Origin of the sequence: Mucilaginibacter sp. NFX135 (assembly GCF_048565145.1) — a bacterium.
In the GTDB taxonomy this organism is placed as follows: domain Bacteria; phylum Bacteroidota; class Bacteroidia; order Sphingobacteriales; family Sphingobacteriaceae; genus Mucilaginibacter.
Genome location: NZ_CP183412.1, coordinates 3,054,794 through 3,170,136 on the forward strand (window position 1 = coordinate 3,054,794; position 115,343 = coordinate 3,170,136).

Below are 115,343 nucleotides of genomic sequence, written 5' to 3' on the forward strand. Positions count from 1 at the left end.
TCTTTAATAAAAGCTATTATGCTCAGGATGCCTTACGGGTAGCCCAAACGGCCCTGCGCAAAATGAAAGCGATTACGGCGGATGTGTAGCAATATAAATATCTGCTTCTCGCTTCCACGAGATTAGCGCAGCGTATCTTGTTAATTAAAAAATAAAAGCTATTTTAATTGATGTTTAACCAACAGCGCTTCCGATTTTAAAATAAGCTGTAACATTAACTATATTTAACAGTCAAAATACCTAATTAATGCCGTATTTAGCGGCGTAAACCTCTGCGCCCTATATTTTCACGATTATTTTACCTTATGATACTTTTAAAATCGTCCTGTAAAACTTACCATGTACTTTCGCCTCAAAATTGGGCTGCATTTTTTACAATCGTTTTATCAACAGCTATATTGAGTTCCTGTGGCAGTAAAAATAAGCAGGCAGCCGAAGGTCAGGGAGGAGAGCAGGTGTTGGATTATAAGGTGCTCACTTTGCAACCCCGTGCGGCTACTTTAAATGTGGATTATCCGGCAAGTATACAGGGTCAGCAAAATATCGAGATACGGCCCAAAGTTGATGGTTACGTAGAGAAAATATATGTAGATGAAGGGTCAATCGTAAAAAAAGGCCAGCTGCTTTTTAAGATCAATGCACCACAATATGAGCAGGATGTACGTACCGCCCAGGCGGGTATCAAAACCGCGGAGGCCGACCTGAGCCTGGCCAAAATGCAGGTGAACAAAGTAAAGCCCCTGGTCGAAAAAGATATCATCAGTCATTACGAACTGGAATCTGCAGAATATACTCAACAGTCAAAAGCGGCCGCTCTGGCGCAGGCAAAAGCAGCATTGGTAAATGCGCAGGTTAATTTGGGATATACAACCATCACCAGTCCGGTAAATGGCGTTATTGGTTCATTGCCCTACAAATTGGGCAGCCTGGTAACCAGTGCCACAACCGATCCTTTAACAACGGTTTATAATACATCCAATATTTACGCCTACTTTGCGCTGAACGAAAAACAACTGCTTGATTTTAGCAAGGATAGTGCAGGTACAACCTCTTTCAAATCAAAGCTGAGCAAACTGCCTAATGTGTTGCTGATACTGCCTGATGGTTCTACTTATGAACATACCGGTCGGGTGGAAACAGTTAATGGGTTAATTAATACGGCTACCGGCGCTGCCAATGTCCGGGCCGACTTTGTAAATCCGCACGGCATTATCCGTAGCGGCAGCAGTGCAACGGTAAGGATACCAAACACCATCAAATCGGGCTTGTTGGTACCGCAAAGCGCTACTTATGAATTACAGGACAAACGCTTTGTTTACCTGGTTGACAAACAGAACAAGATCAAAAACGTAGCTATACAAGTGATGGATAACACCGCCGGCCAATTTTACGTGGTTACCGACGGTTTGCATGCAGGCGATAAAATAGTACTGCAAAGCGCTAATAATTTACCTGATGGTACCACCATAAAGCCCAACCCTGTTAACGAGGCATCTGTTTATGGCAACCTTAAATAGTGGAGTTTAATTTATCAATCCTGTTAAAGCAATAGTATGCTTAAAAAATTTATAGAACGCCCGGTATTATCAACCGTTATATCCGTTTTACTGCTGATACTGGGTATACTGGGACTCCTTAATTTACCCATATCCCAATACCCGGATATAGCGCCGCCAACGGTAAACGTATCTGCCTTTTACAATGGTGCCAATGCCGATGTGGTACTTAAAAGTGTGATCATCCCGATGGAGGAACAGATCAACGGGGTGGAGAACATGACCTACATGACCTCCAGCGCCAGTAATGACGGTTCTGCATCCATCACGGTATATTTTAAAGTAGGTACTAATCCCGATCTGGCTGCGGTGAACGTGCAGAACAGGGTATCAAGGGCAACCAGTTTATTGCCGTTGGTGGTTACCCAATCTGGTGTTACCGTGGCCAAAAGCCAAAGCAGCAACCTGGTTATCTTCTCCCTATACAGCGACAATAAAACCTACGACGAAACCTTTTTGCAAAACTATGCCAAGATAAATCTGGTGCCGCAGATACAGCGTGTTACCGGTGTGGGTACGGCCGAGGTTTTTGGCTCAAGGGATTATTCTATGCGGATTTGGCTTAAACCCGATGTCATGTCGCGTTATGGCCTGGTTCCTGATGATATTACCGAGGTGCTTAACGAACAAAATATTGAAGCTGCACCGGGTAAATTTGGCGAAAACAGCAATCAATCATTTCAATATGTGATCAGGTATAAAGGGCGTTTGCAATCTGCCGCCGAGTTTGGCAACATGATCATCAAATCTGTTGGCAACGGGCAATTACTGCGCTTAAATGATGTAGCCCGTGTTGAGCTGGGTTCGCTGGATTATTCGTTTCATATCATTACCGACGGTAAACCATCTGTAGGTGTGGCCATTAGTCAAACGGCGGGATCAAATGCACGTGATGTGATCAATGAATCAAAAAAGATCCTGGACGCCGCTGCAGAAACTTTTCCTAAGGGGATGAAGATAGCCTACCTGGTTGATGCCAATGAGGTTTTGGATGCCTCGATAGAAAAGGTGATCAGTACGCTCATAGAAGCCTTTATACTGGTGTTTATCGTAGTGTTTGTCTTCCTGCAGGATTTCCGCTCAACCCTTATCCCGGCCATCGCGGTTCCTGTAGCTATTGTAGGTACTTTCTTTTTCCTTAACCTGTTTGGTTTTACCATTAACCTGCTTACGCTATTTGCATTAGTATTGGCCATTGGTATTGTGGTGGATGACGCTATTGTGGTGGTGGAGGCTGTGCATGCCAAGCTGGATATCGGCTATAAATCGGCCCGTAAGGCATCTATTGATGCTATGAGCGAAATATCAGGCGCTATAGTTTCCATTACGCTGGTCATGTCGGCAGTGTTTTTGCCGGTAACTTTCATATCAGGCTCAACCGGTGTGTTTTATAAGCAATTTGGTATTACGCTGGCTGTGGCTATTATGCTTTCGGCCATCAACGCGTTAACGCTTAGTCCGGCCTTGTGCGCCTTGTTCCTAAAACCACATGAAAAAGGCACTAAAAAGCATGGCTTTATCAATCATTTCTACGTGATATTCAATACCGCTTTTGATGCGGTAAGCGGGAAGTATAAAAAATCGGTGGGTTTCCTGGCGCATAAAAAGTGGATAGCAATTGCTGCTATTGCCGTATTTGGCAGTGTCCTTATTTATCTGATCAAAACTACGCCGTCCAGTTTTGTACCCAATGAAGATCAGGGTGTGGTATTTGCTGCCATTAGTCTGCCGCCGGCCTCGTCAATGGAGCGCACGGATGCGGTTGCCAGTAAGATCGATAGTATCGGGCATACCTTTCCGGCTGTAGTGAGTTCTTTGAAGCTGGTTGGGTTTAACTTTATAGCAGGTAATGGCAGCGCTTATGCCATGGTGATCCTGAAACTAAAAACCTGGGATCAGCGTAAATCAAAAAATGATAGCCAGGAGGGTATTATAGGCCAGCTTTATGGCAAAACCAGTGGGATGCGGGAGGCCAATGTATTTTATTTTTCGCCACCTACCTTAAATGGTTTCGGTAACAGTGATGGTTTTGAATTCCAGCTACAGGACAAAGGCGGTCATACGGTGAACGAACTGTTTAAAGTAAGTAACGACTTTGTTGCCGCTCTCGGCAAACGCCCCGAAATTCAGAGCCTTAACTCCTCGTTCAATCCCAATTTTCCGCAGTATCAGGTTGATGTTAATGTAGCCAAATGTAAAGAGGCTGGTGTAACCGTAAATTCTGTATTAAATACCTTGCAGGGTTACTATGGTGGTGTATATGCCTCCAACTTTAACCAATTTGGTAAACAATACCGTGTAATGGTTCAGGCTGATTATGATTACCGGGCCACAGAAACAGGCTTAAGCAAGATATTTGTACGTAACAGCGCTGGCACCATGGCACCTATAACCTCCTTTATATCGCTGAAAAGAGTGTTTGGGCCAGAGTCTATTTCCCGCTTCAACTTGTTTACGGCCATATCAGTTTCAGGACAACCGAAACCGGGTTTTAGTACAGGTGATGCCATTAAAGCCATTAAAGAAGTTGCTTTAGAGAGTTTGCCGGCCGGTTACGGCTATGAGTTTTCGGGTTTAACACGCGAGGAATTAACCGCCGGAACACAGTCGGCTTATATATTTATGCTTTGCCTGGTGTTTGTTTACTTTTTATTAAGCGCGCAATACGAAAGTTATATTTTGCCTTTCGCGGTATTGCTCTCGTTGCCGGTAGGCCTGTGCGGAACTTACCTGTTTGCCAAGATCTTCGGTATCGAAAGTAATATTTATCTGCAAATCTCACTCATTATGCTCATCGGTTTGCTGGCCAAAAACGCTATCCTGATCGTGGAGTTTGCCCTGGAAAGGCGGCGCGCGGGAATGGAGCTGATACCTGCCGCCATAGCCGGCGCTGAAGCTCGTTTACGCCCAATCCTGATGACCTCCTTCGCGTTTATATTTGGTATTATGCCATTGATGTTCTCAACAGGTGCAGGTGCCAACGGTAACAGATCTATCGGTACCGGTGCGGTGGGTGGTATGTTTGTGGGTACCATATTTGGAGTATTCGTGATCCCGGTATTGTTTATCATCTTCCAGCATTTGCAGGAAAGGGTAAGCGGCCCGCCGAAACAGAATAATGACGACGATGAAGATGACGCGGTCGAAATAAAACCCGCTCATTGATCTAATCAATTAAAAACATCGCCATGAACAGAAATTGTTTAAAATATATATTACTATTTGTCTCGCTTTCAGGTGCCCTGTTATCCTGCCGGATTACTAAAAGCTATAAACGCCCCGATGTAAATACGCAGGGCCTTTATCGCGGTAGCCAGTCGACTGATACTACCACAATCGCTTCTACGCCCTGGCAAAGCCTGTTTGCAGATACCGTATTGAGATCATTGATACAGGAAGGTTTAAATAATAATCTTGATCTGAAAACCGCTGTACAAAAGATCCTGGAAGCACAGGCAACGCTAAGACAAAGCAAAGCGGCTTATTTACCCAGTTTAAGTGGTAATGCCAGCCTTACACGATCAAAACAATCACAGGCTGGTTTGAATTTTCCGGAAGGTATTGATATCAATACGCTTACCACTACTTACCAGGCGGGTTTAAGTACCTCATGGGAGGCAGACGTTTGGGGTAAGCTTAGCAGCACCAAAAGGGCTGCCCTGGCCAGCTTTTTACAAAGCGATGCTGCAAAAAGAGCAGTGCAAACCCAACTGATAGCTGATATTGCCAATAACTATTTCAGTCTGCTGGCTTTGGATAAGCAGTTGGAAATTACTCAGCAAACGCTCAAAAACCGGATAAAGGATGTAGAGACCATGAAGGAGCTCAAAAAAGGAGCGGTGGTTAACGGCGCCGCGGTTGTGCAAAGCGAGGCCAATCGCTATGCTGCCGAAGTCTCTATTCCTGATATTAAACGCAGCATCCGTGAAACGGAGAATGCGTTGGATATTCTGCTTTCGCGACCGCCAGGGCCAATAACCCGTAGCACACTGGCTGATCAAAAAGTGACCACCGAGCTACAAACAGGCGTTCCAACTCAGCTGTTGACCAATCGCCCGGATGTACAACAAAGCGAATATGCGTTTAGAGCGGCGTTTGAGAATACCAACCTGGCGCGGACTTACTTTTATCCATCATTTACCATAACCGCTTCCGGAGGTTTATCGAGTTTAACGTTGAAGGATTTCTTTACCAAATCGATATTTTATAACGCGGCGGCGGGTTTAACCCAGCCCATCTTTAATCAAGGTATCAATAAGGCCAGATTACGCACTGCACAGGCACAGCAACAGGAAGCCCTGAACAGTTTTCAGAAAACTTTATTAGTAGCCGGACAGGAAGTTTCCAACGCTTTATATGCACATGAAACCGCGGTCGAAAAACAAGACTCACGCAGCAAACAGATCATCGCGCTGCAAAAATCGGTTGATTATACACAAGAACTGTTACGCTACAGTTCGGCCACTAACTATACCGATGTACTAACTTCAGAACAAAATTTATTAGCCGCGCAATTAAGCGGCGTGAGCGATAAACTACAGGAATTACAAGCCATTGTAAATTTATACCGTGCACTGGGCGGCGGATGGCGGTAGATGTAAGTCGGAGACGCATGTAATGCGTCTCTACAGTAGAGACACATCACATGTGTCTTTTTATAAAAAATAAAAAGCCTGAATGCATCCATTCAGGCTTTTTTATAGATAATTATCAGATACCTTATTGAGTTTTATTGATCATATATAGTTTGTTAATTTCTTAATAAGCTATATAAAGCTCTTTTTGCTTAATTAATAATCTATAATAGTTTAAAAATTAAGTATTTATTAAGTTTTTTTTAATGCCTCTCTGCTTATTTTATGCTGATAACCAATTTATGCCGATAAGCTTTTTCTTAAAGTTTTCGGTTTATTAAAACCTTTATATCTATGAAAAAATGCGTTTGTATGCCCCCTTAGGGGATTGCTATGCCCAATTGTAAAATTAACTGACATCGAACCAATTATTAAACACTTAAATTATGAAACTAAAAAGTATTAAAGCAATATTTTTATTAGCCTTATTTGGCGTAATAAGTTTAAGCAGCTGTAAAAAGGGCTTAGATAGCAACTCTGCCGGTGCTTTAGCCGGAAAAAATAAAAAAACAGCTGCATCGCCGGTTGGCGATGTGGTTGGGAAGATCACCGTAGGCTACCAGGGATGGTTTGCCGCCATTGGTGACGGTTCGCCCATTAACATCTGGTGGCATTGGGCGCCAAATGCGAGCCAGGCACCATCAACAAATAATATCGGTATCAAATCATGGCCGGATATGCGTGAGTATACCAGTTCATATCAAACCGGCTTTGCCAATTTGAACAATGGTAACCCGGCAAAATTATTTTCATCGTTTAATGACCAAACTGTAAATGTACAGTTCCAATGGATGCAGCAGAATAATATTGATTGCGCTGCCCTGCAACGTTTTAATCCTACAGGTGGCGAAGGTCCGGTACGTGATGCCATAACCGCCAAGGTAAAAACCGCCGCCGAGGCTACCGGTCGTAAGTTTTATATTATGTATGATATAACCGGCTGGACAAATATGCAATCGGAGATTAAAACCGACTGGACTAATAAGATGTCGGCATATACTTCATCATCTGCCTATGCCAAACAAAACGGTAAACCGGTAGTATGTATCTGGGGATTGGGTTTTAATGATGCTAACCACCCATTTTCTTCGGCTGTTTGTTTGGATGTGATCAATTGGTTTAAAAGTCAGGGTTGTTATGTGATAGGCGGGGTACCTGCCTCATGGCGCGACACTAATGCAACCGATATTCAACCCAATTTCCTGCCAACCGCTACCGCACTGAACATGATATCGCCATGGATGATCGGTAAAATAAGTAACGTAACTGAGGCTAATAATTTCTATAACGATCATCAGGCAGGTGATCAGACCTATTGTAATGCCAACGGTATCGATTACCAACCTTGCGTTTTGCCAGGCGACCTGCAATTGCATCAACGGGCGCATGGCGACCTGATGTGGACGCAGTTTTATAACCTGATCCGTGGTGGTGCGCAGGGCATATATATATCCATGTTTGACGAGTATAATGAAGGTAACCAGATCGCTAAAACGACCGAGAATTCATCGTTTGTTCCGGCTGGTTCCAATTTTTTATCATTGGATGAAGATGGTACCGTATGCTCTGCCGATTACTACCTGCGCTTAACCGGCGACGGCGGCAGGATGTTGAAAGGGCAAATTGCATTAACAGCTACAAGACCAACTCAGCCAGTAGTAGGAGGCAGTACTGGCACGGTGCCCTTTGGGCAGGTAGTAACCATAAAGGGCTCCAATAACCTATATGTGAGTTCTGAGAACGGCACACAGGCCATGAATTGCAACCGTGCAACCGCGCAAGGCTGGGAGCAGTTTACCGTTGTTAACGCGGGTAATGGAAAGGTTTCCTTGCTAAATTCCAGCAAATATGTATCATCCGAAAACGGTACACAGGCTATTAATTGCAACCGCACCGCTATTGGCCCATGGGAGCAGTTCGATTGGGTTTTCAATTCAAACGGAACCATCTCCTTAAGAGGCAATAATGGCGCTTATATTTCAAGCGAAGGAGGTACTGTGGCCATGACTTGCACCCGCACAACTATAACCGCAACAGAGCAGTTCCGGATAAACCAATAAACCCCTCCCAAACCCTCCCCGGATAGTAATAGCCCTTGAAAAGGCAAGCTGTAAGCATGGTGGCATCGACTCACCCCGACATCGCTACGCTCGTCACCCCTCTCTTCGCCTGCGGCGGAAAGAGGGGTTTTTCTTTCTCATTTTTTTAACCCTCTTTGCGGTGAAGCCGAAGAGGGTCGCCCGCGAAGCGTGGCGGGGTGAGTCGACTATATTACATGCAATTCCTGGCCAAAGTTTTGTTTTATGCTTATTCGGCAACAAACTTAAGTCCGATCACCGAGATGATGAGCGTGCTCATAAAAAACAAGCGCCAAAAGTTAGTTGGGTCTTTAAATACCAGTATACCCACCAGCACAGTGCCTACAGCACCGATTCCTGTCCAAACGGCATAGGCTGTTCCTATAGGTAAGGTTTGGATGGCTTTAATAAGTAGTACCATGCTCAGAGTCATGGTGATAAAAAATCCGGTATACCAAAGGTACATTTCGGTGCCTGTTGTTACTTTGGCCTTGCTCAAACATGAGGCAAAACCCACTTCGCAAAGCCCTGCGATGATTAATATTATCCAATTCATTTTATCTTATATTTATTTCGACTGTAAAGTTCCGGAGTATTAACAGCCAAAAAATTAACATAGGATAAATAATGCAGCTACCTGATTTTCGATCTTATACGGCTCAAACTTACCTGCGTAATGCCCAGATAAGAGGCTATATGACATAACTGCACCCTTTGGATAAGGTCTGGACTATTGGTTAAAATTTCCTGGTATCTGTCTGCAGCCATGCTGAATTGCCGGGAGATCAATCTTTCTTCTACTTTGATCAGTTCCGTTTCGGCAAAGCGGCGACCCCAGTTGGCAATATGTATATCTTCGGCAAAGAGTTTTTGCAGATCGCTGGTTTTGATGCGGTATAGTACACATTCTTCCAAAAGCTCAATGTTTTCATATCCGGGCTTGTTCTCTACGTAATTTTTCATCGAGATAACCGTATCACCCTCCCGGCCAAACCAAAAGGTAACCTCGGTATCATGCTGATATAAATAAGCCCGTACTATGCCCTTTTTTATAAAATAGACGTTCCTGCTTATTTTACCCACCTCAAACAAAATATGCCCCTTAGGTAAAGTGACCTCCTCAATTACCTGCCGCAATTTCTGTCCGGAGGCTTCGGGTATAGTATAAATTTGATTGATAATTTGCTCGATGCTCACCTTTAACTATTATTAATTAAATATTTATCTGGCCTTTGAGGGTATTTACCTCTACAATTGTCCTTCTTATGCCGTTAAGAACAAAATTGAACTTTTATTATAAAAGAATATCAATAACATTGTTTGCGGTATTCAATCTTATAAACCTTTAACCATAGCTAATGAAACGTAACTACTACATTGTAGCCCTGATCATGCTGATCTTCTTCGTGATCTCCTTTTTGACCAATGTGATCGGTCCGCTGATACCGGATATCATAAAAGTATTCAATTTAAGTTACACATTGGCAGGCGTACTTCCACTGGCATTCTTTATAGCTTATGGTGTTATGTCGGTACCATCGGCTATTATGCTGGAAACATTTAAAGAGAAAAAGATCATGGTGGCGGCGTTTATCGTCGCGTTTTTAGGCTCGTTGTTGCTGGCTATGGAGCCCAATTATCTGAGCGCTATCATTTCCTTATTCCTGATAGGTTGCGGTATGGCTATGCTGCAGGTAGTCATCAATCCGCTGTTACGCACATCAGGCGGCGAAGAGAATTATGCTTTTACCTCGGTACTGGCGCAATTGATATTCGGACTGGCATCTTTCCTGAGCCCGCTGGTATACTCTTATATGGTTAAAGCATTGAAAGAGAATAATAGCGACGGTATTATGGGTTTACTGCATTCATTGGTGCCAGCCAATTTACCCTGGATATCATTGTATTGGCTTTTCGCGGTGATATGTCTGGCTATGGTTCTGTTACTGGTATTTACGAAATTCCCTAAGGTGGAGTTAAAAGAAGACGAGCAGGTGGGATCTTTACAAACCCATTTCGCTTTGTTTAAACAGCCTATAGTTATCCTGTTTTTAATAGCCATGTTTTGTTATGTGGGCACAGAGCAGGGCATCGCCAATTGGATCTCCCAATTCTTGAAAACTTATCATGATCTCGACCCTCAAACAAAGGGGGCGGATACGGTAGCTTATTTCTGGGGACTGATGACTGCAGGCGGGATCCTGGGCCTGTTTTTATTGAAAATTATGGATAGCCGTAAAGTACTGATCAGTTTTACCGTATTGGCTTTGGTTTGCTTAACAGTGGCCTTATTCGGGCCAACCAGTGTGGCTTTAATCGCGTTTCCGCTGGTAGGTTTCTTCGCTTCGGTGATGTATCCTATTATATTTTCACTGGCGCTTAATTCTATCAATAAAGATCATGGCTCATTTGCAGGGTTGTTGGTTACGGCCATTATTGGTGGTGCCATCATACCACCGGTTATCGGTTTACTGGGCGACGCGTTCGGTTTGCGGGCAGGCATGTTCTTTTTGTACATCACCTTGGGGTACATTTTAAGCGTAGGCTTTTGGGCAAAACCGCTCATTACTAATAAAACTATCGACATAAAAAAGAAAGCTACTCATGAATAATATTAAAGTTATAGGAATAGATCTGGGGGCTACCAATATACGCGGCGCTGTAGTAAGTAATAACTCCTTGTCGGCTATTGTATCGCAAAAAATAAAAAGTGATGGATCTGTTGAGGATGTAATGAATGATATATACCAGGTAGTTGACGCCCTGTTAAAAAATGACCAGGTGGCCGCCATTGGCATAGGTGTACCCAGTGTGGTTGATGTTGCCGAAGGGATTGTATATGATGTTCAATACATTCCATCGTGGAAAGAGGTGCATTTAAAGAAACTAATGGAAAAGCGTTATGACATACCTGTTTATGTAAATAACGATGCCAATTGCTTTGCTGTAGGCGAATATTACTTCGGTAAAGGGAACAATGTAGATTCGATGATCGGCTTAACGCTGGGTACGGGTTTAGGAGCTGGTATCATGATCAACAAACGCTTGTACCCTGGTTTTAACTGCGGAGCGGGCGAATTTGGTTTATTTCCGTACCTGGATAACATACTGGAGTTTTACAGCAGCGGGTCTTTCTTCAGCAATGTGTATGGTTTAGATGGAGTACAGGTGTTTGAAGATGCTAAAAAAGGTGATGGCCAGGCATTAAAACTATATGGCGAGTTGGGTACGCATATTGGCCATGCTATAAAACAGGTGATGTATGCTTATGACCCGCAACTGATCGTACTGGGTGGTTCTGTGCGGCATGCCTATGCGTTTTTCCAACAGACCATGTGGCAGGAGATCAAAACATTCGCCTATACCAAAACTGCCGAACGGATCAGGGTGGAGGTATCTGAACTGGAAAATAGCGGTATTATAGGTGCTGCTGCCTTGTATTATGATAATCAACAATAAAATATAACTCTTACTATGAAAAAATTCATGCTCACGCTGATCTTGCCTTTGTGTTTTCAGCATGCATTTAGCCAGGCCCGGCAGGAAAACTTCCAGCTTATCCTGAAAGATGACTGGAAAATGCAATCGGCAGTGACCGATGCTTCATCAGCAGATAAAATTTCGAAAGAGAATTACGATACCCAAAGCTGGTACAAAGTAAGCGTACCCACTACAATAGTGGCCGGACTGCTGGCCAATAAGGTTTATGATTTTGACCCTTTCATGGGCCGTAACTTAAAAAAGCTCAGTGATCCCAAGCTGGATAAACCCTGGTGGTTCCGTCGGGAGTTTACTTTGCCTGCAGCCGAGAATGGCAAAAATGTGATCCTGCGTTTGCATGGTATCAACTATAAGGCGAACATATGGCTTAACGGCGTAAAAATTGCCGATTCGACTCAAACCAAAGGACCTTTCCGCATCATTCAACTGGATGTGACCAAACACATCAATTATACCGGTAACAATGTGCTGGCCCTCCAAATAACACGACCGTTTACACCCAACAAGGCTAAAGGCGATCTGGCCATTGATTATGCCGACTGGATCCCATATCCGCCTGATTATAACGGCGGTATCGTGAACAATGTAGAGATCAAAACTTATGATAAAGTAGGGGTACAGTATCCGCTGGTGACTACCCGTTTTGATCTGCCGTCATTGGCCGTAGCGCATTTATATGTTGATGCACAGGTAACTAATTATACCAATACCGCGCAGGATGCGGTGATTAAAGGGCAGATCAATAGTGATGTAAGCTTTGAACAAAAGGTGCATTTACTGCCCCATGAATCAAAAAACGTAGATTTTAGTCCGGAGATTTATAAACAGCTCAATATTAAAAATCCACGGATCTGGTGGCCATGGCAATATGGCAAAGCCGAGCTGAACCGGGTTGAACTATCGGCAGTGGTAGGAGGCAAGGTAAGTAATGCGCTTTGGGAAAAATTTGGTATCCGCCAAATGGACTCTAAGCTGATCGACAATGAATCAAGAGAGTTTATTGTTAACGGTAAATCTATCCTGATCCGCGGCGCGGCATGGTCGCCGGATATTTTTCAGCGCCGTTCGCCCGAAAGGCAAGAACAAGAAGTGAAGCTGGTGCGTGATATGAATATGAATATCATTCGCTCCGAAGGTAAAATGGAGGATGATAACTTTTATGATCTGTGCGATCAGTACGGTATGCTGGTGATGACCGGCTGGATGTGCTGTGGGGTATGGCAACATCCCGAACACTGGGACGCGACCGAACGCAAGGTAGCTATGGCATCTGATAGTAGTGTAATGTTTTGGCTGCGCAACAAAGCCAGCCTGATGGTGTGGCTCAATGGCAGCGATATGCCCCCAACAGATACCTCGGTTGAGCGTGATTACCTAAAGATCGAGAAAACGCTAAAATGGCCAAATCCTATACTTTCAACGGCAAATGAAACTAAATCAAAAGTATCAGGCTTTAGCGGGGTAAAAATGGCCGGCCCTTATGAATGGGTACCGCCTATATATTGGGAGACAGACGCCACACACAAATTTGGCGGTACCTGGAGTTTCGCTACAGAAATATCGCCTGGTCCGTCTATACCTCCATACGAGAGTCTGATCAAATTTATACCTAAAGATTCTTTATCAACCAGTTCACCGGCATGGCTATACCATTGCGGTACCGGATCATTCGGGACTACAAAAGTGTTTGACAAAGCCCTGGCTGCCCGTTATGGCGAGTCAACCGCTATCAAAAACTATATAGCTAAAGCACAAGCCCAAAACTATGAGGCACACCGTGCCATGATGGAGGCTTACGGCTTTAAAAAATACAATACGGCCACAGGTGTTGTACAATGGATGCTGGCTAACCCATGGCCGGGATTGATTTGGCATACTTACGATTATTACCTGTATCCGGCGGGTACTTACTTTGGTATGAAAAAATCGATGGAGCCCTTGCATGTCATGTATTCCTACAAATCAAACGCGGTGGGTGTTATCAACTCTTATCTTAAAAAGTTCAGTGGTTTGCAGGTAAAGGCTACGGTTTATAATATTGACGGTACTTTGAAATTTACCAAAACCGCTCCGGTAAGTATAGAAGCTGATGCCTCCAAAGCGATATTCGCATTACCTGCTATTACAGGGTTGTCGCCGGCTTATTTTGTGCGCTTGCAGCTGACCGATAGTCGTGGCAAGGTAGAGAGCATTAACTGGTACTGGCTGTCGCAAAAAACAGAAGTGCTGAACTGGAAAAAATCAACCTGGTTCACCACACCAGAATCTGCTTATGCTGATTATACGGCTTTGCAGCAGATCCCTAAAACAGCGCTTAAATTGAGCCACGTTCAGGAAGACAGCAAGGGCGATAGCACCACACATGCGATAACCATTACCAACACAGGGAAATCAGTTGCCTTTTTTGTACATCTGCGGGCATTGAAAGGTAAGGATGGTGATGATATATTGCCGGTCATATTCAGCGATAATTATATTTCTCTGGCACCCGGTGAAACAAGGGTGATCAAATGTACTTATAGCAATAAAGACGCAGCGGGTACAACGCCCTATTTCCTGTCTTCTGCCTGGAATATAGATGCTGTTAAAAGTAAGGGCGATGAGCAGGCCGGTTTTGAGGAGGGGTTGCCGGTTAATTAAGCCTGAAAATATAAAATTTGTCATCCTGAATTATAGAGCCGGAGGGACTATGAAGGCGAGACGTTGGCAAGAGATATAAAACTTACGAAATTTTAAAAATTTCGTAAGTTTTATACGTTGAGATTTAACACGTCATGGATAGCTTAAAAGCCGCTATCGTCTAACGCGAAAGTATTTTTGCGGTCTTTCCATTTTCCTTTGGTAAAATCAGGGAATTCCAGGGTTTTGCCTTCTTTTACCGATTGGGTTGATAATGGTGCTATTACGCTCATGGTAACCGAATCATACACATCAATAGGGGTTTGGCGCTTGTGTTTTACCGATTCGATAAAGGCGTTAAACACAAACCAGTCCATACCGCCATGCCCGGCACCAGCAGCTTCGGCATCGTGTTTTTTCCAAAGCGGGTGGTCATATTTTTCAAACCATTCTTTTGCCGGATCCCAGCTATCATCCTCTTTTGATTTGTGGTCGATATAAATGGATTTGTTTACATCCATCCAAATGCCTTTGGTGCCCTGAACCCGGAAACCTAATGAATACGGACGAGGCAAATGTGTATCATGCGATAACAGAACGGTTTCGCCATTGGCACAGTTGATCATGGTGGTGGTTACATCTCCATTTTTATAGTTGATCTTAGCATTTGGGTGACCCGGAGAAAGCTCCTCTATATAAGCAGCCAAACCACGCGCTTTTGAACTGAATGAAACCAGGCTTGTAAACCTGTTACCGCTGTTAATATCAATATAATGCATCACCGGTCCGGCGCCGTGGGTAGGGTACAGGTCGCCGTCACGGTCAATGTTAAACTGGGTGCGCCATTGGGCTTCACTTAGCGCTTTTGCGCCGTATTCAACGCCCTTGCCCCCGTAGCGGCCTTTGCCATCATTAAATAAAACATCCCGAAGGTTATGCTGATAGCCGCCTTCCAAATGTATTAATTCGCCAAATAAACCCTGCCTAACCATGTTTAGCGCAGCCATTACATCCCGGCGGTAGCATACGTTTTCAAGGGTCATATAGGGAATGCCCGTTTTTTCGGATGTTTTAACAATGTCCCAATGTTCATCAACGGTTAAGCCTGCAATTACTTCGCAGCCTACATATTTACCAGCTTTCATGGCATCAATGGATTGCTGATAGTGAAACTGCCATGGTGTAGCTATAATTACCGCATCAATATCATTTCTTTCGAGCAGTTTTTTGTAAGCATCAATACCACCAGTGTACTCTTTGGCTGCCGGCCGGCCTTTTTTGGCTAAAAATTCCCGGCAGATGTTCAGGGAGTGTTCCTGTGTATCGCATATAGCAACAATCTCTACATCGTCGCGCAGGGCACCTTCAGAGATATGACTCATGCCGCGGGCTCCAACCCCAATATAGCCAAGCCGTACTTTACCGGTATCTTTGGCAAATAAACTGCCTGTCGGCAATATGGTAAACCCTGCTGCAGCTATCGCGCTGCTTTTTACAAATGTTCTTCTGTCCATTTATGTTATTGTTTGATAATGATTTATTTGTTTGAACGGATGATTTGGTTTATAATCCTGTATCGGGATTGAAGTTAATGATCATATTTATGAAATCGACACATCAACCACCTCTAATACACCGCAAACGTTTGATACGGTTAGTCATTCACCCCAAATTCAAACACGGTACGGCTCTTAAACCGTTCGCCCGGATTTAACAGCGTACTCGGGAAATGGGGCTTATTCGGAGCATCCGGATAATGCTGGGTTTCCAGGCATAGCCCGCTCCTGAAGGGGTAACTGCTTTTTTGTTTACCGGTAATGGTTTCGTCTAAAAAATTTCCCGTATAAATATGTATGGCGGGTTCGGTAGTAAAAACGTTTAATGTTCTTTTGCTGATAGGTTCAAAAACGGTGGCAGCCAGTTTTAACTCATCCGAATCCTGTTTTTTTACCACCCAGGAATGATCGTATCCGCGGCTCAGTATCAACTGGGCATTATCCTCATTGATGCGTTCACCAATGGCAGTAGGTTCTATAAAATCAAATGGGGTGTCGCTTACCGGAGTAAGGGTACCTTCGGGTACCTGCATGGCATTTACAGGTAGGTAATATGTTAAGGGTAATTGAAGTTGATGATCTAATATCGATCCCGCGTTATGTCCGGCCAGGTTAAAATAAGCATGCTGTGTTAAATTGATAAGCGTTGACTGATCAGTTACGCCATCAAAATCAACTATTAAGTGGTTCTGGTTATTAAGAGTATAAGTAACTGTGGTAGTCAGGTTGCCGGGGAAACCTTCCTCGCCATCTTCACTCATGTACTCCAGTATAACACCCACACCATCTTCATTGGTAAACGACTGTGGTTTCCATACCTTTTTATTAAAGCCAACCTTGCCTCCGTGGTGATGAAAACCGCCATCTTTAACCGTAAGTTGATGTTTTGTACCGTTAATGACCACCTTGCCGCCGGCTATACGGTTGGCAAAGCGGCCAACTACTGTACCAATATAAAACTGATCGTCAATATAGCCCTGTAAATCATCATATCCAAGTACAACATCGGCCATGTTACCCGCATGATCGGGTACGGATAAAGATTGAATAGCGGCGCCAAAATTAGTAAGCGATACCTTTACACCGTTACTATTGGTTAACTGGTAAATAAATATCTGCTGACCGTTAAACTCACCCCAATTATTTTGACTGATGGTGTATTTCATGTGATGATATACTTTAAATAGAATAACGGAAATTAGTGTTTTGATTGATAACACAGCCTAAATACGCGCACAAAATATCACGCAAACGTTTACAATATGCGCGCCTTATCATGATTGTTTGTACCGGCTTTACAATATCATACCCCCTGATGAAGTGGGGATACCCATCCTGATTTATTAATCAGGTGAGATGTGCGATCAAGTAATATTTTAAAACATTAACGTTATAAATATTATTTCTATTGGTAATGGTCTTTTATTAAGTTAATTAGCTTGCATATAATAAAAGATACACAAACGTTTGCGCTTACTTTTTCATAAGTAATTAATTACGTTTGGCTAAAATTTGCTTAAATGATGCTTGACCAGATCCTGGAAGTATACGGACTTGATACTACTAACTATAACGTTAAAAGTTTTGGCACAGGATTGATCAATCATACCTGGAAGGTTAACGGCCCCGAAAATTATATTCTTCAGCGTATTAATCCTTATGTTTTTAAAGAGCCGGAAGCTATTGCGGAAAATATGGCCCTACTGGCCGATTATCTTAAGCAAACCAGCCCTGATTACCTTTTTGTGGCCCCAATATCCACTTTACAAGGTGAGCGTATGGCCGCAATCAATAACAAAGAGTACTACCGTCTTTTCCCTTTTATTGACAACTCAGTAACCATTACCGAAATAAAAAATCAACAGGAGGCATTTGAGGCAGCCAGGCAATTTGGGCAATTCACCTATTTACTGCGAGACTTTGATCTGGAAAAACTGCATTATACTTTGCCCCAATTTCATGATCTTAAACTGCGGTTTGATCAGTTTAAGGAAGCTTGTTCAATAGCAGGGGCCGACAAGCTGGCTATAGCCGCTACGGCCATCAATGACATTTATAAGTACCAGAATATATTATTTACCTATATACAACTGATCGATCGTCAATTGCTGCCATTGCGGGTTATACACCATGATACCAAGATCAGTAACGTGTTATTTGACCAGGATAATAAGGGCTTATGCGTGATCGATCTGGATACGGTAATGCCTGGTTATTTCCTAAGTGATGTGGGGGATATGCTGCGCACCTACCTTTCGCCGGCCAATGAAGAAGAACGCGATTTTTCAAAGATCCAGATCAATGAAGAGTGTTTTTATGCTATTTATAAGGGATATATTTCGGCCATGGGACCGGCTCTCACACCAGCGGAGAAAGAATATTTTACTTACTCGGGCAAATACATGATCTATATGCAGGTACTCCGGTTTCTGACCGATTTTTTAAATGACGATATTTATTACCATACTACTTATCCCTTACAAAACCTGGTGAGAGCGCAAAATCAGTTAGCGTTGCTTGAGCAGTTTACCCGATCGGAAAAGAGGTTTAAAAAGTTTATTGAATACTTTAGCTTTAAACATGATAAAATAGTGAACTAACGCAAGAGCAAGTTATTATCCTTAGTAAAAAGGAAGCTGTTCCCGCAATTTAGGAAACAGCCTTTTATTTTGATCTATCGATGTTAAGTCGGGATTTAGTTGCAATTAGAAATCAGCGATCTCTGGGCTTTTCAAAATGGTAATAGCTTAATGAGCTGGCTCCCCGGCAGATAACAGGATACCTTCATGCGCGTTCTCTACACCATTGGCAAAACCGTTGTGATTGATGAACATTTTTTCGTTTTCGATCATAAAATGGGCCCCGTCGACCTTGAAATTTCCTTTAATAGTTAATACCGCGTCTGGTTGTTGCACACCTATTTCATTCACAATATGACTGCCTAATCCATGAAACTCATGCTCATTTAACTGGTAAACATCTAATACAGGTTCATGATGACCGGTTTGAAACACCCAAACCCGATTGGCATCTGTTTCCACATGAACAGTTGAGGGGCCGCTCTCCAGCCGGTTTTCCTTTATTTTGATGACCTCGCCTGTTAAGGTGGTGATGTTGGCATCGATAACGAGTGAGCGGTCTTCCGAGCCCCGTTGATGGTTATAAAATGAAAGTACCTTTAAAAATTCGGTGTTTTTATCACCGTCTGTGTAAGTAAGGGTGTTTTGGCGGCTTAAAAATATGCTGGTACCAAAAATAAATGCATGTTTCATAACGGTATTAATTGTTTGGTTTAATTGATTAATTATTGAACGTACGATGTGCATCAAATGTTTTAATAATGAGTAACTTATAAGCAAAAGCAAACAACTTTGTTATCCCGCTGACCATATCCGGGAAAATGGCGATATTACTGCCGATTCTTAATTTTTAGTGTTCTGTTGTAGTAACCTATTACATTATGAAAAGAAAAACATTTATTCAATTAAGCACTACCTTAATGGCTACACCGCTATTGTCATCATTGGAGGGATGGGCCCAGGCCCCGCGTTTAAAAAACTGGGCCGGTAACCTTACTTTCAGCACCGATCATGTATTTTATCCCAAATCGGTTCAGGAAGTTCAGCAGTTGGTTAAAACGCATACCAAGCTTAAGGTATTGGGCACAAGACATTGTTTTAATACCATTGCCGATAGTAAAGATAATCTGCTCTCTACCAAAGAGCTCAATAAGGTTATAAGTCTCGATAAAAAAGCCCATACCGTTACGGTTGAAGGCGGCATTAAATACGGTGAACTGGCGCCATATCTGCATAAAGAGGGTTTCGCTTTGCATAATCTGGCCTCCTTACCTCATATTTCGGTAGCAGGATCCATCACTACGGCTACACATGGCTCCGGTGTTAAAAATGGCAACCTTTCCAGCGCGGTTACCGCTCTGGAAATCGTAAAAGCAGATGGCAGCATTGTTCATCTGTCCAAAGCCGCGGATGCCGAAAAACTGAACGCGGCCGTGGTTGGTCTTGGTGCCCTGGGCGTTATCACTAAAGTAACCTTACAGGTGGAACCAACCTACATGATGCAGCAACGGGTATTTACCCATATGCCTATGGCACAGGTAAAGCAAAACTTTGAAAAAATAGTATCTGCCGGCTACAGCGTTAGTTTATTTACCGACTGGCAGCAGGATAGCATTAATGAGGTCTGGATAAAAAGTCGCATCGGTACAGATAAAGACCACAACGGCCCGGAGTTTTACGGCGCTAAAGCGGCTACAAAAAATGTGCACCCCATTATCGCGCTTTCTGCCGAAAATTGTACCGAGCAAATGGGTGTACCCGGACCCTGGTATGAGCGCCTGCCGCACTTTAAGATGGGTTTTACCCCCAGCAGCGGTAAAGAACTGCAATCGGAGTATTTTGTGCCGATACATCACGCTGTGGAGGCTATAACCGCCGTATCGCGTTTGGGTAAACAAATAGGTCCGCATTTGTTTATCACCGAGATCCGCACCATAGCAGCCGACAAATTATGGATGAGCCCATGTCATAACCAAACCTCGGTTGCCATTCACTTTACCTGGAAACAGGAAGCGGCAGCAGTGCTAAAATTACTGCCGCTCATCGAAAAAGAACTTTCGCCATTTAACGCGCGGCCGCATTGGGGCAAAATATTTACCATGGCGCCCAAAGTACTGGATTCGCGCTATGAAAAACTGAACGACTTTAAAAAGCTGGTAGCGGAGTTTGATCCCCAAGGAAAGTTTAGAAATGACTTTTTGAGTAAGGAGATATATGGGTAGGTTAATAATAAAATGAGTGTCATGCTGCCCCGTCGAAGCATGATGGCAGGCTTCTGCGCGCGACCCTTCGACAAGCTTAGGGTGACAGGCCACTTTTAACACTCGCCTATCCAGGCGTCCACGCCTGGATATTGTTTTAGGTAAGCGTCCACGCTTGCAGTTATTAAAAGTAAGCGTGGACGCTTACCTTAGTATGGTTCAAGCGTGGACGCTTGAACCGGCGGGGGAAATCTTTTACGCGAGGCTTATCAATCGTAAAAGATTTCTCTCTCCGTTCGAAATGACATTGGGTTTTATGAAGGTATTGAATTTATAATTCAAAATGGGTTAATTCCCCTTTGAAGGTAACTAATTCTGGCGTTTACAAATGATGACAAGCTAGCTTCTAAATTTGTTAATCTGGGGTAATCTGGATCTAAGTTTTTATCTAAATCAGCTTGATATACTATTGGATCATCTACTTCTTCATCCAAATACACAAATAAAAAAATAGAGCTTCCTCTATGCACATCTATCACAAAGAAAGGTCGTGTAATGATGTTGAGACTCCGGTCTACTAACCAGCCCCGGGCATCGTCCTGCATTTCTTCCTGATTTTCATTCAACCCATAATCCAAAACGTAACAATCCTGGCCAGCAATGAACAACAGTTCTCTCAAGGAGGTAGGGAATTGATTGCCGCTATTATAAGTAGTTTCTAAACTGATGATCTCATCAATAGTTAGTGGTTTAAGAACAAAAGAATGATCACGTCCATCAGCCATATCACCTGCTGTTGGCCTAATTACAGGGTTATTATTTAGTACGGTTTGATATTTTATTTCCATAAATCAATTTATGTTAGCGGGTGTCATGCTGAGCTCCGTCGAAGCATGGTGGGCAGGCCTCTGCGCGCGCGCCTTCGACAAGCTCAGGGTGACAGGCCTTTTTGTTATTCTTATGACAGCTTTATCTTATCCCACAACTTACACTCCACCACCTGGGCTATTACCTGTTCACGGTAATTGCGACTGATGGGAATACGGTGAGTTTGGATAAAGATCTCGTTGCCTTCCAGTCCCTCTATTTTACTGATGGACACAATGTATGATTTGTGCACGCGAATAAAAGCCCGGCTGTCCAGGTTCTGCTCCAGGTTTTTGAGGTTCAGCAGTGTCATATATTTGCCTTTTACCGTGTAAATGCTTACATAGTTCTGCATGCCCTCAACATACAAAATATCGTCAAAATAGATCTTTTCGTATTTGTTACCGCATTTGATAAAGAAATAGTCGGCATCAGGTTCTTCTTTCTGAATACCGCTTTGGGCCGATTGGGTAAGCAGCCGGTGATAATCTTTGGCTTTGTTGGCTGATTTAAAGAAGCGATCAAACGTAACTGGTTTCAATAAATAATCAAGCACATTAAGCTGGAAACCTTCCAGTGCGTAACTGGGGTATGCGGTGGTAATGATAACCATGGGCGGATTCTGCACGATCTTTAAAAAATCGATACCATTCATTTTAGGCATCTGTATATCCAAAAATATCAGGTCGACAGGGTGCTCATCCAACAGTTTCATCAGCGCGATCGGGTTTTCGCAGGTGCCTGTCAACTGCAAAAAATCAACCTCCCTTACATAGTTGGCCAGGCCTTCCCGGGCCAGCGGTTCATCATCTATAATTACACAATTGATCATCTTTGTTTTTTTGAGCAAAGATTTATGGAGCAAGGAACAAGGACTTTTTTCGTCTTCTTTGTTCCCAAAATCCTTATTCCTTGCTTTTCCTATCCTTGTTCCAAAAGTCCTTGCTCTTTGTTCTTTCTATCTTTGCTCCAATAGTCCTTGCTCCTTGCTCCAAAATTCCTTGTTCTCAAATCCCAGCTCACTTAGTTTTAGTTGCAGTTTTATCTCAAAACAATTGTCGTTATGCTGTATGTCAAGCTGGTATTGGCCGGGGTAAACCAGGTCGAGCCGGCGTTGTACATTTTTTAAACCAATGCCGCCATAGCTCACCGCCTCGGTTACTTCATCGGGCGATGTACTATTACTAATGAGCAGATCCAACTGCCTTTCGCTGGTGCTCAGTTTGATGCTGATCCAGTTAGGGGCATTGCTGTGTTTAGATACGTGCTTAAAGGCATTCTCCACAAAAGTCATCAATATAAACGGCGCTATACCCAAATATTCGGTGTTGGGTTGTTCAACTTCAAATATCACCTCCACATTATTATTCTGACGGAGTTTTTCCAGCTCGATAAAATTTTTCAGGTAGGTGATCTCCTTGTCGAGCGAGATCTGTTGATCGTTACATTCATATAGCTGGTATCGCAGCAGGCCAGAAAATTTGGCCAGCGAATCGGAAGCCATATCCGGGTTTTTGTGGATGAGGAAAAAGATAGAATTGATACTGTTGAACAAGAAGTGTGGATTAAACTGGTATTTTAAAAATTTGAGTTCGGTTTCCAGCTTTTCTTTTTCCATGATCTGTTGCTTCCGTTCGGCCTGGATCCAGTTTTTGGTTAATTTGATGCTCATCGCCAGCGTCATACTGGCTAAAGTGGATGGGAGTGAGGTATTAAAGAAATGAAAAAAGCTGCCAGCCTCGGCGCCAAACATTTTTGTTATGGTGCAATGGGCCAAAAACGCACTTAAATAATACCCGGTATTGATTAACGACGAGGCACATATAATAGTAATAGCCAGATAAATAACATACTCCGTAAGCCTGTTTTTTTCCAGGAAACGGGGAATGAGGAAATATAGATTAAAATATACCGCGAGTGCCTGGAAGATCACATAAAAAAGGATCTTGACTGTGTATGCCGAAAAAAACATGGAGCTGGCAGCCGCCAAAGGATCACCAACGGCAATTACCCACCAAAAATAATGGTAAACACACCAAAACGGAATGTGGTACAGCTTGTATTTAAACAACCAGTTCTGGTTTAATTTATCGGTTGTTAATGTGTTCATTTTGGTTTCAATACCAACTTTTATGAAGTTCGGTTTTTTATCAACAGCCCGTCTATCTGTTAGGCTGAAGCCTTGTTTTTGCAATCAATTATCCGTTGGCTAAAGCCAACGGCAATGAATTATTTAATTTTTCATTGCCGTCCCTTTTAAGGGACGGATAAAAATATATTAGCTGCCAATGGCTTTAGCCCCAATAACCCATTTGTAAAAATTGATTACTCGTTTTATGTGATATATAGTTTTACCCACCTTTACTCAAGGGTGTTTATTATTTAAAGATACGTAATTACCGCTATTGATGCATCTCCTGATACATGAACGACACCAAGTAATTGACCACTTACAGTACCCAATGTATAAGCGGTAAATTAATCCCTTTCTGCTATGATTTTTATAGCTTTTACCCTGTTTGGTGTAGTTTATCAATTATAACAGGCCGCTGGTCATTCTCATTTTCCTCTTATCTGTCCCAGTCATTTCTTTGAACCGGATAAATAAACCAAGCCGCGGAATCGACTCGCCCGGTCTACGCTTCGCTGGACCACCCTCTCTGCGGCTTTGCCGCAAAGAGGGTGGAAAAATCCCCTCTATGCGCGAAGCGGAGAGAGGGGTGACGAGCGTAGCGATGTCGGGGTGAGTCGATACGAAATGGCCAGTATTAACGAAAACTATTGCCAATGAAAACCCTCTGTTTGAATATTTTAACCTTTCTGCTGCTACAAAATGCCTTTGGGCAGATAAGCGGGAAACTCGTCACCACTGATGGCAAGTCGCTCATGTTTGCTAATGTGTCGCTGCTCAAAGCCGCTGATACATCGGTAGTACAAAGTACGCAAACCAATGAGGATGGTATTTACCGGATAGAAAACGTGCCGGCAGGGACTTATAAACTCCGGCTCAGCAGTGTCGGTTATCAAACCTGGGATTCCCCTGTTTTTGAGATCAACGCTCACTCTGCCAATAAAGATCTTGGTACTACCATGATGCAGGAAAGTACCCGGCAATTAGGCGAGGTAGTGGTGAGAGCCAGTAAACCCTTGTATCAGCAGCGTCCCGACGGTATAGTGGTAAATGTAGAAAGCAGCTTAATGACCAAGGGGAGCAGCGCCCTGCAGGTTTTAGAGCGATCGCCGGGTGTGATTATCGATCACAGGAACAACAACATCAATTTAAACGGTAAAGGCGGGGTAATGGTGATGATGGATGGCAAACTGATGCGCATGCCGATGGATCAGGTGGTAAATATGCTGAGCGGCATGAGCGCCTCCAATATTGAAAAAATAGAATTACTAAGCACACCGCCTGCGGGCTATGATGCCGAAGGCAGTGCAGGTATTATCAACATTGTAACCAAAAAGAATAAGAAACAGGGTACCAATGGCTCGTTTTCTGCAACTGGCGGTTATGGTTGGGGCGAAAAGGGTATGGCCAGCCTGAACCTGGCACATAATACAAAAAATGTGAATTTATATGGCGCGTACACCTTTTCGCACGACAGAACTTATACCGATCTGTTTATTACCAGCAGTCAAAACATGCCTTTCCTGGGTGGTGATGTAGCGGTTGTTTTTGATAGCTATGCCAAACGCGTACAGAACGATCATAACGCCAATGTAGGGGTGGATATAAAACTCAATACAAAAACCACCCTAAGCGGTAATTTTACCTATAATACCAGCAGTGCAGCCCTTACAACTACAAATCATGCCGGCTATAACGTATTGCCCGATTCTTTACTGATGTATAATGGCTTGAACACCTCGCAAAACCGCTGGAACAACCTGGTGAGTTCAATCAGTATCGACAGGCAAATAAACACCAACGATAAGATTAGCTTCGACGCGGATTATATTTATTACCATAACGATAACCCATCGCAGGTACAAACAACCTTTGTGAATAAACATGGGCAGGTGGCGGGGACAAACGATAGTTTGAACTCGCCACAACAGCGGGGTTTTGCTGCTACAACTATTAGAGTAGGGGTAGCCAAGGTTGATTATGCCAAACAGCTTAATCCTAAACTGAAATTGGAAACCGGCATCAAGGGAACCTATACCACCAGTTCCAGTTCATCGGGCCTTGAAAGCCTGCTGGATAATACCTGGGTTAAAAGAACAGAATCGGCCAATGAGATTTATATGAAGGAAGGGATCGGGGCGGCTTACGCTTCCTTTAATGCGGAGATAACGCCCTCTACGAAACTAACTGTAGGGGCAAGGTACGAATACTCCTACACCAACATGACCGATCCTAACACGGGTAAAAGCCTGGTTAACCGTAAGCTGGGCGTATTGTTCCCCACTATATTATTTTCGAAAAAACTAAGTGAAAATGCCGAACTGCAATTGTCCTATAGCAAACGGATCAGTCGCCCTACTTATAACGACCTGGCATCGTACGTTGGCTACAGCGACCCCACGGCGGTGTATACCGGCAATCCTTTCCTGAAACCAACCATCACCAATAACATTAAACTGGGTTATAATTACCGCGACTATTCATTCTCCCTGCTTTACAGTCGCGATGATAACCCCATAGCGCGTTACCAGCTCAGTACAGGACCGTCAAAAGACCTGTTGTATATATCGCCCCAAAACCTAAACTATCAGAACAACTTCACTTTTCAGGCAAACCTGCCTTTTAAGGTAAGCAACTGGTGGGACATGACCTACAGTTTTACAGGAGGACTGAGCCAGTTTAAAGGGGACGGCTATTCGGTATTTCCATTCCAGAAGAGCTATTTTATTTATACGTTTAACTTTAATGAATCATTTAAATTACCGAAAAAGTATTCATTCGAGCTTTCGGGCTGGTACAATTCGCAATGGTATAACGGTACCACAAAGATAAATGGTCTGGGCTCCCTCAATGTGGGCATCAAAAAGGAATTGAACAATAATGGAGGGAGTTTCCAACTTTCTGTAGCCGATATTTTAAGGAGCATACGCGTGCATGTTTATTATGGTACCTTAACGCAGGAGCCTTTTAATATCAAAAGCTACGTGGATGTACATACGGAATCAAGCAAGTTCCCCATCATCAAACTGACTTATTCCAAATCATTCGGCAGCACCCATGCAAGTGGACAGGCTAAACAGACTACCGGTGACGAAAGAGACAGGCTGCGGAAGGATTAGGGGGGATTTTTGGAGCAAAGATTTATGGAGTAAGGAACAAGGACAGAAAGAGCAAGGACAAGGAGAACAAAGAACAAGGATCTTTGCCCAAAATCAAAAAATCCTTGCTCCTTGTTCTTTCTGTCCTTGTTCCTTACTCCCAAAGTCCAAAAAATCCTGTTGACATACTGCTGTCATTGCTCTGTACCAGTTTTGTATAGAAACACAAACCCAGATGAACAGGACAGACAGGCTAATGGAGGTGCTGGCCGTTTTACAAACCCAAAAGGTTGTAACGGTTGATTATTTAAAAGAAAAGTTCCATATCAGCACCCGAACACTGTACCGCGATATTCAATTGCTTACCGAATTAAGAATAACCGTACACTATGAAAACGAAAAAGGTTGTTTTATTCTGAAAGGCTACCGCAGTCCTGCACCCGAAACCCCGGTCCGGATCCAAGATATAGGACAGGTTTCCCAAAGCATTATTTTGATACCTGATCATTTGAAGAATGATGTGATGGCTTTACTGGCGGCAGGTAAAAATGGGACAAAATAGAAGTCGCCTCTAATCAATTATTTAATACTTTTTAAAATTTCAAAAGCTGCTCAAAACTGTATTGGAATTTGTTAAAAAGTGTTAAAATCGATGTTTTTAAATGAATTTTAGCTCGTTTTTATGCCGTTTTTAAGCAGAAAAGTGTTAAAATTTAAGGTTTAAAAAGTTTTTGGGAGGGGAAATGTTAAAATAACCAACCGTTATTATTTGACCACACCCAACTGCTTCATCATGGTGAGCTCGTCGGTTACCCGCCAGTGTTCTGTGATCTTTCCGTTTTCAATTTTTTCAATGTTGATCTGGTTCACTTCAATATGCTTCCCGGTAGGGGCTATCCCGAACAAGGTACCTGTTTGTGTGCCGGTCATGATTACGCTCGCAACTACCCGGTCCTTGGTTACGATGATGTCCTTTATCCCATAATGCAGATCGGGAAATCCGGCACGTATAGCCGTAATTATAGGTTTCAACCCGGCGGGGCCTTTGGGCGGGTTAGGGGTGGATGGGGTGTGGTTGATATAATTTTCGCTTAAAATGCTGTCCAGCACAGCCAAATGACCTTTATTCCAGGCCTCGTTAAAATAAGTCTGGATGATCTGTTTATTCCTATCCTCCGCTGTATGATCGGCTACTTTAGGAGCATGGGTACAGGCTGCGAACAGTAATGGCAGTAGTAGGGGAAATTTGTGATTTTTCATCGCTTATCTAAATAAAACACAAAAGAGCAAACTACCCGTAAGAAATTTATGAATATAGTTTCATGGATTTCTGATAGCCGCTTTAATCATCAAAATATCATTTACCGAAAATAATTTAAATAATGGCTAAGGGTAAAGGGAATATAGCCTGACTGTATTGCAGAATAATTTTCATGAAGAGTAAGGGTAAATGCACCTGAGCGTGTTTCAAGAGAAATATGGATTAAAAAACAAAGCCAAATTGTATACAAGGAAGGATCCTCCTGGTAGCCGGTTTGGCAAACAAATTATCAAATTATCAAAAAATAACTCCACACAACAACTCATGAAAACAAAGATCTTGTCTTTAATTGCGATAGTTTCAGTTTCATTCGCACTATCAGCACAGGCACAGCAAAGTACACCAGTAGAAGAAGGTGTATCGGCACCAATAAAGTCAGTCCCGAATTTAGGTTCATTTGAGGCCGACTACACCTATTCTCCCTTTAAAATTAATGGTAAGGATATGAATATACAGCAAGTGAACGGAAACCTTACCTTACCCTTGTATAGTAAAATGCAAAATGGTAAAGTTGATTTTTTACTGGCAGGAGTAGGGTACAGCGGTTTGTTTCTTTCGGGTATGGGCAGTCAGTTTGGCGGCAATAATTTTCACGCTATTTCGGTTCCCATTACTTTTCAAAAGGCATTTTCGCCTAAATATGCCTTGCTCATTTCGGCTGTACCAACACTATCTTCTGATCTGAAGGACATTTCTGGGGATGATATGCTTTATACCGGAGTAGCCATGTTAAAGATCAGATCATCGGCTAAATTTACCTATTCATTGGGCGTAGTCTATTCTAAACAGTTCTTTGGTTCGGTGCTTGTTCCGGTGTTTGGTATCGACTGGAATATTTCGGACAAGCTAAGCTTATCGGGAACATTACCAGTTTCTGAAAAATTGAACTATAAATTATCCCAAAAAAGCAACCTTGGCTTCAGCGGCGATTTTGGCATTGGTGGTGGCACTTATCGTTTATCAAAAAAGATGAACTCCGATTATTTCCAGGCGCAACAGTTTAAGGCTTCGCTATACTACAACTATGCGCTGGCGAAGAATTTCTCAGTAGAGATAAGTGCCGGATATAATGTTGTCCAAAAGCTTGATCTGTATGATAAAGACCAAAAAGTTAACTGGGTGCCGTTTAACAACCTTGATAAACGGGGCGCTCCTTTAACAGAATTAAAGAAAACCGGTGTAGCAGTGTCAACCGGCATTAACTACCGATTCTAAATCCTTCGAACCGTACAATTTTATTCCCCTAAAATAAGGCAATGATGATGAAACAGGCATATGCACCAACAATGAAAGATACCATGGTTGAAGTTTTTAAAACAGATGTTCAAAGTGTTGATCAGTCGATTAAGCTTATCTGTAAGCTCAGTCAATATATTCCGGAAATCGAAATAAATTTTGATCTGGAAGATTGTGACCGCATTTTACGAATCAAGGGAGAGCATATCCCGGTGCCGAGAGTCATCAAATTGATGAATAATAGTGGATATTATTGCGAACGGTTATAAGCAGGTCAGTTACATATAAAAAAGCCACCCGGTTATTTCGGGTGGCTTTGGAGCTTTAATGCCTGGTCTTGATTGCTTCCTAAAGTAAACATATACCCATGATGACACGATCTTCTTTCAGATTTGCAACTGAAAAGTTACTATAATAACACTATTTATTAACCCGGATTTAACTTAAATTGAACACGTAAAGTTCAACTTTGAACCGGGTATTTATGACGCATCAGAAATGACCGTCTAATGCTCAAACTTATTTCTGAAACGGGTAGATGAGCATTGTAAAAGGAATATTTACGCACAAAAGTGAGTCGGACAGATCAATTGAAGAAATAGATCTGGATGTTCTTTTTAAAGAGCATTACGACAGGCTGGTATATTTTTCTTTTCAGTTGGTTAAGGATAAAGATCAGGCCGAGGATCTTGTTCAGGATGCCTTTATAAAATATTGGAACCTCCGCGAAACTGTAGCGCAGGACAGCATAGCTATTAAGCACTTTTTGTATAGTACTGTTCGTAACGCAAGCCTTAACAGTATCCGGCACAATAAAGTGGTGGAGGGTTACATCCAGTATTATGGAAATGCAGAGCCAGAAGAACTACCTGTAATTGAGGCTATCATAACAGCTGAAGCCATGGCCGAGATCCACGCGGCTCTTCATGCCTTACCGGATAGTTACCGCTCCATATCTATCATGGGATATTTTGACGGCAAAAAGAATCAGGAGATAGCCGATGAGCTGAATATGTCTATCAATACCGTAAAAAAACAAAAACAAAGGGCTTTGGAATTGCTCCGCGTAAAACTCTCACCTGAGCTATTTACCTGGTTTGCATTAGCTGTGCTTGCCTTTAGAAAGTAAACATTATTGCTGTAGCTGATCAAGCTTTTTTTGAATGGCCTGCTTATCGGTTGGGGTACGGGCTAAAGACAAAGCCATTTCAAAATTACTTTTTGCCTTTTCCTGGTCAATGCCGGTATAAAGTTCGCCTAATAAGGTAAAATAAAATTGGTTATCAGTTAGTTTTAGTTTTTCGGCTTCCACAATCGCTTCGGCTTTGCTGTTGGCTTTTGATAAGGCAAATGTACGATTCAGCGCGGCAATAGGCGAGTAGGCTACCTGTAATAAACGATTGTATAGTTGTAACACGTTTTCCCATTTTTCTTTGGTATCGTTCTTTTGTGTACTCCAATAGGCTATGCTGGCTTCGATATGGTATTTGGAAAGGATGTTGCCTGTTGCTGCGCATTTTAAAAAATAGGCGCCCTTGCTGATGAGGTCGGCATTCCAAAGACTAACATCCTGATCGTCATACAAAATATGCTCCCCATTTTTACTTAGGCGGGCTTCAAACCGCGAAGCATGGAAACACATGAGCGATAGCAAGGCATTTACCGGCGGTTTGTTGGTGCTGGTATTCTCGATCAGCATATTACACAACCGCATCGCTTCAAAACAGAGATCTTTACGTAACGTTTGATTCTGACTAACGGAATAATAACCCTCACTAAATAATAGATATATGGTTGTTAGTACATTCTCAAGCCGCTCGTCAATTTCAGCAGGATTGGGGAGTTCAATTTTTAGTTTTTCGTTCCTGATCTTTTCTTTAGCCCTGAATAAGCGCTTGTTGATGGTTTCTTTATTGGTCAAAAACGCTTCGGCAATTTCATCAATGCCGAAACCACAAAGAATACGCAATGAAAGGCCGATTTGTGCCTCGGGCGATATAGCTGGATGGCAAATAGCAAACATCATTTGCAACTGGCTGTCGTTGATGTTTTGTGGCGACAGATCGATATCCAATTCATGAAATTTGGAATGACTGATTTGTACTTCGGGCAACACCTTGCTTTCAAAAACAGTATTGCGCTGTAAATGATTTTTGGCTTTGTTTTTGGCCACATTGTAAAGCCAGGCAGTGGGGTTGGGAGGAACACCATGAAAACTCCAGGTTTGTGCAGCCGCCAAAAAAGTGTCGCTGGTAATATCTTCGGCTGTTTCCATTTGGTCGAATCCAAAACGGCGACAAAGCACGGATACTATTTTCCGGTATTCGGTCCTGAACAGATGGGGTATGAGTTCCTGTTTTTCCATGGTAAGACGCGGGTGGGATTGACTCCATTAACAAAAAAGTGGGTTTACATGGTTTACACAATTCATGGTTAATATTGATTTACATAATTAATAATCAATTAATTATGTATTTTTCAAGAAAAACATGTAAACCCAATTTTGCATAAATATCACAGGCTTAACGTCAATTTATAGGTGGTTCAACACCAGTAATAGCCAATTTGATTTATGATACAGGTCTCTATAACTTAGTGCACACCGTCGCGCCTGGCAATCCTGCGTACCTCTACACTGTTACCATCGCCTTGTAATACAGGGCTGCCTTTGGCAAACTCAACGGCTTCTTCAACAGAATCAGCTTTTACAATAATATATCCACCAATAGTTTCCTTGATTTCACCAAATGGGCCATTGGTAACTACGTTGTTGTGCCAAACTACTTTGGCATCATCAAAAGGTAAACCGGTACCGCTGCTAAATTTATTTTGGGCCGCGATACCGCCTATCCAATCCATCGTTTGCTTCATCCAGGCTTCGATCTGATCAGGTGAAGCTACTTTAGTGCCATCCTCATGTCTGAAAATTAAAATGAACTCGTCCATTATTTCAAATTTAATTGTTAATAAATATATGAATTACACGCTCATATCAAGTGAATAGGGTTGAATTGGACAGCCTGAAGAAAAAAAAAGTAATTTTTTTATACTTCCTTTATCCTTTTTGAAAATGAGAGTGTCTTTATATCGAAAAGGAAATATGAATAATTACCAACCCTACTTTGATCTTGGCAAGCTGATAGCAAAATATCTGCAGAAAGAGCTTACTGAACAAGAGCAAGGCGAGCTGGAGCAATGGCTTCAAGCAGATGAACACAACCAGGAGTTATTCAAAAAATTAACTGATCAAACCATAATTGATTCGGAGCTTGAAACATTTGAGGCAAATGATAAGAATAAAGCCTGGAGAAATATTGTAAAAAAGACGGGATTTAAAAGCCCTGCTCGTAAAAAGACCACCATCAAATCATGGCCTGCGTATGCCGCGGCTATAGTTATATTGATAGCCCTGGGTGTTACGTTAACCATGTATCGTAATACTTCCGGCGAACAAAAGATGGCTGTTAAGCCACAAAAAGACCTTCTGCCGGGAAGTAATAAAGCCATTCTGACACTGGCTGATGGTTCAAAGATCGTTTTGGATAATGCTAAACGAGGGAAAATAGCCAATCAGCAAAATGTTGTTATAACTAAGGATCAAAGTGGAGAGCTGGTTTACCAGGCTGCAGAAACTAGTCAAAATGAGGAATTGCCGCCTGTTGAAAAAAATATAATGAACACGTTAGCCACACCACGCGGAGGGCAGTACCAAATTGTTTTACCCGATGGCACGCGGGTTTGGTTAAACTCAGCCTCGTCTTTAAAGTATCCTACGGCATTTGCCGGGAATGAACGCCGGGTTGAGTTAAACGGAGAAGCTTATTTTGAAGTCAGCAAAGACCCCAACAAACCTTTTTATGTAAAAACCGCGACTCAAACTGTTACGGTTTTAGGCACCCATTTCAATATTAACAGCTATGCTGATGAAGGTGCCACAAAAACAACATTGCTTGAAGGTAGTGTAAGGGTTACCGGTAATACTAATGGAGTAACGGCTAAACTTAAGCCAGGAGAACAGGCTGTAAACACTATAAACGCGATTGATGTAAAAGAAAACGCAGATATTGACGAAGCCCTGGCCTGGAAGAACGGCAAGTTTCTTTTTCGCAATACCGATCTGCATACCATTATGCGCCAGTTATCAAGATGGTATGATGTAGATGTAGAATACCAGGGCAATGTGGCACAAAAACATTACCGGGGCCGTATTTCACGGAACGTGCCGGTTTCAGATATATTTCAGATACTAAAAACAAGCGGTATAAACTTCACAATTGACGGGAGGAAGATTATAGTAAGATCATAAAGCCTGATAACGGTAGCCGGCAAGGCCGGTTACCGGGATTGGCCCATAAAAAAGCCGGAAAGTGTTACGAGCACCTCCGGCCAGGTATCGGGCTGATAATTTAAAATCATATCGACTAATACATTTTTACTAAACAACCCAAACAAAAGTATGGATTTTTCTACATTTCCTGCGCCCGTATGTGAAGGCACGCGGGTAAATAAAATTAATAAGATTACCAATTGTTTTTTCCGGACAGATCCGGCCACAAAAAGGAAATTTATTATGCGGATCAAACTTATCACAGCTTTACTTTTTGCCGTATGCCTTCATTTGAGCGCTGCAAGCTTTAGTCAAAGCATTACACTTACCGAGAAAAATGCAAGTCTCGAAAGCGTTTTAAATAAAATAGAGCAGCAAAGCGGCTATGATATTTTTATGCAGACCGAACTGCTTGCCGGCAGTAATAAGGTGTCTATAGATATAAAGGCTCAACCTTTAATAAAGGTACTTGAAAAAGTATTTAAAGGGCAGCCTATTACCTATGCCATTGTTGGTCATACTATTGTGGTGAAAGAAAAAACCTCAGGCAAACCGGTATCTACAGGTAATCAAGCTATGTTAGCGTCAGTGTATACGGGTAAAGTAGTAGATGCCGAAACCAAAGAACCTCTTATTGGGGCCTCTGTTGGTGTAAAAGGCGGCGGTAAAGCCACCTCAACCGGGCTTAATGGTGATTTTAAATTGAAATTAGACGATAACGATACCAAAACATTGGTGATATCATACATCGGCTATGTTACACAGGAAGTTGAAATTACCGGTAAAAATGATCTTGGCCCGATTTTGCTAAAATCCAGCGCAAATGCCATGAAAGAGGTTGTAGTAACCGGCGACCTGGCCATTGATCGCAAAACACCGATAGCGGTATCAACCATCAATCAACAATTCATTGAAGAAAAATTAGGTGGTCGTGATATTCCGCAACTGCTGCAAAGTACTCCTGGTATTATGGCAACAGCCCAAGGTGGTGGTTATGGCGATGCACGTGTTAGCATCCGCGGTTTTTCAAGCGGTTCAAAAAAAGGTAACGTAGCACTAACCATTAATGGAATCCCTGTTAATGATATGGAAAACGGCTCTGTTTTTTGGTCAAACTGGTCTGGCCTTACCGATGTAACTAACTCTGTGCAAATACAGCGTGGCTTAGGTGCCTCAAAAATTATTATCCCTTCATTTGGCGGTACCATTAACATTACCACACGTACAACCGAAGCCGAAAAAGGAGGCTATATTTCGCAAACCATAGGTACCAATAATTATGAAAAAACAGCGGTATTGGTAGCAACCGGTTTAAATGCCAATGGTTGGGCAGCAACCTTTCAGGGCAGCAGAACTAAAGGTGATGGTTATGCCGATGGATTGAACTTTTTAGGTTACAATTACTTTTTTAACTTATCAAAAGTATTAAGCCCAAGCCAAACCTTATCATTTACGGTAATGGGTGCAACCCAAACACACGGCCAGCGCCCGGAGCGCCCTTTAACTGAATATGCAGGTGCCCCACAGGGTATTAAATGGAACTATGATCTGGGCGTTAAAGATGGCAAACAAATAAACCCGTATAACAATTTTTTCAGTAAGCCTGTATTTTCATTAAACCATAACTGGATCATTAACGAAAAATCAAGTTTATCAACGGTATTATATGCTACCTATGGTACAGGTGGTGGTGGTGCAATAGGCGCCTCTGCTACTGGTACTGCTGTACCTCCAAGAGTGAGCAACTTATATTCGCCATTTGATTTTGATGCCGTACAGAAAAGTAACGCTGCAAACCCGGATGGTTCTGCCTTAACATACCTGTATGCAGCGCATAATGATCACGCCTGGTATGGTTTAAGAAGTACCTATACTACTACATTAGGTCAATATCTAAACCTTTCTGCTGGTTTGGATTTAAGATATTATAAAGGCACCCACTATGAAGAGGTTAAAGATCTGTTAGGTGCTGATTATGTATATGATCCATATACGGCTACTAAAGTGGCAGGAAGCAGATCCGGCGATATCAATAACCCAAATCACCGTGCAGTAGTTGGGGATAAAATAGATTATTATAATAAGGATTATGTGATGTCTGGAGGCGCTTATGCACAGGCAGAATATGCTAAAAATGACTTTTCGGCATTTATAACCTTATCTGGTTCTGGTACAGGTGATAAAAGAGTTGACCTTTACAATTATTTGAACAGCGATCCGGCGCAAGCAAGCCGTTATGTTAACTTCCTGAGCTATCAGGCTAAAGCTGGTGCAAACTACAACCTGAATAATCAAATGAACATATTTGCCAATATCGGTTACATCACCAAGCCACCTTATTTTGACAATGTGTTTCAAAAGTTTACCAACTCCATTAACACTGGAACAGTAGACGAAAAATTGTTTAGCTATGAATTGGGTTACCAGTTTAAAACATCGGGTTTTGTGGCAAAGCTTAATTTGTACCGGAGCTTATATATGGATCAATCATTTACAAATCCATACACTGATAATACAACCAACCAAATATATAATGTGAATGTTAGCGGTGTAAACGAAATGCACCAGGGAGCTGAGCTGGAGTTAAGCTATCAGCCAATTAAAGCTGTCACGTTACATGGCATGTTTTCTTATGGTGACTGGTATTATACTAAGAATGCAGGTCCTGCCACAGTATATAATGACCAGCACCAGGCGCTTACTACCATTAAAGAAGTATTGATAAAAGGAATTAAAGTAGGGGATGCAGCACAAACTACAGCAGCGTTTGGCTTGGATATTAAAGTTTTGCCCGAGTTAAAACTGGGTACAAACTATTACTTCTATGGTAATTATTATTCAAGTTTCAACTTTGCCAATATTACCAATCCTGGTGTTCAACCTTATAAAGTGCCCAATTATTCTGTATGGGATCTTAACGCTTCTTTTAAATTTAAGATCGCTGGTTTAGATGCTACATTGAATGGCAACGTAAATAACCTGTTAAACACCAAATACATAGCTGATGGGTATGATCCTGCAGGCACAGGTTTGCCAGCCAATCTTAGTGTATACTATGGTCTGCTCAGAACATTTACTACTGGTATAAAAGTTAAATTTTAAAAAGAAACTTCATGAAAAAGATATATAGTTTAATTGCTTTTGTTACTGTGGTACTAACAGCGTGTCAAAAGCAGCCAAGCCTTTCGCCCACAGGGTATGTGAAAAAAGGAATGGTGATCACATTGCCTCAAACAACTCAATTTGCTTCAACAAATGATGCAAAAGCGAAAATTCCTGGCATATTAAATACAAATTATCCACAGGTGGACAATGGCTCCAGTGCAACAGTAACCTTTACCATATCTCCTGTTAGCGTTAAACCAGCTGATAGTTTGCTTACAGATATTTCTTATACAGTAGCTGATGCTGATTATGCTACCGTTTTAGGTGCGAATCCAAAATATAAGGAATTTAATACAGCGCAGGCTATCGCATTTTTAGGTATTAAATATCCTACTGCTGTGCCTAATCAGCTGTCATTTTTAACTTACATCTATTACGAATCAGGTGTAACGCCTTCGGCTGTAGCCAAGCAAACTGATACCTTTTTGTTTCTGAACGGAGCCTGGGTTAAATGCTATACCTTAACAGCTGATCAGTATACCAGTACCGGACATCCGTTTGGCGATTTTTCAACATCAGATGATGCAACACTTACTTCGTACCTGAACTTGGTATTGAAAAGTGATATTGCTGTATCTGCAAATGCTTCGGCAGGTGATGTTAAATACATGAGCTTTAAGTATTATAATAGTAAAAACTTTCAGCGCATTGTACCTTTAACTTTTGATGGTACTAATTGGGTTACTACACCAATAACCGGCACACTTGGCTTTGCTAAAAGTGATGGTAAATGGATTGTAGATGAGGCTATTAGTTACACGCTTGTGAAAGCTGATTATACCTACATCGGTACACAAACAACCGCGGGTAGTGATGCTGCAAGAGCTAATATTGCACAATATCCTGATTTTAATATCAGTGCACCTACCGATGCTACTTATTGGAGCGATAGCGACCTGAATGCGGCATTGACTGCTGTTTTGGTAAATAAATTTAAAGCCACTTCTAACGCTGGTCAAAAATATATTATTACTTATACCGTGTACAGCTTTGGTAAAACTTCAAATGTTGCCAAAACTTTTGTATACGATGGATCTAATTTTTCGATCTCTACTCAATAAATCTTTTTTTGAATCAGGGGCTTCGCTCAAGCAGGGCTCCTGATTTTTTTCTTATTAAACTTTATCACTCTAACTATACTCGCATAGACCTGCAGGTCATGGCCATGCTTTGCTATTATCTATCACAAAAAAACAAATTAACATGAAAATTCAAAACTTACTACTTGGCTTTGCTTTGGTATTAACCATGGCAAGCTGTTCTAAAAAATCAACAGACGGGTCGCCCATCAACCCGGGGGATACAACCGTTGTTAAACCGCCGCCACCTCCTGTAATCCCAACTTACAGTATTACCGAAACTTTCGAACAAGGCAAAAAAGCCGCGTATGCTGCCGCTGACATAACTTTACTTACCGGCAGTTGGAATTTTAACGATGCATTGATAGGTAGCACCGCGCCCGATGTAAAAGATGGTCTTGCATCTGTACGTTTGCGTGCCGGCGATATCGCTATGAATTTTGATATCAACGGTGTTAATACCCTGTTTATTAAACATGCAAAATATGGAACTGATCCTGTTTCAGTTTGGCAACTGCTTATGTCAACTGATGGCGGTAAAACTTATACACAGGTAGGAAACGATATTAATGAAAACAATACTACCCTGGTTACCGACTCCTTTAAGGTAAGCGTAACCGGTAAAGTACGTTTTGAAATTAAAAGAACAGGTACAACTACCAATAATCGTGTCAATATTGATGATATCACCTTTAAAGGAAAAGGTGACCCCGGCATTGTTGTCGGTACACCCGATGATGGTGGTGATGACGGTGGCGGCGGTTCACCAACAGCGCCTGCTTCCACACCAAGAGACGTAACGGCAGGTACAGACGCTCCGCCAGCAAGCGGCGACAACAGCGATTTGCTTTTTGGTAACCCTTCAAACGCGCAAAGCAGTGCCGCCTCAATGGATAACTATCTTGTTGATCAGAAATATTATACAGAATCATACAATGCTACCAAGGGTGAACCGAATTGGGTGAGCTGGCATTTGGATGCTACTAATATCACTGGAGCTTCTGACCGTTTAAATAATTTTGCTGGTTGGGCCAGTCTGCCAGCAAACTGGTACATGGTTAATGATAATGCCTATTCAGGAAGCGGGTTTGACAGAGGACATAATTGCCCTTCAGCCGACCGTACAAGTTCGGCCAATGCAAACTCAGCCACGTTCCTGATGACCAATATGATACCTCAGGCGCCACAGAACAATCAACAAACCTGGGCAAATCTGGAAAATTATCTGCGTGAGCAGGTAGTTTTAGGTAACGAAGTATACATTATTATGGGTAGTTATGGCACGGGGGGGGCAGGTTCAAACGGATCAGCAACTACCATAAACAATGGTCATGTTAATGTTCCCAGCAATGTATGGAAAGTAGCGGTTATTATACCTGTGGGGGATAATGACCTTGGCCGCGTAACCAGTTCAACCAGAGTTATAGCGGTAAATACCCCTAATATAAACACTATCAATAGCGACTGGACGAAGTATATTGTAACCGTGAAAGATATAGAACTGGCAACTGGTTACACTTTATTATCAAATTTACCAGCTAATGTTCGGACGGCTCTGGAAATAAAACTTGACTCCGGTACACCTGGGTCCTGACACATTACCGAATGTATAACAAAAAAGCCACCCGTAAGGAGTGGCTTTTTTATTATACTGTAAATTTAACGATCTAAACAACATAGTAATATAAAATACTACTAATAGGCTTGTTTTGTATATTCGCAACCCAATGCCCCTGTTTTATGCAAAAAATAACCAAACTTATCTATAATAAGCCTTTTGTATTTTCTTTATGGTTCGGTTTAAGTTTCCTGATCGTTCTGAAAGGAATTTTAACTCATCAAATATTTAATAACTATCAGGTATTTAAATATAATTTTATAAATACCATTCATCAGCATAATCTCTATACCCCTCAGCCCGAACATTTTTATGATCTAAATCATTATGGGCCGGTATTTTCCCTGATCATAGCGCCGTTTGCATTAATGCCAGATAGCGTTGGCGTTTTGATGTGGGTAATGTTTAATGCTTTTATACTGTTTAAAGCTATACAACTGTTACCTATCAAAGAAAATCAATATGTTATCATTTTGCTTATCTGCGCTCATGAATTAATGACGGCCTCGGCCAATGTTCAAAGCAATCCTATGGTAGCCGGATTGATTATTTTAAGCTTCAGTTTTATCAAAAAGAAACAAGATTTTTGGGCCGCCCTGATGATAGCCATCGGAACATTTGTAAAGTTATATGGAATAGTAGGGCTCGCATTCTTTTTCTTTTCCGAAAACAAACTAAAGTTTATTGCGAGTTTTATCTTTTGGTCTGCGATATTATTTGTGCTACCCATGCTTATTTCATCGCCGGCCTTTATTATTCAAACCTACCAGGATTGGTACCATGATATTGTAGCCAAAAATGACACCAACCAAGGTTCTCTACTACAGGAAATATGTGTGATGGGACTAATCCGGAAAATATTCAATTATCCTGAGTTAAAAAATATATATGTAATAGCCCCGGCTCTGGTGCTTTTTGCGCTTTCTTATTTAAGGGTAAAAAGCTTTAAAACTTTGCAGTATCAATTACTTATCTTGTCATCTGCTTTGATTTTTGCGGTAATTTTCAGTAGTTCATCAGAGTCATCAACCTATATTATTGCTTTTACCGGAGTGGCTATTTGGTACATGAATTTAAACAGGCCAGTTACCCGGTACGAAGTATTTCTATTGATTTTTGCCCTCATCTTAACCAGCCTTTCACCATCCGATCTCTTTCCACGATACATCAGAACGGCGTATGTTGCTCCTTACAAACTGAAAGCCTTGCCATGTTTCCTGATCTGGCTAAAGATAATTTATGAAACTTTAACAAGGCATTTTTCAAAACCAGAACAGCTTAAAGCCATATAAGCTATTGACATTGTGGTATGTTGATGTCATGGTGAATGTTAATATGTTTACAATTCTGTGGCTATTCTAAATGATTTTATGGTTAAATCATTATTAATTATTTATGTTTGTAACACTAAAGTTACATCAACAAGTAAGGGTAATCTCTCTTTTAACGTGTTATGGTTTTATTACAGTGGCGTTGTAGCGTTGATGTTTAAATCTTCGTATCATATTTGTTACATAAAGATAGATTGAAAAACTATTAGAATAAACCTGATCAATATAATATTTAATACCTGTCACAATTTAAAGCCCTTATTAATAACATGACGTTCGTTATAAAAAAGAAGATATCGGTAATTATACCATCTTATAATGAAGAAAAGAATATAAGTTTTTTAATTGAGCAAATCAATGAAACATTGAGTCATACCAATTACGATTATGAATTAATTTTTGTTGATGACGGCAGTAGCGATAATACTTTAAATGAAATAAAATTTAACGCACAGTTACATGCCAATGTTTTTTATATAGAACTTTCAAAAAACTTTGGGAAAGACCATGCGCTTAAAGCAGGTATTGCCTTGGTGCAGGGCGATGCTGTGATTACCATGGATGCCGATCTGCAGCATCCCCCGCTTTTAATATTAAAAATGTTGAAGTATTGGGAAAATGGTTATGATATTATTTACACCTACCGGCAAAGCAATAACCCACATGCAAAAGCTTATCAGAAAGCTACATCAAAGCTGTTTTATAAAGGCATCAATATGCTTTCAGATATTAAACTGGAGAATGGCACCGCCGATTTCAGGTTGATGGATGAGAAAGTGGTAAAACAATTGAAGCTGATTGACGAGTATGAAATATTTTTTAGAGGCATAGTGAAATGGGCAGGTTATAAGCAAATAGGTATTCCTTATACACCATCTAAAAGACATACCGGCGAAGCCAGTTACTCTTTCATTAAGCTGGTTAAGCTTGCAATAGGTAGCATTATGGCTTTTAGTGCCCGCCCTTTATATTTAGTTACAGGTATTGGTTTGTTTTTTTCGGCTATGGCCATATTATACATTCCTTATGTATTGTTTAGCTATTTTGCCGGCTACGCTGTTTCGGGTTGGGCATCTGTATTGGCTACGGTAGCTTTTTTTGGTGGTTTGCAATTGTTGGTGTTAGGTATAATAGGAGTGTACGTAGGTAAAATATTTATGCAGTCAAAACATCGTCCTAATTATATCATTCGGTCAACAAATCTTATAACGATCAAAAATATAAATAATGATTTTATTGGGGTTTGATGTAGAGGAATTTGATTTGCCTTTAGAATACGGTCGGTCAATATCTTTTGATGAACAATTGTTGATCTCTACCAATGGTACAAATTCAATTTTGGAGTTACTAAGATCTGCAAATATAAAAGCCACGTTTTTTTGTACTGCAAACTACGCGCTTCATAAACCTGATATTATTGCCAAAATTGTAAACGAGGGACATGAAATAGCATCGCATGGTTACTATCATTCCGATTTTAAACCGGCGCATTTAAAACAATCAAAAGAGGTTCTTGAAGATATTTCGGGTACCGAAGTGACTGGTTTTCGAATGGCGCGTATGATGCCTGTGGATGAGGCTGAGATTAAGGTGGCTGGGTATACTTACAATTCCTCCATTAACCCTACATGGTTGCCGGGGCGTTATAATAATTTTGATAAGCCGCGTACCTGGTTTTATGACAATGGAGTTTTACAGATCCCCGCTTCAGTATCACCATTAGTTCGTTTCCCGCTTTTTTGGTTAAGTTTTCACAATTTGCCTTTGCCTCTGATCAAATGGATGAGCTCCGCTACGCATCGCAAAGACGGATATCTTAATCTTTATTTCCACCCATGGGAATTTACCAACCTGCATAATAAAGAAAAATACGGTCTTCCGGGTTATATATCCAGAAATTCAGGAGAACCATTTATACTCCGGTTAAAAAACTTTATCATGTGGGCACAAGCAAAAGGATACGAGTTTTCCAGAACCAGTGACTTTACCTCCTCGGTAACAGGAGAACACCCGGTTATAAAAAAGTTGCTACCTGTTAAATAACACTTACAACTTTTTATCTCTTTTTGATCCTTACCAAACCATTAACTGTAGCAGCATAAATAACACCTTTTGAATCCTGTGCTAATTTATTAATGGTATATCCTGGCATAGGCGTATTATTATTGTGATAATTTTCCCAGCCATCTTTCAGGTTAAACCTTACCAGGCCCGATTGCTCTGTAGCTATCCACAAAACATGTTCATGTTGATCATACAGCATATCATTAACATGGTTTGATGGCATCCCTGAGTTTTTGTCATTGTATAGGACCCAGGTTCCATTGGCTTTTAGTACTGCTATACCTTCCTTGTCATTATCACCAGGAGTGGCATTACAGGCAGTTAAAGAGAAATATAGGTTGCCAGTTTCATCTTCTGTAGCATTAGAAATATAGGTGTCTTTTAACGGAGTATTGGATGTGTTAAAGGTAGTAGGCACGTTATGGTCAATCATAATACATCCTTTTGATGTACCTATCCACAAGCGCTTTCGGCTATCTTCATAAACATAATAAACATTGCTTGAGGGTAGTAGTGGAATAGTTTTTTTATTGAGTACCACAACTTTATCCTTTCTTAAAACTACAAGCCCGGCTTTAGTAGCAAAAAGAAGATCACCATGCCGGTTGTTTAAAATCCGGATAGCTCCGGGCGTTACAAATTTTTTAAAATCAAATATCTGCCATCCTGCATCACTATACTTATACATTTTATCATCAACATACACCCATTTATTATTATCCTTATCTACATTGATATCTGTTACGGCTGTTTCGGCAGTAAATGGAGAATTAAACTCGTTAACCGGGTTAAAGTTTTGACCATCAAACCGCGTTAATCCCTTAATGGTGGTATACCACAGCACATCGGTTTTATCTATAATGCAAGATTTGCTGATATTGTCTGGCAGAGGAGAATTGTACTTAGTCCAGGTTGTAAATTCATAAGAATTCAAAGATGGATTAGTATAGATAACTGTTTTATTATAAATAGTAGGGTCACCAGGAGGTTTTAACTCGGTTAGATCCATTCTTTGCATTTGACTGGATATTTTCCCATTCGCAAAGCGGAAAATCACATTTACAGATGCAGCAACAGGTTTGCCGTTTACTTTGGCGGCTCTCCATATATTACCATTTAAATACCTGATCAACTCCGCGGTTAAAGGACCGTTTGTAACGTCGGTATGACTAAGCACACAGCTAAAACCAGATGGCTCAACCAAAACCTGGAAGGATAGAGATCCATAAGCATCTTTCAAGATGTATTTGCGATTGATCTGATCACATATATAATCAAGTGTAAACTGGTCGCAAGTTGCTTTAGGATCACCACAGTCCATGCAAAAATTGGTCGCATTACACACGTTTATCTTTTCCAAAAAAAGATTTTGTGCAAAAAGCGGCGCAGGTACAAGAAAAATAAACAGGGTGATAAAGGATAACGTTCTAATTTTAAGTGGGTATAAGAATGCCAGCATTATGTTATAAATTAAAGAAAGCAAACGCAAAACACCAAATAAATATTAGTTAAATAATGTTAAACAAAATTATTAGTGGTTAAGGCTTTTACTCACATATAACAGCAGGTGCAGCAAAAAAGTATCTGAACGGGTAAAATGCCCAGAACTTGTTAGAAAATATTATTAATTTTAGAGTTGTTCATTATAGCCTGTAAAGCTTCTTTAGGGTGAATGTTTTTAAACTAAATCAGTGTAAGCTCCAGGTTGTATCATAATGTTTTATATGAAAAGATACGTTTTATTATTCCTGTTAATCAGCTCTTTTTCCGTATACGCCCAAAATACGATCAATAACTATAAATATGTTGTTGTGCCTGAGAAATTCAACTTCCTGAAGCAGAATGATCAGTATGGGTTAAATTCCCTGACCAAAGCTCTTTTAGCAGATAAAGGGTTTACGGTTTACTTAGATAACAGCGAGCTGCCAAGTGAAGTTGCCAACAACAAATGCCAGGCGCTAAATGCCGATGTATTAGAAAAGAGCGGTATGTTCACCACCAGCCTTACGCTTTTATTAAAAGATTGCCAGGGCAATATAATTTTTAAAAGCAAAGAAGGTAAAAGCAGGGAAAAAGAATATCGGGTTTCTTATAACCTTGCCCTGAGGGAAGCTTTTACTTCATTAGATGGAGTACCCTATGCTTATAATGGAGCAACGAATGCACAACCAATACAGCCAACGGTTACCGCCACTACCCCCGCAGCAGCTGTAAATACACCCAATCCAACTACAACTGTCTCCTCTCCGGCGGCAGCTGCTACAACCTCTCCGGCAACTGTAAACACAACTGCCAAAGCTGTAATTGCTTCATCTCCGGTAACAGTTTCAACTATTTCTGAAGAACCTGTGCAGGCAGAGAGTACGAATCCGCAGGCCGGAACTTTATACGCTCAGGCAATAGCCAATGGGTATCAATTAATTGATACCACGCCTAAAATAGTTTTAACCCTTCTAAAAACCTCGGTACAGGATTATTTTATTGCCAACAACGGAACTTCCAACGGTATCGTTCTGAAAAAGAACAATGAATGGTTCTTCGAATATTACAAAGGTGGTAAGCTTATTTCGGAAAAACTCTCGGTTAAATTTTAATTATCTCCATTGACATGATCCTTTGCCTGATATGAAACCGGCGGCCATGTTCTATTTATTGTAGTTTAAAATTAAGCTTTAAAAGCGTGCCCGCCAACGAAAATGCAGCATGATATGGCTCATTATATAATCTGGATAATTATTTTTTTTACCATAGCAGGAGTCATTATCCGTCCATTTAAAGTACCCGAGGCCATTTGGGCTACAGGCGGTGCCGTAGTATTGGTTATACTGCAACTTATTTCACCTGCCGATGCATTTTTGGGAATAGCCAAAGGCAGCGATGTTTATCTGTTTTTAATAGGTATGATGTTATTGGCAGAAACAGCCCGGGAAGAAAAACTTTTCGATTGGCTGGCAGCGCATGCCACCAAAATGGCTAAAGGATCATCAACCCGCCTTTTTCTTTTAATTTACCTGGTTGGTGTTATAGTTACTACGTTTTTATCAAATGACGCTACTGCTGTTGTACTTACGCCGGCGGTAGCCGCGGCTGTTAAGGCAGCTAAAGTTGAAAAGCAGCTCCCTTATCTTTTAATTTGCGCATTCATTGCCAATGCCGCTTCTTTTGTACTTCCTATATCAAACCCCGCCAACCTGGTTATTTATGGTAGTCATATGCCGCCATTATTACAATGGCTTCCACAATATATTATACCATCTATAGTGGCTATAGGAGTAACATATTTCATGCTTTATTTAACACAGCGTAAAACGCTAAAGCAAAAGATTGAATCTAATATCCTTATACCTGTACTTTCAGAAGGCGGCAGAACGGCAATTTTTGGTATCGCTATTACTGCGGTTATCCTCCTGGCTGCTTCGGCGCTGAATATTCAACTGGGACTTCCTACTGCAATTACAGGTATACTGACATCTGCTATTGTGATTATTCGGGCAAGGAAGAACCCCTTGACGGTTGTAAAGGGCGTATCCTGGAGTGTATTACCGCTGGTAGGTGGACTTTTTGTACTGGTTGAAGCCCTAAACAAAACAGGTATAATCCAAATATTAAATCTTCTCCTGCATCAAAGCGCACAGAATTCGGTTAACCAAACGGTATGGGGAAGCGGTGTCATCATTGCCTTTGCTTGTAACCTTATAAATAACCTGCCTGTGGGATTGATAACGGGTAGTGTTGTGCAGGGAGATCATATACCGGAAATTGTGAAAAGCGCTGCTTTAATCGGTGTTGATCTGGGACCTAATTTATCCATAACCGGGTCCTTGGCAACTATCCTATGGCTGGTAGCCCTGCGTCGCGAAGGACAAAGTGTAAGTGCATGGGATTTCCTCAAGCTTGGGTTTCTGATCATGACTGTAGCGCTTCTGTTTACCATAGCATCTCTGTGGATATAATGTTGTAAAAAAAAGACCTGGTTATGTATCAACAAAACGTCAGGTCTCGCTTTATTAACCCAGGCTCTTTGCTGCAAAAGCAGTTTTGATGTCATTCATTTCTCAGGCTTTTCACCGGATTTGCTCTGGCTGCTTTTACTGCCTGAAAACTTATGGTTGTAAGTGCAATAATTGTGGCAGCAAGTCCGCCGGCAACAAATAACCACCAGGCTATATTGATGCGATAGGCATAATTCTGAAGCCATTGGTGCATATAATACCAGGCAATGGGCGTGGCAATCGCGAAGGCGACCATGATGAGTATGATAAATTCTTTTGAAAACAAATAAACGATGCTGCCAGCAGTAGCACCAAGTACTTTACGGATACCAACTTCTTTTATCCGCTGCACGGCCATAAATGAGGCTAAACCATACAAACCTAAACAACTAAGGAATATCGCGATAGCTGCAAAAATCTTATACAATTGTGATAACTGATTTTCCTGTTTGTAAAAACTGGCTATTTTTTCATCCAGAAACTTGTATTCGTAAACAAAATCGGGATAGGTTTGCTCAAATACTTTTTTAACAGACGTCAGTGTAGAAGCCATGTTTTTGGTTGCCAGTTTGATGCCTATCTGGCTGTACATGGCTTTGTCTGTAGTTACGAGTAATGGTGCCATGTTATTGCGGAAAGATCTGTCATGAAAATCTTTCAACACACCAACAACAGGTCCATGCAGCACATCGTTCCACGTACTTATATCCTTGTTCAATATGTCTTCAGGCTTTTTAACCCCTAAATTTTTCAGCAGCGATTCGTTTACCAAAAATTCGCCTACGGTGTCAGATGGCTGCACATTTCTACCCGCTACCAGCGGTAATTTATAAGTGGGTACATATTCGTTGTCGGCAAATTTCACAATAGCCTGAAAATCTGCCCCTTTTACTGAACGATAAAATTTAACCGGGCTCCACATATCATTACCATTTTCAATGGGGGTGTTGGTGCTTAAGCTCACAGATTGCACACCATTTACAGTCAATAACTGTTTCTTTAAATAATCCAGCTTGCCGTCGAGTGTAGTATCTATACGGAAAGGGACATTGATAACGGCATCTTTATCAAAGCCCAGAGGCTGATTCATAAAATAATTCATTTGCTTTACAATGATGAGCGTTCCGATGATGAGCACTTGTGCTATAATGAATTGAAATACCACCAATCCTCTTCTTAATGAAATGCCCTGTGAATTATTTGATGTTAGTTTACTTTTTAGCGCATTAACCGGGTTGAAACGTGATAAAACAAGAGAAGGATAAAAGCCGGCAAGTGCGGTTACAATAATGGCAACGATCAAAAGAAATAAAATAATTGCGGGATTGTTGAATATGTTGAATGAAAGCGTAAGTTCTAAAAGTCGACTTAGATAGGGCAATGCCAAAATTGTAATAAGTCCTGCCAGGACTACAGCGCTTATAACTATCAAAAATGTTTCAACGATGAATTGAATCTGTAATTGAGATTTACTACTTCCTAAAACTTTTCTTACACCAACCTCTTTTGCCCTGTTAACAGCCTGTGCGGTAGATAGATTTATAAAGTTTACACAAGCAATTAATAAGATGAATGCCGCTATCAACCACAAAACATTGAGCAGCTGATGGCTGATTGTTTTGTTGCTATAATTACCTGCTTCTGCATCATAATGCACCGCACTTAATGATTGTATAATATGGCTATCCTTATTGTCGGCAGATTGCAACTTTCGGGAGTAAGCTCGTAATTGCTGATTAAAATTGTCAGCAGAAATATTTGGTGGTAACAAAATGTAGCAACCAAAATTAGACACTGTTTCGGTCCAATTGGTAGATTGTTCCAGGTAATCTCCGGTAAATCCTGTTCCAAAAGCTACAACCAGTTTTAGCTGAAAATCTGTATTTGTTGGTATGGTTGCCAGGATGCCCGAAACTTTCAATACGTCGGTACCGTGCTCGAATATATAGCCGCCTACCTGTAGCTTAATGGTTTTGCCTATCGCTGTTTTCCAGTCGCCGAAATATTTTTCAGCGATTTCTTTTGTAAGCAATACATTGTTAGGGTCTTTTAATGAGGCATACGAACCTGCAAGCAGGGGGAAATTAAAAATTTTAAAGAATGAAGGCCCTGCAAAAAATACACCCCGCTGCTCTTTAAATTTTTTTTCGGTATTTCCGTTATTGTCAACTATCAGTAATTGATCATTTTGGCTTGCAAAAACCGGAGCCACTTGTTCTATTTCAGGAAAAGCAGTTTTCAATCCCCGGGGTATTGGCAAAGGGAGGTCTTTCCCATAAGAAACATTTGCCGATTCGGCATGATGATATTCGGTTAAAACACGATAGATACGATTATTACCGGAATGAAAATTATCGAAGCTTGTTTGATATTGTATAATGATAAAGATCATCATACAAACGGCAATCCCAACTGCCAGGCCTGTAATATTAATAGCAGTATAGCTTATATTACGCACCAGATTGCGTTGTGCTATTTTCAAATAATTCCTAAACATATAATTGCCGGTTAATTTTTCACGAGACCACCATGGAGGGGTTTCATGATGCAATATTACCGGCGCAGATTGTGATCGGCTTCCCAAATTATAAGATGGGTACTCTTTTTTTAGCTCATTTTTATATTCCACCGGACTTTTTCCGGTCATTTGCTTAAAAATGCGACTAAATGTACTTTGAGAATTGAATCCCGATTCAAAAGCAATACCCAGGAGGGTAAGGTGATCATATCTGTGATCTTTCATTTTCCGTGTAACCGCCTGTACGCGATATTCATTGATGAAATCATTAAAGCTTTTTTTAAGCACTGTATTAATGATTCGCGATAACTCATGGGTAGTTAGTTCAAGCTTTTCGGCCAATGAGTTTAAGCTGAGTTCAGGATCCAGGTAATACAGGTTGGCTTGCACAGCCTTCTTCAGCCAAGTGCCTTTTTGCTTCATTTCGGCAGGAAGCGCGGGTTTTAAGAACAGGGGATGGACAATTAGCACACCAGCCTCCTGTCTTAAAAAAGCTGCGGCCGACATCCAGATAATCATTACCGCTAAAAGGAGAAACAAAGGATAATAAGCTTGTACACTTAATTGGTAATGGTAATAAAAATAATCGGCTGCTATAAAAGGAATCCACAATAGCCATAATAAACCGAAACCTTTCAATAAATTATGAAGCCAGCGTAATTCATATCGGTGCCGATCGCCTCCGTTAAATTTCATGCCTTGATAAAAGCGTTCTATCAGCCTATGAGATGCGTAAAAGTAAATGCTGACTGATATAAACATCAGCAATTGCAATATGGGGTTTAGTTGATAAAAGGCCGGTGTTTCACCAATAGCCACACCGGTTTTTATACTATCCCTCACCTCTAAGGCCTGAACACCTAAACCCACCAGCAACGGACTCAAATGCAACAGATCCTTCCAACGGAATTTATATTCCGGCTGGGTCATTTTAAGTACATAAAAATAGATCAAAGGGCCAATTGAGAGCGAAAATTGTAGCGGTAGCCAGCTCCAGTGCGAGAAGTAGGTCTCCAACCGGATGTCGACACCCAATACCCAAACCATCCATAAAACTACAACTGCCAGCGCCAGGCTAAGGAACCGGTTTGCCGGTTGATTATTTTTTTTGCTAAACCACAATAACAGGATAAATGTAAGCCCGATAAATACCGTTCCCAGAAAGATCAGGTCATAGAGGGTGATATGGAAAGTATATGTATTCAAGTTAATTGGCAGCATCAATCGCTGTTCCAAATTTATACCATATTGATATACAGATCATCAACTGATATTAAAAAAAGAACAATTTGTTTGCTCATATGTATTTAAAGATATGATGCGGAAAGCCAGCGCCTTTGTTTTAGCTATATTCTACCTGTTGCTCTCAACAGGCGCATTCGCCTGTATTGTGCATTGTACCTCCAAAATATTTTTTTCTTCAAATAATGAAATAAGCCAAAATACCTCTGATCGCTGTGATGACGAAAAGAGACCGGACTCTTTATACCTTTCCTCTTTTAACCATAAGCAAAGTGCTGATACCAGTCATCGACATAAAAAAGATGATTGCGGTCCAGGTAAAAACTGCGACTGCTGCAAAAAACATGGTATGTATGTGATTAGGGAAAATGTGCAGACCTCATGGCAAAACAATCTTATCGAATTGATAGCTGCGTTGCCACCGGTAACTTTCAAGCAGACAGAATTTAAAAGCGTACCTGTTTTATTGCATGATTACCCAAGGGCAACAGGTCCGCCGGTCGTTAACTATTTACCAATATACCTGAAAGTACGGTCTCTTCTCATCTGATATCAACGCTGCAATTCAAAGCAGGCATTTCTATTGCCCAAAATTTCCAGTAATATTTTTATTAATGCTGAAAGTATGAAATTAACCCGCCTGGCGCGTAACCCATGCTCAGGCCAGGTTATTTACCTACTGCCGTTAAGGCATTGTTATAACCGTATAATTGAGAAATTATGAATTTAAAAGTATTGTTAGCAGCTGTCGCTTATATTATAGCGGCGTTGCAAGTTAGTGCGCAGCAAAAAATGAACATGAGTGATTCCTCTGAGCATCACCGGATGATGGCTGATACGGCAAATGGTAAAACGAAAAAGATGCAGACTCCGATGATGAGTAACTCGCAGTCCCGTAACCTGCCGATGTCGAGAAGCGGGTCGGGTACAAGCTGGTTGCCTGATGCCTCACCTATGTACGGTGTAATGTTGCATGGAAACAAATGGACCTACATGCTGCATGGTAATGTTGATCTGCGCTATATCAAACAGGGTTTATTTAATAAGGGCAGCCGCGGGAGCGACAAAGTGGACGCGCCAAACTGGTTTATGGGCATGGCGCAACGTCCCTTAGGAAAAAACGGCTTATTACACCTTAACCTGATGATGTCTCTTGATGCGGTTACGGAAGGCGGCGGCGGATACCCGCTATTGTTCCAAACCGGCGAAAGTTGGAAAGGTATCCCGCTGATCGATCATCAACACCCGCATGATCTGTTCAGTGAATTATCAGCAAGCTACGCCTATTCGCTTTCCAAAAACACCGACCTCAGCATTTATCTCGGATATCCCGGAGAACCTGCCTTAGGCCCCGTAGCGTTTATGCACCGGCCATCGGCAATGGGTAATCCGGACGCTCCGATTAGTCACCATTGGTCTGATGCTACCCATATCACCTTTGGCGTAGCTACAATAGGGTTCAGGTTCAACCAGTTTAAAATTGAAGGTTCTTTATTTACAGGCAGAGAGCCGGATGAAAACCGTTACAACTTTGATAAACCGCGTTTTGACTCATGGAGCGGCAGGTTAAACTATAATCCTTCTGCTAACTGGGCTTTACAGGTTTCTCACGGCTTTATAAAAAGCCCAGAGGAGCTAAACCCTGACGAAGATGTTTACCGAACAACAGCCTCTGCAACCTTTAGCCTTCCGTTCGGGGATGAACGAACTTTTAATGCGACAGCTTTATGGGGATTAAACAAAACACCTGGTCATCAGGGCGATAATTCAGCACTCCTTGAAGCCGATATCCGGATTAAGAAATGGGAAGTTTATACCCGTTATGAATTTGTGCAGAAAACAACGGAGGAGTTAGTGCTTAATCCGGTTGCTTACGGAGATGATACCATATTCCCGGTCAACGCTGTTACTCTGGGTCTCAACTATGATCTGTTCAGATTGGGACCACTGAACCTTGCCGGTGGTGGACAGTTGATGTGGTCCGGAGCCGACAGCCAATTGAATTCCTTGTATGGTAAAAATCCAATGGCAGGAGAAATCTTTCTCCGCCTTTATCCAAGAATGATGAAAATGAAAATGTAAATCAAAAATTGTTGTTATGAAAATGGAAAAATCAAATTATAAAAAGTTTGGAGTAATCCTCATGATCTCGTTCATATTGATGTATGTGATCATGTTTTTAAATGTAGACGATGTAGATCATATCTATATCAACATGACCCGTTTCTATATGACACTGCTGATGATATCTGCTATGGCTATCTTAATGGTTGTGATGATGCCTATGATGTATTCCAATAAGAATATCAACACAGCGATCATTACCTCAGGCGTTGTCGTTTTTATTCTTGCTTTCGCTGGTGTACATACACAGACCGGTATTAGCGATATACAATATATGAAAGGTATGATACCGCACCATTCCATCGCGATCATGACCAGCAGGAATGCGCATATTAAAGACGCGCGTGTAAGAAAACTGGCAGATAATATCATTAAAACGCAGGAAAAAGAGATTGCGGAGATGAAAGCGATGATAGACAGTTTGAAAAACAACAGATAATTCAGAGGGAGTACCGCGTAGGTACTCCCTCCAAAATTTAAAGCATGGTGTTTCCAGGAACTATGGTCTGCCTACGATTGCAGGTCAGGAATGGCGGCAATGCCCAAAAACGCTATCTTAGTTCTTTGTGTTTGTTAGCGTTGGTAAATCTTATTTTATTGCTCCTTTATACTTGCTTGGGGTGATACCTGTATGTTTTTTAAAAAACTTACTAAAAAAAAACTGATCACTAAACTGCAATCGTTCTGCTACAGTTGCAACTGAAAGGCCAAGATCATCCAGCATTATCTTTGCTTCTACAATTACAATTTCATCAATCATTTCACTACAGGTCTTATTTGTTTGCTCCTTAACCATTTTGGTGAGATGCTTAGGTGTCATATAGAGTGCATCTGCATAAAATTGTACGCTACGTTCTTCCCTGAAATGCTGAAAAAGCATTTTTATAAATGATGTTAATATCTCTTCTTTCCTGGTTAATTGAACCAGTTCATTCGGCCGGTATTTTTTAAATAAAGCAGCCACTTCAAACATAAAAATATTAAATCCATGATGAATTATCTCTGTCTTAAACGGATGCTGATATTCGGGATCATCCAATTTTCGCAGCATTTTCATAACTTCATACAAAGCATTTGCATCTTGCTCCTGCAGCATCAGATAAGGATTGTTTTGTGTGGAGAAGAAACCAAATGATGGTATATGTTTTTCGCTAAGCCTGGCCTGTGCTAAAAAATCATGAGAAAAGTTAACCACTATTACTATAAAGTCATCGTCAGTTTTTTGAAACTGGTGAATTACATTGAAAGGAATAATCAGAAGGTTGTTCTTTTTGATGTGATAGTTAATCAGGTTAACCTGAAAATGTGCTTCTCCCGCAATTACCAGCCCGATTGAAAAATGATCTGAACGTAAGGGCCTTCCAAATTTTTCCTCACTGGGTTTCAATTCATCATTTGTGAAAGTGAGAAAATCTTTAACAAGGTCCTTTCGGCCGGCATCAATACTTACATCACTTATGGTATAATTATGAATTGAAGGGATATCTGTTTTCATAAACCTAACTGGGTAATTACACAAATAAAACCCCAAAGTAATTAAATTAATTGGGGGTTTCCTTAATCCTTATTTATATCATTTTAATAGATTTAAGTTTTTGAAGATGGTCTGATAATCATACCCAAACCTGATTTTTCGTAATATAAGTCAACATCCAATTGTACATGGTTTTAATACGGTTACTATAGTAGCTAAATAAGTTAAGTGTATAAACAGCCATATTGCTCAGGCAGAAGACCCTTTAAGGTGCATTTTTTAGCTTTGGTATATCTGCAACCGCTTTGTTACTGCCAATGTAGTTTATTGATTGATGTGTTTATTATGCATCCATTGAAATAGCATGTCATGGCCTTTTGTATTACCGTCATACAGATCCAGTATCAATGTTCCAAGCTCATCCGGATGAATATAATTATTTTGAGCCTTACTGTTTTTCTTATCAGGATCCACATACAAATGATAGTATTTCATATTAGTATTCTTCATTTCTTCGTAAAACATTTTGGCCATTTCTTTTTGCATACACAGCGATAATCGGGCAAGTTTAGCCTCGGTGGTCTTTATAGCATGGCTGGTAAAATCTATACTGATAAACATACCATGCCTGGACTTTTTCATGCTGCTAAAGGATAGCCTGGCGGCGACAAAAAACGCGGTTATATTTTGTTCAATGGTATATTCCCAATCTGTAATTTCTATCTGGCTAAGCGGCCGCGTGAGTGCAGAACCTTCAAAACAGGCAATACTTAAATCGATTTTGCCAAACCGTGAGATGATGTCATCAGTAATTTCCTCCGCCCTGTAAAAATCGGGATAATCGGCCAGCAGGGTAACGATGGAGCCACTGCCGGTAACTGCCTCAATTTGTTTGACCCATAACAGATCCTTTGCACTTTTTGCCGGTACAATAACAACTGCACTTTCTTTCAGCAGCATTTGTGCAATGCTTATCGCTATTGCGCCAGTGCTTCCGGTTAAAACTGCGACTTTATTTTTTAATGACATGTTATAAAGATTAACTGCTTGTGAAAACAAAGCAAATATTAGTATTAAGCAGGTGCATAACCATGTCTGTATGTGGTAACAATATGTCTAAATGGATTATTTCACTATTAGCAAGTGTTTGATTGACAGCGAAATGTAAAAACATATTTATTGTTCATGTTTTACTCTTAATGCGACATATACACATGCTTTCACTCCTTACAGACATTTTTTAACGCTGGTTTACCACCCAACTTTGTGCTGTTAATTAAAAGAACACACTTTAAATAATCACAATAATTAATGTTCACAAGTATGAAAATGTCAATAAGAACGAATACAGCACTATTAATTTTTCATTTTTTAATAGGATTAGTAGCGCTTACATCATGCGGCGGAAGGCCGCCAGCCGGTGGCCCGGGGGGACCAGCCGGTCCTGCACCTTATAAATCTGGAGAAGTATATACAGGTCCTGCAACTGTTTTTTACAGTTTTCCGGCCACTATTGAAGGCGAACAAAATGTTGAAATACGCCCTAAAGTTGATGGCTTTATCCAAAAAATATTTGTAGATGAAGGCGCAACGGTGCATAAAGGTCAGCCGCTGTTTGAATTACGAAATCCGCAGTACGAAGCTGCAGTACGAAGCGCGATAGCCGCTGTTAAGGTAGCAGAAGCCGACGTTCAGACAGCAGAAATGAACGTAGAAAAGGTTAGGCCTCTGGTAGAAAGAAAGATCATAAGCGATTATGAGTTGAAATCAAATCAGTACACCCTAAATTCAAAAAAGGCCACATTGGCATCGGCAAAAGCCGAACTGGTTAATGCTAAAGTAAATGTTAGTTATACTTATTTAACAAGTCCATCTAATGGCATTATTGGAAGTATACCCTATAAAGTTGGCAGTTTAGTAAGCAGCACATCTACAAACCCGTTGACAACGGTTTACAATACCAGTAACATTTATGTTTATTTTTCTTTAAACGAAAAACAGCTGCTTGAATTTTCAAGAACGGTAAAAGGCGCAACGCTAAAAGAAAAGCTGGCTACGATGGCCGACGTATCGTTGATACTGGCAGACGGCACCGAGTACCCGGCAAAAGGAAGAGTGGTTACGGCCAGCGGCCTCATCAGTACCGAAACAGGGTCTGTAAGTTTCCGGGCTAATTTCCCTAACACGCTCGGGCTTATACGCAGCGGCAGTAGTGCTACCATTAAAATACCCGTTAATATAGAAAATGCCATATTAATTCCTCAAAATGCCACTTATGATATGCAAGGCCAAAAGTTTGTATACACTTTAAGCGGTAAGGACAGTACTGTAAATACCGAAATACATGTATCTGCAAATCCTATAGGGAATTTATATGTAGTAGAAAGCGGCCTGAAAAAAGGTGACAAGCTTGTAGTAGAAGGGGTAGGTAACCTAAAGCCAGGCATGGCTGTTAAACCGCTGCCTGCTAATACCGACAGTTTATATGCGGCCGCCGGTAAACCGTCAAGCGCCAGCCATAAGTAAGCCAACTTACATCATGCTTCACTTCAAATTTTAAAATATCATGCTTAAAATATTCATTAAAAGACCGGTTTTATCTACGGTAATATCGATAATCATCGTCATACTGGGGGTATTGGCCTATTTAGGTCTGCCGGTTACCCAATACCCTGAAATTGCCCCGCCAACTGTAAAAGTTTCGGCCACCTACACCGGTGCCGGTGCGGATGTAATTCAAAGAAACGTTATTGTGCCGCTGGAAGAACAGATTAATGGTGTGGAAGGGATGACCTACATGACATCTACAGCCACTAATGACGGTGATGCTACCATAACAGTATATTTCAAATTGGGCACCAATGCCGATATCAACGCTGTAAATGTGCAGAACCGGGTTCAGCGTGCAACTAATTTACTACCTGCCGAGGTAACCAAAGCCGGTGTAACGGTAGATAAACAGCAAAGCAGCAACCTGTTGATCTTCGCGCTTAAAAGTGATAATCCATCGTATGATCAAACCTTTTTAAGCAATTATGCCAACATTAATCTGATACCGGAAATTAAACGGATAAATGGTGTAGGCAGCGTAGTTTCATTTGGTACAAAAGATTATTCGATGCGCGTTTGGCTTAAACCAGATGTAATGGCTACTTATGGCTTAACTCCTGCCGATGTGAATAGCGCCCTCGCCGAACAAAACTTTGACGCCGCGCCTGGTAAATTTGGCGAAAACAGTAACCAGGTTTTTCAATACACTATTAAATATACCGGCCGGTTGCTGGATACCGCACAATTTGGTAACATTATTATGCGTGCCAAAACCAATGGCCAGCTATTACGCTTAAGGGATATCGCACGGCTGGAAATGGGCTCGCTCACTTATTCATCAACTATGAATACCGATGATCAGCCCGCGACGGTTATTGCCATAAGCCAAACAGCGGGCTCCAATGCGCAGGCCATTATTAAGGATGCAATAGCCACGTTAGATAAAGCCTCAACATCTTTTCCTAAAGGTGTGAGCTATGTACCCTTGCTGAATGCGAATGACTTTTTAAGCGCATCCATAGAAAAAGTGGTTCATACGTTAATAGAGGCCTATATTCTGGTTTTCATCGTTGTTTTTATTTTTCTACAGGATTTCCGTTCCACCCTGATACCCGGCATATCGGTATTGGTATCTATCATCGGTACATTTGCCTGTCTCAGCCTGTTTGGTTTTACTATTAACCTACTCACGCTTTTTGCCCTGGTGCTGGCCATTGGTATCGTAGTAGATGATGCCATCGTTATAGTGGAAGCCGTGCATGCCAAGCTTGATGAGGGTTATCAATCTGCATACGATGCGTCTGTTGATGCCATGAGCGAACTGGGTGGAACTATTGTAGCTATCACATTAGTTATGGCCGCCGTTTTTATACCGGTTTCTTTTATTAGCGGCAGCTCGGGCGTGTTTTTTAAACAGTTTGGTTTAACACTGGCTTCGGCAATTGTCATTTCGGCTATCAATGCCTTAACGCTAAGCCCGGCATTGTGTGCCTTGTTTTTGAAGCCGCATGAAGAACATGACGGAAGCCGAAAAAACCTGCTGCAAAGGTTTTATACAGCTTTTAATACCAGCTTTGATGCCCTGAAAGGTAAATATCAAAAGTCGATAGGGTTTTTAAGCAGGAAAAAATGGATCGTTCCGTCTGCAGTGGTTTTATTTACCGTGTTACTTGTTTTCTTTATGAAAACATCGCCAGGCGGTTTTGTACCCAATGAAGATCAGGGTACCATTTTCGCCGATATCAGCCTGCCCCCGGGTACATCTCTTGAAAAAACCATGGAGGTTGCCGACATGGTAGACCTCATGGCTAAAAAAATACCGGTAGTTGCCAACCGGGCAAAAATAACCGGGCAAAGCATTATTAATGGTACCGGCAGTAACTTCGGGTTGCTGGTATTTAAATTAAAGCCATGGGATGAAAGGAAAGGAATAAAAGTTGATGATGTGATCGGCCAGCTATTTGGCATGACAGCCGTGATTAAAGACGCCAAGGTCATTTTCTTTGCCCCGCCAACGGTCCCTGGCTTCGGTAACTCAAGCGGCTTTACTATTGAATTACAGGATAAGACAGGTGGTAGTATTGAAAACTTCAGTAAGGTAGCTGGCGGCTTTCTGGGTGCGATAAACCAACGCCCCGAAATTTTATACGGCGCTACCGGTTTCAATCCTAACTACCCGCAATATTTGATGAATATCAATGTAGCCAAAACAAAAGAAGCCGGCATTTTAACCAGCGACCTGATGGCAACCATGCAGGGATATTATGGTGGTATATACGCTTCTAATTTTAACCAGTTTGGCAAACAATACCGCGTTATGGTGCAGGCCGATGCTAAATACCGGAGCAATTCACAAAGCCTGAATAACATCTATGTCAGAAATGCCGCCGGTAATATGGCGCCTGTCTCAGAATTTGTTACGCTTACCTCGGTTAACGGACCGCAAAGTTTATCAAGATTCAACTTATATAACAATATATCCGTAATTGGCAGTCCAAAACCCGGGTTCAGCAGTGGAGACGCGCTTGCCGCTGTGCGTGAAACCGCGGCCAAAACCCTGCCTGCCGGTTATAGCTTTGATTACTCTGGTTTGTCACGTGAAGAGGTGAATTCAGGCGGACAAACAGTTTTTATCTATATCCTTTGCATCGTGTTCGTGTTCTTTTTGCTGAGCGCGCTTTATGAAAGTTACATTGTACCGTTTGCTGTACTGTTCTCGCTGCCAGTAGGCTTATTTGGCACTTACCTGTTTGCTAAGATCATGAGTATAGATAACAATATATACATGCAAATATCCGTGGTAATGCTGATCGGCCTGCTCGCTAAGAATGCCATACTGATTGTGGAATATGCCGTTGCAAGACGGGAGAAGGGGATGTCCATTGTTGCCGCCGCAATTGAGGCTGCGACTGCACGGTTGCGACCGATATTGATGACATCGCTTGCCTTTATCGTTGGTTTATTGCCACTGATGCTGTCATCGGGTGTTGGTGCTGCCGGTAACCGCTCCATTGGCACCGGTGCTGTAGGCGGGATGCTGGTAGGAACCATATTCGGGGTATTTATTATCCCGGTTCTGTATATCATTTTTCAAACATTGCAGGAAAGATTCGGCAGAAAAAAGAAGCTCCAGGCAACCGGGCAAATACCTCCCGCAACACCCGCATTGAACTAAAGATCATTGATTATTCAAACACACAAAATATGAACTTAAAATATTTTACCCGTACAGCTGCTGTCATTGCAGCGGCTGTACTGCTATTGCCAGCCTGTAAACTAAGACAGGCTTATACACGCCCCGATGCTAAAACAGATAGCCTGTACCGTGCTGCGTATACCGCAGATACTACCACCATTGCCAATTTATCCTGGAAACAAATGTTTAAGGATGCCCAATTACAGGCTTTGATACAGGAAGGTATTACCAATAACTACGATTTGAAAATAGCTGTTGCACGTATCAAACAAGCAGATGCCAACTTGCGCCAGGCTAAAGCGGCATTTTTACCAACTTTAAGTGTCGGACCACAATACACCAGGCAAAAAGTTGCCGCTACGCAAGGTGGAAACCTGGGTTTTACACCAGAAAATGTTTATGCGGTAACAGGTAACGCCAGTTGGGAAATGGATATCTGGGGAAAATTGAGCAGCGCCAAAAGAGGTTCACTCGCGCTGCTTTTACAGAGCTATGCAAACCAGCGCGCTGTGCAAACTAAATTGGTTGCCGATATTGCCATCAATTATTATAACCTGTTAGCTTACGATAAACAGCTGGCTATAACCCAGCAAACGGTAGCAAACCGTAAAGAAGATGTAGAAACAAATAAAGCATTAAAATTAGCTAACCGTGTAAATGAGGCCTCTGTTGCGCAAAGCGAAGCCAACAGGTACGCTGCCGAAGTTACCATACCCGATTTACAAAGCAGCATTCGTCAAACTGAAAATGCAATATGTGTTTTGATTGGAAGACATCCAGGCTCAGTTGAAAGAAACGTGTTGGATGCGCAACAGATAGATACCACATTACAAATCGGTGTGCCTGCACAATTGCTCAGCAACCGTCCCGATGTACAGCAGGCAGAGTATAATGTAAGGTACTACTTTGAACAGATCAACGTAGCCCGCGCCTACTTTTATCCTTCACTGAGCATTACTGCAGAGGGTGGGTGGCAATCATCAACCGTTGGTGATCTGTTTAAAAGCGCCACCATTTTTGGCAACGTTGTTGGGAATTTAACCCAACCCATATTTAACAAAGGACTGAACAAACAGCGGCTGCAGCTTGCCAAAGCGCAATATGAAGAAAATGTGGCAACCTTTCAGCAAACCGTGCTGGATGCCGGCAGGGAGGTTTCAGATGCTTTATACAGCTATAAGGCGGTTGAAGATAAAGCTGTAACCCGTAAACTGCAACTGGATGCCTGGTTTAGATCTGTAGATTACAATCGTGAACTACTTAAAAACGGCTATGTAACCTATACCGATGTGCTAACCTCAGAGCAGGGTTATTTATCCGCACAATTAAGCAGCGTAAACGACCGGCTGCAACAACTTACATCGTTAGTAACCCTGTACCAAAGCCTGGGCGGTGGATGGAAATAATCTCGTTTTAGATAGGTTTAAGAGCTCAAATTAATTTTTTCAAACACTTTGCTATGAAACAAAGCCCTTGTTTAACATCTACAGCAGAATACCGGTATATCAACATGTCAGAGAACCTGCGTAGCCGCTTGGAAGTAAAGCTGATGGAGCTTTACAAAGAAGGTAAATTTGACGTATATATCAATACTCGCTACATTAAGCCCACGTTAACAGCCCAAGAGATAGTAAGCGTTGTAATAGGGAACCCCTTTAATAATGAAGCATTTGCCAGATGCATTTGTCGGGCTGTAAGAACCTGGTTTGGAATGTATTATGATGATCGAAGGTCGGTACTTGAAAAGTTTCGTTATTACTGCATGCTTTGTAGTCAATACAAAGTTATCTCCGGTGAAGTTAATTTTCCATTCGTTTTTACCCAGGTTTTGGTGACCGAATTTACAACAGAGCTGAGTGATATAAAATGGTCATTGTTGGTTAACCGCCACTATCAGGGATTTTCAAAAAAAGGCTATTAATCTGTTTTAGATTATGTTGGCACATTTAAAATTAATTTATGGATATATCACAAAAAATAGCTGATAAAGCACATGATCTTTTTATCATGTACGGTATCCGCAGTATCAGCATGGATAAAATTGCAAGTAGTCTGGGCATCAGCAAAAAAACTATTTATCATTTTTTTAGCAGTAAAGACACGCTGGTTACTGCGCTTGTCGAAAAAGAAATTGCTATTAACATTAAGCGTTGTGAATCATTAAAGGCAAAAAGCAGTGACGCCATATTCGAGCTGTTTTTTATCATGATCTACGCCAGAAACTTTTATAAGGCGTTGTATCCTGCCTTATTGCACGACCTGGAAAATAACCATCCGGATGCCTTTAAAAAATTTACCAGCCATAAGAATGGCTATTTAACCAATATTATTAAAGCCAATATGGCTTGTGGTGTTAAAACTGACTTATATCAGGATGATTTAAACTTTGATATCATTACTGGATTTCTTTTAGAAAGTTTAACAGCAATGTTAAATCCTAATCTTCCTCACATCACCAATAACTGGGAGCTATTATTTGGATACCTGATTCAGGGTATGCTCACCACAAAAGGATCATCACTTTTAAATAAATATAAACATCAGCAAGGAAGGGTGTTGTTACTTGATCAATACAAAATGGATCCATTTTGGGATGATTAATAATGATGAAAATACATAATGATTTAAAGTACTACCATGAGAATATTATTTGAAAATTAAGAAAGATGAAATTTTAACAACGCACACTGAGTAATTGATTAAGGATACAGCTAAAAAGCATCTACTTCATACACTCTGTTTATGCTAATAGGTGGTTTTGTAATGGTTGAAATTCTCTGGGGATAACCGTATTTGGTGAGATATTTCAAAGAAAAAAGCTCTTTAATTAATTAAAGAGCTTTTTACAATTACCACGATCTTGAAAACGGAGCAAAAATCGTCAGTTTACCGCCTCTCTATATATCATCAGCTATCAACTGCCTTGGTTTACATAACCCAAAGGCCCTACAACTGTAAAGCGGTTGCCTTATTCAGAACAACCGCTTTATCAATTGACCGTGCTTAATCTTCTACACTAATATCATTTCAAATAGCAGGTATAAAAATAAGCGCTGTTATTGGGTTTAGGTTACCATCCATAGTTTTGCACCAATGCCGGATCGATATTGATCTCGGTTTGTGGTATTGGCATGAGGTAATGCCTATCGGCAAAAATGCGTGTCTGATCAACAACGATTTTGTAAAACACAGCAACGCCTGCGGCTTCGCTGTTAACATCAAACCCGGTTGAGCTCAACTCTTCAGGAGTTGGCCTCGCATTCATGCCGTGCATATTTCCATTATCTACAGTTTTGGCTATGAGCCAACGGCGCACATCCCAAAAACGCTGGTTCTCGAAAGCAAATTCAACTCGCTTTTCGTTTTGGATCCTTTTACGCATGCCCTCTTTGGTATTATCAGACGCTATAATAGGCAGACCCGGCATAGATACACGGCTTCTTACGGCGTTTACAGCGTTATACACATCACTGTTAGGCGCAGGCAAATATTCATTCATCGCCTCTGCATAAATTAAATAGATCTCGGCAAGACGGATGAGCGGAAAATTGCGATTAGCGCTACCGTTGCCTTTTAAATTAACAGCAGGATCGGCCCATTTTCGCCAATTATAACCGGTTTCGCAATTGGTGCCAGGTTTAGGCCATCCGTCACAGCCTCCGCCATTGTTGCCAAACCAGGCGAATTTCAATGGCCTTGCATTGTTGGTATAATTCCATACATCGTACTGAAAAAATATAGTAGCGTAAAAGCGGGGATCCCTGTTTTTATACATGTTCGAAATATTGGAAACAGAGGTATTCCTTACACCATCCCATAGCTGACCATTCCAAAAGCCTGTGCTTTGATAGCCGGATTGCGAATCTGTTATTGGTCGGCCATTGTTCATCTCATAGGCATCAACCAATTCCTGGAAAACACTCATCTTTCCGTTGCCATTAACTGCGTTCCCATCCCTACCGTTAGGCATATAAGTGCCTTCAAAATCGCGATTACTTCCGATAATCAACGGCAGTATGATCTCGTTATAATTACGGGTAAAAAACAGCTGGGCATAGTTATCAACCGGATTTGATGGGTTTGGATTGGATAATGAATAGGCGTTTAAATCCAACACAGCTTTAGCTGCATTGGCAGCCTGCAACCACTTGTTATTATCATAAGTTTGAGGAAACAACTGTGCACCATCGGCATTTTTGATATTGGCATACATGGTATTACCATTAAACAACGGACTGGCCGCGTAAAGTAAAGTGCGCGCTTTTAGGGCTAAAGCTGCTCCTTTAGTAATGCGTCCATAATCGGCCGAACCACTGCCATAATTTACCGGTAATATTTCGGCTATGGCATCACATTCCGAAGTGATAAACTTCACCACATCATCAACTGTGTTTCTTGAAGTTGTTGTGGCGGCCGGATCGGTAGTGGCCAAAACGGTGTTTACCAAAGGCACCGCACCATATCTTCTGAATAATTCGAAATATTGATTGGCACGCAGAAATCTTGCTTCCGCTTTGTAAAGCGGAACCCTGGGTCCGTAATAATCACTGCGGGAGGCTGGGATGGGTGTTTTATCAATATTCGCCAAAAAAATATTGGCCGAACGGATGTACTGGTAAGCGCTGCCCCATATATCAAGCGAGTTATTGGTAGCGTTCCATGCGCCCGAGTTAAAAGGTAATTCAGCCACGTTTTCCCAATGGTTTTTGCACTCATCGGTACAGGCCCCCAAAACGGTTCCTCCACCATGGATGAACTGCACATCGTTATTATTTAATGATTTATATAAGTGAGCCCAGGCATTTTCTGCATTTTGGATATTGCTAAAAACAGCATCCTGTGTAACCAGCTCCGCAGGCACTACATTCAGATATTTCTTACAGGAAACAACAGAAGTACAGATAATTAGAAACAGGTATATAAGTTTATTGCTTTTCATGTTAAATGTTTTAAAATGTAAATCTTAAACCGGCGTTGATCACCTTTTGCTGCGGATAGGTTCCGGTACCATTGTTACCAATTTCAGGGTCGAAATTGAAATCTTTAAGTTTGCTCCAGGTTAAGAGGTTAATGCCGTTAACAAAAACGCGCGCGTTTTCTATCCCTATCTTTTTCATCCACGTTGTGGGCAAGGTATAACCCAATTCAACGGTTTTTAAACGGATATAATTTGAAGAATAGATCCAGAAAGTGGAAGCCTGTTGATTGTTTACATTATCAGCAGATGAAATACGCGGAAACATATAATTAGCGTCTGGGTTTGAAGCTACCCAATGGTTATCAACAACCTGCGTTAGCGCACTGGCGAATCTTGAAAACGCATATACTCCAGATCCTGATAGTAAAGTAGAACCACCTAAGCCTCCCTGGAACAATACACTAAAATCAAAATTGGCGTAGTGGTAGCCCAAAGCAATGCCAAATTGCGATTTTGGATTAGCTACTTTGCCAGGAAGATAACCGGCATCAAGGCTGTTAATAACTCCGTCGCTGTTAAGGTCTTTATATTTAATATCCCCGGGTTTTGTAACGCCAAGGCTTGATTGCGAGGGACTGTTATCAATATCCTGTTGGTTTTTAAACAACCCGAGGGCTGTGTAACCGTAAATCTGGTTGATGCTTGTACCTTTTAAAGCCTGCCATTCGCGACCGGGATAATCGGGTTGGGCATAAAACAGTATCTTGTTAGTGGCGTAGGCATAATTTATGGTGATACTATATCCTTGTTTTTTACTAAAATCATGCCTGTGGGTAAGCGAGATCTCATAACCTCTGTTATCAGTTATACCCGCGTTAACCGCCGGAATTTGTGGTAAACCGATAAATGCCGGTATCAATTGCGATGTAGCCAATATATTGTTACGACGCTCTTTAAACACATCTGCCGAAAGCGCGAACATCCCTTTCCATAAACTCAGATCGAGACCCAGGTTTAATTTTTTTGATCGCTCCCAGGTTAGTAAAGTATTGCCGGCCTGGCCTTCCAGGTAACCGCTATAGCCATTACCATCACTGTTAAAACCAAACTTGTAAGCATCATCTTCTTTTACCCAGGTACTTAAATAAAGAAACCTGCTCGAACCTATTTTATCGTTACCAACAATACCGTACGACCCCCTTAATTTAATTTGATCAATAAAACTAAGTGATGGATTATCTTTAATAAAATGTTCGTTGGATGCTATCCAGCCGGCTGAAACCGCGGGAAAAAAGCCAAACCGGTGACCCTGCGCAAAGTTTTCAGAACCGTTATAGCCAAAGTTGAACTCGGCAAGATAACGGTCATCATAAGCATAGGCAGCGCGCCCTAAAACGCCCTGGTATTTGTAGGGCAAGCCAGCCCTCGCGTTTCCAACACCTCCTCCCACAGCATCAAAAAAGCTCGACTGGTTATAGATGGCCATAGCCTTTACCGAATGTTTCCCAAAATCGCGGTCGTAATTAATATAGGCTTCCAATACGGTGCGGCGTGAACCGTTGGCGTTTACGTCGTAACCGAGGGTACCGTCGCCGTTGTTTACAATTACATAATGGCCGTTAGCTGCCAAGTCTGTCTCGGTATCGGCAACTCCCTGGTTCAGTAAATATTGATAAGTGATATTGGACAACGACCTTTTTACATTCCGGAAATTATCATTATCAAAAGATAGTCGTGCACGTGTACTCAAACCTTTGGTTAACCAACCCAGATCCCATTTAAAGCCGGCTGTTGATTGCAGCGACGTTTCAAAGTTCCGTTGATATCCCGATTGTGTAAGGTCGACATAAGGTGATTGATTAGTGTTAGGCGCCGCACCTGGCGAACCATCGGGGTTAGTTATTGGGTAATACCATGAAGGCGTTTGTTTAATATCGTTAAAGATTTGCGAGGCATTCGCACCCGGATAATTCCTGTCATACACGATAGCACCCAGATTCAACTCCATCGACAGGTTTTTGGTAAGGTTTAGATCGATATTTGAACGAAAATTGTATTTGTGGGTTATTGCCTGAATATCGTACTGGCTTACTGCGTCTTCATAATTATACAAGCCGTTTTGTTGCAGATAGGATAAAGAGATAAAATATCTTGTTTTTTCCGTACCACCAGTGACGTTCAAATTACCTTGAGATAAGTAGGAAAACGGCTTCAGCATTGTTTTTGTCCAATTAACATTAGGATATAGATATTGATATGCCGGATATAATCTGTCGCGGTATTTATTCAATAAAACATCTGTGTAAGCGCTGGTATCCGCAAACAGGCCATCATTCACCAGTCCTTCTTTATAAAGCTTGCGGCCAGTATACGAATCAACGTACTGAGGTAAAGCCGTTGGCGATTGCCAGCCGTTTTGGGCTGTTACAGAGATACGTGAAGTGCCTATTTTTCCGCGTTTGGTGGTTACCAATACAACGCCGTTGGCACCTTGTATGCCGTATATGGCGGTAGATGCCGCGTCTTTCAGGATACTTACGCTCTCTACTTCATTGGCATCTAAACCGCTAAAGTCCCTCTGGATACCATCAACCAGAATTAACGGGGCCGAATTGTTGGTTGTACCAAAGCCTCTGATATTTAAATAAGAACCATCGGCTCCCGGCTCACCGCTATTTTGAATGGTTAATAAACCAGGTAAGCGGCCGGCCAACGCGTTACTTAAATTGGCAACCGGGCTCTGCTGCAGTTCCTTGGTACCAACTGACACAATAGCTCCGGTAACCCGCTCTTTACGCTGGGTTCCGTAGCCTACTACAACAATTTCCTGTAAGCCTGTGCCGGGAACAAGTGCAATAATGCCCAGGTCTTTCGCTGCCTGAACTTCTTTGGTTGTGTAGCCTATAAAGGAGATAACCAGTGTGCTATTGTCGGGAATGTTTTTAAAGACAAATTCACCTTTTTCATTGGTGGTCATTCCTCGCCCTGTTCCTTTAATTTTTACTGAAGCGCCGGGTAAAGGTCTGCCAGCCTCATCCACCACGGTTCCTGTAACATCGATGTTCGCTACAATCGCTCCGTTTTTATTAGCATCTGCCTCGTTTGTTTCACCGGTGCTTTTAATTACAATGGTTTTTCCGGCAAAACTATACGATAGCGCCTGTCCTTTTAATAAGATGTCGAGTACTTCCCTTATATCAACATCTTTCACATTGATAGATACTGGCGAGGGATTTTGCAACAACTTATTCTTATAAAAGAAAGTATAGCCGCTCTGCTTATTGATATCCTTCAGTATTTTTTCGAGCGATACCCCGTTTTCTGAGAGAGTGATCTTTTGAGCGAACACATCTGCTTTAACCTGGAAAGTAAAAGCAATCGTTAACAAGATAATTAGCTTCATCACTAAAAATGTTCTTCCACTTAAAAATAGAAATTCGCAATTTTTTGAACTACGTAGATTAATTTTCATAGTTTCGTTTGGTTTTTGGTTTGGTTAAAAGGTAAACTTCGTCGGTTTTCTAATAATCTCGAATCCAGAAACTACCGCGCAAGCGGACACCGCCGGTTGTGTTGGTAGCACTGCCGGCATTTTTTTGAATGAGATTTTGATGGAAGCTTTTTAAGTATCTTTTTTCTTCATCATAATTTGGGTTTTGAGATTAATAATCGGTTATTGGTTTTATAATTGTCTTCTGTGGGTTAGAAGTTGCTATTGGGAAACAATAAGTTTTCGTCCGCTCAGTTTTACATTGATATCGTCAAGTTTGAGAATTTTGAGTACTTCAGAAAATGCCGCGTTTCTCGGAATTTCACCGCTGTAGGTATCGTTCCCCATCTGACCCTGGTATTCCACATCAACGTTGTACCATCTCGATATTTTGCGCATTACATCATGGATATCAGCGTCTCTGAATAAGATTACACCGTTTTTCCACGCCGCAAATTCATTAGCATCAACGGTAACTTTAGATAATTGATCGTTTTTAAAAACAGCCTGTTCGTTTGGATTTATAATGATTTCTGACGCAGCAGAAGTTTGGCTCTTTCCATAAACTTTCACGCTGCCTTCCAGCAGGGTTGTTTTAACTATTCCTTCCTCAGGATAAGCATTGATATTAAAGTGTGTGCCCAGCACCTCTACCACCTGGCCTGCGCCAGCCACTTTAAACGGCCTGCGCGGATCATGAGCGACTTCAAAGTACGCTTCACCCGACAATCCGACAACTCTTTCGTTATTCGTGAAATCGACAGGGAACTTGAGCGTACTGCCCGCATTCAGCCAAACCTTAGTGCCATCTGCCAGGATAAGCTGATACTTTCCGCCGCGAGGTGTTGATAATACATTATAAGGCTGTGGAGTGTTGGTAATTTCGGATGTGTTTTTCTGATATACCACACTGCTGTCTACATCGTTATTGGCAGAAACATGGTTAAGTGTAAACAATTGTCCTTTTCGTGAACCATCAAGGATAATTTGCTTTCCGTTGGCAAGTGTTAACGTGGCTTTGTTGCTGCCTGGTTTTATAATATTTTTGTCGGATGTTAGCTCATAAGGCTTAGTATTTCCGTCGAAATACTTAATGGCAATAAGCAATCCTCCGAGAGCGAAGATGATGACTGCTGCGGCGGCCCACCAACGTGCCGGTATCAACCTTCTTCCCTTATTTTTAGAAAGCCTGATGTGCAAATCTATCTTCAGACGTTTCTCAATTTCTGATTTATTACCGAAGTCCGAAATCCAGGGCGTATCCGACAAGTCGAAGCTATCACGATATTCTTCAAATAGTTTTTGTTCTTCCGGGGTGCAGTTGCCTAATGTGCAGCGCTGGTATAATTTAATAAATTCTTCGTAAGACATGGTTATAACGGTTATTCTTATAGACAACACTCCTGGCGATAACTCACATACTTTTTAATTTTTTTTTGATTTTTTTCAAGCAATTAATAACGAATAGCCAGCTATCCCTTAAGAATAAAAGTTTGTTATTAAATTGCACTATTCAAGATAAGATTGAGATCCTTTTAAATGAACCACCCCCAACCGTCAGACGAAGATTTATTTGCAAGAGTAAAGCGCCATGATAAAAAAGCGTTCAACCTGCTTTATGATCGTTACTGGGAAGTGGTTTATAAAAAATCTTTTTCCTATTTGCGCGATACCGAATCTTGTATGGGAATTGTAAATGACATTTTTGTTAACATCTGGGAAAAACGTGATGTGTTGAACATTATAACTTTCAAAAACTATCTTACTTCTGCCGCCCGTTACCGCGTATACAATTCCATAAAGGCAAGCAGTACATCGCCTGTAAAATATGTAGGAGATTACGAAAACCTGGATAGTTTAAGCATTGTATATAACAATGCGGAAACCGATTTTGAGGTTAGTGAATTAAGCAGTGACCTTGATAAATTGCTTAATGAACTACCTGCAAGGTGTAAAGAAATATTTCTCTTGAGCAGAGTAAGTCAGCTTACAAACGCAGAAATTGCCGATCGGCTATCCATTTCTAAAAGGGCTGTTGAGAATCAAATCTCCCTTGCTGTCAAATTTTTAAAGCCGCATTTCAAGCGTTATCCTATGGTTATACTGGTTGCAAAACTGGTACTTTGGCATGTAAAAATTTGAGAATGTTTACGCTTTTCTGGTTTTCGCAGGAAAAGTCTCAGTTAGTATCTGGGTTGGCAATACTGTATTCCCCGAAAACAACCTGGTGTCGACTCGATGAGCTATTGAATGCTAAATATTGTTTTGTAACAAATCTTCTACATAAATTATATTTTATCTATAGATTTTGTAGTCTTTAAATTAATTTCTATGTTTGTCGCGTCAAATTAAAAACATAAGTAATGTTAACGTCTTCAAACAGACCACCGGTACATACTTTAAATATGATAATGAACAAGCATAAGACGATGTTTGTTATATGTTGTTGTTGCCGGTAATTACTTTTTCAACTAATTCTTTTTCCTGATAAAAAACGACTAATAAATGTGCTTAAAAGCCTCGGTTTTTTGGGTGCATAACTATGAAAAAAAATCCTCAGATGAAGTCATAAAATATTAAAAAACCGGCAAGGAAGCCTCGCCGGTTCATTTTTCTGGAAAGATCAGCTACGTAACGCCAATCACTCACTGACCCTTCCGTTAAGTTTCACCTAATAATTAAATTATTAATAAAACCCGTTAAATATATGGAAATATATATCCATGCTAAATCATTTTATAAAAAGCTCTTCAAGTTACCTCTGCTCTTCTTCATCCCGGTTTTATCATTTGCACAAACAGAACAGCAACCCACTATTAACTCCCATTTAAATGGTACCGTAATTGATGCCATTACCCGCGAACCACTGCCCGGCGCAGCGGTACAGATCCTGGGTACAACGCACTCTGTAGCGGCAGACAAGGATGGGAAATTCTCTTTTGTAACCGGTCAGAAATTTCCATACACGCTTGTAATTACTTATATAGGTTATGATAAACAGGAAGTAACCGCTAATGGTAGTCCGGTTACCGTACTTTTAAAACAATCGGTACGTGCACTCAATGATGTAGTGGTGGTGGGCTACGGTACACAAAGCCGTAAATCATTAACCGGCTCAGTATCCACCATTAATGCCGATGAGGTACGCAACAAACCGGTAGCCAGTTTTGATCAGCAATTACAGGGTAAGGCCGCGGGAGTGCAAGTATCTGCAGGTACAGGTATTCCGGGTGATGGTTTGTTTTTCCGCATCAGAGGAAGTACCTCCATCAACGCCGGTAATGATCCTTTGTATGTTGTTGATGGTGTGTTTATCAACAGTCAATCGTTACAAAAGATCTCCACACAGGGGCAGGCCAATAATCCATTATCAGACATTAACCCTGCCGATATTGAAAGCATCAGTATATTAAAAGATGCAGATGCTACCGCTATTTACGGCGCGCGTGCAGCTAATGGTGTGGTACTCATTACTACTAAAAGAGGTAAATACAATACCGCTCCCAAAGTAAGTTTTAATACTTATTTCGGTTTTGCCAAAGCCCCCAAATTGTGGGACCTGGTTACAGGCCCGGAACATGCAGAGCTGGTGAACGAGCTTTACCGTAACACAGAAGCTGATGCTATTGCCGCTGGTAATACATCTGCAGCCAATACCTATAAATACCAACCTTTCAGAGCGCTGACAGATAACCCGGCAGCTTCACCTGTTCCGCGTGGATTACCACAGGATCAGCCAACTTATGACCGTTTGCATGATGTTTTCCGCACCGGTTTTTTGCAAAATTATGATGCCTCGGTTTCTGGTGGTAATGATAAAACAAGATATTACGTAGGTAGTGGCTATAACAGCCAGCAGGCTGATCTGAGAACAAACGATTTTAATCGCGGCAGCTTCAAGTTCAATCTCGATCAAAAAATAAGTAATGTGTTCAGCATTGGTACCAGTACGCTGCTTTCACAAACTTATCGTACCAATGCCCGTGTAGGGGATGGTCCCCAGGGAGGGATCTTACAGGCAGCTTTACATACGCCAACTTATCTGCCCAAAGTAAATGCCGATGGCAGTCCGGCCAAATGGGCTGGTTTTGATAACCTGGACGTGCTGATCAATAATACCAATATGCACTCCAAAAGCGACCGCCTGATTAGTAATATCTATGCGGATGCCAACATTACACCCGATCTGAAATTCCGTACCAGCTGGAGCGTAGATTATAATACTTACAACGAATATCAGTACTGGAACAGTCTGACCAACCTGGGGGCTGCTAACCATAACCTGGGTACATCAAGTATCAGCACAAACTCTATCTGGACAAATGAACAAACGCTTACTTATAATAAAGTCTTCGCTAACAAACACTCTTTCAGCGCGCTGATCGGTAATACGCTGCAAGGTAACGTCAATTCGCAAACCTTTGCGCAGGGTACTAATTTCCCTAACGATTCATTCCAACAGATCGCTTCGGCGGCTACTACCACAGCTTCATCTACCGAAAATAAATATAACCTGTCATCATTCTTCTCCAGGGTTACGTACAACTATGCGGGTAAGTATTTCATAGAAGGTAATTTCCGTGCGGATGCTTCTTCCAAATTCGGCGCGGATCATCGCTGGGGATATTTCCCATCGGCAGGTGTAGCCTGGCAGGCCAAAGAGGAGGATTTTCTGAAGAATGTCAATTTCCTGAGTAACCTGAAGATCCGCGGTAGCATCGGTTTAACCGGTAACCAAAACGGCATCAGCAATTTTGCATCGCGTGGTTTATGGCAGGCCGGTTCCAACTACCAGGACAATCCTGGTACGGTACCTTACCAACTGGCCAACCCCGATCTGAAATGGGAGAGCACCCGTCAGATCAATGTAGGTGTAGATGCTGGTTTCTTTAACAACCGTTTAAGCCTGGAATTTAATGTGTATGATAAGTACACCACCGGTTTATTATTGAATCTGCCATTGCCTCAAAGTTCGGGCTTTGCTACGATAACCAAAAATGCAGGCGAAATGAGTAATAAAGGTTTTGAGCTCGCCATCAACAGTGTCAATATTAAGAGTGAAGGGTTTACCTGGCAAACCAGCTTCAATATATCGCACAACGCCAACAAGATCGAAAAGCTGCCAATACCTATAGACGCTTCTTATGCGGCCATCCGGATGCAACAGGGGCAATCGATGAACTCTTTTTATGTGTACAAACAATTGTATGTTGACCCGCAAACCGGAAATGCTATTTACCAGCATGCTGATGGTACCAGCGGCCCCACCGTTACTGCTGCCGATAAAGTGTTTTATGGAAGCGGATTGCCCAAATTCTTTGGCGGCATAAACAACACTTTTAACTATAAAGGTTTTGACCTGAGCATCTTCTTCAATTTTGAAACCGGCAATAAGGTTTATAACAACAATGCCTACTTCCTGGAAGGCGGCGGTACCCGCGATGACCGCCGGGCTATGGATACTTACCAGCTTAAACGCTGGCAAAAACCGGGTGATATTACCGATGTACCACGCTTAACGGCTCTGGGTTCCAACTACACATTAAGTCCGGTGAGCCGCTTTATTGAGGATGGATCATTCCTGCGGTTGAGTAATGTAAACCTGGGTTACACTTTACCTAAAACGGTCGCCGAAAAGATTAAGGCTGCCTCAGTGCGCATTTATTTCAGCGGATCAAACCTATGGCTGTTAACTCACTACAAAGGGCCCGATCCGGAGATTAACGTAACGGCAGACCCTAACGTGCAGGGATACGATTTGGGAACGCCGCCAATCCCGCGTACACTACAGGTTGGCGCTAACATCACCTTTTAATGATTAATGAATTAGACATGAAACGAATACTCTATATACTTCCAATTTTGGTGGTCTTTTCATCCTGCAAAAAATTTCTGGAAGTGCAGCCGCAACAGCAGGTTGATGAATCACAGGCAATCACCGATGCAGGCAGCGCAGGTACCGCGGTTAATGGCATGTACAATAGCCTGGGGACCGATAACTATTATGGGTCAAACTTTCCGGCTATCTCGTACCTATACGGCAGCGATGTAGTGTGGACAGGTTCGCAGGCCGCCCCACAGGAGATTTCCGCACATAAAACCACTGCTTTTAACAGTTATATAGGCAATGCCTGGGGCGCTATCTATAAAACTATATTATCAGCCAACTATATTTTAGAAGAGGTTCCGAAGGTAACCGATCCGCTGTTTACTACAGCTACTAAAAATCAATACCTGGGCGAAGCCTATGCTGCGAGAGCACTCTCATACTTTGATTTGGCTCGTGGCTGGGGTGGTGTACAATTGATACTGACACCAACCCATACAGCATCTGATCATGCTGGTATTAAACGCAGTAGTTTGGCCGATACCTATGCCCAGGTTTTAAAAGATCTGGATGCAGCCGAAGGTTTATTACCTGCCACTACTAACCGCAATCGTTTTACGCAAAAAACCGTATGGGCTTTAAAGGCGAGATTTTACCTGTACAATAAACAATGGGACCTGGCGGAGCAATATGCCAGCAAGATCATCAGCGATAATGGCAACTATAATTTACTGAAGCCCTACAGCGCATTTTTCGCTAATAATGCGGTAGCCACTTCGGAGTCGGTATTTGAGATCGCTTACAGTACATCATTCAAAAACGGGCATAGCGTATGGTTTTTGCCACCTGCATTGGGTGGGCGTAGGGAATGGGCACCGTCAAGCACGCTGGTATCCTTATTAAATGACCCGACGGTAGGTGGTGGTCGCAGCACATTAATAGCTCAGACGGCTCCTCCGGGTAACTTATGGTATGGCAAGTTGTACTATCGTAATCCCTTAGGTACCGATCCTGCTTATATCATCCGCGTAGCTGAAGTTTACCTGATCAGGGCAGAGGCCCGTGCACAGCAAGGGAACCTGACCGGTGCCTCACAGGATCTGAATGCTGTGCGCGACCGCTCGGGTGTGGCAGCCACAATAGCGAGTACGCAAAGCGATATCCTGCTGGCCATTGAGGCGGAAAGAAGGGTTGAATTTCCTTTTGAAACTGATCGCTGGTTTAACCTGGTACGCACCAACCGTGTGGCCGCTGTATTGGGTATTACCGATCAAACCAAATACCTGTTTCCGATACCTGCAAGCGAACTACTGGCCGATCCTGATCTGACACCAAACCCAGGCTATTAATCATTAAAATATCAGCATATGAAAAAGATCATCAATTTATTTTTAGCCCTCGCTGTTTTTAGCACGGCTGATGTATCAGCACAAAACAAAGCCAATTGGGTTGGTCCGGAAAAAGGATCACTCGTTATTGTAGGTGGAGGCAATGTCGGTCCGGAGATCTGGGCCAGATTTGTGGAACTGGTAGGTGGCCCTAATGCCAATATCATCTACGTACCCACTGCGGGCGATGATTCCACCGTTATCAAAAATGATAAGACCATTAAAAAACTTCAGGAATTGGGTGTTAAAAATGTAACCACCCTGCATACCCGCGATCCTAAAGTAGCCAATACCGAAAAATTTGTAGAGCCTATCCGCCAGGCCACCGGTATTTGGTTCGAGGGTGGTCGCCAGTGGAAAATTGCGGATTCTTATCTGGGCACACTCAATCAACCCAAAAGGAGTTTAAAGCCTTGCTTGACAGAGGCGGCGTTATCGGTGGTACTTCAGCCGGGGCTACTATTCAGGGTTCATACCTGTTCAGGGGTGACACCAAAGGAAATACCATATTGGTAGGCGACCATACGCAGGGATTGGATTTTATTCATAATGTGGCTATCGACCAGCATATCCTGAAACGTAACCGTCAGTTTGATCTGCTCAGTTTTATCAAAACCCGTCCAGATCTGTTGGGTATTGGCATTGACGAAAGTACGGCCATTGTGGTGCATCAAAATACTTTTGAGGTGATCGGTGTTTCCTATGTAGGTATCTATGACGCCCGCAATTTTGCCGGTTCAGTAAAGAATCCATCGAGTGATTCGGGAAATAACGGACCGTTCTTTTACCTCAAAAGGGGAGAGAAGTTCGACCTGCTAAACCGTAAGGCTATACTGCCTGCACCGGCATCAACCAAAACAGCAAACAATCAATAACAACAGGACATAAAAAAGCCGGGTGACTGAGTGGCTAAGTGAGGGTCTGCAAAACTCTTTACGGCAGTTCGAACCTGCCCCCGGCGTCGACAAAACCACCATAGTAAATTATAACCATGAATGCATTAAAGGGGGCTTTACCCCAAACAGAATGGAAAGGATATGAAAAGTGGGCTTTTCGCATCTTTTCAATTTACTTCCTGTTGCAGGTCGTTCCACTCGACTGGAAGTATTTTCGTAATCTATTTTCTATTAACTGGCTGCACCTGCGCTTTAGCGATATTTTTTACATCAGCAGGTATACTCCGCAAATATTGAGCAATGGTACAACCACAGGTTGGGGACTTAATTCTTATGCCGATTGGCTGATAATATTGCTTATTGCTATTGTTGGAGCAGCTATCTGGAGTTACCGCGATAAGGATGTAAAGAACTACGACCGCCTTTACTACTGGGTACGTGTTATTGTGCGTTACCGTCTGGCTATTGGTATCATTGCTTACGGCTTTATTAAATTTTTCCCTTTGCAATCGCCATATCCTTCTATCAGCAACCTGAATACCCATTATGGTGAATTTAGCCGCTGGAAGTTGTTTTCACTTAGCCTGGGTATCGTACCAAATTACGAATCGTTTTTGGGCCTGGTGGAATTGCTGGCAGGAGGGCTGTTATTGTTTCGCAGAACAGCAACTATTGGTGCACTCATGGTAGTGGTATTTACAGGTAATGTATTTATGTCGAATCTGGCCTATGAAGGTGGGGAAGCAGCGTATAGTCTTTACCTGATCACCCTGGGTTTATTCCTGTTGGCTTTTGATGTTGTAAGGTTGTTTGTGCTGATAGGTTTAGAAAGACCGGTACAGGCCAACCGTTTTAAATTAGAATTGTCATCCAGCTGGAAACGAAAGAGGGTGATATTAAAAGCGGTATTTATTTTCTTTTTTGTGTTTTTATATGGTTTCAAAACGTGGTCGGCTTATCACCAAGGGGTTTACCAGTATCCGCAAACCGCCGGATTAAAAGATGCAGCCGGACTATATGACGTAAGTGAATTTAAGATAAACAGCGCGGCATTACCCTATTCTGCAACAGACACCAACCGCTGGACGAACGTAGTTTTTGAAAAATGGGCAACGCTCAGTATCGGTACCAACAAACCGGTAAAAATTGATTCGGCAGTTACCGAGGAGATCAATGATAAAGACGTTGACAGAAGTTATGAAGAAGCTGGTTCCATTGGCAGACAATATTACAGTTATCAGATTGATACAGCCAAACAGCAGCTTATCCTCCAAAATAAAAACCACAATTATCCTGCTGATAAACTGGTGTTGAGTTACACCCGGCCAGATGCCTCAAGCCTCGTGCTCTCGGGTGTCAACGGTCGGGATACGGTGTATGCGGTACTTCATAAGATCGATAAAAAATATCTGTTACAGGAAGCCGCCAGTGGCCGCAACCGGGCAATTAAACTTTAATGATCATCCTTTAAAGAATTTATTATGTCAGTAGAAATTCATTCAAACGATATCAATATTCAGCAAGTGTCTGGCCAGGCTCATATGGCCGGATCTGTAGTTGTAAATGAGCCTTTGGTTAAAATATGGAAACCATATCAAAAAGTACTCTTCCGAATTGCTTTTGTGTTTTTTGTGCTGATGAGCATCCCCATGACGGGAGAGTGGTATAAAAACCTGATCGGAATCAACTGGTTTCACCTGCATTACCGTGATCTGTATGATATTGCCCGCTTTCAGCCATCATTAGTCAGGTTTCAGATACCAGCTTATAACCTCATGGGCTACGCCGACTGGCTGGCCGTTTTGGCCATAGGTATAGTTGGCGGTTTAATATGGACGGCCGTTGACCGCGGCAAAACCAAAAACTATGAAACCTTATATTATTGGTTAAGGGTTATTGTGCGCTATCGCGCAGGCATTGGTATTATCGGTTTCGGCTTTACTAAATTATTCCCGGTACAGCTACCTTATCCATCTCTGGGCTTACCGAATACTAATTTCGGCGATTTGACCGCGCAAAAAATATACTGGCTGTCTATCGGTATTGTGCCCTGGTATCAGGTGTTCGCGGGTGTGGTTGAGGTATTGGCAGGAGCCCTGTTGTTTTTCAGAAAGACTACCTTACTTGGAGCCGTACTGCTTTTTGGAGCTTTAGGAGATATTACCTTTGTGAATTTTTCGTATGATGGTGGCGTGCATGTTTATGCCTCTTATTTTGTTTTGTTTGCAGCCTTTTTAATTATTTACGATGTGCCTAAGTTATATAACCTGCTGATATTAGAGCGTAATACGGAGCCCACAAATTTTTACCCGGTTATATCTCAAAAATGGCTCAAGTACACCCGTGTAATTTTAAAAGTAGCCACAATATGGATCTTCCTGGTGTTGTTGTTTTATATCCAGTATATCAACTTCAGGTATGATCCTTATAAGCAACCTGCTACAACCGGAGTAAAGGAGCTGCGGGGAAACTACAATGTATCGGTCTTTAAAATTAATAATCAGGAAATTCCGTATTCGCCCCTGGATTCGGTAAGGTGGAGTGAGGCCACGTTTGAGAACTGGTCGACCCTGACATTTAAAGTGAACAGACCCGTTCCGCTTGATCTGTCAAACGGGGGCGGTTCACCCATGCGCGATATCAACCGGACCTTTGAACTCACGGGTGTTGCCGGCGGTCAACGGGTGTTTTATTACGAGGCCGATACGGTAAAACATGTACTTTATCTGCAAGATAAATATGTAGCCTCCAACCGGGGTAACCGCGGCAAGGGTAAAGGGAATAGGGCCAATGCAAAGGGTAAAAAAAGTAAGGGCGATAAAAAAGACTGGATTCCTAAAGAAGCCCGGGCAAACATCCGCGATGAAAATACGGCTATTGATAAAATAGCGCTCTCCAACCGCCGTGCCTTGGGTATTGCCGAGGAGCTAAAAGATAAGCGCAAGCGTAACCACATGATACTAAGCTATACCACTACCGATGGCAGCCATATTATTTTAAAAGGCATCAATGAACGTAAGGATTCTATTTATGTGGTGCTTGATAAAGTGAACAGGCCTTATGCTTTAAAAGATAGTAAATTGCAGGCAGGCCAATATTAAGCCGGCCAATTGATTAGCCACCAAATTAACTTATAATAAATTTTATGTCATCCACCACAAAATTAACCTTACACGAAGACTGGACAGTAGTGATCCTGGGCTCGCTGATCATCCTGCTCAGCATCGGCGGCCTTACCCTGTCTGTACCCGCATTTGGCTGGACAACTACCGATCAGCTATTTAGTAACGTATTGGCGCCGGCAAACCTAGGGGTTATCGGTATCCAGTTCCTGTTTGTTTTTGTTATTGCAGCCGTTGGCGCTGTGCTTATGGGCAAGCCGCTCAAAAACTTTCTGATCATGTTCCCGGTAGTGTATGTGCTTACCATTATAGCGCTCATCATTGCCGGTAATAAGCAGATCAAATATTATGGGTTAGAAGCCGTGATATTCAGTCTGGTGATAGGCTTGCTTATCGGTAATTTTTTTAAACTGCCCGATTGGTTTAAGTCGGCCTTATCCACCGAACTTTATGTGAAAATAGGCTTGGTGCTGCTGGGAACCAGCGTTATCTTTTCGGATATTTTAAAGGCGGGTTCATTAGGGTTGATACAGGCTTTGCTGGTAGTAACTTCAGTATGGTATTTTGCCTTTTGGGTATGTAAAAGGCTCAAGGTTGATGACGAGATAGCCATGATGATATCCAGCGCGGTATCCATTTGCGGCGTATCCGCGGCTATAGCAACGGCAGGAGCCATCAAAGGCGATTCTAAAAAATTATCCTATGTAATATCCATGGTACTCATTACTGCTGTACCCATGATGATATTTATGCCAATGATTGCACACTACTTTAAGTTTTCGCAGGAGGTAACAGGTGCCTGGTTGGGAGGTAGTATCGATACAACAGGGGCGGTTGTGGCATCTGGCTCGTTGGTTGGTGAAATAGCTTTAAAAGTGAGCACCATTGTTAAATTTTCACAAAATGTGCTTTTAGGCTTGGCTGCCTTTGCCATCTCTATTTACTGGACATATACCAAACACCCGGCCGGTAGTGATCCGGACAAAAAACCTACACTGAAAGTGATCTGGGAACGCTTTCCTAAATTTGTTTTAGGTTTTATTGGTGCATCGCTGCTATTCTCTTTCGTTGTTTCGCCGGCAACCGGCGCCCATGTTAAAGACAGCTTGAAAAACCTGCAAGGCTTATGGTTTGCACTGGCCTTTACCAGCATTGGTTTGGAAACCAACTTTAAAGAATTGTTTGATCAAAACAGCAAAAAGCCGTTGTATGCTTTTCTGATAGCGCAAACTTTTAACATATTTATCACGCTCGCTATCGCCTTTATTTTATTCTGATACATGTTGAACGATGCTAAAGCGGTTTAATACATATATGGTGATTGTGCTGGGTGTATGCACAGTAATAATTCTCGGTGCGTATAACTATAAATCAACAATGGTAAATACTTATGATATTAAAGCGGATACAACACAATGGCCTGTCAGTTTTGGCTTTGGTAAACCCGCCACCCCGCAACAAATTGCGGCTTGGGATATAGATGTAAGACCCGATGGATTGGGTTTACCCGCAGGCTCTGGCACTGTAATTCAGGGTAGGGCAATTTATAACACTAAATGTATGGCTTGTCATGGATCGATAGAGAAAGCTTTACCGCCTGGTGCAAAACTACCTGCTCCGGTATTGGTAGGCGATAGTATTTCAAAGGTAAAGGCTATTGGTAATTATTGGCCTTATGCCAGTACCGTGTTTGATTATATCCGCCGGTCTATGCCTTATAATTTACCCGGCTCATTAACGGACAATGAAGTATACGGTGTAACGGCGTATCTGCTCAACGCCAACAAAATTATTAAGGCTGATGCTGTGCTTGATGCGAAAACATTGCCCATGATCGTAATGCCTGCTCAAAAATTGTTTATTAACGACGACCGCCATGGCGGCCCTGAAATACGCTGATATGAAAAGCCAGGATAAAGAAGCAAAAGATGATCAGCCATTTATTCATAAAAAAATAAGCCGGCGCTTGCTATTAGGCGGAGCCGCAACTACGGCCATTGTAGCCATGCAATCCTCATTGGGTAAATGGATCCAGGTAGCTGCGCAACAACCCTTGTTAAAAATCGATGACCCTACTAAACGATTAGGACCGGGGCCAAGCGTGATAGGCAAACGCTCGCCATTTGAAAATATAGGGCGTATCAAGTCAGACACTTCATCACGCACGCCGTTGCAGGATCTGTATAGTTCGCTTACCCCGTCCGATCTGCATTATGAACGTCATCATGCAGGTGTACCGCTTATCAATCCGGAAAAACATGAGTTGCTGATACACGGTATGGTTGATAAACCGATGGTATTTAAGCTGGCCAATCTGAAACGTTTCCCATCTGTAACGCGTACCTGTTTCCTTGAGTGCTCGGGAAATTTCAGATCGGGTAAAGAAACCATGACTCCACAGGAGATCTGCGGACTAACCAGTCAAAGTGAGTGGACAGGGGTAATGCTTTCCACGCTATTTCGCGAGGTAGGTGTACAGCCTAAAGCCACCTGGTTTTTAGCAGAAGGATCAGACGCCGCTGTTATGACCCGCAGCATACCTGTTAAAAAAGGCTTTGATGATGCCATGATCGTTTATGCGCAAAACGGTGAGGCTATACGCCCTGAGCAAGGTTACCCTGTACGTTTATTGTTGCCGGGTTGGGAGGGAAATACCTGTATTAAATGGCTGCGAAGGTTGGAGCTGTCTGATGCTCCCTTCATGACTCGCGAAGAAACATCTAAATATACCTATCCGGTAAAAGACCATATCAGGCAATTTAGTTTTGAGATGGACGCTCGATCCATCATCACCTATCCGGCATATCCCAATCAGTTGGAACGTGGTTGGGTAGAGATACGCGGTATAGCCTGGTCGGGCAGGGGTAAAGTGGCTCAGGTTGAAGTAAGTACCGATGCTGGTAAAACCTGGAACACCGCCAGGCTGCAGGAACCGATATTGGATAAAGCCCATACATATTTCCGTTATCTATGGCAATGGAAAGGCAATGAAACAGAGATCATGAGTAGGGTGATTGATGAAACCAATTATACTCAGCCAACACTTCAACAACTAATTGACGCCCGGGGCCACCAGATCAGTGGTTATCATATGAACCCGATAACTGCCTGGCAGATAAAACGTGACGGGCGGGTATTGTTAGGTATATAAATTAAAATAATCGAAGTAAACGCCATCATTCATATAGACCCCCTCTATCCGGGGAATTTAGTTGCCAGACATTAGCTTCGCTTACGGAGATTATTGCAAAGGCTATTATTAAAATAGGTTAATATTTTTACTTGCCGGTATTTGAGAAGTAATTGTAAACATTAAAGCTGTTTTTAAACGAGCTAACATTACCTCAACGAATTATGATTAAAGGCTTTTTTCAATGCGAATGCAACTACTTTTTGATTATTCGCAAACCAGGCAGGAATAGGTGAGCAATTCAAAATCTACGCCTATCATCCCTGCTTTCTTCGGCGGTTTTGAGCATAAAACGGAAACTACCTTTGGCAATATCAAAGCCGACGTGTGCGCCTTCATGATCCCGAATTTTCACCGTAAGAATTTTTGCGACTGTATTTTGCACTCGCCATGGAGTGAGTAAGAGAAAGCCTCACCCAGCCCTCTCCAAAGGAGAGGGCTTTACTGTTTTTGAAAACCGTCTCATAATTACTTATGATACGGCCTCAAGTCTTAATGAACCTTTCGCGTCTTTGCAAAAACAAAGCGGCCTGTTAGGTTTTGCCTATCCGACCGCTTGCCTGCCCCGGTTTGAAGAATTATCTTAATGCCTTATGATCTGAAGATCATCCTTAGCGATTGATCCTTTGACACATAAGCAGTGCCCCAGTTATACAGGGTTTTCAGTTTGTTACGATAGTTTACCAATGATATCAGGTGGATAAACAGCCACATGAACAAAGCCATAATACCACCAATGTGCAGTTTGTTCTTAAACAGATCCACCACAGCCTTATTACGACCGATGATGGCCATATCTCCTTTATCATAATAATTGAATGCGCTCAAAGGCTTGGCTTTTTGCATGGCTATAAAGTTTTTAGCCAGGTTGCGGCCCTGTTGTATAGCTACCTGTGCCAGTTGCGGGTGACCTTTGGGGTAACGCTCGTCGGTTATTTGCACGCTGGCATCGCCAATGGCGTACACGTTTTCCAAACCAATTACCTGGTTAAACTCATTGGTGATCATCCGGCGGCCAACACCCAGGCTGCTTTCCGGTATGCCTTCAAAAGTATTGGCGGTAATACCCGCAGCCCAGATCAACGTTCCGGCCTCAATGGTTTCGCCGGTTGAAAGGGTAACCAGGTGTTTATCATAATCCCTAACCTGTGTGTTTAGTTTTACTTTTACACCCAAGTCTGAAAGTACCTTGTAGGCTTCCTGGTGTGTTTTTTCGCTCATGGGGCCAAGCAGGTTCTTGCCGCCATCAACAATATAGATGCCGCCGGGAGTTCCCTTCAATTCGGGATAATCCTTTAAAAAAATGTTCTTTTTCATTTCGGCCAGCATTCCGGCAATTTCTACCCCGGTAGGGCCTCCACCGGCTACCACAATGGTTAATAGTTTTTTCCGCTCGGCCAGGTCTTTGGTCATCGCGGCCTGTTCCATGGTTTGCAACAAGGCATTACGCATGTGCAATGCATCGTCGATAGTTTTCATGGGGATAGCGTTCTTTTGAACATTTTCCATCCCAAAAAAGTTTATCCTTGCACCTGATGCAAACACCAGGTAGTCATATTTTAGTTCTTCGTTGGTTAAGTGTACGGTTTGTGATGCTGGGTCGATCTTTACTACTTCGGCCATGCGGTAACTGATCCGTTTATTGCGGAACATTTTACGGAATGGGTAACTGATATCTGATGGGTCAAGAAAGCTGGTAGCCACCTGGTAAAGCAGGGGTGGGAAATAGTTATAATTGTTTTTATCAAGCAAAATAACCTGGTAGTTTTTGTTTTTGGCTACTTGTTCGGCCAGGTTTATCCCGGCGAATCCACCTCCAACAATAACAATTTTTTTAACAGCGTTTTGGACATTGCCAGTGTCTGTAGGTATAGTTTTAGGAGTGCTCATTTTATCAATTATTTGATAGTGTACTTTATACACAAATATACCTCGATTTCACTCGAAATGTATCTGTTTTTGAGCACTAATTTGGGCTGATATAAAAGTATTTACAATAGGATGATTGAGTGTGTAATTTTTACACTAAGCATAGATGAGAAAAGATAATAATTCATGAAAAGACAGTCGTACAAATAGGGCAGTCATGCTGAGCTCCGTCGAACCATGGTGTGCGGGCCTCTGCGCTCCACCCTTCAACGGAGGGGTAGGGGTGACAGCCCTTAGCTCTGAGTGGGTTTAGCCTATGGTTGGTGTTATCGCCGCACCACACATTCAGGAGTTTGATAAAGTGTTGTATAGAAAACGCAAATAGTGGTGCGGCGATAACACCGACCACAGGCAGAAAGAGACCGGTGAATATTTCCTGTCATAACTCATTCAACATTTTTACGAGCTTGAGACTACTTGGCCTCGGAGCATCCAGGCTAATTATACGACCTGTTTTATTTAAAAGAATATAACGGGGTATACTAACCTGGCCATTTTTATAGACAAGTTTCTTTATATCTGCTTTTAATTTATCATTGGCCAAAATATGGTAACCTTCCAAATGACTTTTTACAACCATATCTTTCCATGAAGGTTTTGCCTGGAGTTTATCAATTGAAATATACACACAATTGATATTGTTCTTTTTGAGGTCTGTCTTGATCAAATCGTAAGCCGGAAATTCCATCCTACAGGGTACACACCAGGTGGCCCATAAATCAATATAAACATTCTTTCCTTTAAAATGCTTTTTCAGGTCTTCAACGCTGCTAAAATTTGATGCCGTATCTACAATGAAATCAATGTTATTGGTGATTGAAAGGGTAGCTCCACCGGCTCTTAAGGAATTAATCAGTGGTATGTACGGACTTTTAGGAAAATCAATTTTAAATTGGGCGTAAGCTTTATCAAACTCAAATTCACTACTACCGTCTGTCTGTTGAAATAATAATATATCTCCCAGTAAAGTGCTTTTCATCGAGTCTGGAGCCAATAAAAGACCATTATAAGGCCCCAATTCATAAGTATTACTCTTACTTGCTTTTTTGTTCGCGGCGAGCTCGGGTGTATAATAACTGCCTAAAAATTGTTTACCAAAATAGGCCTTGGTGTTTGCCATATTTTCGGGTCCGGCAAAGGCGTTTAAAGCATTTATAATAATCTGATTCCTGATGATCCGTTCCCTATCATCAATTTTGTCTTGTAGCATGGATATTTCCTGAACCATATTGTAAACGTGCATGGAACGTATATCCGTTTTAGCCAGCTTGTAGAATTCGGCATCTATTTTTTTTTCTTTGTATAAAGAATCAAGCGGAAGTGTTTGGCTATTAATGAACCCTCCTAACTTTTTAAGCGTAATATCCTTATTTTTATCCAGTATAGCGGTCATCAATTCACCATGCCTGATACGGTTATCAAGCGGATGGATATTATAAAGATTGTACCAATATTGACCTGCCGCGTTGCTGCCTTCAAATTTCAAAGAGTTGTATTTATCATTGGTGTCTAATAGTTTAAACTTTATATCATCCCCGGGCCTCGCCAATACGAATATATTCCTGATGCCACCAACATTTATTTTGATAAATACAGGAGAAGGTATATTAAAGTCAATATCGATTTTATTATCGATAACCGGATAAATTGTTCGATGCCAGCCGTTAGCATATCCCCCAACCGGTAGGTAAACAACTATTCCCTTTGCGCTCCCAAAACCCACCAATTCTCCACTAATTCTGACATTAGCGAATGCCTGGTGGCAAAATAAAACAAAGCATAAGGATATTATAAATTTCATGGTTAAAAAATTGATAATCAGGCTATCAAAAATTTATGATAGCCTGATTAAAGGTGATCAAATAAATTAAGTTCGGTTAGGTGGCTGCCTCCGCACATTTGCAGGCGCCGCCGCCAGAACAGGCATCTCCAATTGCGGCTTTTGCTGAAGCCTCATTATTGTACGATCCGGTCCATGAACCAGCACCACCAAAGCAATTACAGGTGCAAGACAGTTTACCGCCAGTAACCGCTCTCATTTCTTCCCTCGAAAGCTTTCTGTGTGTTTTCATAATAAATATGGTTAATTTTTTTTGCCGTAACAACGCCCCGGCATTTAAGCGGCATGTATTACCAAAGTGCATGCTCCTTTACTGTTCATGAAAGTTTCTTTTGCGCTAATAAAGCATATATTTTAAATCGGCTACCCGATATATTGTCAATGTTAAAATTAGTAAGCACATCACTTATAGCCAGTAAGTCTGGATAATCTGGCTGTTTTTCTAATTCCGCACTGATTTCCACGGAATCGATATTGATCTTTAAATTCCGCACAAGTTCAATAACTACAGCCTCGATATTTTAATATTTATTATAGAAAACCATACTTAAGAATTTTTACAGGTTTAAGGTGTAATTTGTATTGCAGGCCAGCGATTTAACATACAGATTAGTTGTCTATGCTTATTGCAATATAAAATAAATATTATAAGAAATGATATATTATTTACAATTTGATAATTAATTAATTTTTATGCCCGAACATTAATTCTTTAATTAAAAGTATATACCTCTGGTCTAACTCATCCTTGTGTATTGTCTAAAACAAAAGATGTCTTTTGATCATAGCAACATATTTTCCCCTTCCGCCCCCTTAGGGTCTCCTGAAAGGGATCCTAAGGATGTTTGATTCCAGTGCCGTGCCTCAGGATCCTCTACGAGAGACCCTGAGGGGGCGGGATGTATCTCAAGTTTTATTTAGCTTATGGTCGGTGTTTTCACCACAGGTGTTCGGAAGAAATAAATTGCGAGATTATGCTTTTATAAAGCATCCGGAACAATATTGCTCCGTTAGGAGCTACCTCTTTGTAGCCTTTTATCATCCCCATTTATGCCTCGTAGAGGCTACCCTATACAATTTATCTGCCTATTTTAGGGTTGCACCTACGGAGCAAAAGATATTTTGTCATATATGGCTACAAATGGGTAGCTCCTGACGGAGCATGTCGACATTAAAGTTCAATACGTCTATTTTAACTTTTAATCTTCCGAACGCCTGTGGTGTTTTCACCGCACCACACATTCAGGAGTTTGATAAAGTGTTGTATAGAAAACGCAAATAGTGGTGCGGCGATAACACCGACTACAGGCTGAAAAACTCTCTACGCGTCATTGAGGTACGAAGCAATCTTCTACGGAGGTAGGTCAGTCAGAAAAGTATATGCTCTGTATAGTTTATAGATTGCTTCGTACCTCGCAATGACGCTTGGAGAAAAAGAGTTCACTCTTTGCTGCTGGTGCACGCATAGCGTTTGTCAAATCGCGATTATACAACCTCTACAACAATAGTAGCCTCGTTCTGATCAATACTCAATGGGATAGCTTCCAGGCCTGGCACAAAGTTAAATACCCTGCCTTTATTGGTGGTGGGCATGGCCGTAAACTTAGCGCTTGATGCTATTTGTAAGGTGGATTTGCCCTTGTTGATACGGACCAGTGTTTCTTCGAACGCAAATTTTTCTGTTGATCTGGAAACTACCGGTAAAATGATTTTTGTCTGGCCATCGTAGCCGGATTTTTCAATACTGAATTTGATGATGGTCCGCTCAACGGCAAACTGGTAGGTTACCTGGCAGTTCACTTCACCTGCTGGTGGGTTTTGCTGGTTTTTGTCGACCAGTTTTGATCGGGTTTTGATAACCTCCTGTCCGCTGATGTCCCCTCGTTCTATCCGGGCCCCAAGATCGTTGATGTTTGTAAATACGGATTCACCTATCCGGAGTTCTATACGTGGTGTCAGCGGCATGGATAAGGGGTCGGTATCGGCCTGCATGTTATCAGCCTCAAACAATTGATACTGGTTCATGCTGCCGGTAAATATGGGGCCTGTTTTTGGGTGCCAAAGCATGGTGAGGGCGCCGCCGGTGGGGTGGCCATTTTGGGTTTCTTTATATTCCCTGTCGTACCCGGTTATCGTGGCCGTGAATTTCCCTTTGGCTATCAGCCAGGTCTGTATATCGCTAAAAGCCCGGATGCCGTAGGTTTCTTCGCGGGGAAGTTTGATGCTGTCGACACCTGCTTTCAGCGGTTTATGCTCGTGTTCCAGTATGGTTGTCAAAGCCTTGATATGGCAAAAGGTATGGTGCACACAAACAGGCACCTGGTGCGATACATAATGCGGCCCGCCATACAATAAATTATCCTTGGTACACTCCTGCAGCAATTGGGTATTTCGCAACGCTACTTTATAAAACCGGGGGTCACGATCGGCCATCAGCGTATAGGCTGCCTGGCAGCCGTCGCTGGTACGGCTGCCCCAGTAGGTCCATTTGTAATTACGTGTACCCCAGCTGTTATCCCAGCCGCCATCCGGCAGCATAAATTCCATGTGAGTGCGCAGACTTCGGGTTACCGCGTCCAATACTTCTTCGTCCTTTGTCAATAAGCCATACAGCACCAGGGATGGCAGCGATTCTTCTACATTATAACCCAGGTCGACAGAAAAGCAACCCTTAGGACTTGCTTTACTGTTAGGGCCACCTTCGCCATAGATAAAACCATCTTTAGGTGTGATGTATTTTAAAGCGGCGTGCGCAAACTCCCGGCCTTTGTCTTTATACTTCGGTATATCCAGCATGGTGCCTATCAGCGATAGCGCGTAGGAGGCGGTAACAGGATAGTTAACATTGCCATACTCCATCGAAAAATTGGTATAAACATAGTCAGCCGCCTTTTGCAGGCGGTCGGTCAATTCAGCCTTAAATTCATTATCCATAATGGAGACATGGTTTTTCAGGGTTTCGGCCAGCGCTATCGACGAAAATACGGTAGTACCCTTCCAGGAACCTTTCACAGGTTCATTCAACCAGGAACCATCGGGCTGGCTTACCCGGGTTTTCATCCAGCGATAAAGCAATGCGGCGGCATCTGTGTATTTGGAGTCACCCGTTTTTTGAGCCAGATGGTAGAAGGGGTATATTGCATCACTACCACGACCATGAACCGCTTTGTTTGCCGGGCAGTATAACCCGCCGTAGTTATCGGTATTTGATTTATCCAGAACTTGTAGTGCCAGCAGACCTTTGGCCCATTGCCCTAATAGCTGATGGCTCAGGGCGTACAGATCATCAGAAGGAGTGGGCAAGTTTAACGCAAAGGCATTAGTAAATGGCGATACGCTGATAAGGCCTGCTGTTCCAATGGCGGTTGTCTTTATAAAACTTCTCCGGGATAATGTCATGGCTATAATAGGTATGGATCACAAATGTAATTGATAGAAGATTATGGATTAAAAAAATCAACTACAACGATGTAATAGGCTATTTTGCCATGCCGGCACATTATTTTGCCTGAACGTTCAAATATCGATGATCGATAGAAAACCTGCCACCGCCGCTTATTAGCAGAGACATGGCCAAACCAATCATCAGCAGGTCGAACTCAAAACCTTCAAACCCTTTTGGGTTGGCGCCAAACCAATCCATAAAAAAGCCAGCCTGCGAGTGGTGGGTAATAATAATACCGATAAACAGTGGAATGATGAGCGCGGCGACAATACGTGTTGCCCAGCCCAACAACAATATAATAGAGCCGAAAAACTCGATCATGATCACGATAAAACCGATAAGCCAGGGCAGGTGTACCACACCGGTAAAGTATTGCATGGTGTTCGAAAAACCCATGCCGCCGAAAAGCCCCAGTAGTTTCTGAGCGCCATGTGGTAATAATATGAGACCTAAAGTAAGGCGACTAATAGTTGCAGGCCAGTTGCCTGCGGTAGTGAAAATTTTGTTTCTGATATTTTTCATGAAGCAAAATTCGGTTGTCCAAAAATGCTGTCTATGAAACTACATTCATAAATTGTGCAGCAATTATAGTTTTTTACGGCGTATCTTGCTTAAAAATTGGGGTGTAATGCCCAGGTAAGAAGCTATAAGGTATTGGGGGATCCGTTGTTGAATGGTAGGGTAGCGTTTCAGAAAGATGTCATAACGCTGCTCGGCCGTAAAACTGATCGCTTCCATTACCCGCGATTGCGATGCCACAAACGCGTTTTGAAAAAGTATCCTGAAGTATCTTTCCATAGCCGGTACCGCTATTAGCAGCTTATCCAGCGCGTGTTTATCTATCTGCAAAAGCTCGGTATCTTCCAAAGCCGATATATAAAGGGTGGCAGGCTGCCCGGTTAAAAAGCTGTACAGATCACCGGTGTACCAGTTTTCTACCGCTAAAAAAGCAATATGTTCGATGCCCTGCTCATCAAGGGTGTATGCTTTTAGGCAGCCTTTAACAATAAAACTCTCATACCGGCATATTTCGCCCGCCCGTATCAAATATCCGTGCTTTTTGATGTGGGTAGATTTAAAATTGGAAAGTACAAGCCGGGCATTATCGGCAGAAAGTTCTACATGCTGATGGATATGTTTTAACAGGAGGTCGCTCATTAAATCAGAAATATTTATCTAAGATAAAACAAGCCGCTTTATATAAAGCTGAACTGTGGTAAATTACTCCTTCGCTACATCACAAATTTTTCGTATATTTATACAAATCGGCAGCCCGGCTCACTTTAATCAGTGAGCCGGGCTGTTTTGTTAAGCCAAAACAAGACCTAAAAACCGACCGTTTTGTATATAGTTATTTGACAATAAATTAATTAATACTTTTTAAAGTTTTAAAAACGCCTTAAAATGGTGTTGATATTTGTTAAAAAGTGTTAAAATGAGGGTTTTTCAATGGTTTTTCCACTGTTTTTGACTTGGTTTCGGCCCGAAAAGTGTTAAAATTTAAGGTTTAAAAAGTTTTTACGGAGATTGGTACGGCGAAAAAGATGAGGTTAACATTCAGTTTAATTTATGTTAACAAGATAACAGTTTCTTTGGCGCAAATTAAAACTGGGAGCTATATTGCACCGCCGTTTTACATCAACAATTTCCGCATGAATAATTTTACAAAAGCAGTTACCATTTTAGGGGTCTTAGCAATTACCGGTATCAGTGCCCATGCACAAATCAAAAGGTATACCGTAGCCGATGCGCACTCGCATAATGATTATAAAAACAATATCCCCTTTTTGCGGGCATATGAAAAGGGCTTTGGATCAATTGAGGCTGATGTATATGCCGTAAATGGTCAACTGATGGTGGCTCATAGTAAAAAGGAGATTAGCGTCAAACGGTCGTTGAAAATTCTCTATATCGATCCGCTGATAGAAAAGTTTAACCGCGACAGTGAGCGAAAACTTCGTTTGTTGATCGAGATCAAGGAAAATCACAAAGCCGTATTGCCATTGGTGATCAAGGAGTTAAAGCCGCTTGAAAAATATTTTTCCTATGAGGGTCACCCGGGCCGCTTGTCTATCGTGATGACCGGTGCCGTACCACCCGCTGCTGAAATGAATAACTATCCGGATTGGATCTCTTTTGATGTTGACCATATGGATGGTTTTAATGCGCAGCAATGGAAAAAAGTAGGTTTGGTAAGCTTTCCCTTCAGTAAATATCTTAAATGGAATGGTAAGGGTGTGCTGAACAAAGGGGAGATCAGTAGAGTGAAAGCAGGTATAGATAGCGTACACAAAGCAGGAAAAATGGTCCGCTTTTGGGAAACCCCCGATACCAAAAGCAGCTGGCTGGCCCTTGTCAGGTTAGGTGTTGACGTGATCGGTACAGATAAAATAGAAGAGCTTGGTGATTTTCTGAATAAAAAACCGCACAGCGAATATTTATCACCGGCGCCTTATGCCGTATACCATCCAACGTACAATTCAGATGGGGCACAAAAAAAGGTCAAAAACATTATTTTATGCATTGGCGATGGTATGGGGCTTTCGCAGATCTATTCCACCTATACTGCTAACCGCGGTCAGCTAAATATATTCCAGATGCAAAATATAGGTTTTTCTATCACCTATTCGGCTGATGCTTATATTACTGATTCTGCTGCCGGAGGTACTGCCTTCGCTACGGGTCAGAAGACAGATGACCGTGCAGTTGGGGTCGATCCATCGGGTAAGCCATTGAAATCATTGGCTGTTTATAGCTCAGAAGCAGGAAAGAAAACCGCAGATATCGTGGCGTGCGAATTAACCGATGCCACACCGGCAGTATTCTATGCACATCAATCAGAGCGTTCAAGTGCCTCAGCCATTGCCAATGATATGGTATCAACACCGATTGATATCTTGCTGGGTTCAGGTTATAAAGACTTTACAGAAAAAGTAAACGGTGAAACTCCACTGGATAAAATGAAACAAAGGGGCTATGCCATTATTCGCAATTTTGACGAGTTTTTAAGTTCACAAGCACCTAAAATAGTGGCTTTAGTGGATGACAGTGTAACGCGTCCAAAAATGGAAGGCAGAGGAAATTATCTTCCTTTGGCTTTTAATAAAGTGACCAACGCGTTTAAAAATAATCCTCAAGGATTTTTTATGATGGTTGAAGGTTCACAAATTGACCATGGTGGCCATAACAATAACCTCAAACAGGTAATTACCGAAAACAGCGATTTTGACCGGGTTGTGGGCGACGCCCTGCGTTTTGCGGATGAGGATGGAGAAACACTGGTCATCGTAACGGCTGATCATGAAACAGGAGGTTTAACCCTGCTTGATGGTAGCATTAAGGATGGATATGTTTGGGGAGATTTTAGTACCAATGATCACACCGGCACGCCTGTTCCGGTTTTTGCATACGGTCCACACGCCGGCGATTTCAGAGGAGTGTATCAGAATACCGAGATTTTTAATAAAATATTAGCCCTGATCAAAGCTAAGTAAGCGTAAATCGGACACTTTCTTAAACTACGAACAAAAAGCGCCTTTAATGATGTGTTTTAGGTGTTTTTTGCTCGCATAGTATAACTTCTTATTTGTCAAACGTTAATTTTCCGGAAACGTTTGCGCATTTTTTACTTGAACTTCCTGTTCTTCTGTTCGCATTTATCTCTAATTTAGATAACCAATTATAACCGCGAATAACCCCTGATTATGACCTCGGCTGTCGACAAAAACATGAGAAAGATTACTACTTACAGCATTCTATTGATCACCTGCTTAACAATATCTCCGGCTTTAAGAGCGCAGCAAAAAACTGTTACGTTAGACTATTATTTCAATAATGAACACCGGAAAAATAAAGCCGGGGAGCAGGAGAGATACCACTATACCTGGGAGGATACTAAAAGCAGTGGTTTTTCTATATGGGGAGATATTTTTAAGAAAAATGGAGCTGGTTTAAAAAGTCTTGAAAATGAACCAACCAGGGATAATTTAAAGAAAACCGATGTATATATTATTGTTGACCCGGATACTAAAAAAGAAACACCAGAGCCTCATTATATTGAATCCCGGCATGTAAAAGCTATTGCCGACTGGGTCAAGAGGGGCGGTGTATTAGTACTGATGGCCAATGACAGTGCCAATGCAGAACTGCCCCATTTAAATGTACTGGCAGCAAAATTTGGGATACACTTTAATAATGATCTGTACAAGCACGTGATCGGTACCCAATTTGAAATGGGAGCCATCAATGTTCCAGCAAACGACCCTGTGTTTAAAACCACTAAAAAGGTTTATCTGAAAGATATTGCCACCCTTCAACTATCAGGACCCGCTAAATCTTTGCTTGTTGATGATGGTCATGTAATAGTAGGTTCCGCTCAGTACGGAAAAGGCAGAGTAGTTGCAGTTGGTGATCCCTGGCTGTACAACGAATACACAAACGGCAGGTTACCCGAGGCTATGGGGTTTGAGAACGATAAGGCTGCAGATGATCTGAGTAAGTGGCTGTTGGATCAGGTACCCGCAAAAGGAAATTAAAAAAGATAACTAATCAATCATATCAGTGCTTGGCAATGGTTTCAGAAATTGAATTGATCGTATTAATTAAAGATGGGGATATCCGTGCCTTTGATGAATTTTATAAAAGAAATTGGCGTATGCTTTATCAAACGGCTTATCGCTCAACTTCATCGCAGGAGGATGCTAAAGATCTGGTACAAACGGTTTTTATCAATTTATGGAATTGCAGGCAAAACCTTAATCCCGATGCTTATACACCTTCCTATCTCTTTAAGATCCTGAAAAATAACGTCATTAATTTTTATAAACAAGATTCGGCCAGGAGAAAGAGATTAGAACAACTGCTATATTTTGATGAAGTTAATCAGTATACAAATGAAGATAACCTGATGGCCAAAGAACTTTCGGTAGTAATTGATGGGGAGATCAGCGAGCTGCCCCGGAAAATGCAGGAGGTTTTTATTTTATCACGCCGGCAGCATCTTTCTGTCAACGAAATTTCTGAAACACTTAACATTACCCCCCGCACAGTTAAAAACCAGCTTTCCAACGCCTTAAAAATATTGCGTACCAAACTGGGTATGTTTTAGTCATTATCCATAAAAATAAAAGAAATCTGGTACCAGGCTGCCTTAGTCTTGTATATAGTATCAAAACCAAAAACTGTTTAAATAACAGTTCATGTAAACTTAAAACAGATCATCATGATGCTATGGCGCAGGCCAGATCCCGACGATAAAGTTGGGGAGGAACATCTTCGGGACGAGGAAGCGATGCGTGCTGTAGAAAAAGAAATGCTCCGTAATATCCACAAGGATATTTTGGGAAGATGGTATTTCATCAAAACCACAACCGCCAGATATACCATGGCTGCTTCTTTACTGTTGATGTGCTGCTCCGGGCTTTTGTATAAAAAATTATCGGTTAATGATGATGCTAATTGGATAGTTGTATCAAGCCCCAAAGGCAATATTAAAAATATAGAGCTTCCCGACGGATCAACGGTTTGGCTTAATTCGGGTTCGGTGCTGAAGTTTCCCGAACGTTTTGGGAAGACAAGAGAGATAGAATTAGTTGACGGCGAAGCTTATTTTGATGTGAAACATGATGACAGAATGCCGTTTACGGTACATTATGGCCGTTTACATGCACGGGTATTGGGAACCGCATTTAATGTGAAATTTTATAAAAACATCAGTGATGTACGACTCTCGGTTACACGCGGCAGAGTTGAGGTAGGTAACAAATTATCAAGCTTTGGTGTGATTACGCTTGGCAAAGAGATTGTTTACGATCAAAAGGAAGGTACACATCAAATTAGACCGATTGACGCGGAAAAAGTGGCCGCCTGGAAATCAAACGAGATCAATCTGTATAGCATACCATTTGATGAATTGATAATGCGGCTGGAAAATATTTATAATGTCCAGATCGATTATGACCGTACCAGGGTAAACCATCTGACAACCACCATCCATTTTTCAAGAAATAACACTTTACCATATGTGCTTGATATCATTAAAACCATTCACCATTTGGATTATGATATAAAAGGGAAGGAGGTTTACCTGAAAAAAATGTAAACCAGTAAACCCAATAAGGCCGATACTACCTACTTAATGCTGGTAATATCGGCCAGAGTAGAAATGATGAGTTATTGGCAGGTTCCAAGCTAATCCAATAATTCATTAATAGTTTTTTTACCAAAAAACCTCGTAAAGATGATAAAAAAATATACTAAATTATTTACTTTTTTTAAGAAGGTATCAATGATGGTGATTACCACCTTATTGGTGTTTAGCCAACTTTTACACGCGAATGGTATGGCTGATCAGATAACAAATCAGCCCGTTAAAATTTCGTTTGGCAACGAGCCATTACAAAGCGCTCTGGATAAACTCGAAAAACAATCTAACGTTAAATTCTCTTATAACCCGGCCGATTTAAAAGGGTATAATGTAACATCGCATAAATTTCAAAACGAACCACTTGGCAAAGTTTTAAATTATCTGTTTGCCAAAACCCATTTATCCTTTAAAGAAATAAACTCGGGTATTATTATTTATGACAGATCTGAATCATCAAAGGCCAGCCTTCAGGTAGATAAACCAGGGGTTCGGAATGTTAATAATGCTTCTGCTGATGAAATTACAGTCACCGGGAAAGTGTCAGATTCAAATGGCCCATTACCTGGTGTTTCTGTGGGGGTAGAAGGCACTTCAAAAGGTGTTATTAGCAATGCTGCCGGTAATTATACGCTTAAAGTGTCATCAGATGCTGTGCTGACATTCTCGTCCATAGGTTATAAAAAGCAACGGATACCTGTCAATAATCAAACGGTTATTAATGTAATAATGGTATCGGACTTAAAATCACTAAACGATGTAATTGTGGTTGGCTATGGTGTACAAAAAAAATCGGATGTAACCGGTTCAATTGTATCTGTTAATGAACAGGCGCTTCGTGATATTCCGGCCTCCAACATTGGTCAGGCGTTACAGGGACAAGCCGCCGGTGTTGACATACAGAAAAGTGGTGGTAATAGCCATCCAGGTGCAACGCCCTCTATTTTGATAAGAGGTACCCGCTCTATAAATGCGTCCAACTCTCCGTTGATAGTGGTTGATGGTATCCCTTTTAACGGGAGTCTTAACGATATAAACCCAGACGATATAATTTCTTTAGAAGTATTAAAAGATGCATCATCAACAGCCATTTATGGTTCAAGAGGCGCTAATGGGGTGTTATTGGTTTCAACACGTCGCGGAAAGAAAGGTGGTACTACCGTCAGCTATAGCGGTTATGCAGGCTTTAACAAACCGATGGGAAATTATAACATCATGAATGGATCTCAATTTGAAGACTTGAAAAAGTGGGGCCTGATCAATGGAAACCCAGGTAAGTATACAGGTATTGATGACCCTGCTTTTTTAACAGATGGATCATTCGCTCCTCAGGAAGTTGCTTCGATCAAGACCGGGCGTAGTACTGATTGGCAAAAACTGATCTATAAAACAGGTTTCGTAACCGATCATCAATTAGGGGTTTCGGGCGGAAACGATTTAACACAGTATGCTATATCAGGCGGATATTATAATGAAACTGGTATCTATTTCGGTCAATCATTTGTCCGCTATTCATTAAAACTAAGTGTTGATCAGCAATTAGGTAAAAATGTTAAGATCGGCTTAAGCACTTTAAATACACTAAGCTATACCAATGGCGAAAATGCCAACCCGCTTGGACAGGCATTGAGAGCAAGTCCGCTTTCGACACCTTATGATGATGTTACAGGGAAACTGGTAGGATTTACTGCTGGTAGCGCTAATCAGGTATGGAATCCATTAGCCAATTTTGTGCCCGGCGCTGTGGTCGAAACCCGTAAAAGGTTCGGTACTTTTACCACCGCATATGCCGAAGTAAACCTGGCCCCAGGCTTAAAATACCGCTTTAATGGAGGCGCTGAAATTCGACCTGATATATACGGGAATTATTATGCCGGCGCTACTACCAATAACCTTGGCGGGGCATCTACAGCGAATAATCAAAGTACTTACAGTTACAACTATACGCTTGAAAATATTTTAACTTATGACAAGACATTTGCGCAGAAACATCATGTGAATTTTACTGGCTTATACAGCTTACAGGAAAGCCAGTCGCAATCAAATTCATTTAGTTATAACAATATCCTGTCTGATGGGGTACAATATTTTAATCCGCAATATGGATCAAATTTAAATGGATCTGGATCATATTCCAAGTGGGATATCATATCCTATATGGCAAGGGTAAATTATGGTTACGCCAATAAATATCTGCTTACTTTAACCATGCGATCAGATGGATCATCGCGCCTGGCTCCTGGTAACAAATACCATGTTTTTCCTTCAGCGGCAGCCGCATGGAATATTACCCAGGAACCGATATTGAAAGATTCAAAGGTGTTAACAAATCTTAAACTAAGGGCAAGCTATGGTACAGTAGGTAATACCGCTATTAATCCGTATCAAACATTGGGAGCCTTATCATCAGTAAATTATAATTTTGGCTCAACCAATTTAACCGGTGCCTACCCAACCAGTGTACCCAATCCAAACCTTACATGGGAATATACTTCTACTTTAAACCTGGGGCTTGATTTTGGTTTCCTTGACGGACGGATCACGGGTGCGGTTGATGCCTATCATCAATATACCCGATCATTACTGCTGCCATTATCATTACCACCAACCTCGGGCATACCAAACAGCATTTTAACCAATGTTGGGCAAACGCAAAATAAGGGGCTCGAAATAAGTTTAAGCTCCGTTAACATTGCCGGTAATGGCAGAAACACCTTTAGTTGGACAACCAGTTTTAACATCACCTTTAACCGGGGTAAAGTTACCAAACTGGCAAGCGGTGTTACACAGGATATTACAAATGGCTTGTTTGTTGGGCAGCCCATCAATGCCATATTTGATTATAAAAAGATCGGTATTTGGCAAAACACTAAGGCCGATACTGCTTTGGCTAAAAGCTTGGGTTTAACCACTACAGGTACCGGTTCTGTTATTGGTACCATCAGGGTTGAGGACGTGAATAAAGATGGCAAGATCAATGCCAGCGACAGGATTATTTTGGGATCGGATCAACCAAAATATACCGGCGGTTTTACCAACCGCATCGCTTACAAAGGTTTTGATTTTACTATAGTTGGTGTTTACCGGGTTGGGGGAACTATAACTTCAAAATTATTCCAAAGTGGTAGTTTTATCAATACATTCCAGGGTAATTATAATAACATCAACGAAGATTACTGGACACCAACCAATCATCAGAATTATTATCCAAAACCAAACTCAGCATCAACCAATACGCCGTATTCATCGCTGTTGAGCTATTTTGACGGTACATTTTTAAAAGTCCGTAGCCTTACATTAGGGTATTATATGCCCGAGGCAATTACCAAACGGATTAAGGTCAAGTCCTTAAGGGTATATGCAACGGCGCAAAACCCATTCATCCTCTTTTCGCCCTACCGGAACGAGTTTCACGGTCTTGACCCTGAAACCGCAGGATCCTTAAACGTTGATACGCCGCCAACCAAGTCATTTACATTCGGTATTAACATGACACTTTAAATTAAAATAAGATGAAAAGGATATCTATATATTTATACACCTGTTTATTTTTAGGTCTTTTAACTACAGCTTGTAAAAAAACGCTGGTAGAAGACCCAAAATCAACCCTTATACCAGCTTTTTTTACTACAACACAGGGTTTTCAGGCTGGGCTCACGGCAGCTTATGCCGGGTTCAGGACTATTTTTGGTCCAGACAGCTATTTTGAAATGGTTGTACCTGGTACCGATGAGTTTATTGCAGGTAACGATGGCAATAATGGCTTGGTAAAATACAACAGTAATTTTAATACATCCGATGGTATTGTTGCCGGCATATGGAAGAATTGTTATACCTATATTAATACCTGTAATGGGCTAATCGGTAATGCACCGTCAGGCCTTGATGCGGCTACTACGGCAAGCATGATTGGCGAGGCAAAATTTCTGCGGGCCAACTATTATTTTATATTAGTACAATCCTGGGGCGATGTAACCTTAAATAAAACATTTCAAGCCACACCAACAACCTCGGCCACAAAGTCGCCAATGGCTGATGTGTATGCTTTTATTATCCAGGATCTTAAAGATGCCATCGCAGTTCTTCCTGCCAGCCCGTTAACCAGTGGCGTACTTCCGGGTAAAGCTACAAAAGCCGCGGCTATGCACGCATTGGCAAAAGTGTATCTGGCAAGAGCAGGTTCAGCGGCCAAACAGGCAGATGATTATAAAAATGCGTCCTCTATAGCGCTTGACCTGATCAATAATGTTGCTCCTGCAGACGGCTTAAAATTGCAACAGGATTTTGCAAGTGTATATGCTGAAGGCAATGAGGCAAACAGCGAGGTATTATGGACGGTGCAGCATACCCCAACATTGGCTTATAATGGGTCGCCTACTCAAAATAATAGTGGTCCTGATAATTTATTATGCCACTTATTTGCTCCAAAATATGAAGTGCAGCCAGGTATGCAGCGCAGCACACTTTATGGGCGCCCTTATATACGCGTAGTACCTACTCATTGGCTTACCGATACGGTGTTTAAAGAAAGGTTAAATGATAAACGCTATAACAAAACGTTTCAAACAACCTGGTTATGCAATAATGCTGCTTCGGTGCCCAATTGGCCAAACCCATTGCCGGCTAGTGCTCCGGCCGGTGCTCAGCCAGGCGCACCTAAGTTTACTGTAGGTGATACCGCTATATGGATGCCAGGTTACGAAATGACGGCTGCCCAGATTGCCAAATATCGTTACCAGGTTATTCCTCCAAGCAAATATAGTATCGCGTTATCTCCGGCCATGTTCAAGTATTTTGATACTAAACGGCCAGATCAAAACTCACCATCAAGCAGGCCCATCATTATATATCGTTTGGCAGAAACCTATTTGATCGCAGCAGAGGCTTTGGTGATGGATGGCCGGGCGGCTGATGCAGTACAATATGTAAACGCAGTGCGTGAAAGGGCCGCTTATCCATCAGCTACCCCCTCAGTAATGGATGTTACCGCCGATAAGCTTACGCTGGATTTTATCCTGGATGAGCGTTCGCGGGAGTTATGTGGCGAAATGATGCGCTGGACGGATTTAGTACGTACCGGCAAACTTTTAGAACGGGTGAAGCTGCATAATACCGATGGTAAAAATAATATCAAGCCATTCCAGGTGTTGCGTCCTATTCCGCAGGCACAGATCGATGCAACAATAACCGGTACACCTTATCCTCAAAACCCTGGCTGGTAAACCAGGATTTTAAGGATGTAAATTTTAAATAAAACCTATGAATAATAGATAATAGTATGAAGAGTAAACTGTCCAGATTAATGATGACACTTACAGCGTTTGCTGTAAGTATAACGCTGTATGCCCTGAAACCTATCGGTGATGTAGTACCCGATGCCGATAACGCTGGGTTAAAGCTGCCCGATGGATTTGGGGCTTTAAAAGTAGCCGAAACAGGTGCTAAAGCACGGCATCTGGTGGTTACACCACAAGGAGATATCTACGTAAAGCTTGCGAGACCCAACAAAGAAGGGAAAGGTATTTTAGTATTGCATGAAGCTTCAAATGGTAAAGCCGAACTTAAATTGAGCTTTGGCAATTATGGTGGTACGGAGGTGGCTTTAAAAAACGGATATCTGTTTGCGTCGTCAAATACGGAAGTGTTCAGGTATAAGGTAAGCGATAAAAATGAAGTGATCAATCCAGATCAGCCTGAGAAAATTGTTACCGGTTTAAAAGCTGGGCGTCAGCATGAAACAAAGTCATTCGCATTGGATAACGATGGTAATATTTACGTGAACATAGGCGCCTGGTTTAATGCATGTCAGGAAAAAGACCGGGGTTTGCATTCACCCGGTATATCCGGTTGCCCTATTCTTGATTCCATGGGTGGAGTATGGCAATTCAGAACAGATAAGCTAAATCAAACCTATGGCGATGGTATACGATATGCAACCGGGTTGCGAAATATGGTGGGTATGGACTGGAATCAGCAGGATAACCAACTTTTTGTAATGCAGCATGGTAGGGATAACCTGAACAGTTCATGGCCCGAACTGTATACCACCAAACAATCGGCAGAATTACCGGCAGAGTGTTTATACGCTCTTAAAAAAGGAGATAATGCGGGCTGGCCTTTTATGTACTATGACCAGATACAGCATAAAAAGATACAAGCACCGGAATATGGCGGTGATGGAAAAAAAGAAGCTGACGCTAAGTATATAGATCCGGCGATGGCCTATCCTGGTCATATGGCGCCAAATGGTTTGCTTTTTTATACCGGCACTCAATTCCCGGCAAAGTATAAAAATGGGGCTTTTATAGCTTTCCATGGTTCATGGAATCGTGCACCTGAGCCACAAGCTGGTTACTTTGTGGTTTTTCAACCATTTAAAAATGGTAAGCCCGAGGGTAATTGGGAAATATTTGCTGATGGCTTTTCAGGCTCACCCGAAAAAACGGCAGCTGGTCGTGCAGATCACCGTCCATGTGGCCTGGCTCAGGGTTTAGATGGTTCGCTGTATGTTACCGATGATTCCAAAGGAACTATTTATCGCATTATCTACACAAAAAAATAATAGCCAGAATGAAAAAATATATCATGGTCATCGGCTGTCTTTTTTGTTGCGTTCCGTTACTCGCCCAGGTTAAAACAAAGGCTAAACCCAGGCATGTCGCGGGTTTAGCTTTAATAAGCGGCAAAGGCATATATGAAAAGTATTGTTTAACCTGCCATCAGGCTGATGGCGGCGGCGTACCAAACATGAATCCACCCTTGATCAAAACATCCTATGTACTGGGCAATAAAATCCGCCTGATCAAAGTGGTACTTAACGGGTTTTCGGAAAATGTTGATATCGATGGCGAATCGTACTCCAATGTGATGCCTTCACATGATTTTTTGAAAGATCAGGAGATTGCCGCTGTGTTAACCTACGTTAGGAAAAACTTTACCAATAAAGCGGGGCCTGTTACCGCGGCACAAGTAAAAGCCGTACGGGCAACTAACAAAAAGAAAGCATAATTAAAACAGATACTAACCAAAAAACAGTAAAATATGAAACCGTTTTTATACCTATTACTGATCCTTTGCTCAACTACCGTATTTGGGCAAACGAGTAATACTGAAGAGATAATCAGAAAGGTTGCGGATAATGTGATCCAGAATACCTCTTTTAAATTTATCAATACCAACACTAAAGAAAAATACGATTCAACCAAAGGTCTGGCTTTATCCCCAGATGTTAAGGTCGACAGTAAATACAATAGATGGATGTACGTAAATGGCGTATTAACCATCGGTATGATGCAAATGGCAGATGTGCTGGGCGACAAAAAGTATTCAGATTATTCGCAGCGGAACTTCGCCTTCATTTTTGATAACCTTAATTATTTTGAGGCTTTACGGAAAGCTAAAACACCAAAAGTGGAGTACGGATCAGTATTCAATATTACTAATTTGGATGCATGTGGCGCTATGTCGGCAGGCTTGTTTGATGTGGACGCCCTAGCCAACCGGAAAGATTATAAAGCTTATTTAAGCAGATCGGCCGATTATATTCTCAATAAGCAAATGCGCCTGCCCGATGGTACGCTATCCCGCCCAAACCCGCGTAATATGACACTTTGGGCCGACGATATGTTTATGAGTATCCCTTTCCTGGCACGTATGGGTAAACAAACCGGTGATAGTAAATATTTCGATGATGCCGTAAAACAGGTAGAGAATTTTAACAAATACCTATATGATCCTAATACAGGTCTGTTTTTTCATAATTATTACTCCGACGACCAGACAAATGGTGTTGGCCATTGGGGACGCAGCAATGGCTGGATAGCCATGGCTACTGTAGAGTTATTAAATGACCTGCCGGCTAATCATCCTAAGCGTGCAGAAATAATTAAATTGTTATTAAGACAAATAGTGGGGTACGCCCGCTACCAGGATCAGACCGGCCTATGGCACCAGTTACTGGATAAACCAGACTCTTATTTGGAAACTTCTGTTACAGCTATGTATACCTATGCCGTTGCTCGTGCAGTGAATCAGGGTTGGATCAACGAAAAATACATATCCATAGCTCAGGAAGGCTGGAAAGGTTTGCTAACCAGGATTACGGCCGACGGCCAGCTGCAAGACGTATGTATTGGTACCAATATGGATACAGCAATCAAATTTTACTATACCCGACCGACCGAACTGAATGATACTCATGGTCTGGGTGCGTTATTATTAGCCGGAACGGAAATGCTAAAGGTAGAAAGGAAAAAATAACCATGTACAGATCATTAAGATTCTTGTTGGTTATTATTTTTATTACATTGTTTAATTTAAGCCTGTTTGCGGCGGATGTAAATATTAGTACTTATAGCGCTGTGGGCAATGGTGTCACGTTAAATACCGATGCCATTCAAAAAGCGATAGAGGCTTGTTATAAAAGCGGTGGCGGTAAAGTCATCGTCCCTCCGGGAATATTCCTCACCGGAACTATAGCACTGAATGATAATATCACACTGGAGCTAAAAAAAGGAGCAGTTTTACTGGGTAGTACCGATGTTAACGATTATAAAAATCTTGACCCTTTTGTAGATGGCCTGGGTATTAGTGTAGGTTGGGCCCTGGTTGTAGCTGTCGATAAAAAGAATGTGGGTATTGAGGGTGAAGGTATTATTGACGGCCAGGGCTCAAAGCTAAAGGCGCAGCAAATATTAACCGATACCCGCCCGGAATCACAGCGATGGGGGCGACGCCCGTTTTTGTTACGGATGGTACGGTGTCAAAATATTTCTGTAACGGGCGTTACGTTGAATTACTCTGCCGCCTGGACATCTCATTACTTTCAATGCCAACAAGTGAATATAAAGAATGTAAAGATCGTAAGCAGGGGAGTGGCGCATAACGACGGTATGGATATAGATGGTTGTCAGCGTGTAACTATTAAAGATTGTGATGTAGTAAGCGGCGATGATGCGCTGTGTTTTAAAACAACGTCAAGCAAAATGGCCTGTAAAGATATCGTGATCTCCGGATTGCGGCTAAAAAGCGGCCAGGGGGCTATCAAGATAGGTACGGAATCTATGGCTCCGTTTGAAAACATCACCATTTCTCAGTGTTATATTTATGATACCACCAATGGCGGTATTAAGCTGCTTTCTGTTGATGGCGCACGTATTCGTAATGTCAATATCAGCGATATTACTATGGTAGAAGTAAAAACGCCCATCCTCATTCGTTTAGGTGCAAGACTCAGTGTGTTCCGCAAAGATCAGGACACACAGCAACCCATAGGTACCTTAGAAAATGTAACCATCAGAAATGTAAAGGCTAAAGCGGCCGACAATGCACAACTGATGCCACCATCGGGTATTTTATTAACGGGAATCCCCGGACATCCAATTAAAGATCTGACACTCGAAAATATCGAGATCAATCTTGCGGGTGGCGGAACAAATGAAAATGCCCGACAGGTGGTACCCGAGGCCATTGATAAATATCCGGAGGTGAAAACGTTTGGCCCTTTGGTACCGGCTTATGGTGTTTGGGCCAGGCATGTTGATGGTTTGAAGCTAAAAAATGTAAAACTTACCTTAAGCTCAAATGATCTTCGGCCAGCCTTTATTTGTGAGGATGGTAAAAGTATTGAATTGAATAACTGGATGATCCCAGTAACTACAGATGCACAAGCTATTATCAGGTTGGAGAATGTGACCGGTGCCTCCATTACAAATAATACCATCCTTGGCTCTGCCCATGCATTTGTACGTGTGGAGGGCAATGCAAGTGGAGATATTCATGTTTTGAAAAACAAACTTCCCGGAATATCAAAAAAGGTGGAACTATCAGCCGATGTGAATGCTGGTACGGTGATTTCAGACAAAGATTGATAAACATTAGTGTATCTAATATGAAAGTGAATACATACAAAGTACTATTATGTTGCCTAAGCTTGCTGTTCCCCGGCTTACTTTATGCCCAGCAGACTGTTTTGCCTGCTCAAACAGACCGCTGGGCCATTCAGCCGGATGGCAGTATTAAATGGACTGTCAATGGCAGGCTACCGCATACTGATCATATAGAAATGTCGGGCGAAAAAGTGTCTGTTTGGGTGTTGTATGGTATAGATAGCGTAGGCCGGTCATCCATTTCACGCACAGTGGTTTTTCCTACATTCAGGATGCTGCCCGATGGTACCCGAACTCATATCGATTATACTTTTCAAGACAACGAGTTGCCCCGTTTTTTGATCAACAATCGCCAGTTAAAAACCGACCTGGCCAGTGGCAAAAAATCCGGAGACCTGACCTATAATATCAAAAGTATCAGCCACAAAGGCGTTATGCGGATAGCTGCCACTTCTGGTAACCCGGCGCTGGTAAAAATAGACCGGAGTATTTTTCCTTCTGTGGATAAACCGATGGTGATTGAAAAATTTGTATTCACCAATATAACCGATAAACCGGTTAACATTACGATGGAATACATGAGACGCGAGGAAAGAACTGACAGTGCTAAAAGCAAGGTAAGGCCACATACGGTGATCATGGGTACAGTTGATCATGGCAGCAGAATGGTACAGCCGGGCGCAAATACATCGTTCTCAGTTTATTACCTGGCAACAGATTTTCCAACTCAGCCAATTAAGATTGATGCGGATGCTGAGGAGCAGGCCCGCGAAAAACGGATAAATACCATTTTAACCCCTTTACAATTACAAACACCGGATACTTTGTTGAACACGGCATTTGCATTTGCCAAGATCCGCGGAACCGAAAGTATTTACAAAACCAAGGTTGGTTATTTGCATAGCCCTGGTGGCTTAGCTTATTACGCGGCAATATGGGCTAATGATCAGGCGGAATACATTAGTCCGTTCTTTGCGTTTTCGGGTGATAGCGTTGGCAACCTATCAGCCATGAACTGCTACCGCTTGTTTGCTAAATATATGAACCCAGAGTATAAGCCCATTCCAAGCTCTATAGTTGCCGAAGGCGACGCGGTGTGGAAGGGAGCCGGCGACCGCGGTGACCAGGCTATGATTGCTTACGGCGCTTCACGCTATGCGTTGGCTTGTGGGCAACCTGATTCTGCCAAAAAATTGTGGCCGTTGATTACCTGGTGCCTTGAATACAGTCACCGCAAATTAAACGATCAGGGCGTAGTTAACTCAGATCATGATGAACTGGAAGGGCGATTCCCGGCTGGTAAGGCCAATCTGTCAACCAATAGTTTATATTATGATGCCCTGATATCAGCTAATTATCTCGGCAGGCAGCTACATCAGCCTAAAACACAAACCGACGGATACCTGAAACAGGCGGCTGAGCTTAAAAGCAATATCGAAAAATACTTCGGCGCAACCATTGATGGGTTTGATACATATAAATACTATGAAACCAATGATGTGCTACGTGCCTGGATCTGTTTACCGCTTACTATGGGGATTTTTGATCGTAGCGAAGGAACTATTAATGCTCTGTTCTCGCCCAAATTATGGACTGCCGATGGTTTGGCCACACAAGCCGGTAAAGAAACATTCTGGGATCGCTCTACTTTGTACGCGCTTCGTGGTGTATTGCAGGCCGGTAAAACCGAAAAGGCCATGGATTATCTGCGTTATTACTCGCGTAGACGGCTCCTGGGCGAGCATGTGCCTTACCCGGTAGAAGCTTACCCGGAAGGGAATCAGAGGCACCTATCGGCTGAGAGTGGGCTCTATTGCCGCATTTATACCGAAGGCTTGTTTGGCATGCGGCCAACAGGTTTTAGTACTTTTAATTGTACGCCAAGATTGCCAATTGAATGGAATAAAATGGCAATAAATAATATACATTCTTTCGGCCATATATTCGATCTTACCATATCAAGACCAAGCAAGAATAAATTGCTTATCACAGTTACAGAAGGTAATAAAACAATAAAATACAAAATAAATGATGGTGGTACACAGGCTGTACAACTATAACTAACCAATAAAAAGTAATGAGTTCAGTTTTAAAATATATAATGATGGTAACGTTGACAATCATCACCGCTCACCATGCTTTTGCACAAACCCATCAGTTAGAAAAACTTTGGGAAACCGATACAGTAGTGAGAGTTCCGGAATCGGTTTTACCCGATTTTAAAAAGGGCATTCTTTATGTATCTGAGATCGATGGAAACCCCAATGCCGTTGATGGCAAGGGCGGAGTGGCCAAAATTGGTTTGGATGGCAAGGTTATCAATCTGGATTTTACCACAGGTTTAAACGCGCCCAAAGGCTTAGGGCGATTTGACAATGAGTTATATGCGGCTGATCTGTCAGAAGTGGTAGTTATTGATATTAATACCGGTAAGGTAAAAAACAAGATAGCTATCGACAGTGCCAAAGCCCTTAACGACATTACAGTAGATGATAAAGGGATAGTTTATGTATCCGACAGCAAAACCAAAAAAATACACCGCATTGAAAAAGGAAAAGTAAGCACCTTTTTAACCAACATAGGAGGGGTAAATGGTCTTAAAGCTATAGGACCCGATCTTTATATCCTCGGAGGACAAAAATTTATAAAATCAGATAGTAAGGGAAATTTAACACCCATTACTACACTCAGTTGTGGCGGCGACGGACTTGAGCCCGTTGGCAATGGCGATTTTTTGATCACCTGCTGGTCGGGGCATATATTTTATGTAACTGCCGATGGTAAGATTGAAACTTTGCTGGACATCCAGGAAAAAAAAGTAAATACTGCCGATCTTGCCTATGATCCCCTGAAACATATCTTATATGTTCCTACTTTCTGGGGCAAAAAAGTGATGGCTTACAAACTAATAACTACCAAATAATATGGGTGGCACTAAAATTTATTCTCTTAAAAATGTATTGGTTTTGGCGGGTTTGGCAAGTGCAGGTTTCGCATCTGCACAAACACATAGCGATGATGCTAATTTAAAATTGTGGTACACTAAGCCCGCCGCTGCCTGGGAAGAGGCTTTGCCATTGGGTAATGCTACTACCGGGGCTATGGTATTTGGTGGAGTTAGCCACGAACGCTATCAACTGAATGATCATAATTTATGGTCGGGTTATCCTCAATCGTGTAATAACCCACAAGGGCCGGAATATTTACCGCAGGTGCGGAAGGCTGTATTTGATGGCGACTTCGACAAGGCAGCCGACCTCTGGAAAAAACATTTGCAGGGCCCGTACACCGCCCGTTATTTACCATTGGGCGATCTGCTGTTGAATTTTGATGTTACAGACAGCACACACTACTACCGCGACCTGAGCTTAAACAATGCGGTTTCAACCGTAAGGTACGAATCGGGGGGAGTGCACTATAAACGGGAAACGTTTATCAGTTACCTGGATAAAATAATGATGATACGCATTACGGCCGACAAAAAAGGCGCTATCAATTTTACGGCCGGCCTGCAAAGCAAGCTGCATTTTTCGGTAGCGAACGATGGTAATAGCAAACTCATATTAAAAGGGAAAGCCCCAAGCTACGTAGCCAACCGCGATTATGAACCACAACAGGTGATTTATGATGAACCAAAAGGGGAAGGAATGAATTTTCAGATCAACCTCAGAATAAAGAATATTGGTGGACAGATAAAATCTGCTAATAACCAATTACAGGTAAGTGGTGCAAATGAAGTTATACTTTATTTAACTGAGGCCACTAGCTTTAATGGTTTTAATAAATCCCCAGGTCTGCAAGGCAAGGATCCGGCGATGGAAGCTAATGCTGGTTTGCTTGCCGCATCGCAAAAAACATATGCGCAATTAAAACAACGGCACATTGCCGATTATCAACGACTGTTTAAACGGGTGAGTTTTAATCTGGGTGCTGATGCACACATGATAATGCAACCTACCGATCAAAGGCTCCGGAATTTTAGTGTAACCAATCCTGATAAGCAGTTGCAAACCCTGTATTACCAGTTTGGGCGTTATTTGCTCATAGCCAGTTCCAGACCCGGTAGTGCTCCGGCCAATTTGCAGGGTATTTGGAATGATCAGGTATTACCGCCATGGGGTAGTAATTATACCACCAACATCAATACCGAAATGAATTACTGGCTGGCCGAAAATACCAATCTTTCAGAATGCCATCAGCCTTTATTTGATTTTTTAAAAGAGCTTACCATAAACGGAGCTATTACTGCTAAAGAAAGTTATAACATTTCTGAAGGCTGGGTTGAGCATCATAACAGCGATATATGGGCCAAAACCTCTACTGTGGGTGGTTATGATCATGACCCCAAAAGCTCGGTACGGTGGTCGGCCTGGCCAATGGGGGGAGCCTGGATGAGTTTGCATTTGTATGATCATTACCTGTTTACCGGTGATAAGGCTTTTTTAAGTAAAACCGCGTATCCCATTATGAAAGGCGCCGCGCAGTTTATGCTGCACTGGCTCGTGACTGACCCTAAAACGGGCTACCTGGTAACCAATCCATCCACATCGCCAGAGAATACCATCAAAATTAATGGTAAGGAATACCTGGTCAGCATGGCCTCCACCATGGATATGTCTATTATTCGTGAGCTGTTTCAAAACTGTATCAGCAGTGCACAGGTCTTAGGTACGGATAGGGTTTTTGCAGCACAGGTAAAAGCTGCTTATGATAAACTTTATCCTTTCCACATTGGTAAATACGGACAGTTGCAGGAATGGTTCCAGGACTGGGATGATCCGGCAGATACCCATCGGCATATATCGCACCTGTTTAGCCTGTTCCCCGGCAGGCAGATCTCCGTATTTAATACACCGCAATTAGCTGCCGCTGCCAAGCAATCCATGATATATAGGGGCGATGTGAGCACTGGCTGGTCTATGGCCTGGAAAGTGAACTGGTGGTCGCGTATGCACGATGGTAATCACGCCTACAAAATATTGGGTGCAGCCTTTAACTACATGGATCCGCTGCAAAAAAAAGAACAGATGAGCGGGGGCGGTACCTATCCCAATTTGTTCGACGCGCATCCACCTTTCCAGATCGATGGGAATTTTGGCGGAACGGCCGGTATGACCGAAATGCTGCTGCAAAGCCAAAATGGTGAAATTGAAGTCTTGCCGGCATTACCAGACACCTGGGCCGATGGCAGCATCAAAGGCATTAAGGCCCGCGGTAATTTTGAGGTGGCCATCAGCTGGAAAAAAGGCAAACTGACTAATGCTTTGATCAAATCACACCTGGGCGGTAATTGTCGGTTGCGTACCCCAATCCCTGTAAAGGTGATCGAAGTAAATAGTAAAGCCGCTGTTGGCGGTAATAAAAATATATTGAATACCCCGCCTACTGTACCTCCACACCAAAAAGTTGACGGTGCTAAGCTGACGGATATCAGCTTTAATAAAGGCTATGTAATAGACTTTGCCACCGAAAAGGGCAAAACCTACACCATTATACCGCAATAATAAAATGAAGATCCTGAAGTATTTTTTATTGGTTTGCTTATGCTTAAGTTCTACAGAACTCATCTGGGCACAATCCATAATCTGGACAGAAGTTGAACCCGGGATATGGAAAGGCATAATAGGCAAGCCCGAAGAGTATAATCTGCTTAAAGTGGCTGGTGTGCAGCCATACCATGCTGGTTTACAGCAAATGCCCAAAGCTTCCTTCCCGCTGGCACAGGATGAAATTACCGGTCGGGTACTGGACGGCAAAACCTATCTTCGTTTTCCGCTGGAGAAAAAAGAGCAGATATTCGGTTTTGGTTTAAACTTTCAAACGGTATTTCAGCGAGGTAAAGTACTCGCCTTACATGTAGATAATTATGCAGGTAAGGATAATGGCCGAACCCACGCGCCTACGCCATTCTATGTTTCATCAAACGGGTATGGGGTGTTTATCAACTCGGCTAGGTATATCAATGTGTATGCTGGTACGGCTGTAAGACGTGATAGTAAAATCGCTCCAGAAGTAAAGGATAGGAACCTGGATAAAACATGGAGCTCACATCCATACTCAGACGGTGTGGAAATGCTGGTGCCCGCGGCAGGAGTGGAGATATATGTATTTGCAGGCCCTACAACTTTAGATGCTATACGACGCTATAATTTATTGAACGGCGGCGGTTGCCTGCCACCGCGTTGGGGACTGGGCTTTACCCAGCGTATGCAGCGTTTAACTGATGCGCAGGGCGTTGCTGCAGAAGCCAGGGCTTTTGAGGAAAAGGGTTATCCGCTTGATTTTATTGGTTTGGAACCAGGCTGGCAAAGCAAATCGTACCCTTGTACTTTTGAGTGGGACAAAACCCGCTTCCCTGATCCCAAATCGTTGGTGCAGAATATGCTGAAAAAGAATATCCGGCTCAACTTATGGACAAACCCCTATGTATCGCCAGAGGCCCCTCTGTATAAAAGCATTTTACCTTATAGTGGCTCACATACTGTTTGGAACGGAATTGTACCAGATATCAGTATGCCCGAAGCTCGGCAGATCTTTTTTGGCGAACTGGAAAAAGGCAAGATAGATATCGGCATTAGCGGCTATAAAATGGACGAGGTTGATGGAGGCGATAATTACTTATGGCCAGATGTCGCAGTTTTCCCATCAGGTCATGATGCCGAGCAAATGCGGCAGACCTATGGCCTCATGATGCAGCGTTACACCAGCGAAATTTATCACCAGCGTAACCAGCGTACATTTGGATTGGTACGCGCCTCAAATGGCGGAGGTTCGTCATTCCCTTATGTGATCTATAATGATTATTATGATCACCGCGACTTTATAACCGCGTTGGTGAATAGTGGTTTTGCCGGCGTATTATGGACACCGGAGGTACGTTCATCCAAAACCGGCGAAGAGTGGTTGCGCAGGTTCCAGTCCAATGTTTTTTCACCTATGGCCATGATCAATGCCTGGGCCAGCGGCACCAAACCATGGTCGTTTCCTGAAGTGGCCGAACAGGTAAAAACAATGGCTAATCTGCGCATGCAGATGATTCCCTACTGGTACAGCGAATTTGCAAAATATCATTTTGAAGGAATCCCACCTTTCAGGGCCATGTACCTGGAAGATGGGTTTACCAATACTGAGGCTAAAGGGGAAAACAAGAAATTAAATCTGGAAGAAAATCCATACGAAGAAGCGGTTACCAAAGAAGTAAAGGATCAATACATGGCCGGCGAATATTTATTAGTGGCCCCCATGTTTGCCGGGCAAACCAGTCGCAAAGTAATATTGCCGAGAGGTAGGTGGTATGATTTTTATACCGGAAAGTATGCAGGCAATGGAGAAGTGATCAGTGTAACGCCAGGGCTTGATAAAATACCGGTGTTTGTAAAGGATGGCGGGGTGATACCTATGATGCCTCCAATGCTGCATGCACCTAAAGCGGGGCAGAAAGTTGATATTGAAGTAAGATATTATGGCGATAAACCTGGTACTTACGTTCTTTATGATGATGACGGTGAAACTTATGATTATGAGAAAGGTAATTATAGTTTCCGCAAAATTAGGGTAATCAAATTAAACGGAAAACTTAAAGGTTCAATTTCTCCGACGCCTAAGGGTAAACCTGATAATGTAGGTAAGGTAATATTTAAAATGATGACAGAATTCTAAACAGACATTCATCTGCCTGTAGTTTAACCAAATTCTATCATGTAAAAGCCATCAGAGAATTCCGATGGCTTTTACATGCAAATACACAAAACCAGGGGATATGTAACCGTAATTTATATTTAAGGAATTCTTTATATACTAAGAAATTTTCCGCCGAAGATTATCAATGAAAGTTTACTTTCTGGATGCAAACGTAGATTGCCTTATGATTAAGGCATAGCTCTTTCCGAAGATCTCCCGTTGGAATTTGCTGATCCATCCCGATTATTCATAGAAAAATTTAATTTTCTCTAAAATCTTTTTTATAAATAAAAAAATTATATTTGTATAAATGAATACGTATTCATTTAATAACGGTATAAACGTGAATAAGAAAAATTACACTTCGCAGGATGTTGCAGAATTAGCTGGCGTTTCACAGTCTACTGTTTCGAGGGTTTTTGCCGGTAATACCAATGTGTCGGAAAAAAAACGAAAGAAAATATTGGATGCTGCCGAAAAATTAGAATATCAGCCGAATGCGCATGCAAGGAGCCTGATCACTCGTAAAACAATGATGATAGGCATTGTGATGCGCAATATCCGTAATCCTTTTTATTCGGCTGTTTTAGAAATATTCCATAATCGTTTATCGGCGCTGGGTTATCATTTGATATTTATCAATTCAGAGAATGAAGAAATACAGGAGAAAGAGATCACTCAGTTATTGGAGTATAATGTTGAAGGTGTGATCATTACCGATGCACTATTATCTTCATCAGCTTCGCAAAAATTTAACCGGAATGGTATCGTTGTAATTCTTTTTAACCGCTATACCGAACAACTGGAAAGCAGTGCGGTATTTTGTGATAACTATCTTGCAGCTAAACAAATAGCAGCATATTTGGTGGAGATGGGACATAAGTCATTTGCATTTATTTCGGGACCATCTGATACCTCAACCACTATCGACAGATTAAAGGGCTTTAAAGAGGTGCTGAATGAAAGAAATATAACCGATCTGATGATAGAGCCTGGTAATTATACCTACGAAAGCGGCTTTAAAGCTGCGCAGGAGTTAATGACCAAGAATAAAAATATTGACTGTATTTTTTGTGGTAACGACATTATAGCACTGGGTGTAATGGATGCCATCAGGGTTATAGGCTTAAAAATACCTGAAGATGTATCCGTAATAGGTTTTGATAATATCCGGATGTCTGAGTGGCCATCTTATTCACTAACCACCTGGGAGCAGCCGTTGGAAGAAATGGTTGACAGCACGGTGGAATTAATGCTGAAAGAGATAAGCGATAAAGATTCGGTGCCTCAGGTAGTCATGATGAAAGGGCACCTGGTGATCCGAACATCTGTAAAGGCAAAAAAAATGGCATAGTCATTTTTTTTGCCTTTTATTTTTTTGAATACGTATTCAAAAAAATAACGATAATAATAACCCATGGTATTTAACACTTTTTAACACGATAAACCACATTTATAAACCATAAAAAACCATTAAAATGAGAGAATTTGACGAAAACCCACCTTGAAGTAACAAATGAAATAGAACTGCA

At 41.9% G+C, this 115,343-nt stretch carries 82 protein-coding genes and 1 tRNA gene (1 of these 83 cut by a window edge); 58 read left to right on the forward strand and 25 right to left on the reverse strand.

Features of this window, described 5'->3' with window-relative positions; translation table 11 throughout:
* From ACNURT_RS13020 to ACNURT_RS13040, 5 genes are all read left to right on the forward strand, one after another.
* Positions 1-89 carry the 3' portion of a sugar phosphate isomerase/epimerase family protein gene (locus ACNURT_RS13020; protein ID WP_419698028.1) on the forward strand. 856 nt of this gene lie to the left of the window's left edge, so 89 of the gene's 945 nt are visible here — the last part of the coding sequence; its start codon lies beyond the left edge, outside the window; it ends in the stop codon at positions 87-89.
* Positions 90-305: 216 nt separating this feature from the next.
* Positions 306-1,517, forward strand: coding sequence for an efflux RND transporter periplasmic adaptor subunit (locus tag ACNURT_RS13025; RefSeq protein ID WP_419698029.1), 1,212 nt, complete (start codon positions 306-308; stop codon positions 1,515-1,517).
* Between the two features lie 36 nt (positions 1,518-1,553).
* On the forward strand, positions 1,554-4,721 hold the full coding sequence (locus ACNURT_RS13030) for an efflux RND transporter permease subunit (RefSeq protein ID WP_419698030.1): 3,168 nt from the start codon (positions 1,554-1,556) through the stop codon (positions 4,719-4,721).
* A 23-nt stretch (positions 4,722-4,744) separates the two neighbouring features.
* On the forward strand, positions 4,745-6,151 hold the full coding sequence (locus tag ACNURT_RS13035) for an efflux transporter outer membrane subunit (protein WP_370994361.1): 1,407 nt from the start codon (positions 4,745-4,747) through the stop codon (positions 6,149-6,151).
* 425 nt (positions 6,152-6,576) lie between these two features.
* Positions 6,577-8,250: a hypothetical protein gene (locus ACNURT_RS13040; RefSeq protein WP_419698031.1), complete on the forward strand. Its 1,674-nt coding sequence runs from the start codon at positions 6,577-6,579 to the stop codon at positions 8,248-8,250.
* A 247-nt stretch (positions 8,251-8,497) separates the two neighbouring features.
* On the opposite strand, the gene ACNURT_RS13045 is transcribed toward ACNURT_RS13040, so the two are convergent.
* Both ACNURT_RS13045 and ACNURT_RS13050 read right to left on the reverse strand, forming a co-directional pair.
* Positions 8,498-8,824: a DMT family transporter gene (locus ACNURT_RS13045; RefSeq protein WP_172333750.1), complete on the reverse strand. Its 327-nt coding sequence runs from the start codon at positions 8,822-8,824 to the stop codon at positions 8,498-8,500.
* Between the two features lie 77 nt (positions 8,825-8,901).
* The gene (locus tag ACNURT_RS13050; RefSeq protein WP_419698032.1) at positions 8,902-9,465 is read right to left on the reverse strand and encodes a Crp/Fnr family transcriptional regulator; all 564 of its coding nucleotides are present in this window, start codon (positions 9,463-9,465) and stop codon (positions 8,902-8,904) included.
* 161 nt (positions 9,466-9,626) lie between these two features.
* Between ACNURT_RS13050 and ACNURT_RS13055 the strand changes: the two genes are divergently transcribed.
* From ACNURT_RS13055 to ACNURT_RS13065, 3 genes are read left to right on the forward strand one after another with little or no spacing between them, the layout of a single operon-like run.
* On the forward strand, positions 9,627-10,880 hold the full coding sequence (locus ACNURT_RS13055) for a sugar MFS transporter (RefSeq protein WP_419698033.1): 1,254 nt from the start codon (positions 9,627-9,629) through the stop codon (positions 10,878-10,880).
* Positions 10,873-11,727 carry an ROK family protein gene (locus ACNURT_RS13060; protein ID WP_419698034.1) on the forward strand — a complete coding sequence of 285 codons (855 nt, stop codon included), beginning with the start codon at positions 10,873-10,875 and terminating at the stop codon, positions 11,725-11,727. The genes ACNURT_RS13055 and ACNURT_RS13060 overlap by 8 nt, the downstream gene beginning before the upstream one ends.
* A gap of 15 nt (positions 11,728-11,742) precedes the next feature.
* Positions 11,743-14,409, forward strand: coding sequence for a glycosyl hydrolase 2 galactose-binding domain-containing protein (locus ACNURT_RS13065; protein WP_419698035.1), 2,667 nt, complete (start codon positions 11,743-11,745; stop codon positions 14,407-14,409).
* Positions 14,410-14,552: 143 nt separating this feature from the next.
* Here ACNURT_RS13065 and ACNURT_RS13070 read toward each other — a convergent pair whose 3' ends face one another.
* On the reverse strand, positions 14,553-15,902 hold the full coding sequence (locus ACNURT_RS13070) for a Gfo/Idh/MocA family protein (RefSeq protein ID WP_370994367.1): 1,350 nt from the start codon (positions 15,900-15,902) through the stop codon (positions 14,553-14,555).
* A 140-nt stretch (positions 15,903-16,042) separates the two neighbouring features.
* The gene (locus ACNURT_RS13075; RefSeq protein ID WP_419698036.1) at positions 16,043-17,110 is read right to left on the reverse strand and encodes an aldose epimerase family protein; all 1,068 of its coding nucleotides are present in this window, start codon (positions 17,108-17,110) and stop codon (positions 16,043-16,045) included.
* A 354-nt stretch (positions 17,111-17,464) separates the two neighbouring features.
* Here ACNURT_RS13075 and ACNURT_RS13080 point away from each other — a divergent pair, with 354 nt between their 5' ends.
* The gene (locus ACNURT_RS13080) at positions 17,465-18,544 is read left to right on the forward strand and encodes a phosphotransferase enzyme family protein (protein ID WP_419698037.1); all 1,080 of its coding nucleotides are present in this window, start codon (positions 17,465-17,467) and stop codon (positions 18,542-18,544) included.
* A gap of 147 nt (positions 18,545-18,691) precedes the next feature.
* Here the strand turns inward: ACNURT_RS13080 and ACNURT_RS13085 are convergent, their stop codons facing one another.
* Positions 18,692-19,216 (reverse strand): hypothetical protein, encoded by a 525-nt coding sequence (locus ACNURT_RS13085; RefSeq protein WP_419698038.1) that lies wholly within the window; start codon positions 19,214-19,216, stop codon positions 18,692-18,694.
* Between the two features lie 188 nt (positions 19,217-19,404).
* Here ACNURT_RS13085 and ACNURT_RS13090 point away from each other — a divergent pair, with 188 nt between their 5' ends.
* On the forward strand, positions 19,405-20,745 hold the full coding sequence (locus ACNURT_RS13090) for an FAD-binding protein (RefSeq protein ID WP_419698039.1): 1,341 nt from the start codon (positions 19,405-19,407) through the stop codon (positions 20,743-20,745).
* Positions 20,746-21,062: 317 nt separating this feature from the next.
* On the opposite strand, the gene ACNURT_RS13095 is transcribed toward ACNURT_RS13090, so the two are convergent.
* The 3 genes from ACNURT_RS13095 to ACNURT_RS13105 all read right to left on the reverse strand — a co-directional run bounded on the left by ACNURT_RS13095 (position 21,063) and on the right by ACNURT_RS13105 (position 23,701).
* A complete protein-coding gene (locus tag ACNURT_RS13095; RefSeq protein WP_419698040.1) occupies positions 21,063-21,572 on the reverse strand; it encodes a hypothetical protein in 510 nt (169 codons plus the stop codon).
* Positions 21,573-21,682: 110 nt separating this feature from the next.
* Positions 21,683-22,423 carry a LytR/AlgR family response regulator transcription factor gene (locus ACNURT_RS13100; protein ID WP_419698041.1) on the reverse strand — a complete coding sequence of 247 codons (741 nt, stop codon included), beginning with the start codon at positions 22,421-22,423 and terminating at the stop codon, positions 21,683-21,685.
* Positions 22,424-22,549: 126 nt separating this feature from the next.
* On the reverse strand, positions 22,550-23,701 hold the full coding sequence (locus ACNURT_RS13105) for a sensor histidine kinase (protein WP_419698042.1): 1,152 nt from the start codon (positions 23,699-23,701) through the stop codon (positions 22,550-22,552).
* 677 nt (positions 23,702-24,378) lie between these two features.
* Between ACNURT_RS13105 and ACNURT_RS13110 the strand changes: the two genes are divergently transcribed.
* Together ACNURT_RS13110 and ACNURT_RS13115 are read left to right on the forward strand one after the other, a co-directional pair.
* Positions 24,379-26,841: a TonB-dependent receptor domain-containing protein gene (locus ACNURT_RS13110; protein ID WP_419698043.1), complete on the forward strand. Its 2,463-nt coding sequence runs from the start codon at positions 24,379-24,381 to the stop codon at positions 26,839-26,841.
* A gap of 214 nt (positions 26,842-27,055) precedes the next feature.
* Entirely contained in the window at positions 27,056-27,382 is a 327-nt protein-coding gene (locus ACNURT_RS13115) for a helix-turn-helix transcriptional regulator (RefSeq protein WP_419698044.1), read from the forward strand.
* 203 nt (positions 27,383-27,585) lie between these two features.
* On the opposite strand, the gene ACNURT_RS13120 is transcribed toward ACNURT_RS13115, so the two are convergent.
* Positions 27,586-28,080 (reverse strand): ester cyclase, encoded by a 495-nt coding sequence (locus ACNURT_RS13120; RefSeq protein WP_419698045.1) that lies wholly within the window; start codon positions 28,078-28,080, stop codon positions 27,586-27,588.
* A 325-nt stretch (positions 28,081-28,405) separates the two neighbouring features.
* Between ACNURT_RS13120 and ACNURT_RS13125 the strand changes: the two genes are divergently transcribed.
* From ACNURT_RS13125 to ACNURT_RS13135, 3 genes are all read left to right on the forward strand, one after another.
* A complete protein-coding gene (locus tag ACNURT_RS13125; protein WP_419698046.1) occupies positions 28,406-29,356 on the forward strand; it encodes a DUF6268 family outer membrane beta-barrel protein in 951 nt (316 codons plus the stop codon).
* Positions 29,357-29,397: 41 nt separating this feature from the next.
* Positions 29,398-29,646 carry a hypothetical protein gene (locus tag ACNURT_RS13130; protein WP_419698047.1) on the forward strand — a complete coding sequence of 83 codons (249 nt, stop codon included), beginning with the start codon at positions 29,398-29,400 and terminating at the stop codon, positions 29,644-29,646.
* A gap of 269 nt (positions 29,647-29,915) precedes the next feature.
* A complete protein-coding gene (locus ACNURT_RS13135; protein WP_419698048.1) occupies positions 29,916-30,506 on the forward strand; it encodes an RNA polymerase sigma-70 factor in 591 nt (196 codons plus the stop codon).
* A gap of 3 nt (positions 30,507-30,509) precedes the next feature.
* Here the strand turns inward: ACNURT_RS13135 and ACNURT_RS13140 are convergent, their stop codons facing one another.
* On the reverse strand, positions 30,510-31,742 hold the full coding sequence (locus tag ACNURT_RS13140; protein WP_419698049.1) for an RNA polymerase sigma factor: 1,233 nt from the start codon (positions 31,740-31,742) through the stop codon (positions 30,510-30,512).
* 227 nt (positions 31,743-31,969) lie between these two features.
* The gene (locus ACNURT_RS13145; RefSeq protein ID WP_419698050.1) at positions 31,970-32,323 is read right to left on the reverse strand and encodes a YciI family protein; all 354 of its coding nucleotides are present in this window, start codon (positions 32,321-32,323) and stop codon (positions 31,970-31,972) included.
* A gap of 154 nt (positions 32,324-32,477) precedes the next feature.
* On the opposite strand from ACNURT_RS13145, the gene ACNURT_RS13150 reads away from it, so the two are divergent.
* The 7 genes from ACNURT_RS13150 (at position 32,478) to ACNURT_RS13180 (ending at position 42,940) form a co-directional block, all read left to right on the forward strand.
* On the forward strand, positions 32,478-33,683 hold the full coding sequence (locus tag ACNURT_RS13150; RefSeq protein ID WP_419698051.1) for a FecR family protein: 1,206 nt from the start codon (positions 32,478-32,480) through the stop codon (positions 33,681-33,683).
* Between the two features lie 264 nt (positions 33,684-33,947).
* Positions 33,948-36,806, forward strand: a complete 2,859-nt coding sequence (locus ACNURT_RS13155; RefSeq protein ID WP_419698052.1) for a TonB-dependent receptor domain-containing protein — start codon at positions 33,948-33,950, stop codon at positions 36,804-36,806.
* An 11-nt stretch (positions 36,807-36,817) separates the two neighbouring features.
* Positions 36,818-37,930: a hypothetical protein gene (locus ACNURT_RS13160; RefSeq protein WP_419698053.1), complete on the forward strand. Its 1,113-nt coding sequence runs from the start codon at positions 36,818-36,820 to the stop codon at positions 37,928-37,930.
* A gap of 142 nt (positions 37,931-38,072) precedes the next feature.
* Complete coding sequence (locus tag ACNURT_RS13165; RefSeq protein ID WP_419698054.1) at positions 38,073-39,542, forward strand: DNA/RNA non-specific endonuclease; 1,470 nt, start codon at positions 38,073-38,075, stop codon at positions 39,540-39,542.
* Between the two features lie 146 nt (positions 39,543-39,688).
* Positions 39,689-40,858 (forward strand): glycosyltransferase family 87 protein, encoded by a 1,170-nt coding sequence (locus ACNURT_RS13170; protein ID WP_419698055.1) that lies wholly within the window; start codon positions 39,689-39,691, stop codon positions 40,856-40,858.
* Between the two features lie 308 nt (positions 40,859-41,166).
* Positions 41,167-42,144: a glycosyltransferase gene (locus tag ACNURT_RS13175; protein WP_419698056.1), complete on the forward strand. Its 978-nt coding sequence runs from the start codon at positions 41,167-41,169 to the stop codon at positions 42,142-42,144.
* Positions 42,125-42,940 (forward strand): polysaccharide deacetylase family protein, encoded by an 816-nt coding sequence (locus tag ACNURT_RS13180; protein ID WP_419698057.1) that lies wholly within the window; start codon positions 42,125-42,127, stop codon positions 42,938-42,940. The genes ACNURT_RS13175 and ACNURT_RS13180 overlap by 20 nt, the downstream gene beginning before the upstream one ends.
* A gap of 13 nt (positions 42,941-42,953) precedes the next feature.
* Here the strand turns inward: ACNURT_RS13180 and ACNURT_RS13185 are convergent, their stop codons facing one another.
* Entirely contained in the window at positions 42,954-44,321 is a 1,368-nt protein-coding gene (locus ACNURT_RS13185) for a ligand-binding sensor domain-containing protein (protein ID WP_419698058.1), read from the reverse strand.
* A gap of 364 nt (positions 44,322-44,685) precedes the next feature.
* On the opposite strand from ACNURT_RS13185, the gene ACNURT_RS13190 reads away from it, so the two are divergent.
* Positions 44,686-45,555: a hypothetical protein gene (locus tag ACNURT_RS13190; protein WP_419698059.1), complete on the forward strand. Its 870-nt coding sequence runs from the start codon at positions 44,686-44,688 to the stop codon at positions 45,553-45,555.
* A 114-nt stretch (positions 45,556-45,669) separates the two neighbouring features.
* Positions 45,670-46,914, forward strand: a complete 1,245-nt coding sequence (locus tag ACNURT_RS13195; RefSeq protein ID WP_419698060.1) for an arsenic transporter — start codon at positions 45,670-45,672, stop codon at positions 46,912-46,914.
* 91 nt (positions 46,915-47,005) lie between these two features.
* On the opposite strand, the gene ACNURT_RS13200 is transcribed toward ACNURT_RS13195, so the two are convergent.
* A complete protein-coding gene (locus ACNURT_RS13200) occupies positions 47,006-50,677 on the reverse strand; it encodes an ABC transporter permease (RefSeq protein ID WP_419698061.1) in 3,672 nt (1,223 codons plus the stop codon).
* 109 nt (positions 50,678-50,786) lie between these two features.
* Here ACNURT_RS13200 and ACNURT_RS13205 point away from each other — a divergent pair, with 109 nt between their 5' ends.
* The 3 genes from ACNURT_RS13205 (at position 50,787) to ACNURT_RS13215 (ending at position 53,276) form a co-directional block, all read left to right on the forward strand.
* Entirely contained in the window at positions 50,787-51,263 is a 477-nt protein-coding gene (locus tag ACNURT_RS13205; protein ID WP_419698062.1) for a hypothetical protein, read from the forward strand.
* A gap of 170 nt (positions 51,264-51,433) precedes the next feature.
* Positions 51,434-52,795 carry a hypothetical protein gene (locus ACNURT_RS13210; protein ID WP_419698063.1) on the forward strand — a complete coding sequence of 454 codons (1,362 nt, stop codon included), beginning with the start codon at positions 51,434-51,436 and terminating at the stop codon, positions 52,793-52,795.
* A 16-nt stretch (positions 52,796-52,811) separates the two neighbouring features.
* Positions 52,812-53,276, forward strand: a complete 465-nt coding sequence (locus ACNURT_RS13215) for a DUF305 domain-containing protein (RefSeq protein ID WP_419698064.1) — start codon at positions 52,812-52,814, stop codon at positions 53,274-53,276.
* A 150-nt stretch (positions 53,277-53,426) separates the two neighbouring features.
* Here ACNURT_RS13215 and ACNURT_RS13220 read toward each other — a convergent pair whose 3' ends face one another.
* Together ACNURT_RS13220 and ACNURT_RS13225 are read right to left on the reverse strand one after the other, a co-directional pair.
* Positions 53,427-54,332 (reverse strand): helix-turn-helix domain-containing protein, encoded by a 906-nt coding sequence (locus ACNURT_RS13220; protein WP_370994395.1) that lies wholly within the window; start codon positions 54,330-54,332, stop codon positions 53,427-53,429.
* Between the two features lie 303 nt (positions 54,333-54,635).
* The gene (locus tag ACNURT_RS13225) at positions 54,636-55,340 is read right to left on the reverse strand and encodes an SDR family NAD(P)-dependent oxidoreductase (RefSeq protein ID WP_419698065.1); all 705 of its coding nucleotides are present in this window, start codon (positions 55,338-55,340) and stop codon (positions 54,636-54,638) included.
* A gap of 294 nt (positions 55,341-55,634) precedes the next feature.
* Between ACNURT_RS13225 and ACNURT_RS13230 the strand changes: the two genes are divergently transcribed.
* Genes ACNURT_RS13230 through ACNURT_RS13250 form a run of 5 tightly spaced genes read left to right on the forward strand, consistent with a single transcriptional unit; the run spans position 55,635 to position 62,658 of the window.
* The gene (locus ACNURT_RS13230; protein WP_419698066.1) at positions 55,635-56,837 is read left to right on the forward strand and encodes an efflux RND transporter periplasmic adaptor subunit; all 1,203 of its coding nucleotides are present in this window, start codon (positions 55,635-55,637) and stop codon (positions 56,835-56,837) included.
* A gap of 40 nt (positions 56,838-56,877) precedes the next feature.
* Positions 56,878-60,036 carry an efflux RND transporter permease subunit gene (locus ACNURT_RS13235; protein ID WP_419698067.1) on the forward strand — a complete coding sequence of 1,053 codons (3,159 nt, stop codon included), beginning with the start codon at positions 56,878-56,880 and terminating at the stop codon, positions 60,034-60,036.
* 29 nt (positions 60,037-60,065) lie between these two features.
* Positions 60,066-61,463: an efflux transporter outer membrane subunit gene (locus ACNURT_RS13240; RefSeq protein ID WP_419698068.1), complete on the forward strand. Its 1,398-nt coding sequence runs from the start codon at positions 60,066-60,068 to the stop codon at positions 61,461-61,463.
* Between the two features lie 53 nt (positions 61,464-61,516).
* Positions 61,517-61,978, forward strand: a complete 462-nt coding sequence (locus tag ACNURT_RS13245; RefSeq protein WP_419698069.1) for a hypothetical protein — start codon at positions 61,517-61,519, stop codon at positions 61,976-61,978.
* 38 nt (positions 61,979-62,016) lie between these two features.
* The gene (locus tag ACNURT_RS13250; protein WP_419698070.1) at positions 62,017-62,658 is read left to right on the forward strand and encodes a TetR/AcrR family transcriptional regulator; all 642 of its coding nucleotides are present in this window, start codon (positions 62,017-62,019) and stop codon (positions 62,656-62,658) included.
* Positions 62,659-63,127: 469 nt separating this feature from the next.
* Here the strand turns inward: ACNURT_RS13250 and ACNURT_RS13255 are convergent, their stop codons facing one another.
* From ACNURT_RS13255 to ACNURT_RS13265, 3 genes are all read right to left on the reverse strand, one after another.
* Positions 63,128-64,996, reverse strand: coding sequence for a RagB/SusD family nutrient uptake outer membrane protein (locus ACNURT_RS13255; RefSeq protein ID WP_419698071.1), 1,869 nt, complete (start codon positions 64,994-64,996; stop codon positions 63,128-63,130).
* A gap of 10 nt (positions 64,997-65,006) precedes the next feature.
* Positions 65,007-68,378, reverse strand: a complete 3,372-nt coding sequence (locus ACNURT_RS13260) for a TonB-dependent receptor (RefSeq protein ID WP_419698072.1) — start codon at positions 68,376-68,378, stop codon at positions 65,007-65,009.
* 309 nt (positions 68,379-68,687) lie between these two features.
* The gene (locus ACNURT_RS13265; protein WP_419698073.1) at positions 68,688-69,836 is read right to left on the reverse strand and encodes a FecR family protein; all 1,149 of its coding nucleotides are present in this window, start codon (positions 69,834-69,836) and stop codon (positions 68,688-68,690) included.
* Between the two features lie 168 nt (positions 69,837-70,004).
* On the opposite strand from ACNURT_RS13265, the gene ACNURT_RS13270 reads away from it, so the two are divergent.
* The 11 genes from ACNURT_RS13270 (at position 70,005) to soxC (ending at position 82,849) form a co-directional block, all read left to right on the forward strand.
* Positions 70,005-70,607, forward strand: a complete 603-nt coding sequence (locus ACNURT_RS13270; protein WP_419698074.1) for a sigma-70 family RNA polymerase sigma factor — start codon at positions 70,005-70,007, stop codon at positions 70,605-70,607.
* 565 nt (positions 70,608-71,172) lie between these two features.
* Positions 71,173-74,280, forward strand: a complete 3,108-nt coding sequence (locus ACNURT_RS13275; protein WP_419698075.1) for a SusC/RagA family TonB-linked outer membrane protein — start codon at positions 71,173-71,175, stop codon at positions 74,278-74,280.
* Between the two features lie 17 nt (positions 74,281-74,297).
* Entirely contained in the window at positions 74,298-75,641 is a 1,344-nt protein-coding gene (locus ACNURT_RS13280; RefSeq protein ID WP_419698076.1) for a RagB/SusD family nutrient uptake outer membrane protein, read from the forward strand.
* Between the two features lie 18 nt (positions 75,642-75,659).
* Positions 75,660-76,196, forward strand: a complete 537-nt coding sequence (locus ACNURT_RS13285) for a cyanophycinase (RefSeq protein ID WP_419698077.1) — start codon at positions 75,660-75,662, stop codon at positions 76,194-76,196.
* A complete protein-coding gene (locus ACNURT_RS13290) occupies positions 76,094-76,555 on the forward strand; it encodes a cyanophycinase (protein WP_419698078.1) in 462 nt (153 codons plus the stop codon). The genes ACNURT_RS13285 and ACNURT_RS13290 overlap by 103 nt, the downstream gene beginning before the upstream one ends.
* Positions 76,556-76,571: 16 nt before the next feature.
* Positions 76,572-76,642, forward strand: a tRNA-Cys gene (locus ACNURT_RS13295).
* 29 nt (positions 76,643-76,671) lie between these two features.
* On the forward strand, positions 76,672-78,033 hold the full coding sequence (locus tag ACNURT_RS13300; protein ID WP_419698079.1) for a DoxX family protein: 1,362 nt from the start codon (positions 76,672-76,674) through the stop codon (positions 78,031-78,033).
* A 24-nt stretch (positions 78,034-78,057) separates the two neighbouring features.
* Complete coding sequence (locus tag ACNURT_RS13305; RefSeq protein WP_419698080.1) at positions 78,058-79,677, forward strand: hypothetical protein; 1,620 nt, start codon at positions 78,058-78,060, stop codon at positions 79,675-79,677.
* Between the two features lie 44 nt (positions 79,678-79,721).
* Positions 79,722-80,975 (forward strand): YeiH family protein, encoded by a 1,254-nt coding sequence (locus tag ACNURT_RS13310; RefSeq protein ID WP_419698081.1) that lies wholly within the window; start codon positions 79,722-79,724, stop codon positions 80,973-80,975.
* A gap of 100 nt (positions 80,976-81,075) precedes the next feature.
* Positions 81,076-81,597: a c-type cytochrome gene (locus ACNURT_RS13315; protein ID WP_419698082.1), complete on the forward strand. Its 522-nt coding sequence runs from the start codon at positions 81,076-81,078 to the stop codon at positions 81,595-81,597.
* On the forward strand, positions 81,575-82,849 hold the full coding sequence (soxC, locus tag ACNURT_RS13320) for a sulfite dehydrogenase (protein ID WP_419698083.1): 1,275 nt from the start codon (positions 81,575-81,577) through the stop codon (positions 82,847-82,849). The genes ACNURT_RS13315 and soxC overlap by 23 nt, the downstream gene beginning before the upstream one ends.
* A 246-nt stretch (positions 82,850-83,095) precedes the next feature.
* Here soxC and ACNURT_RS13325 read toward each other — a convergent pair whose 3' ends face one another.
* The 7 genes from ACNURT_RS13325 to ACNURT_RS13355 all read right to left on the reverse strand — a co-directional run bounded on the left by ACNURT_RS13325 (position 83,096) and on the right by ACNURT_RS13355 (position 91,260).
* Positions 83,096-83,227, reverse strand: a complete 132-nt coding sequence (locus ACNURT_RS13325; protein WP_419698084.1) for a hypothetical protein — start codon at positions 83,225-83,227, stop codon at positions 83,096-83,098.
* 252 nt (positions 83,228-83,479) lie between these two features.
* Positions 83,480-84,778 carry an NAD(P)/FAD-dependent oxidoreductase gene (locus ACNURT_RS13330; RefSeq protein WP_419698085.1) on the reverse strand — a complete coding sequence of 433 codons (1,299 nt, stop codon included), beginning with the start codon at positions 84,776-84,778 and terminating at the stop codon, positions 83,480-83,482.
* A gap of 418 nt (positions 84,779-85,196) precedes the next feature.
* Positions 85,197-86,618 carry a TlpA family protein disulfide reductase gene (locus ACNURT_RS13335; RefSeq protein WP_419698086.1) on the reverse strand — a complete coding sequence of 474 codons (1,422 nt, stop codon included), beginning with the start codon at positions 86,616-86,618 and terminating at the stop codon, positions 85,197-85,199.
* Between the two features lie 76 nt (positions 86,619-86,694).
* Positions 86,695-86,889, reverse strand: coding sequence for a hypothetical protein (locus tag ACNURT_RS13340; protein WP_419698087.1), 195 nt, complete (start codon positions 86,887-86,889; stop codon positions 86,695-86,697).
* Between the two features lie 1,253 nt (positions 86,890-88,142).
* The gene (locus tag ACNURT_RS13345; protein ID WP_419698088.1) at positions 88,143-90,056 is read right to left on the reverse strand and encodes a hypothetical protein; all 1,914 of its coding nucleotides are present in this window, start codon (positions 90,054-90,056) and stop codon (positions 88,143-88,145) included.
* A gap of 100 nt (positions 90,057-90,156) precedes the next feature.
* Positions 90,157-90,624, reverse strand: coding sequence for a DoxX family protein (locus tag ACNURT_RS13350; RefSeq protein WP_419698089.1), 468 nt, complete (start codon positions 90,622-90,624; stop codon positions 90,157-90,159).
* A 63-nt stretch (positions 90,625-90,687) separates the two neighbouring features.
* The gene (locus ACNURT_RS13355) at positions 90,688-91,260 is read right to left on the reverse strand and encodes a Crp/Fnr family transcriptional regulator (RefSeq protein ID WP_419698090.1); all 573 of its coding nucleotides are present in this window, start codon (positions 91,258-91,260) and stop codon (positions 90,688-90,690) included.
* A 494-nt stretch (positions 91,261-91,754) separates the two neighbouring features.
* Here ACNURT_RS13355 and ACNURT_RS13360 point away from each other — a divergent pair, with 494 nt between their 5' ends.
* The 15 genes from ACNURT_RS13360 to ACNURT_RS13430 all read left to right on the forward strand — a co-directional run bounded on the left by ACNURT_RS13360 (position 91,755) and on the right by ACNURT_RS13430 (position 115,165).
* Positions 91,755-93,596, forward strand: a complete 1,842-nt coding sequence (locus tag ACNURT_RS13360) for an alkaline phosphatase (protein ID WP_419698091.1) — start codon at positions 91,755-91,757, stop codon at positions 93,594-93,596.
* A gap of 234 nt (positions 93,597-93,830) precedes the next feature.
* Complete coding sequence (locus ACNURT_RS13365; RefSeq protein ID WP_419698092.1) at positions 93,831-94,637, forward strand: DUF4350 domain-containing protein; 807 nt, start codon at positions 93,831-93,833, stop codon at positions 94,635-94,637.
* A gap of 35 nt (positions 94,638-94,672) precedes the next feature.
* Complete coding sequence (locus tag ACNURT_RS13370; RefSeq protein WP_419698093.1) at positions 94,673-95,209, forward strand: RNA polymerase sigma factor; 537 nt, start codon at positions 94,673-94,675, stop codon at positions 95,207-95,209.
* 114 nt (positions 95,210-95,323) lie between these two features.
* A complete protein-coding gene (locus ACNURT_RS13375) occupies positions 95,324-96,202 on the forward strand; it encodes a FecR family protein (protein WP_419698094.1) in 879 nt (292 codons plus the stop codon).
* Positions 96,203-96,340: 138 nt separating this feature from the next.
* Entirely contained in the window at positions 96,341-99,745 is a 3,405-nt protein-coding gene (locus tag ACNURT_RS13380; protein WP_419698095.1) for a SusC/RagA family TonB-linked outer membrane protein, read from the forward strand.
* A gap of 11 nt (positions 99,746-99,756) precedes the next feature.
* On the forward strand, positions 99,757-101,466 hold the full coding sequence (locus ACNURT_RS13385) for a RagB/SusD family nutrient uptake outer membrane protein (RefSeq protein ID WP_419698096.1): 1,710 nt from the start codon (positions 99,757-99,759) through the stop codon (positions 101,464-101,466).
* A gap of 56 nt (positions 101,467-101,522) precedes the next feature.
* A complete protein-coding gene (locus ACNURT_RS13390; protein ID WP_419698097.1) occupies positions 101,523-102,806 on the forward strand; it encodes a PQQ-dependent sugar dehydrogenase in 1,284 nt (427 codons plus the stop codon).
* An 8-nt stretch (positions 102,807-102,814) separates the two neighbouring features.
* Positions 102,815-103,252: a c-type cytochrome gene (locus tag ACNURT_RS13395; RefSeq protein ID WP_419698098.1), complete on the forward strand. Its 438-nt coding sequence runs from the start codon at positions 102,815-102,817 to the stop codon at positions 103,250-103,252.
* A 33-nt stretch (positions 103,253-103,285) separates the two neighbouring features.
* Entirely contained in the window at positions 103,286-104,503 is a 1,218-nt protein-coding gene (locus ACNURT_RS13400) for a glycoside hydrolase family 88/105 protein (protein WP_419698099.1), read from the forward strand.
* Positions 104,504-104,505: 2 nt separating this feature from the next.
* A complete protein-coding gene (locus ACNURT_RS13405) occupies positions 104,506-106,113 on the forward strand; it encodes a glycoside hydrolase family 28 protein (protein WP_419698100.1) in 1,608 nt (535 codons plus the stop codon).
* Positions 106,114-106,133: 20 nt separating this feature from the next.
* On the forward strand, positions 106,134-108,191 hold the full coding sequence (locus ACNURT_RS13410) for a hypothetical protein (protein ID WP_419698101.1): 2,058 nt from the start codon (positions 106,134-106,136) through the stop codon (positions 108,189-108,191).
* 17 nt (positions 108,192-108,208) lie between these two features.
* Positions 108,209-109,054 (forward strand): SMP-30/gluconolactonase/LRE family protein, encoded by an 846-nt coding sequence (locus ACNURT_RS13415; protein WP_419698102.1) that lies wholly within the window; start codon positions 108,209-108,211, stop codon positions 109,052-109,054.
* A gap of 1 nt (position 109,055) precedes the next feature.
* Positions 109,056-111,635, forward strand: a complete 2,580-nt coding sequence (locus ACNURT_RS13420) for a glycosyl hydrolase family 95 catalytic domain-containing protein (RefSeq protein WP_419698103.1) — start codon at positions 109,056-109,058, stop codon at positions 111,633-111,635.
* Positions 111,636-111,639: 4 nt separating this feature from the next.
* Positions 111,640-113,790 (forward strand): TIM-barrel domain-containing protein, encoded by a 2,151-nt coding sequence (locus ACNURT_RS13425; protein ID WP_419698104.1) that lies wholly within the window; start codon positions 111,640-111,642, stop codon positions 113,788-113,790.
* Positions 113,791-114,121: 331 nt separating this feature from the next.
* Positions 114,122-115,165 (forward strand): LacI family DNA-binding transcriptional regulator, encoded by a 1,044-nt coding sequence (locus tag ACNURT_RS13430; protein WP_370994422.1) that lies wholly within the window; start codon positions 114,122-114,124, stop codon positions 115,163-115,165.
* Positions 115,166-115,343: the final 178 nt, after the last annotated feature.

What these genes read in the sequence shown, in the direction of transcription:
- ACNURT_RS13145 (WP_419698050.1), bottom strand. Translation starts at nt 32,323, where the DNA reads ATGGACGAGTTCATTTTAATTTTCAGACATGAGGATGGCACTAAAGTA.
- ACNURT_RS13080 (WP_419698037.1), top strand. Translation starts at nt 17,465, where the DNA reads ATGATGCTTGACCAGATCCTGGAAGTATACGGACTTGATACTACTAAC.
- ACNURT_RS13115 (WP_419698044.1), top strand. Translation starts at nt 27,056, where the DNA reads ATGAACAGGACAGACAGGCTAATGGAGGTGCTGGCCGTTTTACAAACC.
- ACNURT_RS13280 (WP_419698076.1), top strand. Translation starts at nt 74,298, where the DNA reads ATGAAACGAATACTCTATATACTTCCAATTTTGGTGGTCTTTTCATCC.
- ACNURT_RS13040 (WP_419698031.1), top strand. Translation starts at nt 6,577, where the DNA reads ATGAAACTAAAAAGTATTAAAGCAATATTTTTATTAGCCTTATTTGGC.
- ACNURT_RS13155 (WP_419698052.1), top strand. Translation starts at nt 33,948, where the DNA reads ATGCGGATCAAACTTATCACAGCTTTACTTTTTGCCGTATGCCTTCAT.
- ACNURT_RS13285 (WP_419698077.1), top strand. Translation starts at nt 75,660, where the DNA reads ATGAAAAAGATCATCAATTTATTTTTAGCCCTCGCTGTTTTTAGCACG.
- ACNURT_RS13125 (WP_419698046.1), top strand. Translation starts at nt 28,406, where the DNA reads ATGAAAACAAAGATCTTGTCTTTAATTGCGATAGTTTCAGTTTCATTC.
- ACNURT_RS13030 (WP_419698030.1), top strand. Translation starts at nt 1,554, where the DNA reads ATGCTTAAAAAATTTATAGAACGCCCGGTATTATCAACCGTTATATCC.
- ACNURT_RS13085 (WP_419698038.1), bottom strand. Translation starts at nt 19,216, where the DNA reads ATGAAACATGCATTTATTTTTGGTACCAGCATATTTTTAAGCCGCCAA.
- ACNURT_RS13140 (WP_419698049.1), bottom strand. Translation starts at nt 31,742, where the DNA reads ATGGAAAAACAGGAACTCATACCCCATCTGTTCAGGACCGAATACCGG.
- ACNURT_RS13250 (WP_419698070.1), top strand. Translation starts at nt 62,017, where the DNA reads ATGGATATATCACAAAAAATAGCTGATAAAGCACATGATCTTTTTATC.
- ACNURT_RS13190 (WP_419698059.1), top strand. Translation starts at nt 44,686, where the DNA reads ATGAAAAGATACGTTTTATTATTCCTGTTAATCAGCTCTTTTTCCGTA.
- ACNURT_RS13300 (WP_419698079.1), top strand. Translation starts at nt 76,672, where the DNA reads ATGAATGCATTAAAGGGGGCTTTACCCCAAACAGAATGGAAAGGATAT.
- ACNURT_RS13335 (WP_419698086.1), bottom strand. Translation starts at nt 86,618, where the DNA reads ATGAAATTTATAATATCCTTATGCTTTGTTTTATTTTGCCACCAGGCA.
- ACNURT_RS13430 (WP_370994422.1), top strand. Translation starts at nt 114,122, where the DNA reads ATGAATACGTATTCATTTAATAACGGTATAAACGTGAATAAGAAAAAT.
- ACNURT_RS13365 (WP_419698092.1), top strand. Translation starts at nt 93,831, where the DNA reads ATGAGAAAGATTACTACTTACAGCATTCTATTGATCACCTGCTTAACA.
- ACNURT_RS13160 (WP_419698053.1), top strand. Translation starts at nt 36,818, where the DNA reads ATGAAAAAGATATATAGTTTAATTGCTTTTGTTACTGTGGTACTAACA.
- ACNURT_RS13110 (WP_419698043.1), top strand. Translation starts at nt 24,379, where the DNA reads ATGAAAACCCTCTGTTTGAATATTTTAACCTTTCTGCTGCTACAAAAT.
- ACNURT_RS13205 (WP_419698062.1), top strand. Translation starts at nt 50,787, where the DNA reads ATGATGCGGAAAGCCAGCGCCTTTGTTTTAGCTATATTCTACCTGTTG.
- ACNURT_RS13370 (WP_419698093.1), top strand. Translation starts at nt 94,673, where the DNA reads ATGGTTTCAGAAATTGAATTGATCGTATTAATTAAAGATGGGGATATC.
- ACNURT_RS13350 (WP_419698089.1), bottom strand. Translation starts at nt 90,624, where the DNA reads ATGAAAAATATCAGAAACAAAATTTTCACTACCGCAGGCAACTGGCCT.
- ACNURT_RS13265 (WP_419698073.1), bottom strand. Translation starts at nt 69,836, where the DNA reads ATGTCTTACGAAGAATTTATTAAATTATACCAGCGCTGCACATTAGGC.
- ACNURT_RS13025 (WP_419698029.1), top strand. Translation starts at nt 306, where the DNA reads ATGATACTTTTAAAATCGTCCTGTAAAACTTACCATGTACTTTCGCCT.
- soxC (WP_419698083.1), top strand. Translation starts at nt 81,575, where the DNA reads ATGGCGGCCCTGAAATACGCTGATATGAAAAGCCAGGATAAAGAAGCA.
- ACNURT_RS13385 (WP_419698096.1), top strand. Translation starts at nt 99,757, where the DNA reads ATGAAAAGGATATCTATATATTTATACACCTGTTTATTTTTAGGTCTT.
- ACNURT_RS13270 (WP_419698074.1), top strand. Translation starts at nt 70,005, where the DNA reads ATGAACCACCCCCAACCGTCAGACGAAGATTTATTTGCAAGAGTAAAG.
- ACNURT_RS13215 (WP_419698064.1), top strand. Translation starts at nt 52,812, where the DNA reads ATGAAAATGGAAAAATCAAATTATAAAAAGTTTGGAGTAATCCTCATG.
- ACNURT_RS13245 (WP_419698069.1), top strand. Translation starts at nt 61,517, where the DNA reads ATGAAACAAAGCCCTTGTTTAACATCTACAGCAGAATACCGGTATATC.
- ACNURT_RS13315 (WP_419698082.1), top strand. Translation starts at nt 81,076, where the DNA reads ATGGTAAATACTTATGATATTAAAGCGGATACAACACAATGGCCTGTC.
- ACNURT_RS13230 (WP_419698066.1), top strand. Translation starts at nt 55,635, where the DNA reads ATGAAAATGTCAATAAGAACGAATACAGCACTATTAATTTTTCATTTT.
- ACNURT_RS13120 (WP_419698045.1), bottom strand. Translation starts at nt 28,080, where the DNA reads ATGAAAAATCACAAATTTCCCCTACTACTGCCATTACTGTTCGCAGCC.
- ACNURT_RS13375 (WP_419698094.1), top strand. Translation starts at nt 95,324, where the DNA reads ATGATGCTATGGCGCAGGCCAGATCCCGACGATAAAGTTGGGGAGGAA.
- ACNURT_RS13325 (WP_419698084.1), bottom strand. Translation starts at nt 83,227, where the DNA reads ATGAAGGCGCACACGTCGGCTTTGATATTGCCAAAGGTAGTTTCCGTT.
- ACNURT_RS13355 (WP_419698090.1), bottom strand. Translation starts at nt 91,260, where the DNA reads ATGAGCGACCTCCTGTTAAAACATATCCATCAGCATGTAGAACTTTCT.
- ACNURT_RS13170 (WP_419698055.1), top strand. Translation starts at nt 39,689, where the DNA reads ATGCAAAAAATAACCAAACTTATCTATAATAAGCCTTTTGTATTTTCT.
- ACNURT_RS13175 (WP_419698056.1), top strand. Translation starts at nt 41,167, where the DNA reads ATGACGTTCGTTATAAAAAAGAAGATATCGGTAATTATACCATCTTAT.
- ACNURT_RS13415 (WP_419698102.1), top strand. Translation starts at nt 108,209, where the DNA reads ATGAGTTCAGTTTTAAAATATATAATGATGGTAACGTTGACAATCATC.
- ACNURT_RS13210 (WP_419698063.1), top strand. Translation starts at nt 51,434, where the DNA reads ATGAATTTAAAAGTATTGTTAGCAGCTGTCGCTTATATTATAGCGGCG.
- ACNURT_RS13405 (WP_419698100.1), top strand. Translation starts at nt 104,506, where the DNA reads ATGTACAGATCATTAAGATTCTTGTTGGTTATTATTTTTATTACATTG.
- ACNURT_RS13420 (WP_419698103.1), top strand. Translation starts at nt 109,056, where the DNA reads ATGGGTGGCACTAAAATTTATTCTCTTAAAAATGTATTGGTTTTGGCG.
- ACNURT_RS13410 (WP_419698101.1), top strand. Translation starts at nt 106,134, where the DNA reads ATGAAAGTGAATACATACAAAGTACTATTATGTTGCCTAAGCTTGCTG.
- ACNURT_RS13070 (WP_370994367.1), bottom strand. Translation starts at nt 15,902, where the DNA reads ATGGACAGAAGAACATTTGTAAAAAGCAGCGCGATAGCTGCAGCAGGG.
- ACNURT_RS13390 (WP_419698097.1), top strand. Translation starts at nt 101,523, where the DNA reads ATGAAGAGTAAACTGTCCAGATTAATGATGACACTTACAGCGTTTGCT.
- ACNURT_RS13105 (WP_419698042.1), bottom strand. Translation starts at nt 23,701, where the DNA reads ATGAACACATTAACAACCGATAAATTAAACCAGAACTGGTTGTTTAAA.
- ACNURT_RS13395 (WP_419698098.1), top strand. Translation starts at nt 102,815, where the DNA reads ATGAAAAAATATATCATGGTCATCGGCTGTCTTTTTTGTTGCGTTCCG.
- ACNURT_RS13130 (WP_419698047.1), top strand. Translation starts at nt 29,398, where the DNA reads ATGATGATGAAACAGGCATATGCACCAACAATGAAAGATACCATGGTT.
- ACNURT_RS13035 (WP_370994361.1), top strand. Translation starts at nt 4,745, where the DNA reads ATGAACAGAAATTGTTTAAAATATATATTACTATTTGTCTCGCTTTCA.
- ACNURT_RS13240 (WP_419698068.1), top strand. Translation starts at nt 60,066, where the DNA reads ATGAACTTAAAATATTTTACCCGTACAGCTGCTGTCATTGCAGCGGCT.
- ACNURT_RS13305 (WP_419698080.1), top strand. Translation starts at nt 78,058, where the DNA reads ATGTCAGTAGAAATTCATTCAAACGATATCAATATTCAGCAAGTGTCT.
- ACNURT_RS13425 (WP_419698104.1), top strand. Translation starts at nt 111,640, where the DNA reads ATGAAGATCCTGAAGTATTTTTTATTGGTTTGCTTATGCTTAAGTTCT.
- ACNURT_RS13165 (WP_419698054.1), top strand. Translation starts at nt 38,073, where the DNA reads ATGAAAATTCAAAACTTACTACTTGGCTTTGCTTTGGTATTAACCATG.
- ACNURT_RS13095 (WP_419698040.1), bottom strand. Translation starts at nt 21,572, where the DNA reads ATGGAAATAAAATATCAAACCGTACTAAATAATAACCCTGTAATTAGG.
- ACNURT_RS13045 (WP_172333750.1), bottom strand. Translation starts at nt 8,824, where the DNA reads ATGAATTGGATAATATTAATCATCGCAGGGCTTTGCGAAGTGGGTTTT.
- ACNURT_RS13235 (WP_419698067.1), top strand. Translation starts at nt 56,878, where the DNA reads ATGCTTAAAATATTCATTAAAAGACCGGTTTTATCTACGGTAATATCG.
- ACNURT_RS13340 (WP_419698087.1), bottom strand. Translation starts at nt 86,889, where the DNA reads ATGAAAACACACAGAAAGCTTTCGAGGGAAGAAATGAGAGCGGTTACT.
- ACNURT_RS13090 (WP_419698039.1), top strand. Translation starts at nt 19,405, where the DNA reads ATGAAAAGAAAAACATTTATTCAATTAAGCACTACCTTAATGGCTACA.
- ACNURT_RS13100 (WP_419698041.1), bottom strand. Translation starts at nt 22,423, where the DNA reads ATGATCAATTGTGTAATTATAGATGATGAACCGCTGGCCCGGGAAGGC.
- ACNURT_RS13065 (WP_419698035.1), top strand. Translation starts at nt 11,743, where the DNA reads ATGAAAAAATTCATGCTCACGCTGATCTTGCCTTTGTGTTTTCAGCAT.
- ACNURT_RS13220 (WP_370994395.1), bottom strand. Translation starts at nt 54,332, where the DNA reads ATGAAAACAGATATCCCTTCAATTCATAATTATACCATAAGTGATGTA.
- ACNURT_RS13150 (WP_419698051.1), top strand. Translation starts at nt 32,478, where the DNA reads ATGAATAATTACCAACCCTACTTTGATCTTGGCAAGCTGATAGCAAAA.
- ACNURT_RS13275 (WP_419698075.1), top strand. Translation starts at nt 71,173, where the DNA reads ATGGAAATATATATCCATGCTAAATCATTTTATAAAAAGCTCTTCAAG.
- ACNURT_RS13225 (WP_419698065.1), bottom strand. Translation starts at nt 55,340, where the DNA reads ATGTCATTAAAAAATAAAGTCGCAGTTTTAACCGGAAGCACTGGCGCA.
- ACNURT_RS13195 (WP_419698060.1), top strand. Translation starts at nt 45,670, where the DNA reads ATGGCTCATTATATAATCTGGATAATTATTTTTTTTACCATAGCAGGA.
- ACNURT_RS13345 (WP_419698088.1), bottom strand. Translation starts at nt 90,056, where the DNA reads ATGACATTATCCCGGAGAAGTTTTATAAAGACAACCGCCATTGGAACA.
- ACNURT_RS13055 (WP_419698033.1), top strand. Translation starts at nt 9,627, where the DNA reads ATGAAACGTAACTACTACATTGTAGCCCTGATCATGCTGATCTTCTTC.
- ACNURT_RS13380 (WP_419698095.1), top strand. Translation starts at nt 96,341, where the DNA reads ATGATAAAAAAATATACTAAATTATTTACTTTTTTTAAGAAGGTATCA.
- ACNURT_RS13060 (WP_419698034.1), top strand. Translation starts at nt 10,873, where the DNA reads ATGAATAATATTAAAGTTATAGGAATAGATCTGGGGGCTACCAATATA.
- ACNURT_RS13135 (WP_419698048.1), top strand. Translation starts at nt 29,916, where the DNA reads ATGAGCATTGTAAAAGGAATATTTACGCACAAAAGTGAGTCGGACAGA.
- ACNURT_RS13360 (WP_419698091.1), top strand. Translation starts at nt 91,755, where the DNA reads ATGAATAATTTTACAAAAGCAGTTACCATTTTAGGGGTCTTAGCAATT.
- ACNURT_RS13330 (WP_419698085.1), bottom strand. Translation starts at nt 84,778, where the DNA reads ATGAGCACTCCTAAAACTATACCTACAGACACTGGCAATGTCCAAAAC.
- ACNURT_RS13255 (WP_419698071.1), bottom strand. Translation starts at nt 64,996, where the DNA reads ATGAAAAGCAATAAACTTATATACCTGTTTCTAATTATCTGTACTTCT.
- ACNURT_RS13075 (WP_419698036.1), bottom strand. Translation starts at nt 17,110, where the DNA reads ATGAAATACACCATCAGTCAAAATAATTGGGGTGAGTTTAACGGTCAG.
- ACNURT_RS13310 (WP_419698081.1), top strand. Translation starts at nt 79,722, where the DNA reads ATGTCATCCACCACAAAATTAACCTTACACGAAGACTGGACAGTAGTG.
- ACNURT_RS13180 (WP_419698057.1), top strand. Translation starts at nt 42,125, where the DNA reads ATGATTTTATTGGGGTTTGATGTAGAGGAATTTGATTTGCCTTTAGAA.
- ACNURT_RS13400 (WP_419698099.1), top strand. Translation starts at nt 103,286, where the DNA reads ATGAAACCGTTTTTATACCTATTACTGATCCTTTGCTCAACTACCGTA.
- ACNURT_RS13260 (WP_419698072.1), bottom strand. Translation starts at nt 68,378, where the DNA reads ATGAAGCTAATTATCTTGTTAACGATTGCTTTTACTTTCCAGGTTAAA.